Origin of the sequence: Pedobacter jejuensis, from assembly GCF_003725795.1 — a bacterium.
Lineage (GTDB): Bacteria > Bacteroidota > Bacteroidia > Sphingobacteriales > Sphingobacteriaceae > Pedobacter > Pedobacter jejuensis.
The window spans coordinates 173,014-283,494 of the sequence record NZ_RBEE01000045.1; the positions used below are offsets into that span (position 1 = coordinate 173,014).

Here is a 110,481-nt window from a genome sequence, read left to right on the forward strand (position 1 = left end):
CCAAAACACGGAAATCAAAACCGGTTATAAATTTTTCTATGATAACCCTGCGAGAATAGGTTTTAGCATATTCAAAAGCAGCTTTCGCATCTTCTAGAGTTTTTACATTAATGGTAGCGCCTTTACCATGATTTCCATCTAAAGGTTTAAATACCAAAGGAAAACCAACTTTATTTACTGAGGCTTCTAAGTCATCAGGATTCGATATAGTTACACCAGAAGCCACAGGTATGGCAGCCTCAGTTAATAATCGTTTGGTTTCATCTTTATTACTTGCAATATCTACGGCAATACTACTCGTCTTTTCTGTCATGGTGGCTCTAAAACGAACCTGATTTTTGCCATAACCCAACTGTACCAATGAGCTTTTATTCAATCTTATCCAAGGAATACTTCTGCTTACCGCTTCCTGCACAATAGAACCTGTACTCGGACCTAAGGCTTCCAACTCACGGATTTCTTTCATCCGGCGGATATCGTGGTCCAAATCATATTCTTCATTATCAATCAAAGCCTGCGCTATTTTTACCGATGCTTCGGCAGCATAAACACCAACTTTTTCTTCCAGATAACTAAATACTACATTATAAATGCCATCTGTTTTTGTTTGGCGAGTTCTGCCAAAACCAGTTTCCATACCAGCAATAGATTGAATTTCCAAAGCGATATGCTCAATCACATGTCCCATCCAGGTTCCTTCTTTTACACGGGCGAAAAAGCCACCTTCCACGCCTTTAGAGCAGCGGTGACTAAACATGCTTGGTAATAATTTTTCTATCCTTTCGCTAAATCCTTCAATGGTATTGGTTGGTCTTTGCTCTAATTCTTCTAAATCAAGTCGCATTTGAATTAGTTTTTTGCGATTGATAGACCATATATTCGGCCCTCTTAATACTTGTATGTTTGATATTTTCATGTAAAAATTTGTCGTTTTTTGTTAAACAAGGGCTCGGTATAGCTTATTTAAATCAATTTTAGATTGTAAAATTAATGATGGTAAATTATGCATTTATTTTTAAAATTGATATAGCAATTACCTAAATCAATTTTTTTACACAATTGTTTTATTATCAACCACAATTACTGAACTATTTCTAAGATTTATTTTAACGTTTGTTAATAAAGTGAATATTATTGACAAAAAAAGTCGTGTTTTTTATCTTATCCTGATATATTTGGGTTTTTTGATACAATAATAATACACAACGAATGGTTCCGAAGGGTAAACTCATCATCATAGGTGGCGCAATAAACACAGGCAGCTTTGCTGAAACACAGTTCGGTTTACCCGAAAACATGAATTTCTTTGAGCGTGGAATTTTAAAAAGAATCACTACAGAATCGGTTAGAGATATAGAATCACGCTTCGAAATTATTACCACAGCATCGCTTATGCCGGAAAAAGTTGGCGAAGAATACATTAAAGCGTATGCCCAGTTAGATGTTCATAATGTTGGTGTTTTAAACATTACCAATCGCGAAGAAGCAAACAGCGATGAGAATTGCGAACGTATAAAAGCTGCCGATGTTATGGTTTTTACCGGAGGCGATCAATTGCGCTTATCATCGATTTTCGGTGGCACAAAAATTCATCAAATTTTATTAGAAAAATATAAAAATGAGCCAATTGTAATTGCAGGAACATCGGCAGGTGCTGCGGCAAGCTCAAAAAATATGATTTATCAGGGAAGCAGTAAAGATGCTTTACTTAAAGGTGAAGTAAAAATTACTGGTGGACTGGGTTTTATTGATGATGTAATTGTTGATACACACTTTGTTCAACGTGGTAGAATCGGGCGTTTGCTTTATGCAGCAGCAAGTAATCCGGGTATTTTGGGTATTGGTTTAGGAGAAGATACCGGTCTATTTATCTCCGATGGACATGTTATGGAAGCCATTGGCTCGGGCATGGTTATTTTAGTTGACGGACGCCAAATGGCAGATACAAATTTAACTGATGTTGAAATGGGGCAACCCGTATCTATCAAAAATATGGTTGTACATGTTATGTGCGATGGTGATGTTTATGATTTAAATGACCATAGTTTAATTATCCATCATCCAAAAGTTATTCCAATAGGATAAGAAAAGATTAGGACGATGATAATATTTTGTAAAATGTGTTATCTAATCCTATTTTGATACTCGATACTGAAATCTCGATACTTACAAAATGAAAATAATTATACATGGTGGCTTTTTCAGCGAGTCATCTACCAACCAGGAAACAAAAAAAGCTAAGCAAGATGCCTTGGCTAAAATAGTTACGCTTGGTTATGAATATTTAAAAAGCCACTCGGCTTTAGAAACTGTAGTATATACCGCTGCCCTGTTAGAGGATAATGATTTATTTAATGCGGGTATTGGCTCTCAAATTCAAAGCGACGGAAAGGTTCGTTTGAGCGCATCACTAATGGACGGGAAAACTGAAAAGTTTAGTGGTGTTATAAATATTGAGGATGTTAAAAATCCAATAGAAATAGCTCAAAATCTTTTAGCTTATGATGATCGCGTTTTAAGTGGTAGTGGTGCTCAAGATTTTGCAAGAAACAAAGGCTTTGAATACTTTAACCCAATAACAAAGCAGCGCCAGTCGGAATACGAAACTAAATTAAACCAATTAAACAACAAAGGAACAGTTGGTTGCGTTGCTTTAGATGCCGATGGAAATTTAGCTGCAGCAACTTCAACCGGAGGCAAAGGTTTCGAAATTCCTTGTCGCGTGAGTGATTCTGCTACTGTTGCTGGCAATTACGCAAATCAATACGCTGGCATTTCTTGCACAGGCGTTGGTGAAGATATCGTAAGCGGTGCTTTAGCGGCTAAAATTGTAACCAGAGTTACTGATGGTTTTACATTAAAAGAAGCTACTGATAAATCATTCGCAGAACTTAAATCTTTTGATGGCTTTGCTGGAGTTGTTGGAATTAGTGCTAAAGGTGAAATTTATCATTGCGATTCCCACCCTTACATGGTTTGGGCATCTTTTGATGTTAATTTACAGGTATTTAGCTAAAAATTCATTTAAAGTATTATTTTTGTTGCATGATTAAAATGGTTCTGGCTTTTTTTTGCCTTTTTGCCTCTCTACAACTCTGCGCTCAAAATATAGATAAAGCCGACCAAGAACCTGGGTTTGGTGGAAGTGCAATTAATATTGCGGTATCTAAGTATGATCTTGCCGAAGGAACCAACTATTTCGAAGATGCACAAAGCCTTGAAAAAAAAGGCGATTTTAATGAAGCATTAACCTTATTTGGTAAAGCTGCTTTCGAATTCAACGCTGTAAAAAACTTTAATCTGTATTGCCAGGCACTTATTAAAATGAGCAATATGCACTATCAGTTGGGTAGGTTTATAGATGCTGAACAAATTTTAATTAATGTTGTGCTTAAAAATTACTCTAAAATGGGTAGCCGTGTTGGGCAGATGAATACCTACAATATTTTAGGAAAAGTTTACCTGGCCGATAGTAAATACACACAATCGATGTGGTTTTACACACAACAAGGTATATTGGCTAAACAACTAAGAAGCAACACATCTTTCATAGAATCTGTTATAGGTCTTGCTCAGGTAAAAATCAGAAAGAAAGATTTTGTACTAGCTTCAAAGGATTTAAAGCAGGCGGAGGTTCTAGCCAATGCCATAAAAAGTTCTCAATATAAATCTCAAATAAAAGATGCCCGCGAAATGATTGCATCTAAAACAAATCCTAAAAAATAAACTTTTGCTTTAAGAATACATTTATTAGGATGCTTGTCAGGCATCAATATTTCAGCCTAAAACTTAGGATTCTCCAATAACTGACATCGATAATTAAATAATTTCTTCTCATTAAACACAAATGTTAATTTTTGTTAAAATATATTACGCCTAAAGGCCTGATATTAAAACAAAAAGTGCTGTGTTGGGTTGTTTTATAGCAATTGACAAATAAAAACCTTTTAGTTAGATTTGATCCATTTAACAAGAGACGGTAATAATGCTGTCTCTTGTTTGTTTATTTGATAAAATGGTATCATATTGGCTATATAGAATTAGAAATGGATTTTAAATTATTTAAAGAGATGTTGAAGAGAATATTTTTTGTACTTTTTACAGCCGCAGTGCTAGCTTGCCATGCCGCTCCAAAAACTCAACCTGTTGTTGAAGGCGTTACAAATGTAAAGCCAGATGAACAACAGCAGTTGGTTATTAAAGAAGTTGTTAATCTTATCGAAAGCTATAACTATAAAAAACTAGAAATCAATGATTCTATATCTTCTATAATTTTAGATAAATACATAAAATCATTAGATCAAGGCAAAAACTACTTTCTAGCATCTGATATTAAAGAGTTTGAAAAATATAGATTTACGCTTGATGATGATTTTAAAAATGGCGATTTAAGCGGTCCGTTTTATATTTACAATGTTTACGCTAAACGTTTAAACGAGTATTTCAACTATTCTTTAGCGCAGATAAAAACTAAATTCGATTTCAACCAAAACGATACTTACACTTACGACAGAGAAAAAATGCCGTGGGCTGCATCAAGCACCGCATTAAATGAAACCTGGAAAAAACGTGTTAAATACGAATTGGTAAATTTAAACTTAGCAGGAACTGCACAGGCAAAAAATGTAGAAACGTTAACCAAACGTTATCAAAATTTGCAATCGCAAACGTCAAAAACTAATAATCAAGATGTATTTCAAATTTTGATGGATGCCTTTACAGAATCTATTGACCCACATACAAATTACTTCAATCCGGTAAATGCAGTAGCTTTTAACGAAGATATGTCTCGCTCGTTTGAGGGTATTGGTGCAAGGTTACAATTAGAAAATGAGGTAGTTAAGATTTCTGAAATTATCGCTGGCGGACCAGCCTTTAAAGATAAACAATTGACTCCAGGTGATAGAATTATTGCAGTTGCACAAGGTGATGGAGAATTTGTTGATGTTGTGGGTTGGAGATTAGATGCTACGGTATCTAAAATTAAAGGTGCCAAGGGAACTAAAGTTAGATTAAAAGTTATTCCTGCAGGAAAAGAAATGTCTTCAAAACCTGTAATTATATCTTTAGTCCGCGATAAAGTTGTTTTAGAGGAAACCTCAGCAAAGAAAACGGTTAAAACCATCAATATGAATGGTAAAAGCTATAAAATGGGCGTAATTACTTTACCTGCATTTTATGCTGATTTTAAAGCTGCAAATGCTGGCGACAAAAACTACAAAAGCACCACTCGCGATGTTAGAAAGCTTATTGACTCATTAAAAACATTTGATAAAGTAGATGCAATTGTAATGGATTTACGCGGAAACGGCGGTGGTTCATTAGTTGAGGCAATTTCATTAACTGGTTTATTTATCGATAAGGGTCCTGTTGTACAGGTTAAAGATTTACGTGGTAAGATTGAAGTTGATGAAGATCAAACTACAGGTGTTGCTTGGGATGGTCCATTCGGTGTAATGGTAGATCGCTTAAGTGCTTCTGCATCTGAAATTTTTGCTGGCGCCATTCAAGATTATGGTCGCGGAATTATTATGGGTAGCCAAACCTATGGTAAAGGAACAGTTCAATCATCTATCGATTTAAACAAATTGGTAAATCCAAGCATGTTGCAACGAGTTGCAGGATTAATTACAAAAAACAAAACAACAGGAACAGCTCCAATTAATGTAACTGCTGCAGATATTAACTTAGGGCAAATAAACCTTACAATGGCTAAATTCTACCGCGTTGCCGGAAGTAGCACCCAACATAAAGGTGTAACGCCAGATGTTGTTTTCCCATCTTTATATCCGATGGATAAAATTGGAGAAGATACAGAACCATCGGCATTACCCTGGGATGTGATTCCAAGTTCGAATTTTAAAGCAGTAGCAAATTTAACGGCTGTCAAACCTAATCTGATAAAAAATAGCGAACAACGTATCGCAAACTCTTTAGATTTTAAATATCTGAAAGAAGATTTTGCTGAAATGAAAAAACGTGATGCTGAAGTTTCTGTTCCATTAAACGAAGCTAAATTAAAAGCCGAACGCGATGCTCAGGAAGCAAAAAGTTTAGCAAGAATTAATGAACTTAGAACAGCACGTGGTTTGCCTGCCATAAAAAAAGGCGAAAAACCCACTAAACAAGATGCATTCGACTTTATTGAAGATGAATCATTGCATGTAATGGGCGATTTTATGCAACAATCTGGTAACTATGTTATGAATCTTGGTTTAATGCCAAAGAACAATTAATAAAAGTTTTAATCAGTAAAAAGCCCGCTAAAATTCTAAATTTTAGCGGGCTTTTTTGTATTCATGGTAAAACTTACGAAGTCTAACAGGCTAAGAGCAGAGAAGAATCGGGAGTTTAATAAACGAAGTTTAGATAAAGCGCCAAACCTATTTCGCTTGCTGTCCAGGCTGATTTTGCCTGTTGAGTTGCATAGCCATCATTTCTTTCATGGTTTTATTCATGCCTTCAGTACTTCCATCCAAGAAAATAATATTTCCTTCGCCATATTCAGCAAATTGTTTAATTGCTTCGGTCCACATGGTGAAAAGAATGACCGATGTATCTAAATTGGCTTGTTGCATTTCATGTGCAGCATTTGTCATACCCTTTGCAACTTCTTCTCTAAACAAAGCAATACCTTGTCCACGTAATTGAGCAGCTTCACGCTCGGCCATTGCCGCAATTTTTATTGCATTACCATCGGCTTCGGCGCCTTTAGTTTTAGTAATTAATAAAGCCTGACCTTCATTTTCTGCTGCTGCTTTTAAATTATTTGATGCAACCACACGACTCATTGATCGCATAATTTCTTCATCAAAAGTTATATCGTTTAATTGCAAATCTTGTAAATGATAACCCCAACCATCCAAAACCTGGTCAATTTGTTCTTTTACATGAAGTACAATTTCATTTCGCTGTGCTAAAACATTTGCTTGTTTTTGTGTTGCTACATAAGCACGGATAGAACCTTCAATTGTTCTGATTAAAGCTTGCATTAAGTTGGTAGCATCAACAAACTTAAAGGCTACATTTTTTATGGTTTCTTCATCCTGATTAACTACCGAATAAAGAAGCATTGCCTTAAAATAAACATTTGCCTGATCTTGCGTAACGGCCTGAAATGATAATTCAACCGAACGGTTTTGAATAGAAATACGCGAATAAATCTGTTCAATTAGAGGAATTTTAAAGTTTAAACCTGGGCGTAACTGGCGTTGATATTTGCCAAAGACAGTAATTACCGCTATGGTTCCTTGCTTCACTGTAACAAAAGAACTCAAGAGAAGAATTATTCCAAAGAAAATTAGAATGTAAACTACGTATTGCATAACATTAGATTTTTTTTGAAGTTATAAAAAATTCATGCAAACTACATCATGCTTTTCGTAGCTTTAATAATTGATAACTTAAATACAACTCATGAAAAGAAAATTATATCTGCCGGCCGCAGCTTTATTACTATTTGCAGCCTGTCAGAGTGATAAAAATCATCAAGCAACAGAAACAGATCAAAGAACGGTTTTTTTTGATACTGCAGGAATGGATAATACTGTAAAACCTGGCGATAACTTCTTCCTTTATGCCAACGGTAAATGGATGAAAAATACCCAAATCCCCAAAACGGAAACTGGTTGGGGTTCGTTTTATACCTTATATAATGATAACATTAAAAACCTAAGAAGCATTTTAGAACATGCTGCAAAAAGTAGTGCAGGTAAAGGAAGTGCTGAGCAAAAAGTTGGCGATTTCTACGCCAGTGGAATGGATTCTTTAACCATCGAAAAACTTGGTGCCGAACCAGTAAAGCCGTTACTATCAAAAATTGATGCCATTAAAAATGATAAAGACTTAATCAATTTTATTGCAGAAGGATTTAAAGAAGGTGAAGGCGATTTGTTGGGTTTCGGGATAGAGCCTGATGATAAAATGAGTTCGAAAAATGCTTTAGTATTTATGCAATCTGGAATTAATTTACCAGAACGTAGTTATTATTTAGATCAAGATGAGAAAGCAAAAAAGATTAGGGCGGAATATGTAAAATACATAAATAAAATATTCAGTCTTGCGGGCGATTCAGTTAATGCAGCAAAATATGCCAATGATATTTTAAGTTTAGAAACGGCTTTGGCAAAAGCCCATTCAACACCTGTTGAACTTCGCGATCCGCAAAAAAATTACAATAAATTCTCGGTTGCCGATTTTCAAAAACAAATACCAAATATCGATTTTAAAACAGTTTTAAATAAATTAGGAGCGAGTACAGATAGCGTAATAGTACGCCAACCAAAATACTATCAAACATTATCTGGTTTAATTAAAAGTCAACCAATTGCGATTTGGAAGGAAAAACTAAAATTCGATGCGTTGAATACTGCTGCAAATGCGCTTACCAAGGAATTTAGAACTGCACGATTCGATTTCTTTGGCAAAACATTGTACGGTCAGCCATCGCAAACCGAAAGATGGAAAGCAATGGTAACCAACACAGACAGAAGTTTGGGCGATTTATTAGGTCAGCTTTACGCAGAGCAGTACTTTAAGCCTGAAGCCAAAAAACGCATGCTTGAACTGGTAAACAATTTGCAAAAAGTTTATGAGGATAGAATAAAGAGAGTGGATTGGATGACTCCCGAGACCAAGAAAAAAGCATTAGAGAAATTAAATGCCTTTGTAAAAAAAATCGGTTATCCTGATAAATGGAAAAAATATGATGATGTAGAAATTTCTAAAAACACTTATTACGCAAATCTTCAATCGGCTAAAAAGCACGATTATAAAGAGATGATGGATAAATTAGGTAAACCAGTTGATAAAACAGAATGGGGAATGACGCCGCCAACTGTTAATGCTTATTACAATCCTTCGTTTAATGAGATCGTTTTCCCGGCTGGGATATTACAATTTCCATTTTTTGCCTTTAACGCAGATGATGCGATAAATTATGGTGGTATTGGTGCGGTAATCGGTCATGAGATGACACATGGTTTTGATGATCAAGGTCGCCAGTATGATGCTGCAGGAAATCTAAAAGAATGGTGGACAAAGGACGATGCTGCTAAATTTAAAACCAAAGCTGATAAAGTGGTTGCATTTTACAATAACTTCTCTTTACTAGATAATCAGCATGTAAATGGCGCACTTACATTAGGCGAAAACCTTGCCGATATTGGTGGATTAAATATTGCTTACGATGCATTTAAACTAACCGAACAAGGTAAAGGAGATAAAAAGATTGATGGATTTACACCAGACCAACGTTTCTTTTTAAGCTTTGCGCAGGTATGGAGAATAAAAAACCGCGATGAAAGCATGCGTGTTAGATTAAAAACCGACCCACATAGCCCTGAAATATTTCGTGTAAATGGTCCGGTTTACAACATGGAAGCTTTCTATAAAGCATTTAATATTCCGGCTACTGCAAAAATGTATGTTGCATCGGCCAATAGATTAGGGGTTTGGTAAAAGATTAGTTTAATTAGTTCAATTTAAAGCCACAGATTAACAGATTTAAAATCTGATAATCTGTGGCTTATTTTTTTTGATTAGCTTATCTTTTTATTCAAATGAAACAAAAATCAAAAATTATTGTCTTTACTCTGATAATTTTAAAACTATGAACGTAAAACGCACTTTTGGAACAGTCCTGACTATTTTAGGAATAATTGGATTAATTTATGCAGGTTATGGATTTGTACAACACAGTCAGGATACCAGAGGATTATTAGTTTATGGTATAATCGGATTGATATTCTTTGTTTCTGGAATTGGTTTAGTAAAAAATACCAAGGATGAGGTGTAATTTCATCTACCAACCTATCTATTTTAATAAATACTAATAGTTTCTTCCTGAAGGATAAACATATATTATTTTTTATTTCTTCTAATTATCAAATACTGGCTAAATGCAACCAGCGAGCCTGCTAAAATTATTATTCCGGCAGAAACTATATTTTTTGGGTTTTGATTAATGTAATAAGCAGCTGCTAAAACTAAAATTGCTGCTGCAATACCAACGATATAGTGTAGAATTAATCCTGTTTTCATGTTTTGAAGGTTGAGAATGAGGTTGAGGTTAAGGTTGAGATTGAGGTCGAGATTGAAATTGAGATTATGGCTGAACTGTTATCCTATTATTTTCGAATTCAAGCTTGTGCCCAGCAAAGTCTTCATCTGTTAATTGTTTAATTCTTTTGAGTGCAGTATGATTTTCATCCACTGTTAATCTGCTTATTTTTTCTTGTTTAACTGAAATTACATCAGCATATAAAAAATCGCCCTTACCATTTACTTTAACTTGAAACAGTGGGGCAAAACCATTGTTTCCCTTTAAGCTAAACATACCATAGGTACAAAAATTACCCATACTGTAAGTAATGAATTTATTTTTGTAAACTTCGACAGCTCTGCTAACATGTGGTCCGTGTCCTAAAACGATATCCGCCCCGGCATCAATAACAGCATGCGCAAAAGCATAAACATTTCCACGATTCTCATTATAAAAAATTTCATTTTTACGCGGAACATGTTCAAACCTTGCCCCTTCGCCTCCACCATGGAATGAAACTATAACAATGTCAGCTTGCTTTTTTAAGCGACTAACCAATGCCTTTGCACTATCAATTTTATTAATCGATACCGTGTTTTCATTTGGGGCAAAAGCGCAAAAAGCATATTTAACGCTATCTTTTTCAAAAATCTCAAAAGGTTTATTTACTTGCCCAGCATAATGCAATTTTAAAGAGTCTAGAATCTTGGCGGTATTTTTCCTTCCTCTCGAATCGAAATCACCTACATGATTATTTGCGATGCTTAAAACATTAAACCCTGCATTCTTATAAATTCCGGCATATCTTTCGGGCATTCTAAAAGCATAGCAATTATTAGGATTTATACCATTACATTTTGTAGAGTTGCCGGAGTTCAAAAAACAGCCTTCTAAATTCCCAAAAACGATATCTCCTTTCAATAAACTGTCTACAGCTTGAAAACTATTTACAGCATCATCCGGAGGTAGATTACTAGCAGATGGAAATGCCGAACCCAGCATAATATCTCCAACAGCCGTAATCGATATGGTATCTTTAATTTTGCGGATTACCGTATCAGCTTCAGGCTGTGAGGTGACAACCTGGGCACTATTGCTCGTGCAGCTAATCAATAAAGCTAGAAGAAGGGATGATAGAATTATGCTGTTTATTATTTTCATTAATTGATTTTATGGTTATAAAAAAAATCCTCCAGAATTGCTTCAGGAGGATTGTATGTATTTAATTAAACTAAATTTTAAATTTTATTCAACTGTGAAATCCTTTTTAAACGACTCCAAAATTCTTCCGCCTTTATAAAAATAGCGACTGTAATAAGGTTCGTTTAAGTTACTGATAACTACACCGCGAGAACTAGATGCATGTGCAAATCTGTTATCACCTAAGTAAATACCGATATGTGATATGCTTCTGCTTTTAATTTTAAAGAAAACCAAATCACCTTCTTTTAAATCTTCTTTAGAAAGTGGGTCAACCATGCTAAAGATATCACGAGAATTTCGTCTGATGGTGGTGTTGAAAACTTTGTCGTAAATCGCCTTTGTAAAAGCTGAACAATCTATCCCTTTTTTGGTATTTCCACCGAAGCTGTAGGGAGTTCCAATCCATTCGTACACAAACTTGTATAACTTTAAGTTCGAAGTCGCATCTACTGCAACACCCATAACTTGCGAGAAATACTGTGATGCAAGATTATCTGGATCTGTTAATTCTTTACCGGATTCTTTTGTTTTTGTTTGCGCAAATGCGGCTGAGAGCGTACAAATAGCGATTAGGGATGAAAACAAAAATTTTTTAATCATGTTATACAGTTATGTTTGGGTAATCTACTTACACATTAACGTACACCACTTGGGCTTATTGTTGGTTACCAAAAGTATTAATTATACAAATGTTATCCAAATGTTTGGTGCAAAAATTAAAAGTTATTAACATTTCCACTATTTTATTTGATAAAAACACATTGTGAGAATAATTTTTAGCAAGCAAATTCTCATGCTTTAATCTGTTCGAAAATCACGCCACTCGATTCGATACTCCATTGAAAAATATCATTGCAATGAATGTCTTGTCGGGCTTTAATTTACTTAGGTTAACCTTTACTCTTTTAAGCCCGACAGCAGCAATTATACTTTTTTGTAGCAGATAATTAAAAATCTTGTAGAAACTTTTGCAAAAAAGATAATGCGAATGGCGGGGCTACCATAACCGAAAAGCTACTGCAATTGCCTATCTAATAAAAATAATAATTATAGCAAAATGTAGTTTGGCAAAATTAAATTTCTTTATATTTTGGTTTCACGAATGGGTTAAACTGTGTTTTATAAATCTGAAAAAATTTACCTTAAAAGACAATTTAGCATAAACAATGGAGTTTTTTAAAAATATGCTAGATTTGGTTAAATACCATGATGTTTTTACACTAAAAAGTGCCAAAAATTACAATAAAAAAATTAGATTTGCTCACGCAAAAAAACAAATATCCTAAAATGAGTGCAGTAGAAATAAATAAAGATACTTGGTTAAAGTGGTTCGAATCGATGTTGCTTATGCGCAAATTCGAAGAGAAAACCGGCCAGTTATACGGACAACAAAAAATTCGTGGCTTTTGCCATTTATACATTGGGCAAGAAGCTGTAGTTGCAGGAGCGATTTCTGCTATGCAAAAAGGCGATTCGATGATTACAACTTATCGTGATCATGCTCATGCTTTAGCTTTAGGTGTAAGTGCAGATAGCATTATGGCAGAAATGTATGGTAAAGCTACTGGTTGCTCTAAAGGTAAAGGTGGTTCAATGCACATGTTTAGCAAAGAACATAACTTTTATGGAGGCCATGCAATTGTTGGCGGTCAGATTCCTTTAGGTGCAGGTGTTGCTTTTGCAGAAAAATATAAAGGAACAGATAATGTTAATATTTGTTACATGGGCGATGGCGCTGTTCGCCAAGGTGCACTAAACGAAACGTTTAACATGGCAATGCTTTGGAAATTACCGGTAATTTTTGTTTGCGAAAACAATGGTTACGCTATGGGAACTTCAGTGCAACGTACAACCAATATGACTGATATTTATAAAATCGGTTTAGGATTTGATATGCCATGCGCTCCTGTTGATGGTATGGACCCGGTTGCAGTACATAATGCAATGGATGAAGCCATTCAACGTGCCCGTAAAGGTGAAGGACCAACATTCTTAGAAATGAGAACATACCGCTACCGTGGCCATTCGATGTCTGACCCTGCAAAATATCGTACTAAAGAAGAATTAGAAGATTATAAAGCTAAAGATCCGGTTGAGCTTGCAAGAGAAACGATTCTTAAAGAAAAGTATGCAGACCAGGCATGGATTGAAGAAGTAGAAGCCAAAGTAAAGGCAACTGTAGATCAGGCTGTAAAATTTGCCGAAGAATCTCCTTGGCCAGAAGTTGCAGAGCTATACAAAGATGTATATATGCAGAAGGACTATCCTTACGTAATGGATTAATAATTTAAAAGATTTTCAATTAAAAATATATAATGGCTGAAGTAGTTAGAATGCCCAAAATGAGCGATACCATGACAGAAGGGGTATTGGCAAAATGGCATGTTAAAGTTGGCGATAAAGTAAAAAGCGGAGATGTTTTAGCTGAAGTAGAAACCGATAAAGCAACTATGGACCTTGAATCTTACGAGGAAGGTACTTTATTACATATTGGTGTTGAAGAAGGCAAAGGCGTTCCTATTGATGCAATTATTGCTGTAATTGGAAAAGAAGGTGAAGATTTTCAGGCTGCAATTGATGCTGCTGGCGGTACTGGTAAAACAGAAGAAAAACCTGCTGAAAATGCTGAAGCTCCAAAAGCTGAAGCTCCAAAAGCTGAAGCTGAACAGCCAAAAGCTGAAAGCGAACAACCAAAGGATGAAACTCCTGCTCAAGGTGGTGGTTTAAGTGAAGAAGAATTAGCAGAAAAAGGCGTTACCGTTATTCGTATGCCTTTGTTGAGCGATACTATGACTGAAGGCGTTATTGCCGAATGGCATAAAAAAGTAGGAGATAAAGTTAAGGATGATGACGTTTTAGCTGATGTAGAAACCGATAAGGCAACTATGGAAGTTATGGGTTATGCAACCGGAACTTTATTACATATTGGCGTAGAAAAAGGTGCTGCTGCTAAAGTGAATGGCATTATAGCTATTGTTGGTCCAGAAGGTACTGATGTTAGCGGAATTTTAGCTGGAGGTTCTGCTCCTAAAAAGTCCGAAACTCAGGAGTCAGCAAGTCCGAAATCTGAAGATGCTCCGAAAGCAACTGCTGATGCGAGTTCATCTGCACCAGTTGCTGAAACATCTTCTGATAGTCGTGTTAAAGCATCGCCTTTGGCTAAAAAAATTGCAAAAGATAAAGGTATCGATTTAGCACAAGTTGCGGGTAGCGCAGAAGGTGGCCGAATCATTAAAAAAGATATCGAAAACTATAAACCAGCAGCTCCTCAAGCAGAAAGCGGAAGTGCTAAAGCTGAAAGCGCTCCATCAACAGAGAAAGCTGCTGCTGCAGCACCAACAATCCCTACTTATGTTGGCGAAGTTAAATTTACAGAACAACCTGTTTCGCAAATGCGCAAAGTAATTGCAAAACGCTTAGCAGAAAGTTTATTTACCGCTCCGCATTTCTATTTAACCGTAAGTATAGATATGGATAATGCAATGGCTGCCCGTACGGCAATTAACGCTGTTGCTCCTGTAAAGGTTTCATTTAATGATATCGTAATTAAAGCGGTTGCAGTTGCTTTGAAAAAACATCCAGCTGTTAACTCATCATGGGGTGGCGATAAAATCCGTTTTAATGAACATACAAATATTGGTGTTGCTATGGCTGTTGAAGATGGCTTGTTAGTACCAGTTGTGCGTTTTGCTGATGGTAAATCTTTATCACACATCTCTGCAGAAGTAAAAGATTTTGGTGGTAAAGCAAAAGCTAAAAAATTACAACCAGCAGATTGGGAAGGTTCAACTTTCACAGTTTCTAACTTAGGTATGTTTGGTATTGATGAATTTACGTCAATTATCAACTCTCCAGATGGTGCAATTTTATCAGTAGGTGCTATTCAAGCTGTTCCAGTTGTTAAAAATGGTGCTGTTGTTCCAGGTAATGTTATGAAATTAACCTTAGGTTGCGATCACCGTGTGGTTGATGGTGCAACAGGAGCTCAATTTTTACAAACTTTGAAAGGTTTATTAGAAGAGCCAATCAGGTTATTAGCTTAATAATTTCTCATCCTGAGCTTGTCGAAGGATAATATTAATATTAAAGCCAATTCTTTTAAAAGGATTGGCTTTTTTAGTTTTTTTTGCTTTGTTGGTGCCAAATATCTCCTGCTAAATTCACAGATCTACGCAGATGTTTATTTGGAATGGTTATCCTAATTTAAGTATCTGCGTTAATCATTTTAATCTGAGGGGGGTAAACTATTGTATCATAAAACCTGCATCAATGTTCATGAATAACGGCAATAACAAAAAGCGCCCAATTTTTACTATTTTTGATTAGAACCTAAACCTAATCTAATGAAGAAATTTTTTCTTTTTGCAGCTTGCATAATTGCAATTGCTGCTTGCAAGCAAAACAATAAATCTGAAGGTGCCGAAGCAAACCAAAAGTTTGCTTCAATGTGCGAAACGTATTACCAAGATGGATTAAAGTTAAATCCGATAGCAGCCACATTTATTGGTGATGAACGCTACAATGATCTATTACCAAATGATGGTTCTCAAGCTTATATTAATGAGAATAAGAATTTTAATGAGCGGTATCTTGATAGTTTGAAAAGCTTCGATAGAGCGAGTTTAAATCAGAATGATAAGCTGTCTTTCGATTACATGAAAGACCAACTAGAAATGAATCTGGAAGGTTTTAAATACCATACTGAATATTTTCCTTTTAACCAGATGTTTGCTTTGCCGTTGATGTTTGGGCAATTAGGTTCAGGTACGGGCGCCCAGCCTTTTAAATCCGTTAAAAATTATGAAGACTGGCTAAAACGGGTTAATGCTTTTTCGGTTTGGGCCGATACAGCAATTGGCAATTTCAAAAAAGGAGCAGCTGCAGGTTTTGTACTTCCGAAAGCTTTGGTGGTAAAAATGATTCCGCAAATGCAAAGTATGCTAGTAGCAACACCAGATCAAAGTTTGTTTTATGGTCCTGTTAAATTAATTCCAGCTTCTTTTTCATCTGCCGAGAAACAAAAAATTACGGAAGAATATCGCAATGCGATAACAAATGTGATTATCCCGACTTACAAAAAATTAGGCGACTATTTGCAAAATGAATACCTCCCTAAAGCAAGGGCCACATCTGGCTATGGTGCCTTACCGAACGGCGCAGAATGGTATGCATACTTGGTTAGGCAACAAACTACTACAAACAAAACGCCTGAAGAAGTTTATCAAACAGGCTTAAAAGAGGTTGCACGAATTAAAAGTGCAATGGATAGCATTAAAAATAAAGTTGGTTTTAAGGGTGATTTAAAAGCTTTCTTCGAATACATGAAGACAGACAAAAAATTTATGCCTTACAAAAATCCTCAGGAAATTTTAGCTGCATTCGAAAATATTCATCAACGAATGAAACCAAATTTGAAAAAAATGTTTGAAAATGAGCCAAAAACTCCTTTTGAAATCCGACAAACAGAAGCTTTCCGAGCGGCATCAGCAAGTGCAGAATACAACCAGGGATCGGCAGACGGTAAACGTCCGGGGATATTTTACGTACCAATTCTCGATGCAAAAACATTCAACACCACTTCAGGCATGGAATCTCTTTTCCTTCACGAAGCCATTCCAGGTCACCACTATCAAATTTCGTTAACTCAGGAAAATAGTGCATTACCTAATTTCCGCCGCTTTGGAGGTCACAATGCTTACGTTGAAGGTTGGGCGTTATATTGCGAATCTTTAGGCAAAGAACTCGGATTGTACCAAGACCCATATCAACACATGGGGGCTTTAGGCGATGAGATGCACAGAGCAATCCGTTTGGTTGTTGATGTTGCAATCCACAGCAAAAACATGAGCCGAGAAGATGCAATAAAGTACATGACCGATAATGAAGCGATAAGTACGGAAGGTGCAACTGCAGAAATTGAACGCTATATGGGTATTCCTGCACAAGCATTAGGTTACAAAACTGGCGCAATGAAAATTAGAGAATTGCGAAATAAATATGAAAAAGAGCTTGGTACTAAGTTTAAACTTTCCGCCTTTCATACCGAGGTTTTAAAAGATGGTTCGTTACCGCTTTCTGTATTTGAAGCGAAAATGAATGTTTGGGCAGAAGCACAGAAATAATCGTAATTAGTTAGGAATTTCCAAAGTGTAAAGGAACGTACTTTTCTTTAAACCCTTTCATCAATCTTTTGTTAGATAATAAAAAGACTTAAATCATGGATAAAGGAAAGTTAATTCAAGAAGCGTACTTGGTATCGCATAAAATAGAGGAAAACGGAAATTTCCCTAATAATCCAATCTATCCGCTGATGATATATAAAGGTGCTTTTTTAATTCACCCTGATGATGATATTAGTGTGATTAAAACTGTTTTTGAACAAAATGGCTATAGCAATACTTGGGTAGATGGCATTTTTGATTACCACCATTACCACAGCAATACACATGAGGTGATGGGCGTTTTTTGTGGAAATGCAGATATACAATTTGGTGGTGAACATGGCGTTTGTATTGAATTAGATAAAGGCGATGTGGTATTAATTCCTGCTGGTGTTGCGCATAAAAGGCTTAGAGCCAGCGAAGATTTTACTGTGATTGGGGCCTATCCAAAAGGGATTGGTTATAATATGAAATATGGCGAAGCTGGCGAACGCCCTGAAGCTGATGAAGATATTGCTCAAGTTGAAAAACCGGAAAATGATCCAGTTTATGGCAAACAAGGACATTTGTTTGATTGCTGGTTTAATCAAAACTGTAAAAATGTTTAAAACTCTTTGCCTGTAACCATTCAAAAATCTTTAATTTTCGGGTTTTAAATCTAGTCTGCCCGAATACATGAATTTTAAATATTTAATATCAGCTTTTGCACTCTCAATAACAATCTTAACAGCCTGCAACAGTAAAAAAACTGAAGAAAAGAAGGCAGAAGATGCTAAAATAAGAGTAAAGGAAGATGATAAAGCTGATAGTTTGCTTTTAGTTTATAATCCTGAAAAAGGTGATAAATGGATTGCTGATTTTGTAGATAATCTCCATAAAAAATATAGTTTCAATGGCAATATGTTGGTGGCGAAAGATGGAAAAATCCTCTATCAAAAAGCAATTGGCTGGGCTGATTATCTTCATCGCGATAGCTTAAAAATAAACTCAGAATTCGAACTTGCTTCTATCACCAAAACTTTTACCGGAACAGCAATAATGCAATTGGTAGAAGCAGGAAAATTATCGTTAAATGATAATGTGAAAAAGTTTTTCCCAAATTTTCCATATGATGGCATTACCGTAAAGCTTTTGTTAACACACCGCAGCGGTATGATGAACTACGTTTATTTTATCGACGATATTTGGAGAAAGGAAAAACGAAACATGAAAAAAGGTGTTACCAACCAGCAAGTGATGGATGTAATTGCCGAAAAAAAACCTAATCCATATACAAAACCTGACAACCGTTTTCATTACAACAACTCCAATTTTATGGTTTTAGGTGCAATTATCGAAAAAGTAACTGGCCAGCGTTATTCGCAATATATGATGGAGCATGTATTTAAACCTGCTGGCTTAAAGCATACGCATGTGTATAGCACAACCGAATATGAAAAAATTCCGGTAGATGTTGTTGGTCATGACCGTACATGGCGTTATTCTGTAGCGCAAAATTTTCTTGATGGTCCGGTTGGCGACAAAGGAATTTATAGTACCGTACACGATTTAGTGTTGTTTGATAAATACCTGAAAAATGGAAGATTGCTAACTCAAAAAAGCTTAGATTCTGCATATAAAGGTCATAATAAACCTGTAAATGGCCACTTTAATTATGGCTACGGCTGGCGAATGTTTGATGGTGAAAAGATGGATAAAGTTGTGTATCACACAGGTTGGTGGCACGGCTTTCGCCATATTTATGTTCGTGATTTGGATAAAAACATCGTCGTTATATTCCTCGGAAATCTAACAAACGGAAGCTTAATGCATCTTGATGATTTATACAAACATCTAAAAATGCCAATAATCCGAAAAGGAGCTTATCACGGAAATGGTAGCTTACCAGGTAGCGATGAAGATTAAAAAGTTTGTCATAAAAGCAAATCTCAAAAACATTTTGCCCTAATTTCGTTTTATATAAAAAACAGTTAATACTATGTTCGATAAATTATTTGCGGCACAACAAAAGGCCGAAGAAATTAAAAAACGTTTAGATACCATATCTGTATTTGGTGAAGTAGAAAATGGAGCAATTAAAATTACAGCTACAGCAAATAAAGCCATTACTGCAGTTGCAATTGACGAAGGATTTTTGAAAACAGCTGATAAAGAAGAGTTGGAAGAGCTACTATTAACGGCAATTAACAAGGCTTTAGCTAGTGCAGAACAAGTAAGCGCTACCGAAATGCAAGCTGCTACCAATGATATGCTTGGTGGTTTAGGCGGAATGTTTGGCCAACAATAACAGAATCATCCATATAAAAATTTAAAGGTACTATCATGAAATTTACATATTATGGCCAATCTTGCTTTTTGATTGAAGCAGATGGCAAAAAATTCCTTTTCGATCCATTTATAAAACACAATCCTTTAGCAAAGGACATTGATATAACAAAGATAGAGGCTGATTATATTTTGGTAAGCCATGGTCATGGCGACCATGTTGCCGATTTAGTTGAAATCGCCAAGCAAACCGGAGCCGAAGTAATTGCAATGGTTGAAGTGGCAAAATGGATTAAAGAACAAGGCGTTGATAAAGTAACCGATATTAATTTTGGAACTCAGGATTTAGGTTTTGGTAAACTGCGTACAGTTTGGGCAGTGCACAGTAGTTCTAACCCAGATGGTAGTTATGGTGGAAATCCAGCCGGCTTTGTACTAAACTTGAGTGGAAAACAAATTTACTTTGCCGGAGATACAGCTCTTACTTTAGAAATGAAATTATTGGCAGAATTACACAATTTAGATTACGCAATTTTACCAATTGGAGGACATTATACCATGGGCGTGGATGACGCTGTAATTGCATCAAACTACATTGATTGTGACCAGATTATAGGCGTACATTATAATACCTTCCCTCCTATTAGTATTGATACCGAGGAAGCGATTGCAAAGTTTCAACGCGAAAACAAAACACTTTTACTGCCTACAATTGGCGAAACAATAACATTATAAAGCAAAAAAAAAGCGTCTCGATGTAAAATCGGGACGCTCAAATTATAAACCTAAAACTAATTCTTTTTAGCAGCAGCTTTATTTGCTTTATAACGCATATCCGCGGTACCGTCTTTTTTTGTCGGACCAACTACTTTTGTTACCGCTTTTGTCTTGTTATCCTTAAAACGCATATCAGGCGTTCCATCCGCTTTTAATTTCGATGCCGTTGTAGTTGTTTTAGTTTCTACTTTTTTAGCTTCTTGTTTTACGCCAGCTTTTACCGGGGCAGCTGTAGTTTTAACTTCTTTTTTAACGACCTTTTTTGCAGGTGCTGTAGCAGGTGTTTGAGCAAATGCTGTAGTTAAACCAAATGCTGCAATTGCGATTAAACTCAATAATTTTTTCATACTCTTTAATTTTTTGTTTTACTCGTTTATTTGTTGATATAAAATTGATTAATCGGGATGAAGTTTTGATGAAGATAGGGAAAATTTATATTTTGATATTAATTCATAGAAAAATTTATGTTTAATGTTTGTTTCATATCTACCGGTTTACCAGCTTCAGTTCCTGGTGTCCATCTAGGTGAATTGAGCATAACACGTTTGGCTTCATCAGATAAGCTATCGCTTGGCGAAGAAATAATTTTAAAATCTTTGGCTTTCCCTTCTTTATCGATGGTAATTATAAAATAAACTCTACCGGTAATATTTGCATTAATCGCTTCTTTTGGATACCTAATATTCCTACCGATGTATTTATAAAATTCTGGCATTCCTCCGGGAAAGACTGGGGGTGTTAAATCAACCAGTTGGATTTGACTTTTATCTGCGGGCAATAATGTGCCATTATTAAAATTTTTAATTGATTTCAGTTCGCCGCTTTCAGTGTAGAGTTTCCAATCGCCATCTAGCTTCCCATTAACATAGCTTCCGGCTTCCATAATATTGCCATTGGGCCAATAAGAAATGTAAGGTCCGTTTAGCATGTCCATTTTATATGTTTCTGATTCTAAAGTTTTACCTAAAGAATCATATCTTATCCACAAATCATTTTTATTTCCTTTCAGATAAACGCCTTCCAAAACAACTCTACCATTAAAATATTCCCGATAGTTGCCGTTTAAAACATTGAGCTTAGCATCAATAAAAGTTTCCTTTTTTAGTAAATCAAGGTTTTGATTAGATGTCGTTCTTATCCATGTAGAATCATCACGTTTGTAAATTTTGTAAATATTAACAGCCTTATCTTTTTTAACTTCTCTACCGCCGATGTTGGTATAACTATAAAGCGTATCGCTTTTTTGAGCAAAACTAGTTATGGCTATAAAACAAAAAATAATAGAGATTAAATATTTCATAATTAATGTGCGGCTAACCAATTTTCACCCTCGCCAATTTCTACAACGATAGGTACAGTTAATTTTATTGCATTAGTCATTTTATCTTGAATGATAGCTTTCATCACCTCTTTTTCGGATTTTAACACATCAAAAACCAACTCATCATGCACTTGCATGGTCATGGTTGATTGTAGATTTTGAGCTTTCATTTCCTTATGGATATTAATCATTGCAATTTTAATCATATCAGCTGCTGAACCCTGAATTGGTGCATTAATGGCATTTCGTTCTGCAAAGCCACGAACCGTTTGATTGGCCGAATTAATATCGCGGAGGTAACGCCTTCTGCCCATAATTGTCTCCACAAATCCGTTTTCACGAGCAAAATTCATGGTATCGCTCATGTACCTTTTTATGCCTGGATATTGCGTAAAATATTGCTCAATGATATCCGCTGCCTCTTTACGTGGAATACCTAAGTTTTGTGATAAACCAAAAGCCGACTGACCATAAATAATTCCGAAATTAACGGCTTTCGCATTTCTTCTTTGTGTGCCATCAACATCTTCTATACTTATACCATAAACTTTGGCAGCGGTTGCCGTATGGATATCGATACCTTTGCTAAAAGCATCGAGCATGTTTTCTTCTTTACTAATTTCTGCTATAATTCGTAATTCAATTTGAGAATAATCGGCTGATAATAAGATGTGGTTTTCATCTCTGGCGATAAAAGCCTTCCGAACTTCTCTACCTCTTTCGGTACGAATAGGGATGTTTTGAAGATTCGGATTATTAGAACTTAATCTACCAGTGGCAGCAACTGCTTGATTATAAGAAGTATGAACACGACCAGTTTTGGGGTTAACCATTAATGGTAACGCATCAACATAAGTAGATTTTAGTTTTTGCAACTGTCTGAAATCTAAAATATCTTTTACGATATCACTTTTCCCAGCCAGTGCGGTTAAAACATCTTCACCGGTTTGGTATTGCCCGGTTTTAGTTTTTTTAGCTTTTGGATCTAGCTGTAATTTATCGAATAAAACCTCACCAAGCTGTTTTGGAGATGCCAGATTAAATTTAATTCCAGCTTTATCGTAAACATTTTGTTCAAATTTGATGATGTCTTTCTCCAGTTCCTTTGAATACGCTTTTAGCGTTTCCATATCTATTCGTACACCTTCCTTTTCGATATCTGCCAAAACATAAACCAGTGGGTTTTCTACTTCCTCGGCAAGTTTAGCGGCATTTAATTCTTTTAATTTAGGTTCGAAAATGTGTGCCAGTTGCAAAGTTACATCGGCATCTTCTGCTGCATAATCAACCACATCAGTAACCGGAACATCACGCATTGTTCCCTGGTTTTTACCCTTCGGACCAATTAGCTTTGTAATGGAAATTGGCGAATAGCCCAGATAGTTTTCTGATAGCACATCCATTCCATGTCTGGTATCAGGATCAATAAGATAGTGCGCCAACATGGTATCAAAAAGTTTTCCTCTTACCTGTACGCCATACCATTTAAATACCAAAATATCGTATTTGGTGTTCTGCCCTATTTTTTCAATCTTTTCATTTTCCAGCACAACCCTAAATTCATCAACAATCAATTGGGCTTCTTCCCTAATTGGCGGAACAGGAATATAATAACCTTCGCCCGGTTTAATACAAAATGATAAGCCAACCAGTTCAGCCATATTAGCATCTGTACCAGTTGTTTCCGTATCAAATGAGATTCTATCCTGCGTGAGTAATAACTTAATTAAATCGGCTCGTTGTTCTGCTGTTTCAACCAGCTGATAATTGTGTTCTGTATTTTCTATCGTTTTAGCCGGAAGTTTCTCAACGGGTTCTTCTTCTTCCAGGGTGTTGGTATATTGGACGGTTTCACCGAACTGATTACCAAACATATCGGTTTGTGTGCCTTCCTGAAATTTTGCTGTGGTAACAGAAAATTCATCACCAAAAACCCGGCGACCTAAAGTTCTAAATTCTAACTCGGTAAACAGCGGTTCTAATAAATCTTTGCTTGGGTCGCATAATTCTAAACTTTCTTCATCCAACTCTACCGGAACATCTAACAAAATAGTTGCAAGCTTTTTGGAGATTAAACCCTGTTCGGCAAAATTTTCGACATTTTCTCGTTGTTTTCCTTTCAATTCGTGCGAATGGGCAATGATATTTTCCATCGAGCCATACTGCTTAATTAAAAGTTTTGCAGTTTTTTCACCTATTCCAGGAATACCCGGAATATTATCAACCGCATCTCCCCATAAACCTAAAATATCAATAACCTGAAGTACGTTTTCAATTTCCCACTTGGCCAGAATTTCCTTAACGCCCAAAATTTCCATATCGTTACCCATACGGGCAGGCTTGTAAATAAAGATATTTTCTGAAACCAATTGGGCAAAATCCTTATCGGGCGTCATACAATAAACCTGATAACCCTTTTGTTCTGCTTTTTTGGCTAGCGTACCAATAATATCATCAGCCTCATAACCATCAGAAGTAATTACAGGAATGTTAAAACCAGTAATTAATTTAATCACATAAGGCATAGCCGCAGCTAAATCTTCGGGCATTGCCTGTCGATGCGCTTTATATGCTTCGAATGATGTATGCCTTTCAGTTGGCGCATCTGTGTCAAAAACAACGGCAATATGCGTAGGTTTTTCCTTCTTAATTACATCGAGTAGCGTATTTGTAAAGCCCATCACAGCTGATGTATTAATTCCTGTCGACGTAAAACGAGGGTTTTTACTTAATGCAAAATGAGCCCTGTACATAAGCGCCATTCCATCCAAAAGAAAGAGTTTTTTATTGTTCATGTGGTAACACAGATTAAGTGATTTCACAATTAGTGATTTCACTGAAATTTATCCAAAGTTAATAATCTAAGGAAACTAAATCGCATGTATTTTAGGATTGATGTGCTAAAAGCCTTAAAATTGCGTTATCCTAAATATTGATTTACTCATGAGGAATTTATTTTTTTTAGTCACATTATTTTTCTTCAGTTTTCAGCATGCTTCTGCTCAAGATTTTATCGTTAAAAATAATGATGATGTAATTCGTGGAACCATAAAAGGCACAGATTATTTTTCTGTTTTTATTAAAGCAAATGATGAAACTGATGTGATTCTGCCTGCTAAAGACATCAAGAATTTCTTTTGGAATGGAAATACGTATTTAAGTAAAGGTTTTGCAACAGGTAAAAATTTAGAGTATCGCTTTGTAAAAGTATTAGAAATGGGTAAAGTGAACCTTTATGCTTTTGGTGGCGAAGCGTTAATGCCGGCGCAAAAACAAAAGCGAGTTAGGTTTAGTCCTTCGATTGGAATTGGAACAGGTACCGGCGGCTATGGTAGCGGAATGGGTTTAGGAGGAGGTGTTAGTATTGGTGGCGGCAGAAATAATGATAACCGACCAGCTGGTGCACCTTTAGTAAGATATTTTATAGAAAAGCCAGGCGCAGGACCGCTTCAGGAAATACCCATTAAGGCAATAACAGAAGACACAAGAAAAGCAGAGGTTAAAACTATTTTACTGCAAAAACTAGGCGACAACCCCAATTTAAAAGCTGAGGTTGAAGCCAATACCGCATTAAACAGTAAAGAGGTAACGGAAATGGTGAGAAAGTATAACCAGGATTATTAAAGATTACAGGATTTTAAGATGAAAGAGGAGATTTGAAGTTTTAAATTTTGTATAAATAATTACTATCCCTCATTTAATTCATCCCAGTATTCAACTGCTCTTCTATAATGAGGTATTACTATGCTTCCACCTACTAGGTTGGCTATCATAAAAATTTCATTCATTTCATCGCTGTTTACGCCGGCGTCATGGCATTTACCTAAATGATATTTAATGCAATCATCGCAACGTAAAACCATAGAAGCTACCAAACCAAGCATTTCTTTAGTTTTCACATTTAAAGCACCGTCTGCATACGATGTAGTATCCAATGCAAAAAAACGCTTAATATTCGTATTTGCAGTATCCATAATTCTATCGTTCATTTTTTCACGATAGCCATTAAATTCTTCTACTAACTTGCCCATATTTTATTATTAAATGAATGATTTTTGAATGAGTGAATTGTTAAGATTGTTTAAAGATTTATTTCGTCCATTGGATTCCAAAACACCACCTTGAAATTTACTACCTTATCATTTTTAACTTCAACACCTTCGGCGGCCAAAAGCATTTCCATTGTTTCTGGTGTTTCAAAATGAAACTTACCTGTTAACAAACCTGAACTATTTACAACCCGATGTGCCGGGACCGGTGGATGTGCTATGCCTGCGTAACGCATTGCATGCCCAACCATTCTGGACGATTTGGCAGCCCCTAAACTTTTGGCAATTGCACCATAAGAGCTTACCCTTCCTTTTGGAATGAGCCGGGCAATTTCATAAACCTGTTCGTAAAAATTCTTATCCACTATTGAAATGAAAATTGAATATAATTGATGTTTTTATCGTGTAGTAAATACTTCTTCTCGTAATATGTTTTAATGGATAAAACCTCATCAGCAAATTCTGAAGCATACAATTTGTCTGTGTTTTTATGAACTTTCAATCCCAGTTCTTCTACCTTTTCGCAGGTATAAGCATAAAGCTGATCGTTATCTGTTTTAAGGTTAATTTTACCTCCTGGCTTTAAAATATGTTTATATTTATTCAGGAAGCCTGGAAATGTTAACCGTTTCTTTTCTCTGCTAATTTGTGGTTGCGGATCGGGAAAGGTTATCCAAATTTCATCAATCTCAGCTTCGGCAAAATAATCCATTAAGTTTTCAATTTGAATCCTAAGAAATGCAACATTTGTTATCCCTTCTTCAATTGCAGTTTTGGCTCCTCTCCAAATCCGATTGCCTTTATAATCAATGCCAATAAAGTTTTTCTCAGGAAATAATGATGCAAGGTTAACAGAATATTCACCTTTTCCGCAAGCCAACTCCAACACAACAGGATTTTCATTTTTAAAATGTTCAACAGCCCATTTGCCTTGTAATGGTTTTCCTTCTTCTAATTGAAACACGTTTGCAAAGGTTTCTATTTCTGCAAAACGCCTAAGTTTATCTTTACCCAAAAGTTTTTTTTCAGCAAAAATAAGATTTAATTGTTTATCGATTTATTTTTCTTGAACGTATTTGAAGCTTTATTGGTAATTCATTGTATTTTTGGTGAAATTTTAAAAAAATTATCATTGGAAAAAAGTGCTAAAATATATGTTGCGGGTCACCGCGGCATGGTTGGTTCAGCCATTTATCGTAAGCTGCAAAAAGAAGGATACACTAATCTTTTAACAAAAACCTCAGCCGAATTAGATCTGCGTAATCAGCAAGCTGTAACAGATTTTTTCTCTGCCGAAAAACCCGATTATGTTTTTTTAGCAGCAGCAAAAGTTGGCGGCATAATTGCAAATAATACTTATCGTGCCGATTTTCTTTTCGAAAACCTTGCCATTCAAAACAATGTAATTCATAATGCCTATTTAACTGGTGTTAAAAAATTAATGTTTTTAGGTTCGAGTTGTATTTATCCGAAATTGGCGCCTCAGCCATTGAAGGAAGATTATCTTTTAACAGGTACTTTAGAAGAAACCAATGAACCTTATGCAATTGCGAAAATTGCAGGTATAAAAATGTGCGATGCTTATCGCGACCAGTATGGTTGTAATTTTATCTCTGTAATGCCTACAAATTTGTATGGTTACAATGATAATTATCACCCACAAAATTCGCACGTTTTACCAGCGTTAATTAGAAAGGTACATGAAGCTAAAATTAATAACGAAAAACAAGTTACGGTTTGGGGCTCGGGTTCTCCAATGCGTGAATTTTTATTTGCTGATGATTTAGCTGATGCATGTTATTTTTTAATGCAAAATTACAACGAACCAAACCTAATAAATATTGGCGTTGGGCACGATTTAACCATTAAAGATTTGGCGTTATTAATTAAAGACGTTTTAGGTTTCGAAGGTGAATTGGTTTTTGATGCAAGCAAACCTGATGGCACACCACGTAAACTAATGGATGTTACTAAACTGCATAATTTAGGATGGAAGCATCAAATCGAACTAAAAGAAGGAATAGCTTTAGCGTATAATGATTTCTTGAGCAGATATTAATGTTTATTTATAATGTGTCTTTTGTAGAGTAAATTTTACTACAAAAGACACAAAATTTTTGAAACAAGAGATTAAATTTATCCTTTGATAAACCTATCTATTTACTAAAGTGAAAAAGCCTTTAAATATGGCTGAGCGTAATCGCCCTCATCTTTAAACACAGATATTAACACCTTTTTAAGTCCAGCATTGTCTATTGGTTTACCTTTTGTTGGTGGTATTAATTCTTTTTCAGGAACGGCAATCTCTGTAACTTTCGTTGCGAACCAAGTGATATTGTCGTGTGGCAATGCTAATCCTAATATCATGCCTGGTAAGCCGGTAAAAGATTCTGGTCCACCAGAAACTGCAATTTGGTTACAATAATAAGCCACTACATAAACCGAATCCATAATAATAGCATTAGCTCTCCTACACTCATAACCTGCAATATCACGGGTTTCATCTGTAATTTTCCAGTTAATTTTACGAACGCTATCTTTAACCAGGTAAGTTGCTTCATAAACAGGTTTCTGGGTTACGCTTGTTTCCGTTTTAAAATCTGTAGCAATAACATTTTTTAAATCGGCAATGGGATTGTTATTTAGCCAATTATTAGAAACAGGTGCAGAATCATCATCGAATTTATACATGGCTTTATCGCTATTAAATCGTAATGTGCTTTTCGCGGCCTTAAACTGAGGATTATTCTTTTTATATGCTTCAAAAGCCTGTTGCATATAACTTTCGTTATCCTTATTTATTTTCTTCTTAATAAGTGCATACATATTTGATCTTTTTTCAAACTCGATAACACCATTTTTTATGAAGTGTACATTTTGTGCAAAGCCATTATTAGTTACAAAAATAATCGTGCAAATGATTGTAAGTTTTAATACTGTTTTCATGGTTAATTAGTTTTTAGATTTAACGCCGCCGCCCATTTTTGTAAAATCCCAGCTTAGTGAGAACATAAAATATCTTTTTATTGTTGTATAACTACTTTGTGTAATGTTACCATTTGAAGCAGAGCGATTAAAGCCTTGATTTTGGTTCAAAAGGTCAAATCCTGTAACGGAAGCCTTCAAATTTTGCGCCTTAAAAAATTTCTTCGCTACCGTTGCATTCCATAAAAACTGAGAAAAAGATTCGTTAAATGCCTGCGTCTTTCCTCTGTAAGTATATTCTGCATCTGAATTGATTTCGAATTTTCCCGGCAATTTTATCGAACCAGAAAAATAACCTTGGGCTCCCCAACCATTACTATTAAAAGCTTGTTGAACAGATGCTTCAGTTGTGTTATAGCTTGGGCCAGCATATAAGTAAAAGTTGTATTTACCATCTTTATATTTTGAGAAATTTATCGTTGGGCTATAAGTCATATTTTTAGTTTGATTTAGCACATTATTAATATAGTTATAAGAGGTATTACCATTCATATTAAAGCCTAAACCTGTACTAACATCAATCCCCTTAATTTTTCTTCCAAAGCTGGAATATACACTAAAGTTAGAGGGCATTTTATCCGAAATATTTACCGCTTGAAAGGTATTTTTACCCGCAGCATCTGTAAAAACATTGCTCACAATAGGATTTGAAGTAAAACTATAGTAACCACTAATATATATAGACTGGCTGCTTATTACTTTGTATGAATTATAGCTTGCATTAATACTGCTTCTAAATGAAGGTCTTAGATCAGGATTACCAAGCGTAATATTTAATGGATCTGTATTTACCCTGATAGGTTGAATTTGCTCTAAAGATGGTTGATTGGTAGTTCCATTATAATTTAATCTGAATGATTTTTGTTGAGAAAAATTATATTGGTACATGGCCTGCGGCATATAATTAACAAAGTTCCTATCGTAAGTTTTATTATTATATAGGTCTTCCTGTTTAAAGCTTACACCACTAAATTTAGAGCCTATATTAACAACTGTTTTGCCTTTTTTATAATTAAATATAGCACCACCCTGGTTTACGGTTTGATCCAATTGGTAATCGTTACTAAATTGTGTATCAAGAATATCATACCTACCTGGGATAGACTGATTAAATGATTTTCTGTCAGACCTACCAGTAATAAAATTTAAACCATAATTTAATACTACTGTAAGCGTTTTCGACAATGGTTCGGTATAAGCAATATTTGATTTAAAAACATTGTTCGTAATGTCATTAACTTTATATTGATTTACATTTGCTACACTATCTAATGTACCAGCGATATTATAGAAGCTATTTGTAGAATTCAAATAACCTTCTGTCTTGCTATCCGTAACAGATTGACTTAAATTAAGAGATAATGTGCGCCCTTTTTTCTTTAATCTTTTAGTAAGAAATGCATTTACATTAAATATTTTATCATCCCCATCATTAGTTAGTGTTCTGGCACTTGTGTTTAGTAAACTATTATCGCCCCGGGTGCTTAAAGTAGAATAATCGTTAAATGAGTTACTGTTTTTTAACGTTCCATCAATATTTACTTTTAAAGTTAGTGTCGTATCTAACTTTATTTCATACATCGCATCAAGCTTTTGTCTGAATATATCGTTATCGTAAGTTTGATTTGAAGTGTTGTTGATAATCCCTGTCGCAAGGTTGTTCTGGCTTATCGTATTTCTATCACCAACAACCCTAAGCGATCCAATTTTATAATTGGTATTAAGCACCTCTTTATCTTCGTTCCACTTGTTATCAAAATGCAATCCGCCTGTTCTGGCAACCGGAATTCCCTGCCCGTTGTATTGACCACCCCATCCTTCAAACTCATCACCACTTCCTGTAAAATAAATTCCACCATCATCACTAACTGTGGTGCCACCAGATGCGCCTAATTTCTGACTGTCTTCCCAGTTTAATCCAACCTGACCATTATTACCTAAAATTCCGTAGGCCGAAAACTTCTTTTTACCTGTAAACTTGTTGTATAAAACCTGCCCCTGGTAATAACCATCTGTACCTACGCCTCCAACAGCTTTACCAAAAAAGCCATTCTTAGCATCTTCCTTTAATTTGATATTCAGGGTTTTGGTCTTTTCACCATCATCGATACCTGTAAATGTAGCCTGGTCGCTTTTTTTATCATATAGTTGTACTTTATCAACCATATCAGCACGAATGTTTTTTGTTACCAATGTAGGGTCGTCACCGAAAAATTCTTCACCATCTACCAAAACCTTAACATTTTTTTGCCCTTGAGCGGTAATTTTACCGTCTTTATCAATTTCTATTCCTGGAAATTGTTTAATCAAATCCTCGACTTTAGAATTTGGTTCAATATTGTATGCTAGTGGATCAAATTCAGTGGTATCACCTTTAATTTTTATAGCAGCACGATTACCTTTAATAATAACATCGGCTAAAATTTGTGCTTTACCTGTCAGGCTTATCTTTCCGTATTCGATATCTTTTTTGGTAGAATCCAACGTGAAAAAATCTACAAAATCTGCATATTTTGGATAAGAAACCAGTAATATATACTTGCCGTTTCGAACGTTATTAATTTCAAAAGTTCCGTTTTCAGCGGCCCGGGTAAATTTTACCATGGTAGAATCCTTTGCGTTTAAAACGGCAATAGAGGTTCCTCCCAAGATGGTCGTTGTAGTGGTATCGATAACACGCCCTTTAATTGCGTGTTGGTTTTGTGCTTTTGCCGAGATGATACAAAAAAATAAAAAGCACAATGAGAGCATTAGTTTTTTCATAGATAGGATTTGGTTTACGCCGTGAATATAAAACTAATTTTATAGTTTATACATACATTAACATTAATTAACAAAAATGTTATAAGAATTTAATTCAGCGATTATTGTTGAGATTTTTAATGCCGATATGATTCTTTTCGTATAGATATTACAGGCGTTCGTCTATCATTTATCCGTCGTGGTATAATACAGGTAATTCTGCTGAAACGTTTTGCAGTTGTTGTCGTCTTATATTTAAAACCACCTAATAATTAGGGATTTAAAAAAGATTTATAACATATAAAATATTAAAGTCATGAAAAATTCTATCAAAAACTTATTTATTGCAGCTTTAACAGTAGCTACTTTAAGCAGTGCAACAACAATAGCAAATGCTACCGAAAATAATGCTAGCTATACCGCTTTAACTCAAGTTAAAAACATCACTAAAATTTCAGTGAGCGGAAATGTAAAATTAATCCTTGTTCAGGATGGAAAAGAAACTGTAGAGGTATATGATAAGTATTATGAAAACAATGCCTTAGTACAACAACAAGGTTCTGAACTTCGTATCAGTTCTTTTAGCAAAAATGCTTTAACTGTTATCGCTCATGTAAATAATGTATCATCTATTGAGGCTTCCAATACTTCATCGGTTACAACTTACGGATTATTCAATTTATTAAACCTTAATGTAGTATTAAAAGATAAATCGAGCGCTAATATAAATGCAAACACGGTTAATCTATCTACATTGATTAGCGATGGCACAAGCTTAAATTTAGCAGGAACCACAGAAAACCATACCATTATTTTAGGTCAAGAAGCTAAATTGAAAATGGATGATTTTGCTGCAGAAAGTACAAACATCAGTATTTCTACAAAAGCAATTTATGCGAATAATACTTCTCGCTATGCAGATATCAAAACCGACTTATTAGAAAAGTTTTTCTAATAATCTACATAAATAGTTTAGTTTTAGTTAATGATAACGGTGAAAGAGCGATTCTTTCACCGTTTTTTTTGTGCCCAGTTGTGGAAGGTATCCAAATCTTTAGTAAAAAGTCTTCGCCAAACTCACATGGAAAATTTGAATTATAAATCAAACTTTATGCCCTGCGCAAGTGGTAAGGTGTTAGAATAATTTATGGTGTTTGTTTGTCGCCTCATATATGCTCTCCAGGCATCAGAACCACTTTCTCTACCGCCGCCGGTTTCTTTTTCACCGCCAAAAGCACCACCAATTTCTGCTCCCGATGTTCCAATATTTACGTTCGCAATTCCACAATCAGAACCTTGATTAGATAGGAAAAATTCTGCTTCACGCAAATTCAAGGTCATAATTGCTGATGATAAACCTTGCGGCACACCATTTTGCAAAGTAATCGCTTCATCCAAAGTTTTGTATTTAATTAAATATAAAATTGGTGCAAAGGTTTCGTGTTGTACAATTTTATAATCATTCTTAACTTCGGCAATGCATGGTTTTACATAGCAACCGCTGCTGAAATTTTCGCCTTCTAAAACCCCACCATCAACAACAAAATTTCCACCTTCTGCTTTGCATTTTTCAATTGAATCAAGATAAGCTTTAACGGCATCTTTATCAATCAGCGGACCAACATGATTATTTTGATTTAAAGGATCTCCAATTCTTAATTGTCCGTAGGCTTTAACCAATTTTTCTTTAAAAGTATCATAAACTTTTTCATGAATAATTAACCTTCGGGTAGAAGTGCAACGTTGCCCTGCAGTACCAACAGCACCGAAAACTGCACCAATTAAACTCATATCCAAATCTGCATGTTCAGAGATAATAATTGCATTATTTCCGCCAAGTTCTAATAAACTTTTTCCTAAACGAGCACCCACAGCAGCCGCAACTGCTTTTCCCATTCTTGTAGAACCTGTTGCAGAAATTAAAGGTACGCGACCATCGTTAGTCATTAATTCACCAATCAATTTATCGCCAATAATAAGGTTTGAAACACCTTCAGGAATATCATTATCTGCCAATACTTTTGCAATAATTTTCTGGCAGGCAATTCCGGTTAAGGGCGTTTTTTCTGAAGGTTTCCAGATGCAAACATTTCCACAAACCAAGGCTAATGCAGCATTCCAGCTCCAAACTGCAACAGGAAAGTTAAATGCAGAAATAATACCTACAATACCTAAAGGATGCCATTGTTCGTACATACGATGGTTTGGACGTTCGCTATGCATGGTTAAACCATACAGCTGACGAGATAAACCAACCGCAAAATCGCAGATATCTATCATCTCCTGCACCTCGCCAAAACCTTCTTGCAAACTTTTACCCATTTCATAAGAAACAAGCGTACCTAAAGCTTCCTTATTTTGACGCAAAGCATCGCCAAGCTGTCGAACTACATCGCCCCTTTTTGGTGATGGAACTGTTCTCCAGAAAAGAAAAGCTTCTTGTGCTTTTTTAATTATCAAATCGTAATCAGCTTGATTCGCTACTTTTACTGAAGCAATTTCTTTACCGTCAACAGGTGAAGAACTTACTATAATTTCTGAATTTGATGAACCGCCCCAATTACTGCCCGTACTGTAGGCATGGTTTTCAAATTCAATTCCTAAGGTATTTAATATAGATTGAATATCTGCTTTCATGTTATGTCTTGTTACAATTTCTTTATTGTCAATAATTCAAAGCTAAGATTTACAATCATCTTTTCTCCTGGTATCAATAATATAAACAATTTGCCAGCCCTTTTCTCCTTTAACCAATTGAAAAGAATTCACGCCACAATGACTGAATTTATCGTCAACATAAAATTTATAATCTGTCCATACGCTGGCTAACGGACCATCAATTAAAACCTTTGTAAATACAATTCTTTCATCATATTTCTGTGTGTGGGGTGTGCCGATAAATTTAATGAAGTTAGATACTGGTGAGGTTTGTACAGTACTTATCCCATTTTTATTAACAATGGTTTGCATAATACTGTTCTCTGCAAATGCCGATGATGCCAATGAACTATCGCCCTTTGTCATCCCAGCAAATAAATTGTTTACCACGGCTTTAACCGAATCTTCTACTGAATTTTGTGCCATCAGTTTCTGACTAAAAAATGCACATACAAGCGCTAAAACGAATACTCTTTTCATGACTTCTGAATTACCTTTGATAAAATAAATTTATGTTATTTTTGTAAAAGAAGAGAAAAGGAACTGCTGCTACAGAATTATTTATTGATTACTCACACATTTCGATACAACTAAAATAGTTTATCTCAACGGTTTACGCCGATATTAACAAGCATTGTTAATAATTATTTTTAAAGTGCATCGGTAAATATTGTAAACTTATAATGTGTTTTTCTGCTAAATGGCACGGTTCTTTTTAATAGTATAAAGATATGGAAGAAGAATTTTTTTTTGAATCCAATGAAGATGCACAACGTTCTATCGAGCGTTACGAAGAAATGATCCGCAATAAGGACCAATACTTTTTTGATGCAGGTGCTTTTGAATACATTGTGGATTTTTACATCGAGAAAAACGATCCTGTTAAGGCTTTGCAGGTTGTAGATTATGCGGTTAGTCAACATCCTTACGCTACCGTGTTTCTAATCAAACAAGCCCACTTATTTATCCTTACAAACCATAACGAGCAAGCATTTATTGCGTTGCAAAAGGCCGAACTTTTGGAGCCTTCTGAACCTGATATTTACTTACTTCGAGGTAATATTTATCAAAATACCGAGCGCTACAGTGAAGCTTTAGAGAATTATGAAAAGGCTTTGGAATTGGCAGAAAGTACAGATGAGATTTTACTACAAATTGCCTACGTATACCAAAGCATGTCTGATTACGAAAGTGCCATTACTTACATAAAACTAAGTTTGGAGCAAAACATGGAAAATCAGGATGGCTTATACGAACTGGCTTTTTGTTATGATGTTTTAGATAAACAGGAAGAAAGCATAAAATTTTATCAGCAGTATATTGATACAGATCCATATTCTTATGCGGCCTGGTACAATTTGGGCAATAGTTTTCATAAACTTAATCTTTTTGAAAAAGCAATTGATGCTTACGATTATGCCATTCTAATTAAAGAAGATTTTAGTTCTGCATATTTTAATAAAGGTAACGCCTTGGTGCAGTTAGATAAATATGACGAGGCTATAGAAGTTTACAAACATACCTTCGAATACGAACAACCCAATGCAGATACCTATTGCGCAATTGGCGAATGTTACGAGAAATTGGAGAAAATGGATGAAGCCCGTTCTTACTACAAAAAATCGGTAAAAATGGATTCAAAAATGGCCGATGCCTGGTTTGGAATTGGCGTAACCTTGAATCATGAAGAGCGTTATTTTGAATCGTTACATTTCTACAAAAAAGCGATAGATTTAGAAGGAGAAAACCCTGATTTCTGGTTTGCAATGGCCGATGCTCATTATAAATTAAATCAAATTGAAGAATCTATTGCTGCTTATGAAAAAGTTTTAGAATATAATCCTTTAGATATAGAAGCCTGGTTGGATTTCAGTACCGTTTTGTACGAACAAGGAAAACTTTTAGAGGCATCAGAAACAATGGCTGAAGCGATTAAAAATAATCCTGAAGCCGCAGAACTATATTATAGAATGGTTGCTTATCTGTTTGCCTTAGGAAGTTATGCCGATGCGTTGGGTTATTTGGAAACCGCTTTAACAACTGACCCCGATAAACATTACATTTTATTTGAATATTTACCTCAGTTACAGGATAACAGCGCCATTATCAACGTTATAAATAGATATATCAGGTAAAAGCCCTGTGAGAAAAATTTAACAAATAATTCTCAAAATTTTTTTCACTTTTGTACGTATATGAATTACCCATTATTAAACGTTCCCGAACGTCCTGCTAAACCACGCCAAAAAGGCTACACAATGGTTATGGATAAGGGATTAAGCCTTCGCCAGGTAGAAGATTTTATTGAAGTTGCCGGCGTATACACAGACATCGTAAAATTAGGTTGGGCTACATCACATGTTACACCAAACCTTAAAGAAAAATTAGCATTATATAAAAGTGCAGGCATTCCAACTTATTTCGGCGGAACGCTTTTCGAAGCATTTATCATCCGTAATCAGTTTGAGGATTACCAACGCGTTCTGGATCAATACGGAATGGAATACGCTGAAGTATCTGATGGATCGATTGAAATTGAACATGATATAAAGTGTGGTTACATCAGCGAACTAGCCAAACAGGTTACTGTAATCTCTGAGGTAGGAAGTAAAGATGCTGCCAAAATTTTTGCTCCATACAAATGGATTAAACTTATGAAAGCTGAAATGGAAGCTGGTGCCTGGAAAGTAATTGCCGAAGCCCGTGAAGGCGGAAATGTAGGTATATATCGTGGCAGCGGTGAAGTTAGAGAAGGTTTGGTTGACGAAATTCTAACTCAAATTCCAGAAGAAAGTATTATTTGGGAAGCACCACAAAAAGAACAACAGGTTTGGTTTATTAAACTAATTGGTACCAATGTAAATTTAGGAAACATTGCGCCTGCAGAAGTTATTCCATTAGAAACCATTCGTTTAGGATTAAGAGGTGATACTTTCGATCACTTCCTTAATTTAGGTAAATAAAATATTCAAAATCGTTATTGCGAGGCATAAAGCAATCTAACAGCACTATTTTTGCTTGTTTATAAGGTTGCTTTTTGCCTCGTATTAATGTAAATATAATTATGAAAACTTACGGCTTAATAGGGTTTCCGCTTTCGCATTCATTCTCCAAAAAATATTTTACCGAAAAGTTTATCAACGAAGGTATAAAAGATCACCAATACGAGCTTTTTCCTATCGAAAGTATAAAATCATTACCAGATTTATTGGTTAAAAACCCCTCCCTCTATGGCTTAAACGTAACCATTCCTCATAAGGTTGCAGTTATGCCATTTTTGAATGATATTGAGGAAGCAGCAGAAAAAATTGGCGCCGTAAATTGTATTGCGATAAGAAGTTTTGAAGGAGAAACCTATTTAAAAGGATTTAATACCGATGCATTTGGTTTTGAAACCTCGTTAAAACCTCTGTTAGAACCTCAGCATAAAAAAGCTTTAATTTTTGGCGATGGTGGGGCGGCGAAAGCGGTAAAGTATGTTCTAGAAAAATTAAACATCCAGTTTCAGGTTGTGGTGCGCAAAGCTACGGAAGGAACAATTTTATATACCCAAGTTACCGATGAAATATTGCAATCGCATAAACTATTAATAAACACAACGCCATTGGGCATGTCTCCGAACATAGATACCTTCCCTGAAATAAATTACAATATATTAGGGAAAGACCACCTGGCTTACGATTTGGTGTATAATCCTTTAGAAACAGCTTTTTTATTGAAAGCCGCCGAACAAGGTGCTAAAACAAAAAATGGGTTAGAAATGCTTCATCAACAAGCAGAAAAAGCCTGGTGCATTTGGAATAATATATTGTAAATGACGTTATTGCATTGTTCTATATTGTACTAGAAGAAGATATGAAATTGAAATACTTTATTTTTCTCCCCTCAATGCTTCTTCTATTTTTAGCGGCTTGCCAGAACAATGATTATAGTCCAAAGCCAAAGGCCTATTTCAGAATTATTTATCCCGAAAAAAAATACCAGGAGTTTAAATCATCTTCAGCATTTAGTTTTCAATATCCGGTTTACGCTAAGATGGAAATTGATAAGGGCAAAAAGACAGAAAAAGATTGGTACAACCTCCATTTTACACAATTTAATGGCTTTCTACATTTAACGTATTACGATGTTTCGAATAAGGCTGAATACGATGAAATGGTTGAAGATGCCCATAAGCTCGCCTTTAAGCACACCATAAAAGCAAGTGCGATTGATCAGAAACTAATCAATTATCCAGATAGAAAAGTTTATGGGATTTACTACGCAATTGAGGGTAACACTGCATCGTCTGTTCAGTTTTTTTTAACCGACAGCACAAAACATTATTTTAGAGGTGCTTTGTATTTTAATGAACGACCACAATACGATTCAATTGAGCCTGTGGTTAAATTTATAAAAACAGATATTGATAAAATGATATCGACCTTTAGATGGAAAAATTAATTTTTCGAATTAAAATAGCAACATGATTAGCATAAAAATATTTACGTTTAACGCTTACAGCGAAAATACCTACGTTTTATACGATGAAACTAAAGCATGCGTAATTATCGACCCAGGCATGTACGATGGTTCAGAGCAAAACGAACTGGCAGCTTTTGTTAAAGAGAACGAACTAAAACCCGAACTACTTTTAAATACCCACTGCCATTTAGACCATGTTTTCGGTAATAAATTTGTTTTTGATACCTGGGGTTTAAAACCACAGTTTCATAAAGGTGAGCTACAAATTTTACAAGCTGTACCAGGGTATGCGCCGCAAATGGGATTTGGGAACTATGAACTTTCTCCAGAACCTGATACGTTTTTAGATGAAACAGGAACGGTAACTTTTGGTAATAGCAGCTTAGATTTAATATTTGCCCCTGGGCATTCGCCTGCTCATTTGTGCTTTTACAGCAAAGCCGATAACTTTTTAATTGGTGGCGATGTTCTGTTTTATGGAAGCATTGGTCGCACGGATTTACCCGGCGGTAATCACGATCAATTGATTAACAGTATAAAAACAAATATTTTTCCTTTACCTGCCGATTGTAAAGTTTATCCTGGTCATGGTCCATCAACAACAATCGGTTTTGAAAAAGAACATAATCCATTTTTTTGATGTTAAGTGGATGACGGTGTAATGGAACATACAGCTTAACATATTCCATTTTACGTTTTACATTATCTATCATACATTTTTCAATCTTACATTTTCCCTATATTTAGCCTGTGAATACTCCATTTTATATTGCCAAAAGGTATTTGTTTGCCAAAAAATCAACAAATGCAATCAATTTAATTTCAGGCATATCTATGGTTGGGGTAATGGTTGGTAGTGCCGCTTTGATAATTATTTTATCAGTATTTAACGGTTTAGAAGTAACCATTTTGAACATGTTTAATACCGTAACACCAGAAATTTCCATCATTCCGGCGAAGGGAAAAACTTTTAATCCTGATACCAAATACTTCAACCAATTAAAAGATAGCAAAGATGTTTATTCTTTTACTGAGGTACTGCAAGAAAATGCATTGTTAAAATACAATGATAAACAGGCTGTAGGAATGGTTAAAGGTGTAAGTTACGATTACCTGAAAAATACAAAGTTAGATAGTACCATTAAAGAAGGAAGGTTTGTTTTAAATAATAAAAGTGGATATACTTCGGTAATTGGTTCTGCTTTGCAAAGTTATTTAAATGTTAATACAGTAGATCCTTTTACAGAGTTGGAAATCTACTCTCCAAAAAAAGATATTGCAGCAAACACGCTTAACCCTGCTGATGATTTTGTAAACAAGAGCATCAGGGTTAGCGGTGTATTTGAGGTGCAGCAAGAGTTTGATAACGGCATTATCGTTCCGCTTGATTTTGCGAGAACACTTTTAGGTGAAGAAGAGAATGTTTCATCGATAGAAATATATTTGCAACCAGGTGTTGATGTAGAAAAATTTCAGGAAGAAGTTGCAGAAAAAGCTGGTTCGGCGTTTGAAGTTAGAAACCGAGCTCAGCAAAATCGTTCGCTTTATCACATTCTGAATACAGAAAAATGGGCAGTCTATATCATCCTAACCTTTATATTAATTATCGCTATTTTTAATATTATTGGCTCATTAACCATGTTGGTAATAGATAAAGTTAAGGACATTGCAATATTAAGCAGTTTAGGCGCTAGTAAATCATTGATAAAAAGAATTTTCCTGTTAGAAGGAATGATGATTACCATGTCTGGCTGTGTACTGGGATTGATAATCGGAATAATATTTTACTTCATTCAGCACAACTTTGGCATTATTAAAATGGGAGAAGATACATTGATAAGTTCTTATCCGATAGGTTTGAAATGGAAAGATTTTATTTTAGTTTTTTTTACTGTTGGCATTTTCTCATTTTTGGCATCTGCTTTGTCATCTAATTTGAGCGTAAAGAACATAGAACAAATTAATCAGTCATTATAAATTACATGAAACTATTTAAACAAGCAGGCGCATTCGTTATGCTATTTGGCGTTGCCATAACCGCTTGTAATAGAGAGGAGAAAACGGAAGCGGCCAGTAACATTAAAACTGTAAAGGGTTTGTACAGCTTCGGGCCAGAAATGAAATCGTTTACGCTTTGCGAAGACGGCAGAGAATATTGGGTGGCAGATAGTGTAAAAAACTTAGAATTATCGTACAGTAATTTAAATTTCGAAAAACCTTATGAACCCGTGTACGTAGAACTTGAGGGTTATTTTTCAAAATCTGATACCGCTACTGTAGCTGCAGATTTTGATTCTACTTTAGTAGTTACCAAAGTAATTAAGATTAGTAAAGAAATTCCGGATGGGCCTTGCGCTCAATAATATTCTATTGTAATAATCGTCATTGCCGTAGATAATTAATATCTCAGCAATGACGAATAATTTTTTACCAATAGATGCTGTAAAGTGCAACTAGTAATCCAAGAATCAGTAATGCACCTACTGCAAAACCTGTTGAGGTTTTAAACATTTTCGCATCAATTTCAAGTCCTTTAGCATTTATACCTTTTCTGCCTTCTATCATACTAATAATAAACATTCCTATTATACAAAAGATAAATACGAAGCCCATTCTATCTAAAAATGGAATTTCATACAGCATACTTCCATTTTCCTGCTTTACCAATTTAGAAAAACCTGTACTTGATAACCAAGATAAATCGCTCCATTTTGGAAGGAATTTTAAATAAAGTGAAAGTGCGAAACCACCAATTGTAGCGAACAAAGCTGCGTTTGATGTCGTCTTTTTCCAGAAAAAACCTAAAATAAACATTGCAAAAATACCTGGAGAAACAAAACCTGTATATTCCTGAATGTATTGGAAACCTCCTTTTTTATCGATGCCTAAATGTGGGGCAATTAACACACCTAAAACCATAGCCACAACGATGGCAACTTTACCTGTTAAAACCAAGTTTTTTTCAGTTGCATCAATATTTAGAACTTTCTTGTAAATATCTAACGTAAAAATGGTTGCAATACTATTTGCCTTACCTGCAAGCGATGCAACTACTGCCGCTGTTAATGCAGCAAAAGATAAACCTTTTAATCCGGCAGGTAATAAATTAAGCAGAACAGGATATGCTCTATCTGGATTTACAGAACCACCTTGCATCATCTCGGATTGAAATGCACCATCCTTATATAAAACATACGCTGCAATTCCTGGAAGCACCACAATAATCGGCATCAACAGTTTTAAAAAGGCAGCGAATAAAATACCACTTCTGGCCGTTTTTAAATCTGCACCTAATGCTCTCTGCGTAATGTATTGATTGCAGCCCCAATAGTTTAAGTTCACAATCCACATACCTCCAATAAGAACACTTAAGCCCGGCAAATCAAGGTAGTTTTCATTTTCAGGCTTTAAAATCATGTGGAAATGTTCTGATGCTTTTGATGTCATCAAGCTGTATCCTTCAAAAATTCCCTTTGTTCCGTAATGGTCTGAAACCAAATTCAGAGCTAAATATGTGGTAGCTAATCCACCGAGGATTAAGAAAAACACTTGAATTACATCTGTATAACCAATAACTTTCATCCCGCCAAGGGTAATAATTATGGCGAAGCCAGCAATGGCATACATACACAAATCGAGGCTAAAACCAGAAATGCTACTTACTGCCAATGCGCCTAAATATAGAATGGAAGTAAGGTTTACCACAATATACAAAAGCAACCAAAACACCGCCATTATCATTGCTACAGTGCCATTGTACCTTTGATGCAGGAATTGTGGCATAGTAGAAATTTTATTTTTCAGGTAAACCGGAATAAAAAATACGGCAACTACAATTAATGTTGCGGCAGCCATCCATTCGTAAGTGGCAATGGCTAAACCCATTTTAAAACCTGAGCCACTCATACCAATGAACTGCTCGGCAGAGATATTAGAAGCAATTAAAGATGCGCCAATTGCCCACCAGGTTAAGGAACCTTCGGCTAAAAAATAATCTTTAGACCCGGTTGAAGCTGATTTTTTCTTGTTGTAGATGTACAAGCCGTAAGCGGCAACAATTACAAAATAGATTAAAAAGACGATGTAATCTTTTGTATCCAGTAAGTTATTTTTCATTAATTATTAAGGATTATTTGGTTCGGAAGGCTAAATGTAATGAATCGTACAAAATAAATAGAGATTTTTAACAAAAAAATATGTTAAATAAAATCGATTTAGCTATAAAAGCGCAGAGTCATTTTCTATTTTTAAACCTCATTATATATCCTGTCAGAATAATTAATTTTGTTCAGAAATTGTTTAGCACAGAATGGTTTTCAATATGAAGAACAAAGCAACACATATTCAATCTCCTATTGCTTAACAACTAAATTTAATTACCTATGGAAGAAATAACCTGGAGCGATTTTGAAAAAGTAGAACTACGCGTAGGAACAATTATAGAAGTTAATGACTTCCCGGAAGCCAGAAAGCCAGCATGTAAATTAAAGGTTGATTTTGGTGAATTTGGTATTAAAACCAGTAGTGCTCAAATCACCAAACTGTATGCCGCAGATAATCTTTTAGGAACTCAGATTGTTGGTGTAGTTAACTTTCCGAAAAAGCAAATAGGAAAATTTATGTCAGAGTTTTTGGTAACTGGTTTCGCTGACGAAAACGGCAATATTGTTCTGACTACGGTAAATCAAAAAGTACCGAACGGTAGTAAAATGATATGAGCTATATTTGAACCATGAGTTTTTATAATTTCGAGAATAACAACCCCGAGGCCGAAGATATTCATTATATGAAATTGGCTTTAGCAGAAGCCGAAAAAGCTTTCGCAGAAGATGAAATTCCTATTGGTGCAATAGTGGTTTCAAAAAACAGGATTATAGGTAGGGGATACAACTTAACGGAACGTTTTAATGATGTTACAGCACACGCAGAGATGCAGGCCTTTACATCTGCAAGCCAAACGATTGGCGGCAAATATTTAACTGATTGCACATTATATGTTACCATAGAACCTTGCGTAATGTGTGCTGGTGCAAGTTATTGGACACAGATAAGCAGAATAGTTTATGGTGCGAGAGAAGAAAAGAGAGGATTTTTATCTAAAGGTGCTAAACTACTTCATCCCAAAACTGTATTAAAAGGTGATGTTTTAGCTGAAGAATGTGCTCAATTGATAAAAAACTTTTTCCTAAAAAAACGACAATCTTTTTAATTAGGAAACAAAATTTCAGGAAAATTACTGAAGAGAGATGATCACTAAAAAATCATTTGATGATAATAACGTGAACAAAACTTAACCTTCGAATGTTATATTTGCTACAAGAAACATATTTTAAACTTTAAACATATAATATTATGGCTTTTGAATTACCTGCGTTACACTACGCAACCGATGCATTAGAACCGCATATTGATAAAATGACCATGGAAATCCACCATGACAAACATCACCAGGCTTATGTTACCAACTTAAATAAAGCATTAGAAGGTAAGCCTGAAGCGAATTCTAGCATCGAGGATATTGTTAAAAATATTTCGAAATACCCTGCTGCTGTTAGAAATAATGGTGGTGGACATTATAATCACTCTTTATTCTGGAATGTTTTAGGTCCGAATAAAGGTGGCGAACCAACTGGCGATTTAGCAAAAGCTATTAATGAAACTTTTGGTTCATTTGCTGAATTAAAAACTAAATTACAAGAAGCTGGAGCAACTCGTTTTGGTTCTGGTTGGGCTTGGTTATCTGTTGGTGCTGATAGAAAATTACAGGTTTCATCTACTCCAAATCAAGATAATCCTTTAATGGATATTGCTGAAGTAAAAGGAACACCAATTTTTGGTATTGATGTTTGGGAACATGCATACTACTTAAAATACCAAAACAAACGCCCAGATTATTTAGCTGCAATTTGGAATGCAGTTAACTGGGATGCTGTTGCAGAGCTTTATAAAAAAGCACTATAATTATAAAAACACAATTTAGTAAGAAAGCCTGCAAACACAAATTTGCAGGCTTTCTTATTAATCTATACCTTCGCATATAAAATTTACACATGAAAAAGGTTATATTTTTATTCTTTCTTGCTTTCGGCGTTACATCTTTAACATTTGCACAGCAAAATAAGGTGCCAACATCATCAGAAATTGCTAAAAAAAATGTTGAAGATTTAGATAAAAAACTAAAGTTGAATGATACTCAAAAAAGCATCATTTATAGCTTAACTTTTAATCAGGCTAAGGAACAATCAGATTTAATTAAAAGACAGCAAGCCGGAACATCTAAAGAAGAAGACGTTGATAAATTTTATAAACTACAAAACGAAACTTCTAAAGGAATTCGTAACGTTTTAAAAGGCGATCAACAAACCAAATACGATAAAATTATTGAAGAACGCTTGAGCGGTAAATCAAATAAAAAGAAGAAAAAAGGCGAAGAAGAAGTTGAAGGTGATATTAATGGATTGTTATTTAAACCTGAAAAAGTAAATTAAGACACGTAAAATGCCTGAAATATTACTTGGTTCAATTATAATTAGCCTGTTGTTATCACCACAACTTTTAGCTGGTTTTCTTGCCAAAAGAACTGGGCGAAATTTCTGGTTCAGGTTTTTTATATCTTTCCTTATTCCTATAATTTCTGTAATTATCTTAATTTTTTTGGAGGATAAGAATCCCCAAACAGAGAGTTACAAATTAGCTGATCATGTAGAAAAATGTAATGGAACTGAAATTACTTCTTGACGCTAAATACCCACAATATCCTTTTTCTTTTTTTGTTTCATCGTTTTAGGAATGATTTCTAGAATTTCATCTTTTAGTGCATTTAGCATTCTCTTTTTGATGTAGTTTTTGTGGGTAACCAAACTAATTTCACGAACAGGTTCTGGCGATTTAAAGTGCCTTATTTTATTGGTTTGTTTTACATTTAATTCTGCTATTGCCAGTTCTGGTAGTAGTGTTGCGCCGCCATTTAAATCTACCATTCTCACCAAGGTTTCTACGCTTCCGGTATTATATTCTAAGCCCTGAAGTCGGTTGTTTTTGGTAGAACGGCAAATATTTAGGACTTGATTTCGCATGCAATGCCCTTCATTTAAAAGCCAGATGTTTTCATCATTTAAATCTTCAGCATCTATTGCCTTCTTTTTGTATAATTTGCTGTTTTTACTAATGTAGCTTACAAAATTTTCGTAATAAAGTGGTATCTCTAAAATATTCGCATCTGTTAAGGGCGTTGCCAAAATGCCACAATCTAGTACCCCCGTTTTTAAATGGTGGATAATGTCTTCGGTGGTGTATTCCCAAATCATTAACTTTAATTCCGGGTATTTTTCTAGCATTGCCGATATTACCTGAGGTAATAAATATGGCGCAACCGTTGGAATAACACCTATTCTTAATTCACCTAAAACATCTTGCTGCTGACTGTTAATCAGTTCCTTAATCTTTCCGCTTTCTTGAAGAATAACCCTGGCTTGGGCAATAATTTGAGAACCAATCTCCGTTGGACTAACAGGTTGCTTGCTCCTATCAAATAATTTTACGCTTAGCAACTCTTCCAATTTTTGAACCTGCATGCTTAAAGTTGGTTGGGTTACAAAGCATTTTTCTGCAGCGGTTACAAAGCTTCTGTAAGTATCTACTGCAACAATGTATTCAAGCTGAACTAAAGTCATATAGGGAAAGTTGATTTATAATCTCAAATATATAAATTTTAGCTATAATTAATTTAGACAAATATAAAATTTACCATTACTTAATTTTATCAACCCTAAACCAATCATATTCTGCAATTCCCGAATCATTGGTTTGCGTTTCTCTGGTGGCAAATATTCCTATTTTTGCACCAATCCATTGTCCGGCAACAGCTTGAAATTCATCTCCAACATTAATGAAACCCAGGCCATCTTCGCTATAACTAAACTGGCATTTTGCACCGGCTGTTACTTTGACCCTTAACTGAATAACATTAGAACTTAATTTAATAACGTCTTTTTCATTTTCAGCCTTTCCTTTATCTGCTGAAATGCAAGTATTGTAAATTAAATAAACCCCATTATTCTTGCTCTTTAATGTTAATGCCCCATAATTTCTACCTAATACAACCAATCCGGTCTCTTCGTTTTCGAGTTTAGGGTTTGGTTTAAAAGTTAATTTGGTAGTAGCCATAAATTCATCAGCAGGAAATTTTTGCAGCAATAAATTTGGAACATCCCACAAATTTTTGGCTCCATCAGGCACTTTTGTGGTATATAACTTCAACACACCTTTTGCGGCATCGGTAAAAGACCAGGTACTTTGCGGATTTGCTTGCCACTGCCATTGCAAACCTAATTTTTGCGTTGTAAATTCATCACTTTCTGCTGGTGTTTCTAATGGATACATTTTACCAACATTGGGCTTCTTAAATATTTTTACAGGTGCTCCTTTTCCATCACCATCATTATCAAAGCCTATAATCGGCCAATTATTCACCCACTTCATGGGCTGCAAATGAATAACTCTCCCGTAAGCATCCTTATCTTGAAAATGGACAAACCAGTCTTCACCAGTTTGGGTATTAACCCAGGCGCCCTGATGTGGTCCGTTTATGCCTGATTTGCCTTCATCCAGAACAATTTTCCGTTCATAGGGGCCATAAATGTTTTTGCTTCTTAAAACCACTTGCCATCCCGTTGAAACTCCTCCGGCAGGGGCAAAAAGATAATAATATCCATTACGTTTATACATTTTTGGTCCCTCAATAGTTGGGTCGATTTCATGTCCATCATAAACTATTGTGCCTGTAGAGATGGGTTTTGTTCCCTTAAGATTTAATGGCATAATGGCCAAAATACTTTTTATGCCTGCACGACTGCCTGCATAAGCATAAGCTAAATATGCTTTGCCGTCTTCATCCCAAAACGGGCAAGGATCTATTAAACCCTTGCCTGCAATAACCAACTCAGGGGCAGACCAACCTCCAGTTATACTTTTTGATTTTGTTAAATAAATACCAAAATCAGGGTCAGGATAGTAAATAGAAAACTCCCCATTTCTATACCGGATGGATGGTGCCCAAACACCATTTCCATGTTGTGTTTTTTCAAAATGCTCGAAAGGTGGTTGACGCAATAAGGCATGCCCGACTATCTTCCAGTTAACTAAATCTTTAGAATGCAGTATGGGCAAGCCAGGAACTGCATCAAAACTAGACGCCACCATATAATAATCACTGCCTACCCGAATGGCATCAGGGTCGGAATAATCAGCATTTATAATTGGGTTTTTAAAAGTTCCATTGCCTAAATCAGAAACCCAAACTTTAGAAACGTTCTTATTTGTAACTGTTTGTTGAGCAAAGCAAAACGAAGAAATGATGGATAAAAAAAGTATGTTTACAAGATTTTTCATTGGTAAACTGATTAATAAATTCGATTTCTATTTTGGTTAAACAAGGTTAAGCCAATTTTATTTTTAATTAAATGTTTATTGTGCAATCGTTCCCGTTATCGTTTGCGAAGTTTAATTTATGGTAATCTTACTTTGCTCTAATTTTTATGATTAAAATTGTTCATCATATATTTAGTAAAACACGGCTGCGTTTAAGGTTTAAAAATAACGTAGCCGATTTTATTTATAGCTAACCATAATATGAAAACTGCATTCATCCTGCTTTTAATAGCATTTAGCTTATCTGCAAATGCGGTAGACGCAAAACCTGATTTCATCGTATCCATTGATGGAAAAGGCAATTTCAAAACAGTACAGGAAGCCATTAACGCAGTTCCTGACTTTAGAAATAAAACAACATTAATTTTAATTAAAAAAGGGACTTATAAGGAGAAGCTTGTATTGGCAGCATCTAAGAAGAATGTAAAGTTTGTGGGCGAAAGTTTAGACGAAACCATTTTAACATACGATGATTACAATCAGAAAAAAAACATTTTTGGCGAAGAAATGGGTACTTCTGGCTCATCGAGCTTTTACATTTATGGTGAAGGCTTTTCTGCAGAAAACATCACTTTCCAAAATTCTTCTGGCCCGGTTGGGCAGGCTGTAGCGGTTTGGGCTGGTGGAGATAAATTGATTTTTAACAATTGCAAATTTTTAGGTTTTCAAGATACACTTTACACCTACGGTGGAAACAACCGGCAATACTATTACAATTGCTATATCGAAGGTACAGTAGATTTTATTTTTGGTGCTTCTACTGCATGGTTTGAAAGCTGTACCATTTTTTGCAAAAAATCAGGCTACATTACGGCAGCATCTACAGCAGATACTACAAAGTTTGGCTACGTATTTAATAACTGTAAAATTATGGGCGATGCACCTGAAAGTAGTTTCTATTTAGGCAGGCCATGGCGACCGTTTGCTAAAGTGGCGTATTTGAATTGTGTACTACCAGAAATCATCAATCCAGCAGGCTGGAATAACTGGGGTAAAGAAAGTAATGAAAAAACCGCCTATTATGCAGAGTATAACAATACTGGCAAGGGAGCAAAAACAGATAAAAGAGTGAGTTGGTCGCACCAATTAAACGCGAAAGAATATGAATCATACACGCTAGAAAATGTGCTGCGAGGTTGGATTCCGGCACTTAAATAGCGAAACACCTGTCTGTTAACCAATTAATCGATACCAATAAACATGTATAATTGTAAATTTTCTTTGGCAACGATTGCATAGATTTCTTTTCTGTTTTAGCCTTAAACACCGTACACTTGTTATAATAATAACCAAGTATAGTTAACGGAGCGCAATATGAATCTTTCCAGAGGTAAATTCTATTATACATTTTCGGTCATTGCCTGCATCTTTTTTTTAGTTGGATCAACCGGATATGCTCAAAAACAGGCTTTACCAATTATCCAACAAGTTAAATTTAAAAAAGATACAACAAGCATAGTAACATTCGGCGCCAAAGGCGATGGCATAACATTAAACACATCTTTCATTAATAATGCAATTTCAAAAGTGAGTCAGAAAGGTGGTGGGGTAGTTTTAATTCCTTCAGGATTATGGCTTACCGGACCCATAGAACTAAAAAGGAACGTTAACCTTCACCTAAAGCGTGATGCAATTCTTCAATTTACAGATGATTTTAACCAGTATAAATTGGTTGAAGGCAATTGGGAAGGACAGCCGGCCTGGCGTAATCAAAGTCCTATATCTGGTGTAAATTTGGTAAATATCGCCATTACAGGTTCAGGAATTATTGATGGAAATGGTGGTGCATGGCGCATGGTTAAAAAAGATAAACTTACCGAAACGCAGTGGCAAAAATTGGTTGCATCTGGCGGCTTTGTTAGCGAAGATGGTAAAACCTGGTATCCATCACAAAAAACCGTAAAAGGTTCGAAAATAAAAAATGCTGGTGTAATTGTGCCTGGTAAAACAGCTGCAGATTACGATGATATTAAAGATTTCTTACGCCCAAATTTATTGGTACTTACAAGCTGTAAAAAAATTCTGTTAGAAGGTGTTACTTTTCAAAATTCACCCGCCTGGAATTTGCATCCATTAATGTGCGAAGACCTAACATTAAGAAACTTACAAGTTAAGAACCCTTGGTTTGCACAAAATGGTGATGGCGTGGATGTGGAATCGTGTAAAAATGTGCTAATAGAAGGTAGCACTTTTGATGTCGGAGATGATGGAATTTGTATAAAATCAGGAAGAGATGAATCAGGAAGAAAACGTGGAATGCCTACAGAGAATGTCATTATTAGAAACAATGTAGTTTACCATGCGCACGGCGGTTTTGTAATTGGTAGTGAAATGAGTGGTGGCGCAAAAAATATTTGGGTTTACGATTGTTCCTTCATTGGCACCGACATTGGTTTGCGCTTTAAAACAACTCGCGGTCGCGGAGGTGTTGTAGAGAATATTTATATCAATAACATTAACATTATTGATATTCCGGGCGAAGCCATTTTATTTGACATGTATTATGCTGCACAAGACCCGGTTCCTTTAGCTGGAGAAAAACGCGAAGCCATAAAAACGGTTACAGTGCCTGTTACCGAGGCTACTCCACAATTTAAAAACTTTTACATTAAAAATGTTGTGGCAAACGGAGCAGCAAAAGCGATATTTTTTAGAGGTTTACCAGAAATGAATATAAAAGATATTTACCTTGAAAATGTAACCATCCAGGCAAAAAAAGGAATTGAAATAATAGAAGCATCTGGTATTTTTTTAAAGAACGTAAATGTGCTAACTGATGATACAAATCCGATTGTACATGTACAAAACGGAACAAACATAAACATCAACGGTTTACAATATAAAAACGGTAGTGAACTATTGTTTAACATCACTGGTGAAAAAACCAAAGGAGTAAAAATTAGCGGTACCGATGTAACTAAAGCTAAAAAAACATCGGCATTTGGTACAGAAGTAAGTAAAACTGCCTTCGAGATTTCTAAATAATATGAAAACAATAATCCATAAAATATCCTTTCTGTTCGCATTAACGATACTCTCGCTTAACGGCTTTGCGCAAAAGAAATTGTCAGAACAATTAACCCTCACAGCAATGGAAACATTGTTTCAGGATACAACTGTACTGAAAGATGCCAAAGGACCAAAATGGAGTTACGATATGGGTGTTGTTTTGGAAGGCGCTGCACAGGTTTGGCGCAACACCGGCAATGGAGATTATTTTAAATACATCCAAAATTCTATGGATGCTTATGTAGATAAAACTGGAAACATCAGGACCTACAAAGCCGAAGATTTCAATATAGATAATATTAAAAACGGTCGTTCGCTTTTATTGCTGTATAAAGTTACCGGACAACAAAAATACTTGACGGCAGCAACCCAGTTATACAATCAGCTACAGAACCAACCTCGCACAAAAGAAGGTGGCTTTTGGCATAAGAAAATTTATCCAAACCAAATGTGGCTTGATGGTTTATACATGGCAGAGCCTTTCTATGCAGAATATGCAGTTTTGATGAAAAAAGACTCGGCTTTTGATGATATAGCCAATCAATTTATTTTGATGGAAAAGAACTCAAGAGATGCCAAAACCGGTCTTCTTTATCATGGTTATGACGAAAGCCGATTGGAAAAATGGGCTGATAAAACAACCGGTAAATCGCCAAATTTTTGGGGCAGGGCAATGGGCTGGTATATTATGGCTTTGGTAGATGTGCTGGATAATTTCCCGAAAAACCATCCGAAATATAAAGATTTAGTAGCCATTCTTAATCGTACAGCAAACGCCGCATTAAAATATCAGGATGCAAAATCTGGTGTTTGGTTTGATATTTTGAATATGCCTACAAAAAAAGGCAACTACCTTGAATCTTCCGCATCTAGCATGTTCGTTTACGGCTTTGCTAAAGGTGTTCGCAAAGGCTATTTACCACAATCCTTTATTAATGCCGCAAATAAAGGGTATGCAGGTTTAAAGAAAGAATTTATAGAAACTGCTGGCGCTGAAAGGGTAAAGCTAACCAAAACAGTTTCTGTTTCTGGCTTAGGCGGTAAACCAAAATATAGAGATGGTAGCTTCGAATACTACATTAGCGAAAAAGTAATTACCAACGACCCAAAAGGTGTTGGTGCTTTTATCTGTGCTGCCAGCGAAATGGAAATTGCTGCACTACCAAAACCTGGTAAAAACTTAACAGTAACCGTTGATAACTTCTTTAATAATGAATACATGACCGGCCCCACCGGCGATAAAATTCCATTTCATTATTTGTGGAATGAAGATGACAATAACGGTTTCTCACTCTTAGGAAAAGTTTTTAACGATGCTGGAGTAAAAACATCAACACTTGCAGACGCTCCAAAACTTTCAAATTTACAAGGCACAAACATTTACATTATTGTTGACCCTGATACGGAAAAAGAAACTGCAAATCCTAATTTTATGAATGCTGCCCATGCAAAGCAAATTAGCGAATGGGTAAAAGCAGGAGGTGTTTTAGTGTTGCTTCTAAATGATGTAGGCAATTGTGAAATCACAAAATTTAATGTTTTGCCAGAAACTTTTGGTATTCATTTTAATGAAGATAGCCGCAATAAAGTTCAAGGGTCAAATTTTGAGCAAGGTGCTATTTCCATTCCACCAGGCAATTCAATATTTAAAACAGCAAAGAAGGTTTACATCAAAGAAATTTCCACAATTGTAGCCAAAACCCCAGCAGTTGCTGCTTTAACCGATAAAGATGATGTAATCATCGCAACAGCAAAATATGGTAAAGGAACTGTTTTCGCCGTCGGCGACCCATGGTTTTACAACGAATACATTGATGGAAGGAAATTGCCTAAAGACCTTGAAAATTATAAAGCAACCAATGATTTAGTCAATTGGTTGATTAAGCAAGTACCGGCGAAAAAATAATATCTACAAGAAAAAGGTTTGTACAAACCATCGTAATATGATAAAATCAATTAAAATAAAAATATTTCTTTTGCTTGGTTTCGGTACATTTTTAATGTCTTGCTATGCGCAAATGCCTACCGATTCTATTGCAGATAAAATGTTGGTTTATCAGTTAAGCAATGGGGGTTGGCCAAAACAGTTGGAAGATAAAAGTGTGGTAAACTATGATTTACCCTTATCGCCAGCGTTAAAAGAAAAGATAAAAGCAACAACCAACTTACATGCTACTTTTGATAATCAAGCCACCAGTAGAGAAGTAATTTATCTGGTAAAAGCATATAAAAAATCGCAGAATAAAAATTATTTAAAAGCAGCAGAACGTGGTTTGGATTATATTTTAGAAGCCCAATATGCAAATGGTGGCTGGCCACAATATTATCCGGATAAAGCTTTGTATCGTTCAGAAGTTACCTATAATGATGATGCGATGATTAATGTTTTAAATATTTTGCAAGACATCGCTACACAAACAAATGATTTTGAAGTAGTAAATTCTGCTTATTTAGAAAAAGCTAAAGCAGCGGTAGCTAAAGGAATAGATTGTATATTGAAAACCCAAGTAAAACAAAGCGGTATTTTAACCATTTGGGCAGCCCAATATGATAAAAATTCACTGCTACCAGCTAAAGCAAGAGCATTTGAGCCAGCTTCTTTAAGTACAAGTGAATCTGTAAACATTGTTCGCTTTTTAATGCGATTTAAAAATCCGTCGGCAGACATAAGAAGTTCTGTCGCGGGAGCAATTAAATGGTTTAGCGATTATAAAATTGTCGGTTATCGTTTCGATAGAGAAAAAACTGGCTCAGGATTAATAGCTGATAGCAAAAGTGTGGTTTGGGCCCGCTTTTATGATTTAGAAAAGAACATTCCAATTTTTGGAGATAGAGATAATACCATTAAATTTAAGCTGGAAGATTTAAGTCTGGAGCGGAGAAATGGTTACGCCTGGTATGGCAACTGGGGGCAAAAACTGATAGACAAAGAATATCCGAAATGGCTAGCAGCCAATGGAGCAAAATAATTAAAAATCCGTCTGCGACGGCAAAATGAAAACAAATGATTTTAAGCAAAGAAAATTTAAAAAACATTAGTGCAGAAAACGTAACCATACCTGCAACAGAACTTTTAGAATTGCCTGAAAAAGTAATTCAATTTGGTACGGGAGTTTTACTTCGTGGCTTGCCAGATTATTTTATTGATAAGGCAAACAGAAACGGGATTTTTAATGGTCGTGTTTTAGTTGTTAAATCAACCTCGCAAGGTGGCGCCGATGCTTTTTCTACGCAGGATAATCTATACACCCTTTGTGTAAAAGGAATTGAAGATGGTGTAAACGTTGAAGAGAATACCATCAACTCGGCAATAAGCAGGGTTTTATCAGCCTCAGAAGATTGGGCAGAAATTTTAAAAGCGGCACACAAGCCCGAAATGAAAATTGTAATTTCTAACACAACTGAAGTTGGAATTGTAATGAGCGAAGATAAAATAACTGATAATCCACCTCAATCTTATCCTGGCAAACTGCTTGCCTTTTTGCATGAACGTTATACTGCTTTCAACGGCTCTGAAGAAAGCGGAATGGTTATCGTACCAACCGAATTAATAAGCGATAACGCTGATAAATTAAGAGATATTGTATTAAAGTTATCTGCCCAAAATAAACTGAGCTGGGATTTTGAACAATGGTTAAAAACTTACAACTATTTTTGCAAAACCTTGGTTGACAGAATTGTACCCGGAAAACTCCCTTCTGATGAACAAAAAGCAATGGAATCAACACTGGGCTATGAAGATGAATTGATGATTATGGCCGAACCTTTCAGGCTTTGGGCAATCGAATCATCGAATGAAAAAGTAAAAGAAATTTTATCATTCGAAAAGGCTGATAAAGGCGTTTTCATTGTCCCTTCCATCAATAAATTTAAAGAATTAAAACTCCGTTTACTAAACGGAACGCATACCTTGAGTTGTGGATTAGCCATTTTAGCAGGTTTCAATACAGTTAAAGAAGCTATGGCCGATGAAGTTTTTGCCAGTTACGTTTCTGATTTGATGAAGCAGGAAATTGCACATTCTTTAGAGGATGACGATATATCTTACCAAGATGCTGTTGATTTCGCGATGAGCGTTATCGATCGCTTCAGTAATCCATCATTAGAACATAAATGGCAAGCCATTACCTTAAATTTCACATCAAAAATGCAGATGCGAAATATGCCTTTAATCAGAAAATATTATAGTCAGAAAAATGAAGTACCCCCGCTAATTGCATTAGGTCTGGCTGCCTACATCATCTTTATGGATACGACTAAAGATGGCGATAATTATGTAGCTGAAATTAATGGCAAAAGCTATCCGGTTCAAGATGAATTTGCAGAGATTTTGTACACGTATTGGCAAAATCCAGAAACTGCTATTGATAATATTTTAGGCGATAGGCGTTTATGGGATAAGAATTTAAACAATTACCCAGGCTTTAACGCTGCGATAAAAAGCAATGTAGATATGTTGAAAAATAATGGTGTAAAAGAAACAATAAGTAACTTGCGTAAACAAAGAACAAATTAGAATGGTTACAAGAATTTTAAAAATTCATCCTAACGATAATGTGTTGGTTGCCTTGCAAGATTTGACAAAAGGCGAAACCATAATTCACGATGGACATGAATATACTTTACAGGATGATATTCAAGCGAAGCATAAATTTTTTATGCAGGATATGAACATTGGCGACCCAATAATGATGTATGGTGTTTTGGTGGGCAAAGCACAGCGTTTCAATTTAAAGGGCGGCTTAATGGATACCGAAAATACAAAACATGCTTCCGATCCTTTCGAATTTCGGCCTTATCATTATGAGTGGCATGCACCTGATGTTTCTAAGTTTGAAGACAGAACTTTTAATGGTTATGTACGAAGTGATGGTCGTGTTGGTACGGCTAACTATTGGCTATTTATACCAACCGTTTTTTGCGAAAACCGAAATTTAGATGTAATCCGAGAAGCATTGCATAATGAATTAGGTTATGCTGTAACCGATAAGTACAAAACATATACACATCGTTTAGTTGATGCCTATAAAAACGGAGAAAGTTTAGCAGAGGCCGACCCAAGTTCAATTGGCCAGGCTAATCATACAGCAAACCGAATCTTTAAAAATGTTGATGGAATAAAGTTTTTAAATCACCAAGGTGGATGCGGCGGCACTCGCCAAGATGCAGCAGTTTTAAGTAAATTATTAGCAGCTTATGCTGATCACCCGAATGTTGCAGGTGTTACAGTTCTAAGTTTAGGCTGCCAGAATTTACAGGTTCAGGATTTTATGGATGACTTGAAACAGCGCAGTCCTAATTTCGATAAACCATTATTTATATTCGAGCAGCAACAATCGCAAAGCGAAGAACAGCTGGTAAAAGAGGCGATAAGAAAAACATTCATCGGCTTAACTGAAATTAATGAAATAGAACGCCAGCCTGCGCCATTAAGCAAATTGGTTTTAGGTGTAAAATGTGGCGGTAGTGATGGCTTTAGTGGCATTAGTGCTAATCCAGCTGTTGGCTACACTTCTGATTTACTGGTTGCCTTGGGCGGAACGGTTTTACTTGCCGAATTTCCTGAACTCTGTGGAGCTGAACAGCAATTAATAGATCGTACAAAAGATGAAACTGCCGCTCGTAAGTTTATACAATTAATGACTACTTACAACCAGCAGGCAGAAAATGTTGGTTCAGGTTTCTATATGAATCCATCGCCTGGAAACATTAAAGACGGCTTAATTACCGATGCGATAAAAAGTACTGGTGCCGCAAAAAAAGGTGGTACATCGCCAGTTGAAGATGTTTTAGATTATACAGAACCTGCAACCAAACCTGGTTTAAATTTAGTTTGTACGCCAGGTAACGATGTCGAAGCAACGACTGGAAAAGCAGCCTCTGGCGCAACTCTAATTTTATTTACAACAGGTTTAGGTACACCAACCGGAAACCCGGTTTGCCCTACCATCAAGGTTTCTACAAATAATGCTCTTACAAAACGCATGGGCGATATCATCGATATCAACTGCGGACCAGTTATAGAAGGTTTAAAAACCATAGAAGAAATGGGTGAAGATATCCTTGAATATTGCATTAAAGCAGCCAGTGGTGAGGTAATTCCAAAAGCAGTTTTGTTAAATCAGGATGATTTTATTCCATGGAAACGTGGTGTAAGCCTTTAAGAATTTTAAGATGGATGATGTAAAATTGAACCCGTTCCCATAAAGGCTGGATACTTTTACGCTAACCGTCATTGAATTGAATCATACTGTTAAAAAATAGCACAGAAGGCAGTTGAGCATAAAATATTATGGCAACTTTCTTAAATACAATATCTTTTTAAATGAAATCTTTTTTAGACGAAAATTTCCTACTGGAAACTAAAACAGCACAAACGCTTTACCATGATTTTGCAAAATCGATGCCGATTATTGATTATCATAATCACCTAATTCCGGAACAAATTGCAAATAATGTTCAGTTTTCAAACATTAGCCAGGTGTGGCTCGCAGGTGATCATTACAAATGGAGAGCAATGCGTGCAAATGGTGTTGATGAAAAATTCATTACCGGTGATGCTTCGGATTTTGAAAAATTTCAGAAGTGGGCAGAAACCGTTCCTTATACTTTGCGCAATCCACTTTACCATTGGACGCATTTAGAATTACAACGATATTTTGGCATAACAGAAATCCTTTCTGGCGAAACTGCTCAAAAAATTTATGATGATTGCTCATCAAAATTGCAAACATCAGATTATTCCGTACGAGGTTTACTGGCAAAAATGAATGTTGAGGCTGTTTGTACAACCGATGATCCGTTAGATAGTTTAAATTTTCACCAGCAATTGGCTAATGAAAATGTTAACCTAAAAATGTTGCCGGCTTTTCGCCCTGATAAAGCCATGAATAGCGACGATATTATTGGCTTGAACGATTATATTGATAAACTGGAAAAGGTTGTAAACTCGACCATTAGCAGCCTTCAGGATTATCTAGCTGCATTAAAAAATCGACATGATTATTTTGCAGCAAACGGATGTTCTGTTTCAGATCATGGCTTAGAACAAATTTACGCTGAGGATTACACAGAAGCGGAGATAACATCAATTTTCGATAAAATCAGGAACAAAAAAGATATTTCTTACCAGGAAAACCTTCAGTTCAAATCGGCAATGCTGGTTCATTTTGCAGAATGGGATCATGAAAAAGGCTGGGTTCAACAGTACCATTTAGGTGCCTTAAGAAACAACAATACCCGAATGTTAAGTCAGTTAGGGCCCGACACAGGCTGGGATTCTATCGGCGATTTTAGTCAGGCAAGAATGCTTGCTAAATTTTTAAATCGGTTAGATACGCAGAACAAATTAGCAAAAACCATTATCTACAACCTAAACCCGGCAGATAATGAGTTAATTGCTACCATGATTGGGAACTTTAATGATGGCTCTGTAGCTGGTAAAGTTCAGTTTGGTTCGGCATGGTGGTTTTTAGATCAAAAAGAGGGAATGATTAAACAATTGAACGCACTATCAAACATGGGCTTATTAAGTCGGTTGGTTGGTATGCTTACCGATTCACGAAGCTTTTTATCTTTCCCTCGTCATGAATATTTTAGAAGAATCGTTTGTAATCTTTTTGGCACCGATGTAGAGCAAGGCGAACTGCCAAATGATTTGGAATGGATTGGAAAAATAATACAAGACATTTCGTATTTTAACGCAAAAAATTACTTTAAGTTTTAATCGATTTGTAGTTTAGCCACATCGATTTATTTTCTTAAAAGAGCGATAAAACAAGTGATGGTCTGTGGGGACACAGACCATGGAAATAAACAGATAGTTGAGGAAAAAATTATCCCCATCGGTCTGTGTCTTCACAGACAGAAACAAAATGAGTGATAGTCTGTGGAAACATAGACCATGGAAATAAAATAAATTAGCCTGATAAAAGCAATAAATGAGCAACCAAATTTCATCCTCATTAGAAAAAGGAAAAAAAGTTTTAAGCTTTGGAGAAATTCTTCTTCGCATCTGTCCGGATATGGATGGCCGTTGGCTTCAGGAAAATAAGTTACCTTTTTACATTGGTGGTGCAGAGTTAAATGTTGCTACGGCTTTAGCCCTATGGAATGTACCCTCAGCATACTTATCGGCGATGCCACAAAATTCTGTGACCGAAGAAATTGCGGATTATCTAAGTAAAAAAAATATTGATACATCGCCAATCGTTTACAGCGGCGAACGCTTAGGTTTATACTATCTACCAAAGGGGAAAGATTTAAAAAATGCCGGCGTAATTTACGATAGGGCAAATTCATCATACGCCGATTTGAAAGTTGGCCAAATAAACTGGGATGAAGTTTTTGAAGGTGTAAGCTGGTTTCATTTTAGTGCGATTTGCCCTGCAATTAATCAATCAATTGCTGATGTTTGTGTAGAAGCGCTAAAAGCTGCGACAGAAAAAAACATCACCATTTCTTTAGATTTAAACTACCGGGCCAAACTTTGGAAATACGGTAAAGACCCAATAGAGATTTTACCCGAACTTGCTAAATATTGCACCCTAATTATGGGAAATGTTTGGGCGGCAAATAAAATGCTTGGCACTGCCCTTCATGATGATTTAAAACTGGCCGAAGGTTATGCAAAGGAAACGTTACTACAACAAGCAACCGATACCTCAAAAGAAATATTAAGTTTGTTTCCATCGTGCAAAGCAGTAGCAAATACTTTCAGGTTTGATAATGGGAAAGGCATAAGATATTACACAGCACTTTATACAAATGATAAATTAACGGTTTCGCCCGAATATGTATCAGAAGAAATTTTAGACAAAGTTGGTAGTGGCGATTGTTTTATGGCAGGTTTGATTTATGGCTACTATAACAATTTAAGCACCGAACAAACATTAAACTTTGCTACCGCAGCAGCATACGATAAATTATATATTCCAAGCGATGCAACCACCAGTACAGTTGCAGACATAGAAAAAAGAATAATACGATGATAAGCAATAAGCATAAAATTTTAGATGCTATTTTAGAGCAAGGCATGTTGCCACTTTTCTATCAAGATAGTGAAGAAGGCAGTATAGAAATACTTCGTACTTTATACAAAGCAGGGGTACGCGTTTTTGAATATACCAACAGAGGAAAATCGGCTTTGCCAAATTTTAAAAAGCTTAAAGAAATTCGCGATGCTGAAATGCCCGATTTATATCTGGGTATAGGTACCATTAAAACTCCTGCAGATGCAAACGCATTTATCGAAGCCGGAACAGATTTCATTGTTGCGCCAATTGTTAATCCTGCGGTAGCAGAAATTGCAAATAAAATTGGAATGCTTTGGATTCCTGGCTGTATGACACCAACAGAAATTAGCATTGCACAAGAACATAAAGCCATGCTAATTAAAATTTTCCCTGCCAATATTCTAGGTCCTGAATTTATTTCATCAATTAAAGATTTATTTGCCGGACAATTATTTATGCCAACTGGTGGTGTAGAAATTAATGCAGAAAACTTAAAAACCTGGTTTAAATCAGGCGTGTGTGCCGTAGGTATGGGCAGTAAGTTAATTAGTAAAGATGTAATGAGTAAAGGCCTTTACGATGAACTTTTTGATAACACAAAATTAGCGCTTGAATTAATTCAGCAGAATAAATAAAAAGAAACAACCTAACCAAATGAACCAACCAAAAACAAGCAAATACAGATGGACGATATGTTTGCTTCTGTTTCTTGCTACCACAATAAATTATTTAGATAGGCAGGTACTTTCTTTAACATGGACTGATTTTATAAAACCAGAATTCCATTGGGATAACAATGATTATGGAAATATAACTGCTTTGTTCTCTATTTTTTATGCCATATCTATGCTTTTTGCAGGCAGATTGGTAGATAAATTAGATACCAAAAAAGGATTTTTGTGGGCTATTGGCGTTTGGTCTGTTGGTGCTTGTTTACATGCTTTTTGTGGCATTGCTACCTCGGGCGTAATTTCAGGCAATTGGTTAGTAAGTTTTGAAGGTGCAAAAGAAGTTATTTCCGGAATAAATAATACCGGAATGGTTGTGTCTGTAAGTGTTACTTTATTCATCTTCGCCAGGTTTGTTTTAGCCGTCGGAGAAGCAGGAAATTTCCCCGCAGCAATTAAAGCAACGGCAGAATATTTCCCTAAAAAAGACAGGGCATTTGCAACCAGTATTTTTAACGCTGGGGCAACAGTTGGTGCACTTGCTGCACCAATTACAATTCCATTTATTGCTAAAGCTTACGGTTGGGAAATGGCCTTCCTCATTATTGGTGCATTAGGTTTTGTGTGGATGGGACTATGGGTTTTTGTGTATAATAAACCTGAATTACACAAAAGAGTAAGTGCAGAAGAGTTAGCCTACATTCAACAGGATGTAATAAATGACAGAAAACTTGCTGATTATGTGGAAGAAACCAAAGAAAAAGTATCGTTTATAGATTGTTTTAAATACAAACAAACCTGGGCATTTGCCTTTGGTAAATTTATGACTGACGGTGTGTGGTGGTTCTTTTTATTTTGGACACCAGCTTACCTTAAATCCGTTTATGGTATGGATTCTACGCAAAGTGCACTTCCACTTTTTGTATTGTATATGATTACTTTACTGTCAATAATCGGTGGTTGGTTGCCAACTTATTTTGTTGATAAAAAAGGAATGAATCCTTATGAAGGTAGAATGAGAGCCATGTTAATTTTTGCATTTTTCCCGCTTTTAGCCTTGGCAGCTCAACCTTTGGGCCACATTACTTATTGGATTCCTGTGGTTATTATTGGTATTGCCGGCGCCGCACACCAAGCTTGGTCGGCCAATATTTTTTCTACCGTAGGCGATATGTTCCCTAAAAAAGCAATTGCAACCATTACCGGAATTGGTGGTATGGCAGGTGGAATAGGCGCTTTCATTATCAATAAGGGTTCTGGTGTATTGTTCGATTATACAGGCAAAAACAAAATCGTATTTATGGGCTTTAAAGGAGAAGAAGCCGGCTATTTCATCATATTTTCGATATGTGCTGTTTGCTACTTAATTGGCTGGACGGTAATGAAAACCCTTGTACCAAAATATAAAGTTATCGAACTAAAATAATTATAGATTGCAGCTGAGTATTTCGATGCCCAGTTGTAATCATCTTCTAATAAACCATCAAAAATCTATACTTAACCGATAGATTAACAATAATTATAAACCCTAAAACAAACTAAATTGAGCACAACTTTAAATCTCGAAAGTATTTTCGTTGATGAAAGCCAGATTCCAGAAGAATTTAGGCTCAAGGAAGAAATCAATCAAAAAGAGTTTCTTTCTAACGGCGAAATGAAAACCTGGAGCGGCCCTTTTAACGAAGTGTTTTCTCCTGTATGCGTTAAAACCGCCGATGGGCTTAAACGAAAACGTATTGGAAGTTTTCCTGTTTGTACAGAAAAAGAATCTACTGAAGCTTTAGATGCTGCAGTTGCGGCATACGATAATGGTCGCGGGCAATGGCCAACCATGAGCGTGGCCGACCGGATTATTTGTGTAGAAAACTTTACGCATAAAATGATTGAGCAAAAAGATATTGTTGCGAAATTAATTATGTGGGAAATCGGTAAATCTTACACCGATTCGATAAAAGAATTTGACCGTACCGTTGAATACATTTATGCCACAATCGATGCATTGAAAGATATCGACAGGCAATCATCTCGTTTTGAAATTGAGCAGGGAATTGTTGCACAAGTTCGCCGTTCGCCGCTAGGGGTTGTGCTTTGTATGGGGCCGTTTAATTATCCTCTAAACGAGACTTTCACCACGTTAATTCCCGCTTTAATAATGGGAAACACTTTACTATTTAAACCACCAAAACATGGAACATTATTGCACTATCCACTTTTGGAAGCATTCCGTTCAAGTTTCCCTAAAGGTGTTGTAAACACGATTTACGGCCGTGGAAATACAATTGTGCCAGGTTTAATGAAATCAGGAAAAATTAATGTGCTAACCTTAATTGGCTCAAGCAAGGTTGCAAACGAACTTAAAAAGTTGCATCCAAAAGTTAACCGTTTAAGGGCAATTTTAGGTTTAGATGCTAAAAATGCTGCCATTATTACTAAAGATGCTGATTTAGATTTAGCAGTTTCTGAAACTGTTCTAGGTTCGCTTTCCTTTAATGGACAGCGTTGTACGGCCATTAAAATCGTTTACGTTCATCGCAGTTTGGCTCAAGAATTTTTAAAACGTTTATCTGCCGAAGTAGAAAAATTAAAATTTGGTATGCCTTGGGAAAAAGGCGTTGCTTTAACTCCACTACCTGAACTTAATAAGCCAGAATATTTAAAAGAGTGTATTGATGATGCCATTGCTCATGGTGCTAAAGTGGTCAATAAAAACGGCGGACAAACATTAGAAACTTTTGTTTATCCAGCAGTTATCTACCCGGTAAATGCAAATATGAAATTGTATCGTGAAGAGCAATTTGGGCCAGTTATCCCTGTCGTTCCTTTTGATGATTTGGAAGAGCCGATTGAATATTTGATTGGTTCGCCACATGGGCAGCAGGTTAGTATTTTTAGCAATAACTCAGCAGTAATATCTTCACTGATAGATCCTTTGGTAAATCAGGTTAGCAGGGTAAACCTAAACTGCCAATGCCAACGTGGCCCGGATGCATTCCCATTTACGGGTAGAAAAGATAGCGCAGAAGGCACACTTTCAGTGGTTGATGCATTGCGTTCTTTCTCCATTCGATCATTAGTAGCCGCGAAACTTACTGATAATAACAAGAACTTATTAAATGAAATTGTTGGCGGCAATGACTCCAACTTTTTGAGTACAAAATATATTTTTTAACGTGGTAGTTTAGCTTTGACAACTTTTAAAAAGTTGTCAAAGCTTCAAAAGAAAAAATCAAAGATTTGTAGCTTATATTAATTGCGCTATTGGTTTCCACTTTTCAACCGCTGCGATAGTTTTAACTTTTCTTCTTTAATCCCTTGCACTACCAAACTTGCAATTTGCTTTGCACCTTCAGGGCTTAAATGCGTATCATCTTTTTTTCCTATCGGATAATTCACATGCCCTGAATCAACATAATTAAATAATCTAATAGATGGTAAATCGCCCAATTTTGATAAAAGGTTTTCTGTTTTAGCCAACATATCAATCATCGGAACCTTTAAAGAATCAGCAACTTCTCGGGTTACGTTCGGATAAGCACCGTGCGAATCAACAAGTAATCCATTTTTAAAACTTCTACGAGAAATCGGTGTAAGTAAAACAGGGATTGCTTTTTTATCACGAACCTCCATTACATAATTGATAAGGTTAGATTTGAATTCGGATAATGAAGTTCCTACTCCTGGCTTATCAATCTTTTCATCGTTATGGCCAAATTCAATAAAAACGTAATCTCCCGGCATTAACTGTTGTAAAATTGGTTGCCAATGGTTCTCTGCCCTAAACGATTTTGTACTCCTACCGTTTAGTGCTCTGTTATCAACCACCACTTCAGATTTAAAGAAAGACTGCAGTTCCATTCCCCAACCTGTTTCAGGATATGCATTTGGCGATTTATTTGCCGCAGTTGAATCACCGATAATGTATAATTTTATGTTTTTTTGCTTTGATGCAAATCCGCATAAAGCAAAAACGATTACCATCGTAAAAATTTTAATCCCTATGTTGTTCATATCTATTTAACCGGATTCCAATCGTCAGTACCTTTTAAAATATTTGTTATCGTGTAATACTTAGCTTCTTTATCTGTTAGTTGCCTCGACCATTTAACACGAGATTTTGGATTAGCTCCGAGGCCGGTATTTTTATATTCTGCATAAAAGGCTGTTTGCTCTTTATCAGGAAACATGGCATCACCTTTCCAGGGGTTCCAGCCTTCAGCGACAATGTGGGCTCCCAAATCAGTGTTTAAAAAAACAATTTTTGCATAGGGTCGCCAAGGCCGGCCTAAATAAACTTTATTCACACCATCGGCTGCGATAAGCTTGCAGTTTAAAAACACAAATCCAAATTTTTGCCTTTGAGAAGTTGCCGCAGCTGTGATGTATGAATTAGTTAAACTTTTAATCGTACACCTTTCAAAAACCGCAGTTGCTTTGCCGAAAATAAAATCTGTTGTCCCTTCGATATAACAATTGTTGTAAAACTGCCGACTATTTTCAGTCGCAGGAAATAATGTATCCTGATTACCTGAAATTCTGCAATTGTTGGCAATAAATCTGTCACCTTCAACATGCAATGCAACTGCCTGACCAACCCTCCCAGCCGAATTTATTATTGTTAAATTCTCCATTGATACATCATCAGCCTGAACCAATACAGTGAAAGAAGTGTACGTTGTAATCTTATCCAAACCAAAACCATCTTTGCCTCCTGAATTCATCTTTCCTGAAAAATCACCAAAGGTTATAATCGTATGTTCTTTACTTTCGCCGACTAAAGAAATTTCAGTTTTCCAAGATGGAATAATTATCTTCTCTTGATAAGTTCCATTTTTGATGAAAATTTTAACCTGCACCTCACCTAAATCGCGGATGGAATTAACTGCTTCCTGAATGGTTCGATAATTGCCTTTACCGTTTTTATCAACTGTAATTTCTGTAGGATAAACTTTACTTTGGGCATTTGCTTCAGGATAAAAGCAGATTACACAAAGCAATAAAATGATTGTTGATCGAGAAAGTAAAAGGGTTAAATTATTTTGCATCGGTGGCGGTTTGTGAAGCAATTTACTAATTTTCGAACATGCAAAAGGACGATAATTACATCGTCCTTTTGCATAAAATTTTGTTTATAATCTATTAATAGCCATATAACTGTCCTCCTAGTTTAGGGTTTGCGTCAATTACAGATTGTGGTAATGGCAATAATTCGCTTTTATTTGGCGTAAAAGCAATAGAATAATAGGTTAATAATGTTGTGTTTATGGTTGTAGCACTCCAAGCAACACTTGCCGAACCAGCTGGTGCAGCTGGAGCAGGTGTGTAAAAAGAATTTAACCACACAACAGTAGCTTGATTGGGTGTGTAATACATAGTTGCTGGTAAGGTGTTGTATGGAGCTGCTTTTGCTGCCATCAATGCTAAATTAGCCTTTGTTTCAGCAATTTTAGTAGCCAATAAATTCCACCTGATTAAGTCGTACTTTCTAATTCCTTCTCCACCAAACTCTAACTGACGTTCTTTCACAATGGCATTAAAAAACCCATTATAATCTGATGGTGTTGTTCCTATAAGTGCAGCGTTTCCGCCAAAACCACGTGTTCTTACCTGTTCGAATGCCGCCTTGGCCGCTGCCGTAGGACCAGAATTTAATTCGTTATCAGCCTCGGCAAACATCAACAATACATCAGAAAAGCGGATTACTGGCCAGTTTACACCAAAATATTGTGCAGCACTTGTCGTAACCGAAGGTACTTGCCAATCTCTTCTAAATTTACCATCGAGCATGGTTACTAACGTACGAGGACGCAAAGTCAAATCCAAGTTAATATCGTATGGCGCACAAGTTACATCGCGTCGTCTATCATTTGCATCAAATGCATAAAAATAGGTTGGTAAAATGGTTAAGGCCGCGTTACCAACGGCAGTTGTACCAGGTGTTGCAACTGTGAATTGCCTTGGACCATTATAATAACCCAATTTACTATCTCCAACACCAGAACTTCCGCCGGTCATACCAACTTCCCAAATTACTTCTCCGTTTGGTTCGAATCGGTGCGCATTTACCCCATCTTTAAATACCGACTGAAAACTCGGATTCAATTTATGGTCTGCTCTTGCCATTACAATTGCACACTCATCTTTAGCAATTTGATAAAACGTTTTGTAATCTGCATTACGTTTCATTGTTCTATCTTGTCTTAATGAATATCCACCTCTAAACATCGCATATCTCGCACGTAAAGCTCTCACAGCACCCTGACTAATTCTATCACTTGTTACCGATGATTCTGAGCGCCATGGAACCAATGGTGCGGCAATGGCTAAATCTCTGATAATTTGATTGTAAATTGTATCACGGTTGGTTCTACCATTGTACGGATCGGTTACATTAATGGATGAAGTAAACTGAGCCGGAACATCGCCCCAATTTCTCACTACTTCGAAATAAAACTGAGCTCTCAAAGCTAAAGCTTCGCCATAAAGTCTTCTTAATTCCTTTTGATCAGCTGCGCTACCGCTGGTATAAGCCTCCATTTTAGGGATGTTATCAATACAAATATTTGCTCTTTCAATACCAACATAAAGCTGATTAAATGGCCCGGCTAACTGTGTATTTGCTGGCTGCACATTGTAATGTGCAATATCTCTCCGTTCATTATCCGGATAAGGTGTACCACCCTGACCCATCATTTCATCGCTATCGTATGGATAGTACATACTTAAACGGATACCATAACCTTGGTCGCCACCTAAAGATGAATACACACCCAACAATGCTTTTTGTGCGTTGGTAACATTGCTAAAAACATAATCATTACCGAAAGATGAGATGGGTTCTACTTCTAAAAATTTCTTACAGGAAGATATTGTGAAGATGCTTGCGGTGATAAAAAAGCCGCTTATAATAAGTTTGATATTAGTTTTCATTGTTGCTCTAATTAATGTTATAGCGTAAAATTAAGTCCGAAAATAAATGCCCTGCTTCTAGGATAAGCAGAATAATCTACACCAGGAGTTGTACCTGTTGAGCGACGGGTGTTAACTTCCGGGTCGTAACCTGAGTAGTTTGTGAAAACCGCCAGATTATTAACAGTTGCATATAATCGCATTCTATTTATTTTAAACTTTCTTAATAAATTTTCTGGCAAGGTGTATCCCAGGGTAATGTTATTGATTCTTAAAAATGAACCGTCTTCTACTGCATAAGAATTTACAAAGAATGAACTGTTACTGGTTAACGGGCTCCACAATGTTGCATTTGCATTTAGGGCAGCCAATTCTGTTGGGTCTGTTACCACCACACCTTGGTCGTTAACATTTCTCCATCGGCCATTCATGGTTGCAAGCAAATTTCCATTTGGTGTATAACCACTTGTAAATTCGAGCTTGTTGGCATTTAACACATCGTTGCCAACCTGAAAGTTCACGAATACATTCAAATCCCAATTTTTATAGGTGAAAGACTGATTAAAACCACCTGTAAATTTCGGATTCGCATCACCAATAATGGTTCGGTCGTTCGTAATATCAACAACTCCATCTCCATTTAAATCTTTAAATTTAATAACGCCTGGTTTTGGGGTTAATGAAGTTACGCTTGAGTTATTTGGCACGCCTTGTTTTAAAGTGTAAACTCCGTTTGCGTAGTTAAAGTCTTCTATTTTATAAAAACCATCGTTAACCAAACCATACATTTTACCAACTGCCTGGCCAACTGCAACCTGATAATCTGCAGGCACGTTTGTTCCAGCCCAACCAGAATTAATCAAGAAAGATTTTTGGAATTCGCCCAGGCTTTCAACTTTGTTTTTATTAAATGAGATGTTAAAGTTTGTTGACCACGAGAAGTTTTTAGTTTGAACCGGGGTACCATTAATTTGGAATTCAATTCCCTTATTGCTTGTTGAACCTATGTTTTGTAATTGAAACGCATAACCACTTGTAGATGGGAAAGGATTGTTTACCAAAAGCCCTTTGGTTTTATTGCTATACAAATCAACGGTGAACTGCAATCTGTTATTTAAAAACCCTGCATCTAAACCAATGTTTCTTGATACCGTAGTTTCCCATTTCAAATTAGGATTTGCCAATTCCGTAGCTACCAATGCAGTAACCAAAGTGTTGTTTATATCGTAAAATGCATTTGGTTTAAACTGTGTAGTGTACAAGAAATCGGATATACGATTGTTACCAGCTTCACCATAACTCACCCTAAATTTTAAATCATTTAAGCGAATTGAAGTTTTAAGGTTTTCCATAAATTTCTCATCAGAAATTCTCCAGGCAACTGAACCCGATGGAAAGTAACCCCATTTATTGCCTTCAGCGAATTTAGATGAACCATCGGCTCGCATGGTTAAGGTTAATAAATATTTTTTATCGAACGAATAATTAAACCTACTGAAAACAGAAAATAATCTTGCTGTTAAATCGCTCGATGTAGATGCACCAGCCGGAGTTGTACCCAAGGCCATGTTTGATAATGCCCTTTCTGCCGTAATCCCGATAGGAAATAATCTGTTTTCGGTAAAGTAAGCCTGCACCTTATCTTGATAAAGTTCTTGCCCAATTAACGCATCAATACTGTGGTGTTTGCTAAACTCTGTTTTAGAACCCGAATTGGTATATGATATAACATTTGAGTTATTAATGGTTTGACGGTTACTGGTACCGATAGATGCAATTGGCTGAGATGAACCTACCAATCTCGATTCATTGGTAATGATATCATTAAAAATATTGGTTCTGTTGTTGCTAAAATCAACACCTAAAGTGCTTTTAAATGAAATTCCTTTGTAAATGATGTAATTGAAGTAACCGTTAAAATTGGTTACATTGGTAAATACCTTTTTATATTCAGCGTCATTTAATAGCAATGGATTTACCAAAGACAAACTATTACCGTTTGTTTCACTTGCGTAATCTGGGTCGTAGGCTAAAATATCCTGTCCTTTTACCAACAATGGACGATATTTTACTGCCTGACGCAATCTGTTTAAAGATGAAGAGCCTTCACTGCTTGTTCCTGCTCCGTTTACAACCGTATTGTTATAACGAACATTGAAACCAACTTTTAATTTATCATTAAATTTATGGTCGAATTTGAAGTTGATTAATTTCCTATCAAAATCTGAAGCGAGCATTACACCATCTTCTGTATTAGAAGTGACACTTAAATTAAAGGTCGATTTTGCATCACCACCGGTAACGCTTACATTGTGTGTTTGCATCAAGGCATCACGACCAAATAATTCTTCCTGCCAATCTACAAATGGTACGCTTCTAAAACTTTCTAAATCGTTAAATGTGCCATAATAGCCTGCGTATAAACTTTCGCTTGTTGCATTTCCGCGACTAGCTTCGTACTGATATTTAACAAAATCGTAAGGATTCATTACTTCCAGTTTGTTAGCCAACTGCCTGAAACCCACCAAACCATTGTAATTTATGGTGGTTTTCATTTCTCGTCCACCTTTTGTTGTAATTAATACCACACCATTTGCACCACGAGAACCGTAAATTGCGGTTGCAGATGCATCTTTTAAAACATCAATACTTTCAATATCCTGAGGTGATAAAACCGAAAGCGCATTTTCTACCTGCACACCATCCACAACGTATAATGGCGTATTATCCTGAGTGATAGAACCGCCACCACGAACCCTAATTTGTGCACTTGCATTTGGCGTTCCTTCTGAAACAGTAATTTGTACACCTGCTAATCTGCCAGAAATGGCTTCTGCAAGCGAGTTATTCGGAATATCTTTTAATTGTTTTGCACCAACTGATGAAACGGAACCCGTCAAATCTCGGCGATTTACTGTTGCATAACCGATTGCAACAACTTCATCTAAATCGGTAGCGTTTGATTCTAAAGATATGCGTAAACTGGTTTGGCTGCCAATGGTAACTTCTTTAGATTTAAAACCAACATAGTTAAAAATCAAAACTGCTCCTGGCGAAACAGCAATAGAAAACTTTCCATTGTTATCTGTTTGGGTGCCGGTTTTTGTGCCTTTAATTAAAACACTTACACCTGGAATTGTTTCACCGCCCTGCTCTGAAACCGTGCCACTAACTTGCCTGATTTGGGCATTGGTGATTCCAAAGTAAAAAGTAAAAATAGTTAATAAGAGTAAAATTTTGCTCATAGCATCTTGAATTGGGATTTTTAATCATGCAATCGCTTACATGTAGAATATTATTTTTAGTTAAGTAGAATATTCTGTGTTAATATTTGGTTGTATGGTGTAACAATTTTACAAACTAAAAATGGCTTGAAACTGCTTTTAGCTAAAAAACTGTGCAATCGTTCCCAAAAACGTATTTCAGACGCTTATTAAAAATAGCCTTTAAATAGCCCTAAACATATATTTTTCGTAACTTGGGTGCAAGTTCATAAAATGAGATTTGAAACATCAACCATAAAAGATATTGCTAAAGCTTTAGGACTTTCTACTTCTACAGTTTCCAGAGCCTTAAGAGATCGTTACGAGATTAGTGATGAAACCAAAAAAGTTGTTTTAGCTTATGCAGAGAAGGTAAATTACAGAGCAAACCCGATTGCCCGCAGCTTAAAAGAAAGAAGAAGCTATTCCATTGGTATTATTGTAAGTGAAATTGCAAACAATTTTTTCTCTCAGGTGATAAACGGAATCGAATCCATTGCTTACGCCAGAGATTATCATGTAATTATCGCTCAAAGTCATGAATCACATAAACAGGAAAAATTAAACGTAGAACATCTTGCATCCCGTTCTATTGATGGGCTGTTAATTGCCTTATCATCAGAAACGCAGGATATTGATTATTTAAGGGATTTATATGGAAAAGGATTGCCTATTGTATTTTTCGATAGAGTGCCCGATAACTTTGAAACACACAAAGTAATTGCCAACAATTTTAAAGGTTCATTTGACGCCACAGAACACCTTATTTTATCAGGCAAAAAAGTTATTGCGCACCTTACCAGCTCCGAAACATTATCGAACACGAAAGAAAGACTAGAAGGATATAAAGCTGCATTGGCAAAATACCACATCGAATTTAATCCCGAAATTGTAAAATATTGCCAGCATGGCGGTATGCACAACATAGAATTGGAACAAGCAGTTAAAGAACTTTTACCACTTAAACCTGATGGCATTTTTATTTCGAGCGATAGATTAACAACAGGCTGCATAATGGCCCTTAAAAAAACCAATCCGGAAGTTGCTCATAAAATTGCTATTGCAGGTTTCACAAATTCCAATTTAGTGGAACTTTTCAGTCCTTCGCTAACTTCGGTAAAGCAGCCCGCTTTCGAAATTGGGCAGGTTGCTACAGAGCTATTAATTTCTATGATTGAAGCGAAAAGACCTGTTACCGAATTTGAAACCAGGGTTTTAGATACAGAACTGGTTAAAATGCAGAAAATGCTAGGCAATCGGTTTTTGTAAATAACTGCAAAGTCGATCGAAGCGATATTCCATTTAACATTCCCTCGCTTTTAATTACCTTTGCCAAATGGTAGAAATCATATTAAAAAAGGGCAAAGAAAAAGCAGCATTACAAAGGCATCCTTGGGTATTTTCTGGCGCATTAGAAAAAGTTAAAGGAAAACCAGAAGATGGTGATGTAGTAAAAGTATTTGCTTTTGATAATGAATTTTTAGCCTACGGATATTTCAATAGTAATTCTAGAGTAGCAGTTCGTTTATTAGAGTGGGATGAAACCCAAACCATTGATAAAAACTGGTATCAAAACCGATTACAGCAAGCCATCGCTTCACGCCAATTTATTTTATCAGAGGATACCAATACCTGCCGTTTGGTTTTTTCGGAAGCAGACTTCCTACCAGGTTTAATCGTTGATAAATATGCCAATTTCTTATCGCTTCAAATATTAAGTTCGGGCATTGAAAAAGTAAAAGCAGATATAGTTGACATTATAAAGGCTGAATTAAATCCAATAGGAATTTTCGACAAAAGCGATGCAACAGCTCGTGGACATGAGGGTTTACCAATAGAAAATGGTTTACTCTGGGGAGAAAATCCACCCGAATTTTTAGAAGTTAAAGAAAACGGTATTGCATATAACATTAATATCGCCGACGGACAGAAATCGGGTTTTTATTGTGATCAACGCGATAACAGAAAAATTTTAGCAAGCTACACAAAAGGCAAAAAGGTTTTAGACTGCTTTAGCTACAGTGGTGGTTTTAGCTTAAATGCATTAGCAAATGGAGCGGCAAATGTTACAAGTGTGGATAGTTCTGCTTTGGCTTTAGAAACGTTAAAACAGAATATAGCATTGAATAAATTCGATGCAGAGAAAGTCACCTCTATACAATCAGATGTAAACAAGCAATTAAGAGCCTTTAAAGAAACTGGCGAATTGTTTGATGTGATTGTTTTAGACCCACCTAAATATGCGCCATCTCGTTCTGCTTTGGATAGGGCAGCCAGAGCTTATAAAGATTTAAATCGTTTAGGCATGTTACTGCTGGAAAAAGGAGGATTGCTTGCAACTTTCTCTTGCTCTGGCGCTGTCGATATAGAAACTTTTAAGCAAATTATCGCTTGGGCTGCACTTGATGCTGGAAGAGAAGTTCAGATTATAAAGCAGTTCTGCCAACCTGAAGATCATCCTGTAAGGATATCTTTTTCAGAAGGTGAATATTTAAAAGGTTTGTTGCTTAGGGTTTTGTAGGGATTACAACAAGCCTTCGTTTCGAGTACTGATAGCCACTTCGAGCGAAGCCGAGAAATCTTTGTAATTAACAAGAATTTAACCTCACCCTATCAAAGTCTTTGCTTTGGCTAATTTGTGGGTTCCCTCTCCTTGAAGAGAGGGATTAATGGGCAATGGGTTAATACTACAGGTTCAAAGCACTGTATTTCGTTTTTCCTCTCTTCAAGGAGAGGGATGCGGTTACGTAAAAAACATATAAACTTTCAAAGGGTGAGGTTTTATAAGTAGATCGCCCCAGAAACACGGAAGTTGCGTCATTTCGAGCGAAGCCGAGAAATCTTTGTAATTAGCAATAAATTTAACCTCACCCTATCAAAGTCTTTGCTTTGGCTAAATTTGTGGGTTCCCTCTTCTCGAAGAGAGGGATTAATGGGCAATGGGTTAATACTACAGGTTCAAAGCACTATATTTCGTTTTCCCTCTCTTCAAGGAGAGGGATGCACTTACATACAAAAGCCATAAACTTTCAAAGGGTGAGGTTATATAAAGAAACAGCCACAGAAACACGGAATCCACGGAGAAGTTGCGTCATTTCGAGCGAAGCCGACCAACCTTGTAATTAGCAATAAATTTAACCTCACCCTATCAAAGTTTTTGCTCTGGATACATTTGTGAGCTCCCTCTCCTCAAAGAGAGGGATTAATGGGCAATGGTATAATACTATAGGTTCAAAGCACTATATTTCGTTTTCCCTCTCTTCAAGGAGAGGGATGCACTTACACACAAAAATTAAAAACTTTCAAAGGGTGAGGTTATACACAGAAACAAGGAATTGCCACAGAAACACAGAATCCACAGAGAAGTTGCGTCATTTCGAGCGAAGCCGAGAAATCTTTGTGACTAGTAAGAATTTAACCTCACCCTATCAATGTTTATGCTTTGGCTAATTTGTGGGTTCCTTCTCCTCGAAGAGAGGGATTAATGGGCAATGGGTTAATACTACTGGTTCAAAGCACTGTATTTCGTTTTTCCTCTCTTCAAGGAGAGGGATGCAAATACGTAAAAAACCTATAAACTTTCAAAGGGTGAGGTTATATAAAGAAACATGCACAGAATCTAAAAATTCGTTCAAAGCCTACAGTTCGTTATTTTCTGACACTTCTGGCGATTGTTCATATTCACCTTTCCAGGCGTAAAATCCAAAAATCATCAGGCCTATACTTATTGGGAAGAAAATGAAAAGAATAATTCCCCACTGAAGAATGGTATTTGTCTTTTCGATTTCGGAATGTGCTAAACCAACTTTATCTACCGCTTGAATAAATAGAAATATCATGGCTATTGGGCCCAAAGCCATCCATCCTAACCCTAAAATTTTCTTGATGTAATTAATCATTGATGCTTTCATCCTTTTTATTTGATAAATAAATTGTGCCAATTACTAAACTAAGTGCCGCTATTCCTATTGGATACCACAATCCAGAAAGTGGTGTAGCACCCTCAAAACTTGCCATTAAAGTCGCAATAAATGGAACCAAACCGCCGAAAACCCCATTGCCAATATGGTACGGTAACGACATGGATGTGTAGCGAATTTTGGTTGGAAAAAGCTCCACTAAAAATGCGGCAATGGGTCCATAAACCATTGTTACCAATAAAATTTGAAAAAAGATTAAACCTACAAATTTCCAGAATACAGGTTTTGGCAAAATCTTATCTTTAAGCGTGCCCGGTGCAGATAAAATCCCTCTGGATGCAGAAATTGTATCTATTTGAACTTTCGTATAGCCAGAACCATTGGTGAATAAAATTTTAGTTTCTAAGCTTCGTAAGCTATCAACCTGATTTGCTAATGGCGTAATTACCGCAAAACCCTGGCTTGATGAAAACAATTCATTTTTGGCAAAATTTTCTTCACTCGTATCATTTAAAAAAGTTTTATAGATTGGTCGGTAGAAGATTATCCCCAGCAACATTCCTGTTAGCATTATCCACTTGCGTCCAACCTTATCACTCCAGGCTCCAAAAACAACAAAGAAAGGTGTAGCAAAAGCAATTCCCCAGAGCAAAATATACCTCGAATCGTTAAAATCTAACTTGCAGGTATTTTCTAAAAAAGATTGTGCGTAAAATTGTCCGGTGTACCAAATAACACCTTGCCCCATAGTTGCTCCAAACAAAGCCAATAAAACCATTTTAAAGTTAGCCTTGTTGTTAAAACTGTCTTTTAAAGGGTTTTTAGAAACTTTTCCCTCTAATTTTAGCTTTGTAAACATGGGCGATTCATGCATCTTCATGCGGATGTATATTGAAACCCCAACCAGCACTATCGATAGTAAAAAGGGCACCCGCCAACCCCAATCGCTAAAAGTTTCGGCACCCAAGATATTTTTAGTGATTACGATTATCCCAAGAGAAAGAAATAAACCAAGAGTTGCTGTCGTTTGAATCCAGCTGGTAAAAAAGCCGCGACGATTTTTAGGTGCATGCTCGGCTACGTAAGTTGCTGCTCCACCATATTCGCCTCCTAATGCCAAACCTTGAATTAACCTTAATATTAAAACTAAAATTGGGGCTGCGTAGCCGATTGTTTTGTATGAGGGAATTAGCCCGATTAAAAAAGTGGAGCCGCCCATTAAAACCAGCGTTAAAAGGAAGGTATATTTCCGGCCAATTAAATCGCCCAAACGCCCAAAAACCAATGCGCCAAATGGTCGAACAATAAACCCAGCTGCAAATATTGCCAATGTATTTATCAAAGCTGAAGCACCTGCATCCGCCGGAAACAATTGATGCCCTATGATAACGGCCAAACTTCCAAATATGTAAAAGTCGTACCACTCGATTAGCGTACCTAATGATGAAGCACCTATTACTTTAAAAATATTATTCTTCGGTAGTATTTCGCTCATATTAAAAGGATAATTTGGTTTTTCGAATATAGCTGATTTACAATGGATTCGAAATGAATTAAAACAACTGCATTTAAAAATGTTACAAAAAATCTGAAATAGATAAAATCCAAACTGGCTAAAATTTATAACTAGAGAGAGATATTTTACTTTGAAAAAATCATAGAAAATGTTTAAATCAAATCTATAGTTGTAATTAATTCGTAAAGAAGAAAAACATTTTCTTCTTTACTTTGTAATTTCCTCTTTAAAAACAAAATATGCTACTGATACAAAACATAAGACTAACTAGAATTTTGCGAAACACCTGGAAGGTAGATTTAATAATGATAGCTTCCTGTACAGTTGCTTATTTTGTTAGAGCGTATTTAATTGCCCATCATTTCGAAATTCCATCTATCATTCCAACAGTTTTAGGTACTGCCATAGCCTTCTTTATAGGTTTTAATAACAATCAGGCATACGACAGGTGGTGGGAAGCTCGAAAAGTATGGGGTGCATTGGTTAACGACTCACGATCGTACACAAGAGCTTTGCTAAATTATGTAGATGGTGAAGATGAATGCGTTAGAAGAATGATTTATCGCCACATAGCATTTTTGTATGCTTTAAAAGCTAGTTTGCGTGGCACGGTTGATGAAATTTATATCAAATACTTAACTGAAGATGATTTAAAGGAAATCGAAAACCATAAAAATACTCACAATGCTATTCTTAATATCCAATCGAGAGATTTGCAAAAATTATCAAAAGCAAATGCTATTGATGGCTTTAGGTTTATGGAAATAAATGAAATGCTTGTCCGATTTTCTGATTCGATGGGAATGAGTGAACGTATTAAAAACACTATCTTCCCTACTACATATAGCTACTTAACAAAAGTTTTTATCTGGCTTTTTGTGGTAACATTTACTTTGGTTATCAGTCAATCGGCGGGTGTTGCATCTATATTTTTAGGTTGGTTAATTGGTTTTGTATTTGTATCCACCCAAATTAACGGAATGAGTTTGATAGATCCATTCGAAAGTAATTCGGCAGGTGTACCGTTAAATCAGATTACAAGAACAATCGAAATAAACTTGCTGCAGATGCTTGGCGATGAGGAAATTCCTGATCCTGTAAAACCTATAAATGATGAATATGTGCTGTAATTATCAGCGCTTAATTTCTTAATTTGATAGGTTTTTTGCGATTCTTTTTCATTTTTAGATTTAGCATTTCTACCAATACAGAAAAGGCCATTGCAAAATAAACATAGCCTTTCGGTATATGCTGGTCTAATCCTTCGGCTAAAAGAGAAACGCCAATTAATAGCAAAAATGAAAGGGCCAGCATTTTAACCGTTGGATGATTATTAACAAATGCACTAATTGCACCTGCAGAAAACATCATGATGATTACGGCAATAATTACTGCGGCAATCATGATTTCAATATGATCGGCCATACCAATAGCAGTAATTACTGAATCAAGAGAAAAAACAACATCCAAGACAAGAATCTGGATGATAGTAGCCCAAAAAGAATGCGCTTTGGTTTTTCCCTCTTCATCTTCATCACCTTCTAATTTATTGTGAATTTCGTGTGTGCTTTTATAAATTAAAAATAAACCACCGCTTATCAAAATTAAATCACGACCAGAAATTGCAAGTTTCTCAAACCAATCGCCACTATTAATGCCTATCCAGCTGCCAATATTAAAAAGCGGCGAAGTTAAAGTCATAATCCAACTTAAAGAAAGTAGCAATAAAATTCTGGTAATCATGGCTAGGCCTAAACCCAATTGCCTCGCTTTTTTTTGTTGATCTACAGGAAGTTTTCCTGATAAAATGGAGATGAAAACAATATTGTCAATACCGAGAACGATTTCCAGAACAGTTAATGTTAAAAGTGAAATCCAGGCTTCGGGTGTACTTAAAAAATCCATAAGTTAATTTATCTGATAGGCGAAGATATAAAAAAGACACCTGAATTATGGAACAGATTTTTATCGCTCTGGTTTGGAATACTTATTTAGCTGATTTGGAAATTTCTAGTTTAAGGTGTTCTTCAAAAGCTAAAGTTCTTTGTTTAATCTCCGGAATTTCATCTGAATAAGACAGGGAAGCAACTGCCTGGATTATTTTTCCATTTTTACCAATTAAAACATTAGTTGGATAACCATGATTGATATTTAATTTTCTTATCTCTTCTGGTTTTAAACAGATTATTTCATATTTATATCCGGCTTTTTTCTTGAAAATTGCCGCCTGTTTGGGTGAATCATAAGTAATGGCGATGAACCTTATGGCTGAAGTTTTATATTTATCAACCAGTTTATTTAGTTCAGGTATCTCTTTAACACAAGGCGGACATGCTTCAAACCAAAAATTTATAAGTACAATCTGGTTCTTCAAATTATCTTTATAAAAAGCTTTTCCCTTTAAATTTACACCTTCAAAATCAGATAAGTTCTTACCTCTTAAATCATCAAAAAATGTTTCTTGAGTTGCCCATTTTACTGGCTCAGATTGTGCCTTGGCAAATATCGAAATGAGTAGCAAGAAAATGAGTAAATAGTTTTTCATTACATGCTAATATAAGGAAAGCTGCTTCAAAAAGTTATTATTATCTATAACATCTACGTTTATTTCCTCTTTACCTCGGTCTACGTTCCTACAAAGAGAAATACAATATATGGCCTCTAAGAAAACAGTCCATGATAAAAGAAAACAACAAAAAAGTCCTGCCACAAAATGGCAGGACTTAAATCAATTTTGTTTGGAATTACTATTTAAAGCTTACCGCACCGTATTCTGTTCTTATAGAAACAGTAGCTGCACCACCTCCCCCAATTTTGCCAGAGTATCGCTTATTCTCATCATCATCACTTACCAATTTCGATGATACGTTAGAACCATATTTAAAGCCTGCATAAGTGGTAGAGATATTAAAATTCGCATTATAATTTGTGCTAAAACCGAGGCCAACACCTGCATATTCTCCATTAAAGCCAAAGCTTTTACAAGCTGGAGTAATCTCGTTAACGGTTAATTTATTATAATCCATATCAATTAAAGCATCCCCATTTAAAGAGCCAAGAGTTACATTGGTATATTCTGTTTTTAAAGATAACTTGCCAACACTTGCAATGGTTAGGCTGCCATAGCCTTGTTTAATTACCGTATTTCCTTTTATGCTGTTGATGTTTACTTTGGCATATTCGCTATTAAGTAATAAGTTACCTGCAATCGAGCCAACTGTTAAGCCAGAACCATATTGAACTTTAATATCGGCAGATTTACGGATGGTATTGATATTTACCGGTACATATTCTGCATTTACTTCAATTGTACCTACCGAACCAATGCTAACTCCACCACCGTATTCGTGTTTTATAACTGCTGCATTTAAATCCTGAACAGTCATTTTACCATACTCTACCGAAAGATAATTATTACTGTTGCTTAAATTTCCGGTAGTTAAATTTCCATATTGAACCTTAAAAGATGTTGGACCAGAAAAATCGCCAACATCTATACTCCCATATTCTTGTTGAGCGGTTAAAGCATTTGTTGCAGGCATATAAACAACATAATTTACTTTTATTTCCCTTCTCCAGGTAGTTACGCCATTTTTTAATCTTCTTCCAAAGTTACCATCTCTATCACCCATATTTGTTTTTACAGAAATCTGGTCGCCTGATTTTGAAGCATCAATCGTAACTTCATCTATCAATTTTTGTACATCCTTATCCGAATTGCTAAAGGCTTTAATGTCAACATCAACTTTAACTTCTTTTCTATCCCAGGTTTTGATAACAATAGAACCATATTGGTTATTTAGGTTAATCTTATCGTTACTATTAACACTAAAAGTTTTGGTGAAAGATTTTGAACGTTCTGCATCGCCACCAGATTGAGTTGAGCTTGTTATATTAATTGTTGGGTGTACAGCAGCATTAACATTTGTACTTGTTGTAACGTTAACTGCATAATTCTCTGTCGAATTTGTGGTAACAGAAATTTCTTGTGCGTAGCTTTTTACGGCAATGAAAGCCATAATGGCTAAGAATGATTTTATTGTTTTCATGTGTTGTTAATTTAAATATTTATTTACCCAAAATCTGCCGACCGATTTTGAAGCCTAATAAATATGGTGAGCGCCTGTTTGCTTTGTTAAATTATATTTGGTTAACCCTTTTGTAATCGTCAACCTGGTTAATAATTAATAGCTGTTGCTTTAATAAGTTTAACTGAATTTCACGGTTTTTTACCATTGCCTTTACTACATAAAGTTGATTTGGCGTTGTTGGCAATTCCGATTTTAACCGTTCATAATCTTCATCAAGTTTCAACAAATCATCAGTAAATTTTTTATATAAATCCGGATTTGCTGATGCAAAAATTGCTAAGCTGTCTCTCTTCTCTGTAATTAAACTTGTAAACTGATTCTCTCTTTTTGCTGCTGCTGCATTAACGTCTGCTATTTCCAAGTCGCGATTTTGCATTTGTCCGGTGTACAGCCAAACTAAACCAAAAACTATTACAATGGATGCGGCAGCACTTATCCATAAATAAAGATTTATTGGTTTTTTTTTCTTGTTGCTATCCAGCCCCGATTCTATTTTTGCCCAAAGGGCTGCCGATGGCTCAAAAACATCGAAATCTTTCCGATTTTCTTTAACAAAGGTTTCTAATCTATTATTCATCTCTCATCCCTTTCTGTTCTAATATACTTTTTAACTTCTTTTTTGCCCGCATATATTGTGTGCGGCTTGTATTTTCGCTTATTTTTAAAATGTGTGAAATCTCTTCGTGGTCGTAACCTTCCAATAAATATAAACTTAACACTACTCTATAACCATCTGGCAACTCTGTTATTGCTTGTCTAATTTCATCTGCCTGCAGCCGCACATCGTATTCATCAGCGCTTATTTCATCAGGAATTTCAGATACTTCATCGGTACTTACAAATTCAACTTTTCGCTTCCGCAGGTAATTAATTGATTTATTGATTACAATCTGCTTCAACCATAAACCGAAAGTGGTTTCCTGCCTAAAATCTACAATTCTGGTAAACGCATCTAAAAATGCTTCCTGCAAAACATCTTCTGCCTCTTCTTCGTAATTTAGAATGCGCAAAGCTACATTATACATCGCTTTAGCATACAGTTTATACAATTGAAACTGCGCTGCTCTGCTGCCATGCATGCATTCTTTAACAAGCTCAAGGTTTTTATCGACGTAAACGGCTTCCAAAATTTTGATGATTCTGATTATAAGACATAAGGGATTTTAAAACGTTGCATCAAGGTAGAAAAAAATTTAAATAAGTATTAATCATCGGTTTGTTAGTGGTAAGTAGTTGTATTTGTGAGCAAAACTTTGTCCCATGAAAATAGTTATTATAGAAAAAATTGCGCTATTCATCATAAATTTGAAAACGCTGAAACAAAGAATTAACTTCATAACATGGAAAGTTGACTTTTTGCTTTTGTAGTATGATGGTGTTATATAGTAATTCTGAATCATCTAATATCATATATTGTTGCAGATTTAATCATTTGATGACTGAGCAATCCCTAAATTTTCCGAAATATAAATTAATGTTCGAATAATTGTATTCTTAACTAAGTAATTATTACAACAAAGCTTCAAACCATCACTTCAATACCATCTAAAATAGTATATTTGATTAAACCTCCCTATTTTAACTCATCGAATTAATGCAGTGAAGAAAGCTCTCAAAATAAAAAATCATTTAAAGAATCGACAAAAATATCAAGAGAAGAGATTAGGACCTTCTTATAAAAGAAATCGAAAAAATAGATTAAAACGCTGGAAAAGCGGTATTAATTTCTCAGTTGGAAGAACCAACAATACTAATCAAGAGATAGTTAATCTACCAGCACCACAAAATTTTAGCTTGATACTAAATACAAACTCGGTGTTAAGCTATTTAGAAATTGCCAGAAAAAATCTAAAAAAAAATAGGCAGATAATCTTTGATATCTCGGAAATCACAAATTTAACTCCAGATACAATACCACTTCTAATATCCCATATAAAGGACCCCGCATTTAGAAACTCTACTACAATACATGGAAATGCTCCAAATGAGCAAAAATTCAAAAAGCTATTTACGGAATCAGGGTTCTATAATCATGTAAAAGGCACAAATCAATTCGAAGTAAGTGCTCATAATATAATGCATAAGGAATCCAACTTTAAAGTTAAGCCAGATTTAGCAGGAGATATAGTCGATATGATTATGGACAAAGGTAAGTTTAGCAATTTGTTTATAGAACCAATATATAATATCTTTATTGAATTGATGTCCAATACACACCATCATGCCGATTTATCTGAATATGGGACTTCTAAATGGTGGCTTTTTCTATTTGTTGATAACGAAAATGGAAAAATATCCATTAGCTTTATTGATTTGGGTGTTGGCATTTTTAAAAGTGTCGTCGTAGAATCTTATATAAAAAGAATTGGCCTTACAACTAAATTAGTAGACAATTCTATACTTGTGAGAGATTTATTAAACGGTAAAATACAATCAAGAATTGAAAAGGATAATGAGATTAGAGGGAAGGGAATCCCTCAAGTCGTAGAATATGCTAAATATGAATGTTTTAAAAGATTTTATTTAATAACAAATGACATTATGATTGACCTCAAAGATAATTCATTTGTTAAGTTAGCATCCGAATTAAATGGAACTTTTTATCATTTAGAGCTTGATTTCGAAATATGAAAGAATTAATGATTAACGTAGCAACTGACTTTGGAAGGACACTAGGGGCCAGATATATTTACGAGGGTAAATTTTCAGGTGAATTATTTTTAAACAACCTTCTTCTTCCTAAATTTAAACTTGCCATCGAAACTGGAAGAGTTCTTCAAATTTATTTAGATGGCGTTTTTGGCTATCCTTCTTCATTTGTATCGGGGTCATTTGGTAAACTTTCCCAAGATTATACCTCGGCAGTTGTGTTACAGCATATTAACTTAATCTCCGATGATACATTAAGGATTGAGAAAATCATTAGAGAAGTTACTCAACCGAATAAAAAAGACCCTATTAAATGAAATTGCTAAGAATAATTATCGTTTGTTTAATTTTTTTAGCGGGAATTTTAGTTGGTTTTTTCTTTCAAAACTTTCCAATAATAAAGTGGAATCCCGAAATCAAAATTTATGAAGCATTTCAGGTTTGCAGTACTCTTTTTATTGGTATTGCTTTACCATTCTTTATAAAGAAATGGATAGACGATGGGAGGGTGATAAAGTCTCTTCTAGTGGATGAAGCAAAAGAATTGATAGAAGATACAAGAGCCGTCAAGCAAAAGATTGGCGAAAAATATAAAACTAAAGTAATAACTTTTGAGGATAAGCAGCATGTACTAGCACTTTTAAGTCAAGTTGAAAATTCTATTTCGAATTATCAAAAACATTTAGAAGAACAATTTGGTGGAAAGATAAAAAATGATTTCAAAAATTTGAAGGATGCATATGTGAAGTATAATGACGCTTTAACGTCTGGAGATTTTATGACTGAAACTTTTGTTTCTATTGATGTAGACTTCTTCAACTTTCATAACATTGAATATAATCAATTTATAAGTGCCATAAGAGCTTTTTCAGTTAAAATGCAGAAGCTTTAATTAACATAAATTCTAGACGAATCCTAAAAATTTCTAAATTAATTTCTCATATATGATTTTAAATTGCTTTAGCTGCGGAAATGCTACCAACATAACAGATAAGACATTTTTTTGTCCAAAATGCTTAAAACAAATAGTTTGCAAAACATGCAGTGAACCTCTAATTAAAGATGCCATTGGTTGTATTGCTTGCGGAACACCAATTTTGGATTTCGCTAAACCTCAATTGAAATTAAACGAGATTGAGTTTGAGCAAAAAGGGGACACTAAGAAATTTAAAGCCAGCTTTACTGATGTAGTTGGCCATGACTTAGTAGCAACTTTTGGTGGATTGGTGGGGATAGGAAATCTTCCAAGAAAAAAATCATTAGGAATTATTTTACCTAAATCTACTATGGAACTTCAATTGAAAAATGGAGAAGATATAGAAGCTATAGAGGAGTTAGACGATGACGATTTTTCAGAAATTTTAAATTCGGTTTTGAAGATGGATGGCGATGGATTAGTATTTCAAACTGTAAATTTTAAGACTACGAAAACTCTAAATAGAGAGATTAGGATTGCTTTGCTCACACTTCTTGGTTACAAATACTTGCATAATGCTGAAGAAGTCAAAAGGAGTAAAATTACTGAAGCCCTAAAAAAATTCAAATTAGGCAGCAGTGCTTTTAGATCTTGGATAACTAAGTCTGAAGAAATTGGGCAAAAATCAGGCGGGCTTGTTTTCCTTACTCCAAATGGTCTTAAAAGTTCAATCGAGATATTGAAAGAAGTCATCAATCCAAATGTCAACATAGGTCTAATAGATTTTTCAAAAACCCGAATAAAAAGGAAAAAGGGAACTGGCGATGATGGAGATGAAACAAAAAAGGGGTCAGGGAAGTCCCCAAAAGAATATGTAATGAAGCTAGTGAGTGAAGGATTTTTTCAAAGTAAAAGAAATTCATCAGACATTATACAACATTTAAAGGTAAACCATGCGGCTGTATTCAAAACCCCTGCTATTACAACTGTCCTAGGCAGGCTTATAACTGACAAAACACTAAAAAGAGAAAAGGGGGAATCAGGAAAATATGTTTATTTCATTTGATAAATCAAAACTATCAGAAGCCCTATCAGGAATTAGCGAGGAGTTTAGAGAGCAAATTATCGATGTCTATATAGAAATTAAAAAGAGGCAAGTTAAGTCGTTTTTCAATGATGAACTTGATACAGTAGGTCTTTCATCAGGGAAGTTTTGTGAAACAGTTTTTAGGATGATTCAGAAAGAAGTTACTGGATCATTTACACCATTTGACAAGCACATATCTAATTTTCCACAGGAATTAACAAAGATAATCATGGCTCCTGCTGGAGCTATAAATGAATCATTAAGAGTAATAATACCTCGGGCATTAATGTTTATTTATACTTTGAGAAATAAGAGGGGAATAGGACATGTTGGAGGGGATGTTGAAGCCAATCAAATTGATATTGGAACAATAGTGAAATCTGTAGACTGGGTAGTTTGTGAACTCATAAGAATATATCATAATTTACCGCTAGAGAAAGCACAGTTAATTGTAGATTCACTAAATTTAAAAATACTACCTGATCTATGGAATATTGATGGTAAAAGAAGAGTTTTAAAATCAGGATTAAAATTTAAAGAAAAGATAATTCTTCTACTGTATAATGAATTAAAAAATAAAGCAAGTTTGGAAGAATTATTTGAATGGTCGGAACACAGCAATAAATCTACATTTAAATCGAGTATTATTAATGGGCTGCATAAGGAAAAGTTAATTGAATTTAATAAAAACACATCTGAGGTAAGCATTTCTCCTACAGGATTAGCACTTGCAGAATCCTTGATTATAAACCAATCTTAAGTTATATCTAATTTTGCTTTTTGTAACTTTTGTATTTTATAATAACCCTACTTTTTCTAAAGTATAATCATAACTACATAAAAATCAATACAGTTCACTTCATAGCATGGAAACCGATTTAATTAATAATATTCATAAACGAACTAACGCAGCTTTAGAATCGAAAGATTCAAAAGTATTTGAAAAGATTTTTGACAAAGATTTAGAATACATTCAGGCTGATGGGAAAATATTAAGCAAAGCAGAATATATTGATGAATTAGAGAAAACTTTCAGGAAGGTTAAATCGATTCAAACCAGTCAATACAGGATTAAATCTTCTTCTGAGCACGAAATATTTACAGAAAAGATTGCCCGCAAATCTGTAATAATTAAACCAAAAATGATATTCTTAACGGATAAACAAACCATCCAAACAGAGGAGATTTTCCAATGGAAAATAATAAATGGCGAATGGAAAGTAATTAAAGTAGAGGTGGTTTTAGAAGAGAAATATTAAATTTATGTTATGCAGAGTGAAGAAAAACTTCGGCTGGAATTTTAAAATAATTTTTAAGCTTTTGAGCCATTTTTAAGGTTATATCTCTTTTTCCTGATAAAATTGCCGACACATGACCTTTGCTGCCAATAATTGGTTCTAAATCTTTTGCTTTAATACCCATTTCTAGCATCTTCAGTTTAATCACTTCAAGAGCATCTAATTCTGGTAAATGATGGTGCTTATCATCATAATCCTTTACTAATACTATTAATAAATCCAACTCATCACTTTCAATAGTATTTGGTTCTGCATGGAATATTTCCATTAGTCTCATTGATGCCTTGGCATAGTCCGTTTCTGTTTTTAATACTTTCCAGTTCATTATATTTTCCTATTTAAGATATTAACATCAAATGGTACAGTTTCAACGTCAATTTTATCATATTCTTGGTGCGTACCAAACCAAATAACATAACATGCTTGCTGTAAAAAATTAATTGATACAACTAATCGAAAATCATTTCCTTTAATATTAAAAACAACCCGGTTATTAGCAATTATACTTGCATTCTTATACACGCTTTTTAATTGATTGAAGTTATTAAATTCCTGTTTAGAAAATTCGTTAAACCAAGTTGTAAGCGAGGATGATCCTAATTGGTAAGTTTTTGCATAATACAATACGGTCTTCTTTACCAAAATTTTCATCAATCAAAAATAAGTAAAAGTTTTCAAAATGCATACTTTTGTGGTTTTATAACATCGTTTTAAAAACCGCTGTGCATATAAGTAATTTTAAAACAAAATCGGTATTTTTGCCGCTTAATTTAGAATTTCAAATATGTTAAGAACAGTAACTTGCGGTGCATTAAGCCTTAAAAATTTGGGCGACAGTGTTACCCTGTGTGGTTGGGTACAAAAATCAAGAGATTTAGGCGGCATGACTTTTATAGACATTCGCGATAGATATGGAATTACACAACTGGTTTTTAACATGGATGATAACCGCGAACTTTGCGAGTCCGCACGAACGCTTGGTCGCGAGTTTGTAATTAAAACCACAGGTACAGTTGTAGAGCGTAGCAACAAAAATCCAAAAATGTTTACCGGCGATATTGAAATTAAGGTTTCTGCTCTGGAAATTTTAAACGCAGCAAAGCTTCCACCTTTCATGATTGATGATGAAACGGATGGTGGTGATGAGTTGCGAATGAAATATCGTTATTTAGACTTACGCCGTAACCCAGTGCGCAACAACTTGGTTTTGCGTCATAAAATGGCTCAATCTGTTCGCCGTTATTTAGATGGATTGGATTTTATTGAGGTAGAAACCCCAGTTTTAATTAAATCTACTCCTGAAGGCGCAAGAGATTTTGTGGTACCGAGCAGAATGAATGCCGGTGAATTTTATGCCTTACCACAATCGCCACAAACATTTAAGCAATTGCTTATGGTATCGGGTTTCGATAGGTATTTCCAGATTGTAAAATGCTTTAGAGATGAAGATTTAAGGGCCGATCGCCAACCTGAGTTTACTCAAATTGATTGCGAAATGTCTTTTATCGAACAAGAAGATATATTAAATACTTTTGAAGGCTTAATTCGTACGCTATTTAAAGAAGTTCGCAATTATGATTTACCAGAAGTACCACGTATGCAATATGCAGATGCAATGCGTTTATATGGTTCGGATAAGCCCGACACCCGTTTTGAAATGCAATTTGTTGAGCTAAACGATTTGGTAAAAGGTAAAGGTTTCCCTGTTTTCGATAATGCGGAACTGGTTGTTGGTATTAATGCAAAAGGTGCCGCAAGCTATACACGTAAGCAATTAGATGAATTAACGGACTTTATAAAACGCCCACAAATTGGTGCAACCGGTTTAATTTATGCCCGCCATAATGAAGACGAAACCCTAAAATCATCAGTTGATAAATTTTTTAACGAAGATGATTTAAAACAATGGAGTGATGCTTTTGAAACTGAAAAAGGCGATTTGATTTTAGTACTTGCTGGCTCTACAGATAAAGTTCGCAAGCAATTAAATGAACTTCGTTTAGAAATGGGTAACCGTTTAGGTTTAAGAGATAAAAATAAATTCTCTGCACTTTGGGTATTGGATTTTCCACTTTTAGAATGGGATGAAGAAACTGAACGTTATCATGCGATGCATCACCCATTTACATCTCCGAAACCAGAAGATATTGCATTGTTAGATACCGACCCTAAAAACGTTCGTGCCAATGCTTACGATATGGTAATTAATGGAACTGAAATCGGTGGAGGTTCAATTCGTATTCATGATAGAGCATTACAAGCCTTGATGTTTAAACATTTAGGATTTAGTGCTGAAGAAGCTCAAAAGCAATTTGGTTTCTTGATGGATGCATTCGAATTTGGAGCACCACCACACGGAGGAATCGCTTTCGGTTTCGACAGATTAACTTCAATATTTGCTGGATTAGATTCTATTCGTGATGTAATTGCATTCCCAAAAAATAATTCGGGAAGAGATGTGATGATTGATAGTCCGAGTACAATTGATGAGAAACAATTGAAAGAACTTAAAATTAAAACTGATTTGTAGTATAATAGTTTATTGGTCATTGGTTCATTAGTCAATAGTTCATTTGTATCATCCGGTTATACCAATGAACTATTGAACTGAAAACAAAAAAGCCACTTAGCATAAAAACGCTAAGTGGCTTAATATTTTCTTGGGCTAAGATTTTCATCCAACCATTACTATTGAACAAATGACCAATGATTACTAATGAACTAAAATGAAAAAGCCACTTAGCATAAAAACGCTAAGTGGCTTGATATTTTCTTGAGTTCAGATTTTTATCCAAACAAATCACCATTGAACAAATGACCAATGATTACTAATGAACTATTGAACCTATCAACTGAACATAGTACTATTGAACAAATGACCAATCAACCATTGAACTAATATGTTTCACTATCTGGTGGAATACCATAGTCTATAAATTTTTTATCTTTTTTCTCCTTCTTTTTTGCGAAAAAGCCTTTTACAGAGTTGTAGATACCAGAAATGTGTTCAGCGTCTATTGATTTACCAACTTTACCAGAAATTAAACCTACAGCAGCTTTAGTTAAAAAACCTGCACCTCTGAATAATGTTTTATTCATAAACACTGGAAGCAAGAAAGACATTGCCGTTCCAGCAATGTTTAATTTATCATCAACTTTAAAAAGATTGCTTGGCGTTGCAAACTTTTTAAGTAAAGCACCTGGAGTAAATTGACTGAAATATTTTTTTGAATCGGACTTAAGCATAGTTTGCTTAAGCATATATTCTACCTTCAACTCTAGCTTCTTAGCTTGAAGATCTTCAAGAGTTCTGATGTTATTATAACTTCTCATCTTCTTCCTCCTTATCAGCAAGTTTATCAAAATATTTTCTAATGGCAACGTTAATGATTGCCTTTTCAATGTATTTATCTTTGGTAAAATAAACAATAACCGCTAACAAAATATAGATTAAAGATACACAACCAAAACCACCTGCATAACTACCTAAAACATCAGATAGAAATAGCGCCAAAGTAACTGAACCAAACAAAAATGCAAGTATGAAACATACAATTACAGCTGTACTGGTTACTAAATCGGCAAATATTTTGGATGCTTTTTCTACAATATGAAGCCTGGTATATTCTAGCCTGGCTTCAAAAAAACCTTTGGCATCTTCAACAAGATCTTCTATGCTTTTGTCTTTATTTTCCTGCATAATTAAGATAAGATTTAACCGGGCAAAAACGCCCGGTTATTATAATGTTATGCGTGCTCTACGTCGTCGCTATATTCTTCCTCTACATTTCTCAATTTGGTTTTAATTGAGCTAACAACCTTTTCTTTCAAACTAGATAGATTATTAATTTCGTCGGCAGCCTTATCTCTTATCGAATCTCCTAAGTCTTTAAGCGACTGACTTAATTTATCACGAGTTTCATCACCTTTTTCTGGTGCAAATAAAATTCCTAAAGCAGCTCCTGCAGCCAATCCTGCTAAAAGGGCAACTACAACTTTTGAGTTATCATTCATAATTAATGTATTTTAAGGGTTTAACATTTAAAAATAACAATGCTGTATTATTTTATTGTTAAGCTATAAATTATAACTCAATTTGCTCGTTATTTGTTTTAATTCTTTCCAATCTTTCTGATGCAAGTGTACTGGATTCGTAAATTTTAACAAGCAATATAAAATAAGACAGCAATAAAGGGCCAAAAACCAAGCCCAAAATTCCGAATAAAGGGATACCAATAATTACGCCAATAACTGTAATTATTGGATGGATGTTACCAACTTTTTTGGCAATAATAAATCTTAGTACATTATCGATATTTATAATCACTACAAAACCAAAAATTAACATTGCCCAACCTTCAAAATTATTGCCGTTCGCAATTTGTAAGACGGCTGCCGGCACAAACACAACCGGCGGACCTAAAACAGGAACAAATGATATGAATGCGGTGATGACGCCCCAAAAAGCAGGATCTTTATAGCCCAACACAAAAAAAGAAAGGCTAACTAATGAACCCTGAACCAAACATATTAAACCTTGCCCTAAAACATTCGCATAAGTTGTATTTCGCATCTCATCGCCAAAACGTAAAGCATTTTGTTCTCTAAATGGGGCATATTTTATTAATGAAGATTCGAACATTTTTCTTTCTATCAACATAAAGTATAATAAAAAGAACATTACCAATAAGCTTAGTACAATGTTAAATGCGCTTGATATAAGTGATGGAAATAATTGAGTTGCAAAATTGCCAATCCTATTCATACCATCCTGAATTAAACTTTCGTTAATTTTTACAGGAATTAAATGTTGAAGTTTTACGAGCAAGTTTTTGAAGAAAATCTCATTATTTTTTAATTCTGAAATTTTACTAATAACCATACTACTTAAAGCGTAGAAGGGCAAAATAATTAAGATGATACTAAATGTAATTAATAACAGCGCTACTAACCTTCTATTCCAACCCCTTACCTCGGCTAAATAAATATAACCTGGGCGCATAATTGTGTATAAAACGAGTGTACTTAAAATAGCGCTAAAAATGCCTTGTAGCGAATAAGCAATTAACAGCCCCAAAGCTATTATAATAACAAGGTTAATGTTATTGCGTTGTTTATATGAAAATACAGACATAATTAATAGCTTATTATTACCTCAATTACTACAAAAGCCTTATTAGTTTGTTTGACCTAAATTTTATTCTTTTTCATCAATTTTAATTGCTTTTATTTTATTGTAAAGCGTTTTTCTATCTATTTTAAGTATTTGAGCTGCTTTTGTTTTATTAAAATTTACTTCTTTTAAAACCCTTAAAATAGCATCAAATTCTGCCTCCTGCGATGCGTTTTTTAAATTTTTAGTTTTATTGTAAAATTTATTTTTTGCCTGAGTTTGTACTTTCTCTTTATCGTAATCTTTGGCGTAGTTAGCAAGTTCCAATGGTAATACGTCAACCTGAATCATATTTCCATCTGTTAACAATGCCACACGCCTGATAACATTTTTTAATTCACGTACATTACCTGGCCAACTGTAACGTAAAAAACAGTTTTTAACCTCTTCAGAAAAACCCTTTATATTTTTATTGAGTTCTTCATTAGTCGTTGCCAAAAATTTCTCTGCAAAAACGATAATATCATTACCTCGTTTTTTTAAAGATGGAATATGAATGGAAAACTCATTAAATCGATGGTACAAATCTTCTCTAAAAGTTCCTTTGGCAATATTTTCAACTAGATTTTCATTGGTTGCAACAATAATCCGAACATCTAAATCTATTTCCTTTGTACTCCCAATACGCTTTACTTTACGTTCTTGAACAGTTCTAAGCAATGTTGCCTGAATTTCGTAAGATAAATTTCCAATTTCATCTAAAAAAAGCGTTCCGCCGTTTGCCTGCTCAAAGTGACCAATTTTGGTATATAAAGCACCGGTAAAGGAACCCTTTTCATGACCGAAAAATTCGCTGCCCGCAAGTTCTTTTGTTAGTGAGCCACAATCCATTGCAATAAATGGCTTGTCTTTTCGCAAGCTATTTAAATGGATGGTTTTAGCAACATATTCCTTTCCTGTACCACTTTTACCGGTTAAAATAATACTGTATGAGGTTGGTGCGATTAATTGTATTTGCTTTAAAAGCGTTGATGAAACATCGCTCCTACCATCAATATAATCCGTATGATTAATGTATTCGGCTTCAGCTAGCGAACTGTTTTTATTTGATAACCCTGAAGTTTCATTAAGTGCCCTTTGCGTTTCTAGAGCTTTGTTAATTGTATTTAAAATCTCATCGGGATATAGCGGCTTTGTGATGTAATCGTAAGCCCCTAATTTAATTAATTCAACAGCCAGCTTAATGTCAGAGTAGCCTGTTATAATAATTACACCAGTTGTAGGGTAATTTTCTTTAATTTTTATAAGAATTTCTTTGCCATCGGTATCATCCAATCGGTAATCGCAAAGCACTAAATCAAAGGTATCATTTGCAAGTATTTCTATGGCAGAATTACCAGTTATGGCATTGGCAACGTCAAAACCATTTCTGGTTAAAAATTTGGATAATAAAAGCCCGATATTAACTTCATCATCTATTATAAGTATCTTCTTTTTCATGTGCGGTAATTCGTTACATAAATAACTAAAAATAATTATAATGGGAAATTTTTTCTACACTTTTTAATTTATTAACTCGAATTAATCAGACAAAAAGTTTACTTTCCAACAAAGGCTGATTTTCGCTTTTCAACAAAGGCAGAAACGCCTTCTTTAAAATCTTCAGTTTCAAAGCACTTTCCAAATTCTTGTGTTTCAACCGAATAGCCATCAGTTTCGTTAAATGATGCTACTACCGATTTAATTGCTGCAGCAACGGCTAATGGAGCTCTTAGTTTTATAGTATTTAAAATTTCTTCAGCTTTTGAGATAACTTCTGCTTGTGGCACAACATAATTTACCAATCCAATTTTTTCAGCTTCTACTGCATTAATCATATTAGCGGTTGTAATCATTTCTATTGCTTTTCCTTTGCCAACCAATTGCGTTAAGCGTTGCGTACCCCCATAACCCGGAATTAAACCAAGTGTAACTTCGGGCAAGCCTAACTTTGCATTATCAGATGCTATGCGAATATGACAAGCCATGGCCAATTCTAATCCACCGCCTAAAGCAAAACCATTTATGGCAGCAATAAATGGCTTTGATGAACCCTCGATGGCATTAAAAACATTTCCGTTTCCGCTCCTAGCAAGTTCTTCTCCCTGTTTACCGTTATAATCAGAAAACTCTTTAATGTCTGCTCCAGCCACAAAGGCCTTCTCACCAGCACCAGTTATAATTACGCCCCTAACTTCAGGTGTTTTATTCGCGAAAGCAATAACATCTGCAAGTTCCGTTAAGGTATCTTTGTTCAAAGCGTTTAACGCTTTTTCACGGTTGATGGTAACATAAAGTATATTTTCTTTTACTGTTGATATTAAGTTCTGATATTCCATAATTTAGAAATTTCTGTTTTCTGTAACCCAATTCTTGATATATTCTGTAATACTTGCCATAGTTGTTCCCGGTGGAAATAACTCACCAACACCAATTGCTGAAAGCTTTGCTCTATCTGCTTCAGGTATTATTCCTCCTCCGGTTAGCAATACATCATCCATTTGTTTTTCTTTCATAAAATGAATGATTTTTGGAAAAACTGTCATGTGTGCTCCAGATAGAATGGAAATTCCAATGGCATCTACATCTTCTTGTAAGGCGGTATTAACTACCATTTCCGGTGTTTGACGAAGACCTGTGTAAATCACTTCCATCCCGGCATCACGCAGCGAAGTGGCAATTACTTTAGCACCTCTATCATGCCCATCCAATCCAACTTTTGCCACTAAAACACGTATTGGTCGGTTTAATGTTTTGCTCATAACGAATATTAAGTTGATGTAAATGTATCGATTTTGATGGAATAGGTGAAATGGATAAAAGATGGAAAATGAATAATGGGAAATGGGCAGGGAGCTATGAGTGTAAACATAAAGAAATTTTAATATTGTATTTCCCATATAACCTTTCTCTCTTTCATCATCCATTCCCCATATTACCTCTGCCGTTATCCATTTCCAATATTACCACTTAAATCATCCATTCCCCATCTTCCATTTCCTTTTTATTCTCTTCACTATTCCTTACCTAAATCCGCTCAAACTTTTTACCTTTGCAATCCTAATTTACAGGTTTTTATGAGTGAAGAGAAGGCTTTAAACTTTATTGAAGAAATTGTTGAGAACGACTTAAATAGTGGTAAGTATGAAACTTTGGTTACGCGTTTCCCGCCAGAACCAAACGGTTATTTACACATTGGCCATGCAAAAGCGATATGTTTAAACTTCGGATTAACACAAAAATATGGCGGTTACACCAACTTGCGTTTTGATGATACCAACCCGGTAACTGAAAAAACTGAGTATGTAAATAGCCAACAAGAAGATATTAAATGGTTGGGCTTTAACTGGAAAAACGAATTATACGCATCAGATTATTTCGATGAATTATATTCATTCGCAGTAAAACTGATTGAAAAAGGTTTGGCTTACGTAGATGAAAGTTCGGCCGATGAAATTGCAGCTTTAAAAGGAACGCCAACAGAACCTGGGCAAGATAGTCCTTACCGAAATAGAAGTGTAGAAGAGAATTTAAATCTTTTCACTAAAATGAAAGCTGGTGAATTTGCAGATGGCGCCTATATTTTACGAGCCAAAATTGATATGGCCAGTACAAATATGCTCATGCGTGATCCAATTATTTACCGCATTAAGCATGCAGAACATCATCGTACTGGCAATAAATGGTGTATTTACCCAATGTACGATTTCGCTCACGGACAGAGCGATAGCATCGAGAACATAACACACTCCATTTGTACTTTAGAATATGTATCTCACCGGGAATTGTACGATTGGTTTATTGAAAAATTAGAGATTTTTCCATCAAAACAATATGAATTTGCTCGTTTAAACCTTACTTCTACGGTAATGAGCAAGCGTAAATTACTTCAACTGGTTAACGAAAACTTAGTTACCGGTTGGGATGATCCACGTATGCCAACCATATCTGGTTTGCGCAGAAGAGGTTTTACGCCAAAAAGCATACGCGAATTTTGTGAACGTATTGGTATAGCAAAACGCGAAAACCTAATTGAACTTAGTTTATTAGAATTTTGTATTCGTGAGGATTTAAACAAAACTGCCAATCGTGTTATGGCAGTTCTAGACCCAATAAAATTAATCATCACCAACTACGAAAAAGGAACAGAAGATTTAATTGGCGAGAATAACCCTGAAGCTGAAGATGGTGGCGGAACTCGTATAATTCCTTTTAGCAATGAACTTTGGATTGAGCGTGAAGATTTTATGGAAGTACCTGCCAAAAAATGGTTCAGATTAGCGCCAGGAGCTATGGTTCGTTTAAAGTTTGCATACATTGTTAAATGTGAAAACTTTGTGAAAGATGAAAATGGTAATGTTACTGAAATTCACTGTTCGTATATTCCTGAATCAAAAAGTGGTAATGACACAAGCGGTATAAACGTTAAAGGAACCATCCATTGGGTTAGTGCACAACATGCAAAAACTGCAGAAATTCGTTTGTACGACCGCTTATTTACGTCAGAAACGCCAGATGCAGAAGAGGGAGACTTTAAAGATTACTTAAACCCTGAAAGTTTAACCATAATACCAAATGCATTTATAGAACCTGCCTTGGCTGATGCAGATTTAGAAAGCCGCTACCAATTTATACGTAAGGGTTACTTCTGTTTAGACCGTGATTCTACAGATGATAAATTGGTGTTTAACAGAACCGTTACGCTGAAAGATACTTTCAAAAAGCCTAATTAGCTGAACACCTCACCACAAAGACGCTGATGAATATAAATTTATCAGCGTTTTTTTTATTCTTTTCCGACCGTTTGTAGGGCCGAAGCAGTGTTTCATCGTCCTGCTTTAAACCGGCCTAATAAATTCATCCATCTTAAACAGGGGAAATCAAATAATAAAAGACATTGATTTTAACGAAATAAATTTATGCCTCAGATTAACATCTAAGACCTATTTACTATCTATTTTTGATTGTGCATTAAAAAATAATTGCCACAGAATCGTAGATTTACACAGAAAATAATTCTGTGATTTCTGTGTTTCTGTGGCAGAATATCTTTAGTACTCATCCATTCTAGTATTTTTGATAGACATTATACAAAACCAATACATCAACAGGGGTTAATTTTGGTGTAATATCAGTTTGTATAAAATGACGTTTAAACGCTGTAATCGCAGCACCCAAATCGCTTGTATCATAACCAATAAGTTTTAACGCTGTAGTGGTATCAAAATTTACAGGCGGGTTTTGCATAACATCATCATACCAATACCCAAATCCTTTTAAAGCCAATTTTTTCCAAGGAAAATTATTTGGATCAGGTTTGCGCTTTGGTGCAATATCAGCATGTCCGATAAAATTTCCGGTAGGAATATTATAGGTTTTCTTCAATGTTGCTAATAGTTTAATTAAACTGATAATTTGAGCATCAGGCCAAACATCTGTAGTACCATTATTATCTAATTCTATCCCGATTGATGAAGAATTTAGGTCGGTATCTTTGCCCCATTTACCAATACCGGCATGGTTTGCTCGTAAATAATCATTAACCATGTGTACTACTTTACCATCGCGACTTACAACATAATGCGCACTTACTGCAGCCTTTACAGAGTGAAAAGTTTTTATGGTTTGAGCCAAACTATCTTGTGCCGTATGATGAATAATTACAAAATTTGGTTTACGAATACCAAAGTTTACCGATGCAATCCACTCCTGATTTTTAACATTTGTAGAATCATAAAGTTGTCCTTCAGGCGGTGTTGCCATTATAATTTTCGAAAAACCTTTTGCTTTTTCTTTATATACTTTCTCTGTAGCGGCATATTTAGTTGATGAACAAGCAGATATTAAAAAGACAGCAGCAATTATAAAAGCAGAATAGGTTTTATTAAGGTTGATTAATGACATATTGTAAATGTTTAACGCGTTGAAGGTACAAAGTTATGGTAAAGTTCATCCTTTGCATCAAACTTTATACAAAGCTTTCAAATTTTACTAATTTAGTGGCGATATCTATTTAAAATGAAGAAAATATACAAAACAAATATATTACTCTCAGCCATAGCGCTTTCTGCAGGTTTATTATCAGCTTGCACAGAAACAACCAAACCAACTAATGGAAAAACCACTTCCGTTGTGCAAAAAGATACGCTGTTAAACTACGTTGCCCAGCGTTTGCCAATATATGAAAGGGTAAAACTTACCACCAACTTAAACGATCTCAGCATAAATGACAGGAAGGTTTTACCGCTGTTAATTCAGGCTGCAGAAATTATGGATCAGCTGTATTGGAAACAAGCTTATCCGCAAAAAGATAGCTTACTGGCTACAATTAAAGATGAAAAAACCCGCGATTTTGTCAATATAAATTATGGTCCATGGGATAGATTAAATAACGATAAACCCTTTGTTGCAGGTGTTGGTGCAAAACCAGAAGGCGCCTCATTTTATCCTTACGGGATAACCAAAGAAGAAATTGAAAAATCAACACTTGCAGATAAATTTGGTGCGTATTCTGTTGTACAGAAAGATAGTACAGGAAAGTTAACTACAGTTCCATATCATGTTTTATTTGCTTATGAGCTACAAAAAGTGTCATCATTATTAAAACAAGCTGCATTAATTGCCGAGGATGCCGGTTTAAAAAAATACCTGAATTTAAGGGCAGATGCTTTGGTATCAGATAATTTTACAGCAAGTGATTATGCTTGGTTAGATATGAAAACCAATGGTTTGGACCTTATTATCGGACCAATAGAAAACTACGAAGACAAGCTTTTTAATGCCCGTACCAGTTACGAAGCTTACGTATTAATTAAGGATAAAGAATGGAGCAAGCGATTGGCGAAATATGTAAAACTGCTTCCTGAATTGCAGAAAAACTTACCCGTACCTGCAAAATACAAAAAAGAAACACCTGGTACAGATTCTGAATTAAATGCTTATGATGTAGTTTATTATGCCGGAGATTGTAATGCCGGTTCTAAAACCATCGCGGTTAACCTTCCAAATGATGAAAAAATTCAGCAGGAAAAAGGAACTCGCCGTTCGCAGTTAAAAAATGCCATGCAAGCAAAATTTGACAAGATTTTAGTTCCGATATCAAAAGAATTGATTGATGCAGAACAACAAAAATACATCAAGTTTGATGCCTTTTTTGCCAATGTAATGTTTCATGAAGTTGCACATGGCTTAGGTATCAAAAAGACAATTAATGGAAAAGGATATGTTCGTGCGGCATTAAAAGAACAATATAGCTGGCTAGAAGAAGGCAAAGCAGATGTACTTGGCCTGTATATGGTAACTGGGTTATTAAAAAAAGGCGAATTGCAGGGCGATGTTAAAGACTATTACACCACTTTTATGGCCGGAATTTTACGCTCAGTTCGTTTCGGCGTATCAGAAGCTCATGGAAAAGCCAATATGCAATGCTTTAATTATTTTAAAGAAAAAGGTGCATTTGAGCGTACCATTAAAGGAACCTACAAAGTAAATTTCGATAAATTCGCAGTAGCGATGAACGAGCTAAGCGCTTTTATTATCACCCTGCAAGGCAACGGAGATAAGGTTGCAGTAGAAAAAGCTCAAAAATCAATGGCTATGATTGCCCCAGAATTGCAATCAGACCTGGATAGATTGACCAGAAAAAACATTCCTGTTGACGTTGTTTTTGAACAAGGCGTTGATGTTTTAGGCATGAAGTAAATTAACAACAATATAATCAGCCGCAGAATTTTAAGTATTTAACTGCTTGAAAATCTGCGGCTTTTTTTTGTTTATTGCTGTTTTTAAAAAAACGCTGTAACCTTTTAAAAAAACGGTCGTCTTACCTATAACTAAAAAACGGGAACCGTTCGTTTCCAAAACTAAGCTTTAAAATAATGCAAAATTGATTGAAACGCAGAAATAGCGTTAAGGATATCGCTTTGCCAAAAATTTAAATTTTAAAAATAAACCAATGAAAAATTTGTACAAAATATCTCTAATTTTTTTAGCCGTTATCGCTTCATTGAATACGTATGCACAAACAACGCCAAAGGCAAATATTACAGGCGCAATCCTCGATGAAAACAAAAAACCTGCAGATTATGTAACTGTGGTTTTGTTCAAAGCATCAGACTCTAGCATTGTAAAAACTGGTTTTACAGACCCAAACGGATTATTCGGTTTTAACATTTCTGTACCAGGAAATTATTACTACAAAGCCAGCAACATGGGTTACAAAACTGTTAAAAGCAAAATTGTAACTTTAACAGATGGAAATCAGAAGATAGATTTCGGAACTGTTCAATTGGTTTCAACTACCGAAAATTTAAAGGAAGTGAACATTGCAGTCACTAAGCCATTAATCGAAAGAAAAATGGATAAAGTTGTGATGAATGTTTCGAGTAGCGCAATTATGACGGGTTCTACTGCTTTAGAAGTTTTGCAAAAAGCACCTGGTGTTTCGGTTGATCAAAATGATAACATCTCTATGCAAGGCAAGCAAGGTGTTTTGATACAATTGGATGGAAAACAAACGTACATGAGCAATGCCGATGTGGCTAACTTACTTCGGAATATGCAAAGTTCGGAGATAGAAACCATTGAGTTAATTACAAATCCATCTTCAAAATACGATGCTTCGGGCAACTCCGGCATTATCAACATCAAAACCAAAAAAAGCAAAAACGGTGGTACAAACGGAAGCATCAATGCTACTGCAGGTTATGGCAAAAATTTTAGAGGGAATGCAGGATTAAACCTTAACCATCGGACTCAAAAACTAAATATTTTTGGCAACTATAATTATGGTAGAACTGAACGCGAAAATTTAATTGCCATAGATAGAATTTCAAATGGCACGCCTGATACCTATTTTATGCAAAGCGGAGTAAGTAACAGGAAACAACAAAACAATAACTTTAAAGCTGGATTAGATTATTTCATCGATAAGAAAAACACAATTGGCTTATTGGTTAATGGATACTTTAACAATGGAACGGAAGCAGCAAAAAACAATACTTTCATTGGTTCTTCTTTTCAAACAGTAGATTCTACTTTGCTATCAAACAGTCTACAAACCAATAAATACAATAACCTATCGTACAATTTAAATTACAAATCTGTTTTAGATACGGCTGGCTCCGAACTTTCTGCCGATTTTGATTATTCTAAATACAATGGAAACGATGTCTCTGATTATGAAAACGACTATTTATTACCCAATGGAAGTAGAATCCGTCCAATTAATTATACCCGAAATAATACACCTTCTAAAATAGACATTAAGGCTTTTAAGGTAGATTATAATGTTGCATTAGGTAAAAGCATCAAATTAGAAGCAGGTGTAAAAAGCAGTTGGGTAAAAACGGATAATGATTTGCAGGCAGAAGAATTCATCAACAATTTGTGGCAAAATGATATTCGCCGAAGCAATCAATTTGTTTACGACGAAAATGTAAATGCAGCTTATACAAATATTAATAAACAATTTAAGAATACAAGTATTCAACTTGGTTTAAGGGTAGAGCAAACCAATTCTACAGGAAATCTAATTACCACGAATACGATTGTTGAAAGAAGTTATTGGGATTTTTTCCCAACATTATTTGTTCAGCAAACTTTGAATAAAAACAACCAGCTAGGATTTTCTTACAGCCGTAGAATCGACCGACCAAGTTATGATGCCTTAAATCCATTTATATATTATTTAGATCAATATACTTACAGCAAAGGGAATCCATTTCTAAAACCTCAATACACCAACAATGTAGAGTTGAGTTATACTTTTATGCAGAAATATATGCTTTCTATTGGTTATAGCAGAACTAATGATGTTATTACTGAAGTGCTCTTACCAGATGAAGCCCAGAAAGCTTTATATCAAACCAATGAAAACCTTGCAAAAAACATTAGCTATAATGCCAATTTAAACATCCCGGTTAAAGTGGCCAAATGGTGGGAAATGAACAATAATTTAAACGTTTTCTATTTAAGTTTCGAAGCACCTGATTTAGCTGGAAGTGCTCTAAAAACCGGAAAAACATCTTTCCAGTTTAAATCGCAACAAAGCTTTACGATAGTTAGTGGATTTACAGCAGAACTAAACGGCAGCTACGAATCTCCACTTGATTATGGTACGCTCAGCATAAAATCTAGGTATTCAATAGATGCCGGATTGAGTAAATCTTTAATGAATAAAAAAGCGAGTTTAAAACTTGCCTTATCGGACGTGTTTAACACCTACAAAACTGATTTGTCGAGCGCATATCCTGGTTTAAAATATGATGTTCATCAAAAAAATGAAAGTCAAATTGGACGAATAACTTTTACTTATCGGTTTGGTAAAAATGAAATTAAGCCCGCCCGCCGCCGTTCTACCGGAACAGAAGCAGAACAGAATAGGATGAAAAACTAATTGTTAGAGAGGAGTTTTTTCTTTATAAAAACCACATGATTTGTGCTTAACTATAAAAATTGAAATATTAATGCCGTCGGCTGAAGCCGGACGGCAATGAATAGCTGTTATTTCGATTAACAGCAGGGAGAGTATTTTGATAAATTACAAACTCCATGTAAATAATAGAGCCAATTCTCTGTTTACTCAAAGACCGTTGATAAAAAAGATATAAACAACTATAATTAGCCATTTATAATTCATTGCCGTCTGGCTTTAGCCGGACGGCAATGAATAGCTGTTATTTCGATTAATAGCAGGGAGAGTATTTTGGTAAATTACAAAATCCATGTAAACCATAGAGCCAATTCTCTGTTTCCTCAAAGACCGTTGATAAAAAAGATATAAACAACTATAATTAGCCATTTATAATTCATTGCCGTCTGGCTTTAGCCGGACGGCAAAAAAAGGGCGATGTTTCCATCGCCCTTTGCTATTATTTACTCAAATACATTGATTTATCTTTATAAAGCTTGCGGAAATATGGGTCTTCCAAATCCTTAATGAAACGAATCGCCTCACCAGTAGATTTCATTTCCGGACCTAACTCTTTCGTAACTTCCGGGAATTTCTCGTAAGAGAAAACAGGTTCTTTAATGGCATAACCTTTTAGTTTACGTTCGATGGTAAAATCTTTCAATTTCGCCACACCCAACATAATTTTCGCTGCAATATTGATGTATGGAACATCATAAGCTTTTGCGATAAAAGGAACCGTACGAGATGCTCTTGGGTTTGCTTCAATTACATAAACCTTCTCATCTTTAATGGCGAACTGGATGTTTAATAATCCAATAACATTTAAAGCTTTGGCAATTTTAATCGAGTATTCTTCCATCGATTTGGTTACCTTTTCTGATAAGCTGAATGTTGGCAAAACCGCAAATGAATCTCCAGAGTGAATACCTGCAGGCTCGATGTGTTCCATCATACCTACGATGTGCACATCGTCTCCATCAGAGATGGAATCAGATTCTGCTTCTTCTGCTCTATCTAAAAAGTGGTCAATCAAAACCCTGTTTCCTGGTAAATCACCCAATAATTTTACAACTGCTTTTTCTAAATCTTCGTCATTAATTACAATGCTCATTCCTTGTCCGCCTAAAACGTAGCTCGGGCGAACCAAAACCGGATAACCCACTTCGTTTGCTACAACAATGGCTTCCTCTGCATTTTCTGCAACACCGTAACGTGGATAAGGAATATCCAACTCTTTTAACAAATCAGAAAAACGACCGCGGTCTTCGGCAATATCCATATTCTCGAAAGATGTACCGATAATTCTGATGCCTTTTTCTTTAAGTTTCTCAGCCATTTTAAGTGCCGTTTGTCCACCCAACTGCACAATAACACCCATTGGTTTTTCCAATTCGATTATCTCACGAACATGTTCCCAAAAAACCGGCTCGAAATATAATTTATCGGCCATATTAAAATCTGTAGAAACCGTTTCTGGGTTACAGTTAATCATGATGGCTTCAATTCCAGATTCTTTTGCAGCCAACAAGCCGTGTACACAAGAGTAATCAAATTCTATACCTTGCCCAATGCGATTCGGACCAGAACCTAAGACAATAACTTTTTTGTTGTTAGATGGAATAGATTCGTTTTCTTCATCAAAAGATGAATAATAATATGGTGTTTTAGCCGGGAACTCCGCAGCACAAGTATCAACCATTTTATAAACGCGGTTAATTCCTAATGCTTTACGTCTGTCATAAACCTCATCTTCGGTAACATTTCCAAGCAACCAGGCAATCTGAATATCAGAGAAACCTTTTTGTTTCAAGTTCATGAAGAAATCCTGAGGGATATTATTTAACGAATATCTTTTCAGTTCAGTTTCTAAAAGAACTAAATCCTGAATTTGATTCAAAAACCATTTATCAATTTTAGTCACCTTGCGGATAGATTCCAAAGGCACACCCATTGTCATGGCATCTTTTATTAAAAACAAACGGTTCCATGAGGCATGCTCTAAACCGTCCATAATTTCTTCTATGTTACGCACTTGTCTGCCATCGGCGCCTAAACCTGCACGGCCTATCTCTAAACTCTGACAAGCTTTTTGCAAGGCTTCGATAAAAGTACGACCAATCGCCATTACCTCACCAACCGATTTCATTTGCAAACCAAGCTCTTTATTGGCTCCTTTAAATTTATCGAAATTCCAACGCGGAATTTTAACGATAACGTAATCTAAAGTAGGCTCAAAATATGCTGAAGTTGTTTTTGTGATTTGATTTTCGATTTCATCTAAGTTATAACCGATGGCCAGTTTTGCTGCAATTTTAGCGATAGGATAACCTGTTGCTTTACTTGCTAGCGCTGATGAACGGGATACACGAGGATTAATTTCGATGGCGATGATTTCATCATTGGCAGGATTTACCGAGAACTGAACGTTACAACCACCAGCAAAATTTCCGATGGCTCGCATCATTTTTATCGCCTGGTTACGCATGTCCTGGTAACAACGGTCAGATAAAGTCATTGCTGGTGCAACCGTAATCGAATCTCCGGTGTGAATACCCATTGGGTCGAAGTTTTCGATTGAGCAAATGATAATTACATTATCATTGCTATCTCTCAAAAGTTCTAACTCATATTCTTTCCAGCCTAAAACAGCTTTTTCTACTAAAACCTCATGCGTAGGAGAAGCTTCTAAACCGCGTTTAAGTGCAGCATCAAATTCTTCTTTTTTATGTACAAAACCACCACCAGAACCACCTAAAGTGTATGATGGACGAATTACCAGTGGATAACCGATTTCCTGAGCGGCCTCTTTACCTTCTAAAAACGAGTTAGCAATTTTTGATTGTGCTACGCCAACGCCAATATCAACCATTAACTGGCGGAAACATTCGCGGTTTTCAGTTTTCTCAATCGCGTCAACATCTACTCCAACAACTTTAACACCGTACTTTTCCCAAACACCACGTTCTTCTGCTTCCTTACAAAGGTTTAACGCTGTTTGTCCACCCATGGTAGGCAATACCGCATCAATTCTAGGCAAATCAGGAGAATCGATGTGTTCCTGTAAAATAACTTCTATTGAATCAACAGATAGCGGACGAAGATATACATGGTCGCCGATAACTTTATCCGTCATAATCGTAGCCGGATTCGAGTTAATAATGGAAACGGTTATTCCTTCTTCTTTTAAGGATAACGCTGCTTGCGAACCGGAGTAATCAAATTCGCAGGCTTGGCCAATAATAATTGGTCCTGATCCGATAATCAATACTGAGCGAATGGAGGTGTCTTTAGGCATGATAAAGCTTAATACAGTAATTAAATTTCTAAAGTGTAAGTTCTTGTTAGAACCATGAAGCAAGAAGGTTTTTTGCTTTTATAAGAAGAAAATCCCAACTGTTCTGTCGGGATGCAAAGATACACGTTTAGAAGTATTTTAAGCCGATTATTTTAAAATAAAAAAGAGGGTTTGTAAAGCCCTCTTATGTAAATTATTCTTTTGTAATAAATACTATTGCTGCAATTTTATTTCGCCCAAATCAGTTGTTGCACTATCTTTTACTGCAACATTTTCTATGGTTGCATCCTTATAGGGTGCATTACCTTTAATCCAAACTTTATAAACACCTTCTTTGAGGTTAATAAATGTAAACGCTCCGCTATTTAATTCAGCTCTTACCGTATCGGTACCAGCCACTAAAGCGACTGCCGATACACCTTCGGGTGGCGTAATCTTTCCAGTAATTCCACCAACTCTAATATTTGTAAAGGCAAACGCCACGAATGATAATAGTACAATAGCGACCAGACTTTTATTCAATTTTTTCATAACAAAGGGATTTTTGATTTGATTACAATACGATATAATTTTCAAAAGTTAAATTATGTTAAATATAAACCCAAATTTCTATACAAAGTTTGCTAAAACGAACAAATATTTAGGCTTCGTACTAACAAATAGACAATAGAAAACGAAAAATTGTAAGCTTTTTTAAGCTTTAAACGCAGATTATCTAAATTTTTCCTTGAAACTCACGGTAGTGGTCATATATACGTCACGAAACGGATAGGAAGTGATTATTGGCAATAATGTTGTAATAAGCTGAATGTATTTGCGTTTTGTAAATACTTTAGTTCAATCTAAAGCTTCCTCGCGGAGTAGTTAACCGCAATGAGGATTTCTTCATAAATAGTTTGTTTGGTTTATTATCCGGTCAGAGGAGCCCTCCTCGACCGGATTTTTTCTTTAATCGCCTTTTTGTTTCTATTTTTGAATACAATGATATTAACAGCGAGTTCATTCCTGCAATTTTTAATCAACCAATTCGAACACACCTCATGGCTCGAATGGATAGCAGTTATTACCGGGTTTATCTGTATTTACCTGGCTGCAAAAGAAAGCATCTGGAACTGGCCGATATCTTTAATTAGCGTAACGGCCTACGGATTTTTATTTTACAAGGAAGCTATGTACGGCGATATGACGCTTCAAATGTATTTCCTTTTTACCGGTTTTTACGGCTGGTATTTTTGGTTAAGCAAAAAAGCTGAAACACAAAAACCAATAACATTATTAAACTTGCGAGGTTGGGTAATTTCTATAATTTCCATTGCTTTATTAAGTTTATTTTTAGGTTGGTTTATGTCGAAATATACCAATAGCACTGTACCATATACCGATGGCTTTTGTACATCGGTAAGTTTTGTTGCCCAAATCTTATTAACCAGAAAAATTTTGCAAAATTGGCTATTATGGATTTTTGTTAACATCTGTTACGTACCATTATTTCTTTATAAACATTTAAATTTAAGCGCAATTTTATATTTTGTATTAATTACAATCGCTTTAAAAGGCTACTTAGATTGGAGAAAAAAATTTCGTGAACAAATCAATTAAAAAAATTGCTATTGTAGGTCCTGAAAGCACAGGCAAATCTACCATGTCTCAACTCCTTGCGAAACACTATAAAGTTTCCTGGGTGCCCGAATACGCCCGCTATTATTGCGAAAATTTAACAGCAACATACACTATACAAGATGAGGTAAACATGTTTTACGGACAGATAGCTTTGGAAGACGCAATATTAACAACTACGGAAAATGAATTTATAATTTGCGACACAACATTTGTTACCGTTAAAATATGGAGCGATGAAATGTTAGGCGAAACACCTCAAATTGTGTTGGATGCCTTACCAAAAAGGCCATACGACCTCTATCTTTTAATGGATATTGATTTGCCTTGGCAAGATGACCCTTTACGCGATTTCCCAAACCAAAGGGAATATTTTATGGAAGTTTGGCATAAAGAACTTAAAGCTTTAAATGCAAATTATAAAGTAGTTAGCGGTATTGGGGATATTAGGATTAAAAATGCCATCGCAACAATTGATGATTTTTTACATCCTTAATTTTTTGGAAAGCAACTGCAGTAATACTATTAAAATACCTTCCCGCCCCGGCTTCTGCCCCAATGAAAAATTGGTGGCATCTCGCTTTGGTCGGGTTTAGGCGGCTAAAAATGGCAGTACTATTAGGGGTAAAATAAACCCGATTGAAACGGAAAACAAAAGCTTCTTCTGCTTTTTTTGGAGAGTAAAGCGGGACAGAAACTTACCGATAGCTGTAGAAAACTGCTTTTCTAAAATTAAAAAGCATCAATATATTTTTTCTGCTGTATTGTTAAAATATTTTCTACATTTGCCACATCATTAGGGGGTGCCTTGTTTGTTATAAACACAAAAACGGGCTGAGATCATACCCATTTTGGAGTTGAAAGTTAAACGTTATAAGTTATAAGTGAACAACCACTTAAAACTTAAAACCTACAACTTAAAACTTTAAATGCACCTGATCCGGGTAATGCCGGCGTAGGGATTGGAGTTATGGAAGTTTAACTGAAATCGGGAGTACCCCTATTTCCGATGGGTTTAACTAAACAATTAAAAATTGAAAAAATTACTTTTTGCGGTTTTCACTGCAATGATGCCATTCTTTGCATTGGCACAAATTTCTATCACAGGGAAAGTGACAGATAACAATCAAAAACCTTTACCTGGTGCAACCATTAAAGTAAGAAACCAGAAAACAGCTGTCGTAAGCACTGCTGATGGGAGTTTTACTTTATCAAATTTATCTGCAGGTAACTATGTTTTAAATGTGAGTTATTTAGGTTACAAATCAACTGAGCGAGCAATAACACTCTCACAAAATGAAACCTTAAATTTTACTTTGGTTCCTCAGGCATTTTTGGCAGATGAAGTAATTGTTCGGGCCACAAGAGCAAATGAAAAATCTGCTACGGCCTACAAAAACATTGGTAAGGCAGAAATTCAAGAAAATAACTTCGGTCAGGATTTACCTTTCATACTTCAAAACACGCCTGGTGTTGTCGTTACATCTGATGCCGGAGCTGGAGTGGGTTACACCGGAATTCGAATCCGCGGTAGCGACAATAGCAGAATAAATGTAACAGTTAACGGTATCCCGATAAATGATAGTGAAAGCCAGGGAACATTCTATGTAAACATTCCAGATTTCGCCTCTTCTGTTGATAACATCCAAATTCAACGCGGTGTAGGTACATCTACAAATGGAGCTGGAGCTTTCGGCGCAAGTTTAAATATTCAAACAACAGCGAGCGAAATGGAACCTTATGCAGAGGTAAACAGCACTTACGGCAGTTTCGATACCTGGAAAAATACAGTTAAAGTTGGTACCGGACTAATCAACAACCGTTTCAGTTTTGATGGGCGTTTATCAAGAATCAGTTCAGATGGTTACGTGGATAGAGGCGCATCACTTTTAAAATCTTACTTTATGTCGGGCGCTTACCACGGCAATAAAGACTTATTGAGGATAAACGTTTTTGCGGGTTCAGAAAAAACCTATCAATCATGGAACGGAATACCAGAATCGAGACTGAATAATGATGTTGCAGGCATGCAGGCTTACATCGATAGAAATGGATTAAGCCAGGCAGACGCTGATAATTTATTAAATTCAGGCAGAACGTACAATAGCTTTTTATACAATAACCAAACCGATAATTACTGGCAAAATCATTATCAGTTGCTTTATGCAAGGCAGTTATCTGATAAATTATCATTCAATGGTGCGTTACATTATACGCAAGGCGAAGGTTACTATGAAGAATATAGGGTTCAAAACAATTTAGCTGATTATGGCTTACAGCCTGTTATAATTGGTGGAACAACCATAGATAAAACCGATTTAATTCGTCGACGTTGGTTAGATAATGATTTTTATGGTGTTACCTATGCATTTAATTATGTACCAGAAAAGAATCTGAATTTTACTTTGGGTGGTGCTTACAATGAATATAAAGGTGCACACTTCGGACAAATAATTTGGGCACAATATGCATCAAATGGAAGTATAGACAGGCATTATTATGATAACGATGGCTTTAAAACCGACTTTAACATTTATGGAAAAGTGAATTACAGCCCAATTGAAAACCTAAGCTTATTTATGGATTTACAGTACCGCAGGGTTTATTACGATATTGCCGGAACAGAAAACAAGCTGAACACCTTAGCCATTAACGAAACCTTAAATTTCTTTAATCCTAAATTTGGTGCAACTTATTTTATAAATCCAGAAAGCAATTTATATGCTTCATTTAGTGTAGCTAATAAAGAGCCAAATCGCGATGATTATACGGATGCAGCCGTAGGCGTTTTTCCGAAACCAGAAAACTTAAATGATGTAGAATTAGGCTATCGTTTTAAAAATAAGCAATTCAATTTAGGTGCAAACGCTTACGGTATGTTTTATAAAAACCAGTTGGTTGTAACGGGTAAAATAAACGATGTTGGTGGAAATTACCGTCAGAATGTAGATAAAAGTTATCGCTTAGGTATTGAAATTGATGGTTCATACATCATAAATAAATCATTTGCCTTGAATGCAAATGCAGCACTTAGCAGAAATAAAATTAAAAACTTTACAGAGTATTATGATGATTACGATAATGGCGGACAAGTTGTAAATAACTATTCGTTAACTGATATTTCATACTCACCCGCAGCAGTTCTTTTTGGCGAGTTGGTATATAAACCTATCGCTGGTTTTGCAGTTGCTTTACAGAGCAAATATGTAAGCAAACAATATTTAGATAACACTCAAAATAACGACAGAACCATAAATGGTTACTGGGTGAGCAATGCTCGTTTGGGCTACGATTTTAAATTTGCAGGTGTTAAAAATGTAAACCTTGGCTTGCTTGTAAATAACCTATTCGATAAAAAATATGAAAGCAATGGATATACTTACGGCTATTTATCTGGCGGAAGCAGGGTTACCGAAAACTTTTATTATCCACAGGCAGGCACCAACTTTTTACTAAGTTTAAATGTTAAATTTTAAATTAAGGTAAAAGGCGAAAGGTATTAAGCTAGAAGGATAATGACCTGTTGAGCTTGAAAATACGTGTTGTATAATTGCTAGTCACGAAGCAATC

At 35.5% G+C, this 110,481-nt stretch carries 96 protein-coding genes (1 of these 96 only partly in view); 55 read left to right on the forward strand and 41 right to left on the reverse strand.

The window, feature by feature from the left end; translation table 11 throughout:
- Positions 1-916, reverse strand: the start of a protein-coding gene (gene cphA, locus D7004_RS20000) for a cyanophycin synthetase (protein WP_123207597.1). The gene continues 1,700 nt to the left of window position 1, outside the view; only the first 916 of its 2,616 coding nucleotides appear in the window; the start codon lies at positions 914-916; the stop codon falls past the left edge of the window.
- 293 nt (positions 917-1,209) lie between these two features.
- Here cphA and D7004_RS20005 point away from each other — a divergent pair, with 293 nt between their 5' ends.
- The 4 genes from D7004_RS20005 to D7004_RS20020 all read left to right on the forward strand — a co-directional run bounded on the left by D7004_RS20005 (position 1,210) and on the right by D7004_RS20020 (position 6,236).
- Positions 1,210-2,085 (forward strand): cyanophycinase, encoded by an 876-nt coding sequence (locus D7004_RS20005; RefSeq protein ID WP_123207598.1) that lies wholly within the window; start codon positions 1,210-1,212, stop codon positions 2,083-2,085.
- Between the two features lie 88 nt (positions 2,086-2,173).
- Positions 2,174-3,016 (forward strand): isoaspartyl peptidase/L-asparaginase, encoded by an 843-nt coding sequence (locus D7004_RS20010; protein WP_123207599.1) that lies wholly within the window; start codon positions 2,174-2,176, stop codon positions 3,014-3,016.
- A gap of 29 nt (positions 3,017-3,045) precedes the next feature.
- A complete protein-coding gene (locus tag D7004_RS20015; RefSeq protein ID WP_123207600.1) occupies positions 3,046-3,726 on the forward strand; it encodes a tetratricopeptide repeat protein in 681 nt (226 codons plus the stop codon).
- A 320-nt stretch (positions 3,727-4,046) separates the two neighbouring features.
- The gene (locus D7004_RS20020; RefSeq protein ID WP_123207601.1) at positions 4,047-6,236 is read left to right on the forward strand and encodes a carboxy terminal-processing peptidase; all 2,190 of its coding nucleotides are present in this window, start codon (positions 4,047-4,049) and stop codon (positions 6,234-6,236) included.
- Positions 6,237-6,383: 147 nt separating this feature from the next.
- On the opposite strand, the gene D7004_RS20025 is transcribed toward D7004_RS20020, so the two are convergent.
- A complete protein-coding gene (locus D7004_RS20025) occupies positions 6,384-7,325 on the reverse strand; it encodes an SPFH domain-containing protein (RefSeq protein WP_123207602.1) in 942 nt (313 codons plus the stop codon).
- Between the two features lie 91 nt (positions 7,326-7,416).
- On the opposite strand from D7004_RS20025, the gene D7004_RS20030 reads away from it, so the two are divergent.
- The gene (locus D7004_RS20030; RefSeq protein WP_123207603.1) at positions 7,417-9,459 is read left to right on the forward strand and encodes a M13 family metallopeptidase; all 2,043 of its coding nucleotides are present in this window, start codon (positions 7,417-7,419) and stop codon (positions 9,457-9,459) included.
- Between the two features lie 151 nt (positions 9,460-9,610).
- Positions 9,611-9,796, forward strand: a complete 186-nt coding sequence (locus D7004_RS20035) for a hypothetical protein (RefSeq protein WP_123207604.1) — start codon at positions 9,611-9,613, stop codon at positions 9,794-9,796.
- 65 nt (positions 9,797-9,861) lie between these two features.
- Here the strand turns inward: D7004_RS20035 and D7004_RS20040 are convergent, their stop codons facing one another.
- The 3 genes from D7004_RS20040 to D7004_RS20050 form a co-directional block, all read right to left on the reverse strand.
- Positions 9,862-10,041 (reverse strand): hypothetical protein, encoded by a 180-nt coding sequence (locus D7004_RS20040; protein WP_123207605.1) that lies wholly within the window; start codon positions 10,039-10,041, stop codon positions 9,862-9,864.
- Positions 10,042-10,105: 64 nt separating this feature from the next.
- On the reverse strand, positions 10,106-11,203 hold the full coding sequence (locus D7004_RS20045) for a CapA family protein (RefSeq protein ID WP_123207606.1): 1,098 nt from the start codon (positions 11,201-11,203) through the stop codon (positions 10,106-10,108).
- 84 nt (positions 11,204-11,287) lie between these two features.
- A complete protein-coding gene (locus tag D7004_RS20050; RefSeq protein WP_056872672.1) occupies positions 11,288-11,845 on the reverse strand; it encodes a C40 family peptidase in 558 nt (185 codons plus the stop codon).
- Positions 11,846-12,532: 687 nt separating this feature from the next.
- Here D7004_RS20050 and pdhA point away from each other — a divergent pair.
- From pdhA to D7004_RS20085, 7 genes are all read left to right on the forward strand, one after another.
- A complete protein-coding gene (gene pdhA, locus D7004_RS20055; RefSeq protein WP_123207607.1) occupies positions 12,533-13,528 on the forward strand; it encodes a pyruvate dehydrogenase (acetyl-transferring) E1 component subunit alpha in 996 nt (331 codons plus the stop codon).
- Between the two features lie 32 nt (positions 13,529-13,560).
- A complete protein-coding gene (locus tag D7004_RS20060; RefSeq protein WP_123207608.1) occupies positions 13,561-15,288 on the forward strand; it encodes a pyruvate dehydrogenase complex dihydrolipoamide acetyltransferase in 1,728 nt (575 codons plus the stop codon).
- A 300-nt stretch (positions 15,289-15,588) separates the two neighbouring features.
- The gene (locus D7004_RS20065; RefSeq protein WP_123207609.1) at positions 15,589-17,367 is read left to right on the forward strand and encodes a DUF885 domain-containing protein; all 1,779 of its coding nucleotides are present in this window, start codon (positions 15,589-15,591) and stop codon (positions 17,365-17,367) included.
- Positions 17,368-17,462: 95 nt separating this feature from the next.
- Entirely contained in the window at positions 17,463-18,014 is a 552-nt protein-coding gene (locus tag D7004_RS20070; protein WP_123207610.1) for a hypothetical protein, read from the forward strand.
- 67 nt (positions 18,015-18,081) lie between these two features.
- Positions 18,082-19,311: a serine hydrolase domain-containing protein gene (locus D7004_RS20075; protein WP_123207611.1), complete on the forward strand. Its 1,230-nt coding sequence runs from the start codon at positions 18,082-18,084 to the stop codon at positions 19,309-19,311.
- A gap of 73 nt (positions 19,312-19,384) precedes the next feature.
- Positions 19,385-19,693, forward strand: coding sequence for a YbaB/EbfC family nucleoid-associated protein (locus D7004_RS20080; RefSeq protein WP_123207612.1), 309 nt, complete (start codon positions 19,385-19,387; stop codon positions 19,691-19,693).
- A 35-nt stretch (positions 19,694-19,728) separates the two neighbouring features.
- Entirely contained in the window at positions 19,729-20,406 is a 678-nt protein-coding gene (locus D7004_RS20085) for a metal-dependent hydrolase (RefSeq protein ID WP_123207613.1), read from the forward strand.
- 56 nt (positions 20,407-20,462) lie between these two features.
- Here the strand turns inward: D7004_RS20085 and D7004_RS20090 are convergent, their stop codons facing one another.
- The 3 genes from D7004_RS20090 to polA form a co-directional block, all read right to left on the reverse strand.
- The gene (locus D7004_RS20090) at positions 20,463-20,795 is read right to left on the reverse strand and encodes a hypothetical protein (protein ID WP_123207614.1); all 333 of its coding nucleotides are present in this window, start codon (positions 20,793-20,795) and stop codon (positions 20,463-20,465) included.
- Positions 20,796-20,893: 98 nt separating this feature from the next.
- Positions 20,894-21,748 carry an energy transducer TonB gene (locus D7004_RS20095; protein ID WP_123207615.1) on the reverse strand — a complete coding sequence of 285 codons (855 nt, stop codon included), beginning with the start codon at positions 21,746-21,748 and terminating at the stop codon, positions 20,894-20,896.
- Positions 21,749-21,750: 2 nt separating this feature from the next.
- Positions 21,751-24,564, reverse strand: coding sequence for a DNA polymerase I (polA, locus tag D7004_RS20100; RefSeq protein ID WP_123207616.1), 2,814 nt, complete (start codon positions 24,562-24,564; stop codon positions 21,751-21,753).
- A 148-nt stretch (positions 24,565-24,712) separates the two neighbouring features.
- On the opposite strand from polA, the gene D7004_RS20105 reads away from it, so the two are divergent.
- Positions 24,713-25,393, forward strand: coding sequence for a hypothetical protein (locus tag D7004_RS20105; RefSeq protein WP_123207617.1), 681 nt, complete (start codon positions 24,713-24,715; stop codon positions 25,391-25,393).
- A 62-nt stretch (positions 25,394-25,455) separates the two neighbouring features.
- On the opposite strand, the gene D7004_RS20110 is transcribed toward D7004_RS20105, so the two are convergent.
- From D7004_RS20110 to trmB, 3 genes are read right to left on the reverse strand one after another with little or no spacing between them, the layout of a single operon-like run.
- Positions 25,456-25,800 carry a carboxymuconolactone decarboxylase family protein gene (locus D7004_RS20110; protein WP_123207618.1) on the reverse strand — a complete coding sequence of 115 codons (345 nt, stop codon included), beginning with the start codon at positions 25,798-25,800 and terminating at the stop codon, positions 25,456-25,458.
- A 50-nt stretch (positions 25,801-25,850) separates the two neighbouring features.
- Positions 25,851-26,183, reverse strand: a complete 333-nt coding sequence (locus tag D7004_RS20115; RefSeq protein ID WP_123207619.1) for an MGMT family protein — start codon at positions 26,181-26,183, stop codon at positions 25,851-25,853.
- Positions 26,183-26,833: a tRNA (guanosine(46)-N7)-methyltransferase TrmB gene (gene trmB, locus D7004_RS20120; protein ID WP_123207620.1), complete on the reverse strand. Its 651-nt coding sequence runs from the start codon at positions 26,831-26,833 to the stop codon at positions 26,183-26,185. Before trmB ends, D7004_RS20115 begins: the two co-directional genes overlap by 1 nt.
- Before the next feature lie 117 nt (positions 26,834-26,950).
- On the opposite strand from trmB, the gene fcl reads away from it, so the two are divergent.
- Complete coding sequence (gene fcl, locus D7004_RS20125) at positions 26,951-27,877, forward strand: GDP-L-fucose synthase (RefSeq protein WP_123207691.1); 927 nt, start codon at positions 26,951-26,953, stop codon at positions 27,875-27,877.
- A 104-nt stretch (positions 27,878-27,981) separates the two neighbouring features.
- Here the strand turns inward: fcl and D7004_RS20130 are convergent, their stop codons facing one another.
- Entirely contained in the window at positions 27,982-28,764 is a 783-nt protein-coding gene (locus D7004_RS20130) for a GLPGLI family protein (protein ID WP_123207621.1), read from the reverse strand.
- Positions 28,765-28,770: 6 nt separating this feature from the next.
- The gene (locus D7004_RS20135) at positions 28,771-31,566 is read right to left on the reverse strand and encodes an outer membrane beta-barrel family protein (RefSeq protein ID WP_123207622.1); all 2,796 of its coding nucleotides are present in this window, start codon (positions 31,564-31,566) and stop codon (positions 28,771-28,773) included.
- A gap of 295 nt (positions 31,567-31,861) precedes the next feature.
- On the opposite strand from D7004_RS20135, the gene D7004_RS20140 reads away from it, so the two are divergent.
- A complete protein-coding gene (locus tag D7004_RS20140) occupies positions 31,862-32,500 on the forward strand; it encodes a GIN domain-containing protein (RefSeq protein ID WP_123207623.1) in 639 nt (212 codons plus the stop codon).
- A 140-nt stretch (positions 32,501-32,640) separates the two neighbouring features.
- Here D7004_RS20140 and amaB read toward each other — a convergent pair whose 3' ends face one another.
- A complete protein-coding gene (gene amaB, locus D7004_RS20145) occupies positions 32,641-34,182 on the reverse strand; it encodes an L-piperidine-6-carboxylate dehydrogenase (RefSeq protein WP_123207624.1) in 1,542 nt (513 codons plus the stop codon).
- A 42-nt stretch (positions 34,183-34,224) separates the two neighbouring features.
- Positions 34,225-34,683, reverse strand: coding sequence for a nuclear transport factor 2 family protein (locus tag D7004_RS20150; protein ID WP_123207625.1), 459 nt, complete (start codon positions 34,681-34,683; stop codon positions 34,225-34,227).
- 251 nt (positions 34,684-34,934) lie between these two features.
- Between D7004_RS20150 and D7004_RS20155 the strand changes: the two genes are divergently transcribed.
- The 7 genes from D7004_RS20155 (at position 34,935) to D7004_RS20185 (ending at position 41,030) form a co-directional block, all read left to right on the forward strand.
- Complete coding sequence (locus D7004_RS20155) at positions 34,935-36,338, forward strand: tetratricopeptide repeat protein (RefSeq protein ID WP_123207626.1); 1,404 nt, start codon at positions 34,935-34,937, stop codon at positions 36,336-36,338.
- Between the two features lie 60 nt (positions 36,339-36,398).
- Positions 36,399-37,166, forward strand: coding sequence for a phosphosulfolactate synthase (locus tag D7004_RS20160; RefSeq protein WP_123207627.1), 768 nt, complete (start codon positions 36,399-36,401; stop codon positions 37,164-37,166).
- A gap of 101 nt (positions 37,167-37,267) precedes the next feature.
- Positions 37,268-38,017, forward strand: a complete 750-nt coding sequence (locus tag D7004_RS20165) for a shikimate dehydrogenase family protein (RefSeq protein WP_123207628.1) — start codon at positions 37,268-37,270, stop codon at positions 38,015-38,017.
- A 41-nt stretch (positions 38,018-38,058) separates the two neighbouring features.
- Positions 38,059-38,646 (forward strand): gliding motility lipoprotein GldD, encoded by a 588-nt coding sequence (gene gldD / locus D7004_RS20170; protein ID WP_123207629.1) that lies wholly within the window; start codon positions 38,059-38,061, stop codon positions 38,644-38,646.
- Between the two features lie 22 nt (positions 38,647-38,668).
- Positions 38,669-39,307, forward strand: a complete 639-nt coding sequence (locus D7004_RS20175) for an MBL fold metallo-hydrolase (RefSeq protein ID WP_123207630.1) — start codon at positions 38,669-38,671, stop codon at positions 39,305-39,307.
- Between the two features lie 110 nt (positions 39,308-39,417).
- Positions 39,418-40,644, forward strand: a complete 1,227-nt coding sequence (locus D7004_RS20180) for an ABC transporter permease (protein WP_167459544.1) — start codon at positions 39,418-39,420, stop codon at positions 40,642-40,644.
- A gap of 5 nt (positions 40,645-40,649) precedes the next feature.
- The gene (locus tag D7004_RS20185) at positions 40,650-41,030 is read left to right on the forward strand and encodes a hypothetical protein (protein ID WP_123207631.1); all 381 of its coding nucleotides are present in this window, start codon (positions 40,650-40,652) and stop codon (positions 41,028-41,030) included.
- Between the two features lie 64 nt (positions 41,031-41,094).
- Here the strand turns inward: D7004_RS20185 and D7004_RS20190 are convergent, their stop codons facing one another.
- Positions 41,095-42,783 carry a sodium/sugar symporter gene (locus tag D7004_RS20190; protein ID WP_123207632.1) on the reverse strand — a complete coding sequence of 563 codons (1,689 nt, stop codon included), beginning with the start codon at positions 42,781-42,783 and terminating at the stop codon, positions 41,095-41,097.
- A gap of 266 nt (positions 42,784-43,049) precedes the next feature.
- Between D7004_RS20190 and D7004_RS20195 the strand changes: the two genes are divergently transcribed.
- The 5 genes from D7004_RS20195 to D7004_RS20215 all read left to right on the forward strand — a co-directional run bounded on the left by D7004_RS20195 (position 43,050) and on the right by D7004_RS20215 (position 45,405).
- Positions 43,050-43,385, forward strand: coding sequence for a tRNA-binding protein (locus D7004_RS20195; protein ID WP_123207633.1), 336 nt, complete (start codon positions 43,050-43,052; stop codon positions 43,383-43,385).
- A gap of 14 nt (positions 43,386-43,399) precedes the next feature.
- Entirely contained in the window at positions 43,400-43,876 is a 477-nt protein-coding gene (locus D7004_RS20200; RefSeq protein WP_123207634.1) for a nucleoside deaminase, read from the forward strand.
- 143 nt (positions 43,877-44,019) lie between these two features.
- The gene (locus D7004_RS20205) at positions 44,020-44,628 is read left to right on the forward strand and encodes a superoxide dismutase (RefSeq protein ID WP_123207635.1); all 609 of its coding nucleotides are present in this window, start codon (positions 44,020-44,022) and stop codon (positions 44,626-44,628) included.
- A gap of 89 nt (positions 44,629-44,717) precedes the next feature.
- Positions 44,718-45,155, forward strand: a complete 438-nt coding sequence (locus D7004_RS20210) for a hypothetical protein (protein WP_123207636.1) — start codon at positions 44,718-44,720, stop codon at positions 45,153-45,155.
- A gap of 10 nt (positions 45,156-45,165) precedes the next feature.
- On the forward strand, positions 45,166-45,405 hold the full coding sequence (locus D7004_RS20215) for a hypothetical protein (RefSeq protein ID WP_123207637.1): 240 nt from the start codon (positions 45,166-45,168) through the stop codon (positions 45,403-45,405).
- Between the two features lie 2 nt (positions 45,406-45,407).
- Here D7004_RS20215 and D7004_RS20220 read toward each other — a convergent pair whose 3' ends face one another.
- Positions 45,408-46,340: a hydrogen peroxide-inducible genes activator gene (locus D7004_RS20220; protein WP_123207638.1), complete on the reverse strand. Its 933-nt coding sequence runs from the start codon at positions 46,338-46,340 to the stop codon at positions 45,408-45,410.
- A 76-nt stretch (positions 46,341-46,416) separates the two neighbouring features.
- On the reverse strand, positions 46,417-48,057 hold the full coding sequence (locus tag D7004_RS20225) for a glycoside hydrolase family 43 protein (protein WP_123207639.1): 1,641 nt from the start codon (positions 48,055-48,057) through the stop codon (positions 46,417-46,419).
- A 240-nt stretch (positions 48,058-48,297) separates the two neighbouring features.
- Between D7004_RS20225 and D7004_RS20230 the strand changes: the two genes are divergently transcribed.
- The 11 genes from D7004_RS20230 to D7004_RS20280 all read left to right on the forward strand — a co-directional run bounded on the left by D7004_RS20230 (position 48,298) and on the right by D7004_RS20280 (position 63,956).
- On the forward strand, positions 48,298-49,254 hold the full coding sequence (locus D7004_RS20230; RefSeq protein WP_123207640.1) for a pectinesterase family protein: 957 nt from the start codon (positions 48,298-48,300) through the stop codon (positions 49,252-49,254).
- 156 nt (positions 49,255-49,410) lie between these two features.
- Entirely contained in the window at positions 49,411-51,081 is a 1,671-nt protein-coding gene (locus D7004_RS20235; protein ID WP_123207641.1) for a glycoside hydrolase family 28 protein, read from the forward strand.
- Between the two features lies 1 nt (position 51,082).
- A complete protein-coding gene (locus D7004_RS20240; protein ID WP_123207642.1) occupies positions 51,083-53,011 on the forward strand; it encodes a glycoside hydrolase family 88 protein in 1,929 nt (642 codons plus the stop codon).
- A gap of 37 nt (positions 53,012-53,048) precedes the next feature.
- A complete protein-coding gene (pelA, locus tag D7004_RS20245; RefSeq protein ID WP_123207643.1) occupies positions 53,049-54,074 on the forward strand; it encodes a pectate lyase in 1,026 nt (341 codons plus the stop codon).
- A gap of 35 nt (positions 54,075-54,109) precedes the next feature.
- Positions 54,110-55,621, forward strand: a complete 1,512-nt coding sequence (locus D7004_RS20250) for a tagaturonate reductase (protein WP_123207644.1) — start codon at positions 54,110-54,112, stop codon at positions 55,619-55,621.
- A 1-nt stretch (position 55,622) separates the two neighbouring features.
- Positions 55,623-57,269, forward strand: a complete 1,647-nt coding sequence (locus D7004_RS20255; protein WP_123207645.1) for a UxaA family hydrolase — start codon at positions 55,623-55,625, stop codon at positions 57,267-57,269.
- Positions 57,270-57,430: 161 nt separating this feature from the next.
- Entirely contained in the window at positions 57,431-58,831 is a 1,401-nt protein-coding gene (uxaC, locus tag D7004_RS20260; protein WP_123207646.1) for a glucuronate isomerase, read from the forward strand.
- Between the two features lie 214 nt (positions 58,832-59,045).
- On the forward strand, positions 59,046-60,095 hold the full coding sequence (locus D7004_RS20265; RefSeq protein ID WP_123207647.1) for a sugar kinase: 1,050 nt from the start codon (positions 59,046-59,048) through the stop codon (positions 60,093-60,095).
- A complete protein-coding gene (locus D7004_RS20270; RefSeq protein WP_208646889.1) occupies positions 60,092-60,754 on the forward strand; it encodes a bifunctional 4-hydroxy-2-oxoglutarate aldolase/2-dehydro-3-deoxy-phosphogluconate aldolase in 663 nt (220 codons plus the stop codon). The genes D7004_RS20265 and D7004_RS20270 overlap by 4 nt, the downstream gene beginning before the upstream one ends.
- Before the next feature lie 19 nt (positions 60,755-60,773).
- Entirely contained in the window at positions 60,774-62,213 is a 1,440-nt protein-coding gene (locus D7004_RS20275) for an MFS transporter (protein WP_123207648.1), read from the forward strand.
- 117 nt (positions 62,214-62,330) lie between these two features.
- The gene (locus tag D7004_RS20280) at positions 62,331-63,956 is read left to right on the forward strand and encodes an NADP-dependent glyceraldehyde-3-phosphate dehydrogenase (RefSeq protein WP_123207649.1); all 1,626 of its coding nucleotides are present in this window, start codon (positions 62,331-62,333) and stop codon (positions 63,954-63,956) included.
- 86 nt (positions 63,957-64,042) lie between these two features.
- Here the strand turns inward: D7004_RS20280 and D7004_RS20285 are convergent, their stop codons facing one another.
- The 4 genes from D7004_RS20285 to D7004_RS20300 form a co-directional block, all read right to left on the reverse strand.
- A complete protein-coding gene (locus tag D7004_RS20285; RefSeq protein ID WP_123207650.1) occupies positions 64,043-64,795 on the reverse strand; it encodes a rhamnogalacturonan acetylesterase in 753 nt (250 codons plus the stop codon).
- Between the two features lie 2 nt (positions 64,796-64,797).
- Entirely contained in the window at positions 64,798-65,829 is a 1,032-nt protein-coding gene (locus D7004_RS20290; RefSeq protein WP_123207651.1) for a pectinesterase family protein, read from the reverse strand.
- 94 nt (positions 65,830-65,923) lie between these two features.
- Positions 65,924-67,714, reverse strand: coding sequence for a RagB/SusD family nutrient uptake outer membrane protein (locus D7004_RS20295; RefSeq protein WP_123207652.1), 1,791 nt, complete (start codon positions 67,712-67,714; stop codon positions 65,924-65,926).
- Positions 67,715-67,731: 17 nt separating this feature from the next.
- Complete coding sequence (locus D7004_RS20300) at positions 67,732-70,938, reverse strand: SusC/RagA family TonB-linked outer membrane protein (RefSeq protein WP_123207653.1); 3,207 nt, start codon at positions 70,936-70,938, stop codon at positions 67,732-67,734.
- 252 nt (positions 70,939-71,190) lie between these two features.
- On the opposite strand from D7004_RS20300, the gene D7004_RS20305 reads away from it, so the two are divergent.
- Positions 71,191-72,225 carry a LacI family DNA-binding transcriptional regulator gene (locus tag D7004_RS20305; RefSeq protein WP_123207654.1) on the forward strand — a complete coding sequence of 345 codons (1,035 nt, stop codon included), beginning with the start codon at positions 71,191-71,193 and terminating at the stop codon, positions 72,223-72,225.
- A 67-nt stretch (positions 72,226-72,292) separates the two neighbouring features.
- Positions 72,293-73,477 (forward strand): class I SAM-dependent rRNA methyltransferase, encoded by a 1,185-nt coding sequence (locus D7004_RS20310; protein WP_123207655.1) that lies wholly within the window; start codon positions 72,293-72,295, stop codon positions 73,475-73,477.
- A gap of 1,117 nt (positions 73,478-74,594) precedes the next feature.
- On the opposite strand, the gene D7004_RS20315 is transcribed toward D7004_RS20310, so the two are convergent.
- Entirely contained in the window at positions 74,595-74,867 is a 273-nt protein-coding gene (locus D7004_RS20315) for a DUF6814 family protein (protein WP_244214394.1), read from the reverse strand.
- Positions 74,848-76,371 (reverse strand): MFS transporter, encoded by a 1,524-nt coding sequence (locus D7004_RS20320; RefSeq protein WP_123207656.1) that lies wholly within the window; start codon positions 76,369-76,371, stop codon positions 74,848-74,850. Before D7004_RS20320 ends, D7004_RS20315 begins: the two co-directional genes overlap by 20 nt.
- A 260-nt stretch (positions 76,372-76,631) precedes the next feature.
- Here D7004_RS20320 and D7004_RS20325 point away from each other — a divergent pair, with 260 nt between their 5' ends.
- Positions 76,632-77,522: a bestrophin family protein gene (locus D7004_RS20325; protein ID WP_123207657.1), complete on the forward strand. Its 891-nt coding sequence runs from the start codon at positions 76,632-76,634 to the stop codon at positions 77,520-77,522.
- Between the two features lie 10 nt (positions 77,523-77,532).
- On the opposite strand, the gene D7004_RS20330 is transcribed toward D7004_RS20325, so the two are convergent.
- From D7004_RS20330 to D7004_RS20350, 5 genes are all read right to left on the reverse strand, one after another.
- Positions 77,533-78,297 carry a TerC family protein gene (locus tag D7004_RS20330; protein ID WP_123207658.1) on the reverse strand — a complete coding sequence of 255 codons (765 nt, stop codon included), beginning with the start codon at positions 78,295-78,297 and terminating at the stop codon, positions 77,533-77,535.
- Positions 78,298-78,379: 82 nt separating this feature from the next.
- The gene (locus D7004_RS20335) at positions 78,380-78,937 is read right to left on the reverse strand and encodes a TlpA family protein disulfide reductase (protein ID WP_123207659.1); all 558 of its coding nucleotides are present in this window, start codon (positions 78,935-78,937) and stop codon (positions 78,380-78,382) included.
- Positions 78,938-79,139: 202 nt separating this feature from the next.
- Positions 79,140-80,441: a hypothetical protein gene (locus D7004_RS20340; RefSeq protein ID WP_208646890.1), complete on the reverse strand. Its 1,302-nt coding sequence runs from the start codon at positions 80,439-80,441 to the stop codon at positions 79,140-79,142.
- A gap of 91 nt (positions 80,442-80,532) precedes the next feature.
- Positions 80,533-81,060 carry a hypothetical protein gene (locus D7004_RS20345; RefSeq protein ID WP_244214395.1) on the reverse strand — a complete coding sequence of 176 codons (528 nt, stop codon included), beginning with the start codon at positions 81,058-81,060 and terminating at the stop codon, positions 80,533-80,535.
- A complete protein-coding gene (locus tag D7004_RS20350) occupies positions 81,053-81,562 on the reverse strand; it encodes an RNA polymerase sigma factor (protein ID WP_208646892.1) in 510 nt (169 codons plus the stop codon). Before D7004_RS20350 ends, D7004_RS20345 begins: the two co-directional genes overlap by 8 nt.
- Before the next feature lie 520 nt (positions 81,563-82,082).
- Between D7004_RS20350 and D7004_RS20355 the strand changes: the two genes are divergently transcribed.
- The 6 genes from D7004_RS20355 (at position 82,083) to D7004_RS20380 (ending at position 86,394) form a co-directional block, all read left to right on the forward strand.
- On the forward strand, positions 82,083-83,114 hold the full coding sequence (locus tag D7004_RS20355) for a hypothetical protein (RefSeq protein WP_123207661.1): 1,032 nt from the start codon (positions 82,083-82,085) through the stop codon (positions 83,112-83,114).
- Complete coding sequence (locus tag D7004_RS20360; protein WP_123207662.1) at positions 83,111-83,449, forward strand: DUF4325 domain-containing protein; 339 nt, start codon at positions 83,111-83,113, stop codon at positions 83,447-83,449. Before D7004_RS20355 ends, D7004_RS20360 begins: the two co-directional genes overlap by 4 nt.
- The gene (locus D7004_RS20365; protein WP_123207663.1) at positions 83,446-84,024 is read left to right on the forward strand and encodes a hypothetical protein; all 579 of its coding nucleotides are present in this window, start codon (positions 83,446-83,448) and stop codon (positions 84,022-84,024) included. Before D7004_RS20360 ends, D7004_RS20365 begins: the two co-directional genes overlap by 4 nt.
- Before the next feature lie 52 nt (positions 84,025-84,076).
- A complete protein-coding gene (locus tag D7004_RS20370) occupies positions 84,077-85,114 on the forward strand; it encodes a zinc ribbon domain-containing protein (RefSeq protein WP_123207664.1) in 1,038 nt (345 codons plus the stop codon).
- Complete coding sequence (locus tag D7004_RS20375) at positions 85,098-85,895, forward strand: hypothetical protein (protein ID WP_123207665.1); 798 nt, start codon at positions 85,098-85,100, stop codon at positions 85,893-85,895. The genes D7004_RS20370 and D7004_RS20375 overlap by 17 nt, the downstream gene beginning before the upstream one ends.
- A 106-nt stretch (positions 85,896-86,001) precedes the next feature.
- Positions 86,002-86,394, forward strand: coding sequence for a nuclear transport factor 2 family protein (locus tag D7004_RS20380; protein WP_123207666.1), 393 nt, complete (start codon positions 86,002-86,004; stop codon positions 86,392-86,394).
- 7 nt (positions 86,395-86,401) lie between these two features.
- On the opposite strand, the gene D7004_RS20385 is transcribed toward D7004_RS20380, so the two are convergent.
- Entirely contained in the window at positions 86,402-86,758 is a 357-nt protein-coding gene (locus tag D7004_RS20385) for a helix-turn-helix domain-containing protein (RefSeq protein ID WP_123207667.1), read from the reverse strand.
- Positions 86,758-87,084, reverse strand: a complete 327-nt coding sequence (locus D7004_RS20390; protein ID WP_123207668.1) for a type II toxin-antitoxin system HigB family toxin — start codon at positions 87,082-87,084, stop codon at positions 86,758-86,760. The genes D7004_RS20385 and D7004_RS20390 overlap by 1 nt, the downstream gene beginning before the upstream one ends.
- Positions 87,085-87,217: 133 nt before the next feature.
- Between D7004_RS20390 and aspS the strand changes: the two genes are divergently transcribed.
- On the forward strand, positions 87,218-88,963 hold the full coding sequence (gene aspS, locus D7004_RS20395) for an aspartate--tRNA ligase (RefSeq protein ID WP_123207669.1): 1,746 nt from the start codon (positions 87,218-87,220) through the stop codon (positions 88,961-88,963).
- Between the two features lie 365 nt (positions 88,964-89,328).
- On the opposite strand, the gene D7004_RS20400 is transcribed toward aspS, so the two are convergent.
- The 7 genes from D7004_RS20400 to D7004_RS20430 all read right to left on the reverse strand — a co-directional run bounded on the left by D7004_RS20400 (position 89,329) and on the right by D7004_RS20430 (position 94,347).
- On the reverse strand, positions 89,329-89,766 hold the full coding sequence (locus D7004_RS20400) for a hypothetical protein (protein ID WP_123207670.1): 438 nt from the start codon (positions 89,764-89,766) through the stop codon (positions 89,329-89,331).
- Positions 89,753-90,133 (reverse strand): phage holin family protein, encoded by a 381-nt coding sequence (locus D7004_RS20405; protein WP_123207671.1) that lies wholly within the window; start codon positions 90,131-90,133, stop codon positions 89,753-89,755. The genes D7004_RS20400 and D7004_RS20405 overlap by 14 nt, the downstream gene beginning before the upstream one ends.
- Before the next feature lie 47 nt (positions 90,134-90,180).
- The gene (locus D7004_RS20410; RefSeq protein WP_123207672.1) at positions 90,181-90,447 is read right to left on the reverse strand and encodes a YtxH domain-containing protein; all 267 of its coding nucleotides are present in this window, start codon (positions 90,445-90,447) and stop codon (positions 90,181-90,183) included.
- A gap of 70 nt (positions 90,448-90,517) precedes the next feature.
- On the reverse strand, positions 90,518-91,567 hold the full coding sequence (locus D7004_RS20415) for an AI-2E family transporter (protein ID WP_123207673.1): 1,050 nt from the start codon (positions 91,565-91,567) through the stop codon (positions 90,518-90,520).
- A 63-nt stretch (positions 91,568-91,630) separates the two neighbouring features.
- On the reverse strand, positions 91,631-93,046 hold the full coding sequence (locus D7004_RS20420; protein WP_123207674.1) for a sigma-54-dependent transcriptional regulator: 1,416 nt from the start codon (positions 93,044-93,046) through the stop codon (positions 91,631-91,633).
- A gap of 98 nt (positions 93,047-93,144) precedes the next feature.
- On the reverse strand, positions 93,145-93,924 hold the full coding sequence (locus D7004_RS20425) for an enoyl-CoA hydratase/isomerase family protein (protein ID WP_123207675.1): 780 nt from the start codon (positions 93,922-93,924) through the stop codon (positions 93,145-93,147).
- 3 nt (positions 93,925-93,927) lie between these two features.
- Entirely contained in the window at positions 93,928-94,347 is a 420-nt protein-coding gene (locus D7004_RS20430) for a cobalamin B12-binding domain-containing protein (RefSeq protein ID WP_123207676.1), read from the reverse strand.
- A gap of 315 nt (positions 94,348-94,662) precedes the next feature.
- Between D7004_RS20430 and D7004_RS20435 the strand changes: the two genes are divergently transcribed.
- Positions 94,663-96,318: a glutamine--tRNA ligase/YqeY domain fusion protein gene (locus D7004_RS20435; protein ID WP_123207677.1), complete on the forward strand. Its 1,656-nt coding sequence runs from the start codon at positions 94,663-94,665 to the stop codon at positions 96,316-96,318.
- Positions 96,319-96,652: 334 nt separating this feature from the next.
- Here D7004_RS20435 and D7004_RS20440 read toward each other — a convergent pair whose 3' ends face one another.
- On the reverse strand, positions 96,653-97,489 hold the full coding sequence (locus D7004_RS20440) for an N-acetylmuramoyl-L-alanine amidase (RefSeq protein WP_123207678.1): 837 nt from the start codon (positions 97,487-97,489) through the stop codon (positions 96,653-96,655).
- A gap of 114 nt (positions 97,490-97,603) precedes the next feature.
- On the opposite strand from D7004_RS20440, the gene D7004_RS20445 reads away from it, so the two are divergent.
- Positions 97,604-99,286, forward strand: coding sequence for a dipeptidyl-peptidase 3 family protein (locus D7004_RS20445; protein ID WP_123207679.1), 1,683 nt, complete (start codon positions 97,604-97,606; stop codon positions 99,284-99,286).
- Between the two features lie 253 nt (positions 99,287-99,539).
- The gene (locus tag D7004_RS20450; protein WP_123207680.1) at positions 99,540-101,981 is read left to right on the forward strand and encodes a TonB-dependent receptor domain-containing protein; all 2,442 of its coding nucleotides are present in this window, start codon (positions 99,540-99,542) and stop codon (positions 101,979-101,981) included.
- Positions 101,982-102,456: 475 nt separating this feature from the next.
- Here the strand turns inward: D7004_RS20450 and carB are convergent, their stop codons facing one another.
- Together carB and D7004_RS20460 are read right to left on the reverse strand one after the other, a co-directional pair.
- Positions 102,457-105,294 carry a carbamoyl-phosphate synthase large subunit gene (carB, locus tag D7004_RS20455; RefSeq protein WP_123207681.1) on the reverse strand — a complete coding sequence of 946 codons (2,838 nt, stop codon included), beginning with the start codon at positions 105,292-105,294 and terminating at the stop codon, positions 102,457-102,459.
- Positions 105,295-105,507: 213 nt separating this feature from the next.
- Entirely contained in the window at positions 105,508-105,825 is a 318-nt protein-coding gene (locus tag D7004_RS20460) for a carboxypeptidase regulatory-like domain-containing protein (protein ID WP_123207682.1), read from the reverse strand.
- Between the two features lie 450 nt (positions 105,826-106,275).
- Between D7004_RS20460 and pnuC the strand changes: the two genes are divergently transcribed.
- The 3 genes from pnuC to D7004_RS20475 all read left to right on the forward strand — a co-directional run bounded on the left by pnuC (position 106,276) and on the right by D7004_RS20475 (position 110,387).
- A complete protein-coding gene (gene pnuC / locus D7004_RS20465; protein WP_123207683.1) occupies positions 106,276-106,893 on the forward strand; it encodes a nicotinamide riboside transporter PnuC in 618 nt (205 codons plus the stop codon).
- Complete coding sequence (locus D7004_RS20470) at positions 106,877-107,407, forward strand: AAA family ATPase (RefSeq protein WP_123207684.1); 531 nt, start codon at positions 106,877-106,879, stop codon at positions 107,405-107,407. The genes pnuC and D7004_RS20470 overlap by 17 nt, the downstream gene beginning before the upstream one ends.
- A gap of 538 nt (positions 107,408-107,945) precedes the next feature.
- Positions 107,946-110,387, forward strand: coding sequence for a TonB-dependent receptor (locus D7004_RS20475; protein WP_341867695.1), 2,442 nt, complete (start codon positions 107,946-107,948; stop codon positions 110,385-110,387).
- Positions 110,388-110,481 lie beyond the last annotated feature (94 nt).

Coding starts and splice junctions, on each gene's coding strand:
- D7004_RS20200 (WP_123207634.1), top strand. CDS start 43,400: ATGAGTTTTTATAATTTCGAGAATAACAACCCCGAGGCCGAAGATATT.
- D7004_RS20375 (WP_123207665.1), top strand. CDS start 85,098: ATGTTTATTTCATTTGATAAATCAAAACTATCAGAAGCCCTATCAGGA.
- D7004_RS20255 (WP_123207645.1), top strand. CDS start 55,623: ATGGTTACAAGAATTTTAAAAATTCATCCTAACGATAATGTGTTGGTT.
- amaB (WP_123207624.1), bottom strand. CDS start 34,182: ATGAAAGCAGATATTCAATCTATATTAAATACCTTAGGAATTGAATTT.
- D7004_RS20225 (WP_123207639.1), bottom strand. CDS start 48,057: ATGAAAAATCTTGTAAACATACTTTTTTTATCCATCATTTCTTCGTTT.
- D7004_RS20240 (WP_123207642.1), top strand. CDS start 51,083: ATGAAAACAATAATCCATAAAATATCCTTTCTGTTCGCATTAACGATA.
- D7004_RS20010 (WP_123207599.1), top strand. CDS start 2,174: ATGAAAATAATTATACATGGTGGCTTTTTCAGCGAGTCATCTACCAAC.
- D7004_RS20015 (WP_123207600.1), top strand. CDS start 3,046: ATGATTAAAATGGTTCTGGCTTTTTTTTGCCTTTTTGCCTCTCTACAA.
- D7004_RS20300 (WP_123207653.1), bottom strand. CDS start 70,938: ATGAGCAAAATTTTACTCTTATTAACTATTTTTACTTTTTACTTTGGA.
- D7004_RS20370 (WP_123207664.1), top strand. CDS start 84,077: ATGATTTTAAATTGCTTTAGCTGCGGAAATGCTACCAACATAACAGAT.
- D7004_RS20360 (WP_123207662.1), top strand. CDS start 83,111: ATGAAAGAATTAATGATTAACGTAGCAACTGACTTTGGAAGGACACTA.
- D7004_RS20415 (WP_123207673.1), bottom strand. CDS start 91,567: ATGTCTGTATTTTCATATAAACAACGCAATAACATTAACCTTGTTATT.
- D7004_RS20380 (WP_123207666.1), top strand. CDS start 86,002: ATGGAAACCGATTTAATTAATAATATTCATAAACGAACTAACGCAGCT.
- D7004_RS20285 (WP_123207650.1), bottom strand. CDS start 64,795: ATGAACAACATAGGGATTAAAATTTTTACGATGGTAATCGTTTTTGCT.
- D7004_RS20085 (WP_123207613.1), top strand. CDS start 19,729: ATGAAATTTACATATTATGGCCAATCTTGCTTTTTGATTGAAGCAGAT.
- D7004_RS20080 (WP_123207612.1), top strand. CDS start 19,385: ATGTTCGATAAATTATTTGCGGCACAACAAAAGGCCGAAGAAATTAAA.
- D7004_RS20250 (WP_123207644.1), top strand. CDS start 54,110: ATGATTTTAAGCAAAGAAAATTTAAAAAACATTAGTGCAGAAAACGTA.
- D7004_RS20365 (WP_123207663.1), top strand. CDS start 83,446: ATGAAATTGCTAAGAATAATTATCGTTTGTTTAATTTTTTTAGCGGGA.
- D7004_RS20070 (WP_123207610.1), top strand. CDS start 17,463: ATGGATAAAGGAAAGTTAATTCAAGAAGCGTACTTGGTATCGCATAAA.
- D7004_RS20160 (WP_123207627.1), top strand. CDS start 36,399: ATGAATTACCCATTATTAAACGTTCCCGAACGTCCTGCTAAACCACGC.
- D7004_RS20045 (WP_123207606.1), bottom strand. CDS start 11,203: ATGAAAATAATAAACAGCATAATTCTATCATCCCTTCTTCTAGCTTTA.
- D7004_RS20110 (WP_123207618.1), bottom strand. CDS start 25,800: ATGGGCAAGTTAGTAGAAGAATTTAATGGCTATCGTGAAAAAATGAAC.
- D7004_RS20305 (WP_123207654.1), top strand. CDS start 71,191: ATGAGATTTGAAACATCAACCATAAAAGATATTGCTAAAGCTTTAGGA.
- D7004_RS20005 (WP_123207598.1), top strand. CDS start 1,210: ATGGTTCCGAAGGGTAAACTCATCATCATAGGTGGCGCAATAAACACA.
- D7004_RS20020 (WP_123207601.1), top strand. CDS start 4,047: ATGGATTTTAAATTATTTAAAGAGATGTTGAAGAGAATATTTTTTGTA.
- D7004_RS20205 (WP_123207635.1), top strand. CDS start 44,020: ATGGCTTTTGAATTACCTGCGTTACACTACGCAACCGATGCATTAGAA.
- D7004_RS20460 (WP_123207682.1), bottom strand. CDS start 105,825: ATGAAAAAATTGAATAAAAGTCTGGTCGCTATTGTACTATTATCATTC.
- D7004_RS20295 (WP_123207652.1), bottom strand. CDS start 67,714: ATGAAAACTAATATCAAACTTATTATAAGCGGCTTTTTTATCACCGCA.
- D7004_RS20155 (WP_123207626.1), top strand. CDS start 34,935: ATGGAAGAAGAATTTTTTTTTGAATCCAATGAAGATGCACAACGTTCT.
- D7004_RS20065 (WP_123207609.1), top strand. CDS start 15,589: ATGAAGAAATTTTTTCTTTTTGCAGCTTGCATAATTGCAATTGCTGCT.
- pelA (WP_123207643.1), top strand. CDS start 53,049: ATGATAAAATCAATTAAAATAAAAATATTTCTTTTGCTTGGTTTCGGT.
- uxaC (WP_123207646.1), top strand. CDS start 57,431: ATGAAATCTTTTTTAGACGAAAATTTCCTACTGGAAACTAAAACAGCA.
- D7004_RS20445 (WP_123207679.1), top strand. CDS start 97,604: ATGAAGAAAATATACAAAACAAATATATTACTCTCAGCCATAGCGCTT.
- D7004_RS20025 (WP_123207602.1), bottom strand. CDS start 7,325: ATGCAATACGTAGTTTACATTCTAATTTTCTTTGGAATAATTCTTCTC.
- D7004_RS20040 (WP_123207605.1), bottom strand. CDS start 10,041: ATGAAAACAGGATTAATTCTACACTATATCGTTGGTATTGCAGCAGCA.
- D7004_RS20340 (WP_208646890.1), bottom strand. CDS start 80,441: ATGAAAACAATAAAATCATTCTTAGCCATTATGGCTTTCATTGCCGTA.
- D7004_RS20140 (WP_123207623.1), top strand. CDS start 31,862: ATGAAAAATTCTATCAAAAACTTATTTATTGCAGCTTTAACAGTAGCT.
- D7004_RS20385 (WP_123207667.1), bottom strand. CDS start 86,758: ATGAACTGGAAAGTATTAAAAACAGAAACGGACTATGCCAAGGCATCA.
- D7004_RS20320 (WP_123207656.1), bottom strand. CDS start 76,371: ATGAGCGAAATACTACCGAAGAATAATATTTTTAAAGTAATAGGTGCT.
- D7004_RS20035 (WP_123207604.1), top strand. CDS start 9,611: ATGAACGTAAAACGCACTTTTGGAACAGTCCTGACTATTTTAGGAATA.
- D7004_RS20330 (WP_123207658.1), bottom strand. CDS start 78,297: ATGGATTTTTTAAGTACACCCGAAGCCTGGATTTCACTTTTAACATTA.
- D7004_RS20030 (WP_123207603.1), top strand. CDS start 7,417: ATGAAAAGAAAATTATATCTGCCGGCCGCAGCTTTATTACTATTTGCA.
- polA (WP_123207616.1), bottom strand. CDS start 24,564: ATGAACAATAAAAAACTCTTTCTTTTGGATGGAATGGCGCTTATGTAC.
- D7004_RS20345 (WP_244214395.1), bottom strand. CDS start 81,060: ATGAATAATAGATTAGAAACCTTTGTTAAAGAAAATCGGAAAGATTTC.
- D7004_RS20060 (WP_123207608.1), top strand. CDS start 13,561: ATGGCTGAAGTAGTTAGAATGCCCAAAATGAGCGATACCATGACAGAA.
- pnuC (WP_123207683.1), top strand. CDS start 106,276: ATGATATTAACAGCGAGTTCATTCCTGCAATTTTTAATCAACCAATTC.
- gldD (WP_123207629.1), top strand. CDS start 38,059: ATGAAATTGAAATACTTTATTTTTCTCCCCTCAATGCTTCTTCTATTT.
- D7004_RS20270 (WP_208646889.1), top strand. CDS start 60,092: ATGATAAGCAATAAGCATAAAATTTTAGATGCTATTTTAGAGCAAGGC.
- D7004_RS20095 (WP_123207615.1), bottom strand. CDS start 21,748: ATGAAATATTTAATCTCTATTATTTTTTGTTTTATAGCCATAACTAGT.
- D7004_RS20450 (WP_123207680.1), top strand. CDS start 99,540: ATGAAAAATTTGTACAAAATATCTCTAATTTTTTTAGCCGTTATCGCT.
- D7004_RS20290 (WP_123207651.1), bottom strand. CDS start 65,829: ATGCAAAATAATTTAACCCTTTTACTTTCTCGATCAACAATCATTTTA.
- D7004_RS20335 (WP_123207659.1), bottom strand. CDS start 78,937: ATGAAAAACTATTTACTCATTTTCTTGCTACTCATTTCGATATTTGCC.
- D7004_RS20130 (WP_123207621.1), bottom strand. CDS start 28,764: ATGAAAACAGTATTAAAACTTACAATCATTTGCACGATTATTTTTGTA.
- D7004_RS20405 (WP_123207671.1), bottom strand. CDS start 90,133: ATGCAGGAAAATAAAGACAAAAGCATAGAAGATCTTGTTGAAGATGCC.
- D7004_RS20425 (WP_123207675.1), bottom strand. CDS start 93,924: ATGGAATATCAGAACTTAATATCAACAGTAAAAGAAAATATACTTTAT.
- D7004_RS20050 (WP_056872672.1), bottom strand. CDS start 11,845: ATGATTAAAAAATTTTTGTTTTCATCCCTAATCGCTATTTGTACGCTC.
- D7004_RS20350 (WP_208646892.1), bottom strand. CDS start 81,562: ATGCATGGCAGCAGAGCAGCGCAGTTTCAATTGTATAAACTGTATGCT.
- carB (WP_123207681.1), bottom strand. CDS start 105,294: ATGCCTAAAGACACCTCCATTCGCTCAGTATTGATTATCGGATCAGGA.
- D7004_RS20090 (WP_123207614.1), bottom strand. CDS start 20,795: ATGAAAAAATTATTGAGTTTAATCGCAATTGCAGCATTTGGTTTAACT.
- D7004_RS20190 (WP_123207632.1), bottom strand. CDS start 42,783: ATGAAAAATAACTTACTGGATACAAAAGATTACATCGTCTTTTTAATC.
- D7004_RS20210 (WP_123207636.1), top strand. CDS start 44,718: ATGAAAAAGGTTATATTTTTATTCTTTCTTGCTTTCGGCGTTACATCT.
- D7004_RS20230 (WP_123207640.1), top strand. CDS start 48,298: ATGAAAACTGCATTCATCCTGCTTTTAATAGCATTTAGCTTATCTGCA.
- D7004_RS20440 (WP_123207678.1), bottom strand. CDS start 97,489: ATGTCATTAATCAACCTTAATAAAACCTATTCTGCTTTTATAATTGCT.
- D7004_RS20430 (WP_123207676.1), bottom strand. CDS start 94,347: ATGAGCAAAACATTAAACCGACCAATACGTGTTTTAGTGGCAAAAGTT.
- D7004_RS20235 (WP_123207641.1), top strand. CDS start 49,411: ATGAATCTTTCCAGAGGTAAATTCTATTATACATTTTCGGTCATTGCC.
- D7004_RS20435 (WP_123207677.1), top strand. CDS start 94,663: ATGAGTGAAGAGAAGGCTTTAAACTTTATTGAAGAAATTGTTGAGAAC.
- aspS (WP_123207669.1), top strand. CDS start 87,218: ATGTTAAGAACAGTAACTTGCGGTGCATTAAGCCTTAAAAATTTGGGC.
- D7004_RS20400 (WP_123207670.1), bottom strand. CDS start 89,766: ATGAGAAGTTATAATAACATCAGAACTCTTGAAGATCTTCAAGCTAAG.
- D7004_RS20150 (WP_123207625.1), bottom strand. CDS start 34,683: ATGAAAAGAGTATTCGTTTTAGCGCTTGTATGTGCATTTTTTAGTCAG.
- D7004_RS20105 (WP_123207617.1), top strand. CDS start 24,713: ATGAGGAATTTATTTTTTTTAGTCACATTATTTTTCTTCAGTTTTCAG.
- D7004_RS20325 (WP_123207657.1), top strand. CDS start 76,632: ATGCTACTGATACAAAACATAAGACTAACTAGAATTTTGCGAAACACC.
- D7004_RS20420 (WP_123207674.1), bottom strand. CDS start 93,046: ATGAAAAAGAAGATACTTATAATAGATGATGAAGTTAATATCGGGCTT.
- D7004_RS20195 (WP_123207633.1), top strand. CDS start 43,050: ATGGAAGAAATAACCTGGAGCGATTTTGAAAAAGTAGAACTACGCGTA.
- D7004_RS20075 (WP_123207611.1), top strand. CDS start 18,082: ATGAATTTTAAATATTTAATATCAGCTTTTGCACTCTCAATAACAATC.
- D7004_RS20165 (WP_123207628.1), top strand. CDS start 37,268: ATGAAAACTTACGGCTTAATAGGGTTTCCGCTTTCGCATTCATTCTCC.
- D7004_RS20390 (WP_123207668.1), bottom strand. CDS start 87,084: ATGAAAATTTTGGTAAAGAAGACCGTATTGTATTATGCAAAAACTTAC.
- D7004_RS20275 (WP_123207648.1), top strand. CDS start 60,774: ATGAACCAACCAAAAACAAGCAAATACAGATGGACGATATGTTTGCTT.
- D7004_RS20410 (WP_123207672.1), bottom strand. CDS start 90,447: ATGAATGATAACTCAAAAGTTGTAGTTGCCCTTTTAGCAGGATTGGCT.
- D7004_RS20220 (WP_123207638.1), bottom strand. CDS start 46,340: ATGACTTTAGTTCAGCTTGAATACATTGTTGCAGTAGATACTTACAGA.
- D7004_RS20265 (WP_123207647.1), top strand. CDS start 59,046: ATGAGCAACCAAATTTCATCCTCATTAGAAAAAGGAAAAAAAGTTTTA.
- D7004_RS20215 (WP_123207637.1), top strand. CDS start 45,166: ATGCCTGAAATATTACTTGGTTCAATTATAATTAGCCTGTTGTTATCA.
- D7004_RS20135 (WP_123207622.1), bottom strand. CDS start 31,566: ATGAAAAAACTAATGCTCTCATTGTGCTTTTTATTTTTTTGTATCATC.
- D7004_RS20315 (WP_244214394.1), bottom strand. CDS start 74,867: ATGAAAGCATCAATGATTAATTACATCAAGAAAATTTTAGGGTTAGGA.
- D7004_RS20310 (WP_123207655.1), top strand. CDS start 72,293: ATGGTAGAAATCATATTAAAAAAGGGCAAAGAAAAAGCAGCATTACAA.
- D7004_RS20175 (WP_123207630.1), top strand. CDS start 38,669: ATGATTAGCATAAAAATATTTACGTTTAACGCTTACAGCGAAAATACC.
- pdhA (WP_123207607.1), top strand. CDS start 12,533: ATGAGTGCAGTAGAAATAAATAAAGATACTTGGTTAAAGTGGTTCGAA.
- D7004_RS20185 (WP_123207631.1), top strand. CDS start 40,650: ATGAAACTATTTAAACAAGCAGGCGCATTCGTTATGCTATTTGGCGTT.